Here is a 115,343-nt window from a genome sequence, read left to right as displayed (position 1 = left end):
ACAGAGATAAGCGTGCACCATACATTAAGCGAGATAACAGATCTCGACCAACGTCATCCGTACCTAAGATAAATTGCCAACTTCCGCCGGATTCCCAAACAGGTGGTACCAATAAGAAATCGCGGAACTGCTCATCTGGTGCATGAGGGGCTAAAACACCTGCAAAAATAGCCACTAAGATCATTAAAATGATATATGCCATTCCGGCAACCGCACCTTTATTACGCTTAAAGTAGTGCCAGAATTCTTGGAATGGGGTCATCGGCTTAGGGGCGCTGACAACCGTTGGCTCAGTAGATTGAGACATGTAAGCGCTCCTTATTTTTTATGACGAATACGTGGGTTAACAATGCCGTACAGCAGATCAACCACGAGGTTAACAAAAATAATCAAAGTTGCGACTAATAAAACCCCACCTTGAACCACTGGGTAATCACGACGTTGAAGCCCTTCAATCAGCCAACGACCTAGACCTGGCCACGAAAAAATAGTTTCCGTTAGAATTGCGCCAGCGAGCATAACACCCACTTGTAAACCAATCACGGTGACAACAGGCAGCATCGCATTTCTCAGCGCATGAATAAGAATAACGCGTGCACGGCTAACCCCTTTGGCTCGAGCCGTACGAATGTAATCTTCCCCTAGTACTTCTAGCATCGATGAGCGAGTCATACGGACTATCACCGCCAGAGGTATGGTTCCAAGCACAATGGAAGGAAGTATGAGATGCTCAACCGCATCAATAAAGTTCCCTTCATCCCCCCAAATTAAGGTATCAATCAGCATAAAACCAGTCAGCGGATAGGAGTCATCCAAAAATACACTGTCGCTAACGCGCCCAGATACGGGGGTCAAATCCAACTGCACTGACACCAGCATGATTAACATGATCCCCCACCAGAAAATTGGCATTGAGTAACCTGTTAGGGATAAGCCAATTGCTGTGTGATCGAAAATAGAGCCACGCTTCACTGCGGCTAAAACACCGACAGGGATCCCCACTGAAATTGCAAAAATCATCGCACAGGTTGCCAGTTCCATCGTGGCTTTAAAACGGGGGAAAAATTCATCCCAAACCGCTATCCGGCTTTTCAATGAAATCCCTAAGTCACCATGAAATATGCCATTAATATAGTGAAGATATTGTTTCCACAATGGCTGGTCTAAGCCCAATTCAGCCATTAAATAAGCGTGTCGTTCGGGCGATAAGCCTCTTTCACCTGCCATAATCATCACGGGGTCACCCGGGATCATATGCACAAATGCGAACGTGAGTAATGTGATACCGATAAACGTAGGGATAACTAGCCCCAAACGTCGGAGGATAAATTGCAACATATCCTGAATCTCTTTTAATAATGCCTTTGACGGCTCTGAGTCCGTTTGGCTAATCAGAAGAGTGTGACTCTTCTGTCTGCTCACAAAGAACTGAGTTTTCTGTTTCCCTGAAATTCAGAGGTGAAAACGCCCTTCGCTATCAAAAAGATGGCGAAGGGCTGATACAAATTAACAACGATTATTTTTCAATATCGACGTTTTCAAAGTGGTGTTTGCCGAGAGGGTCGACAACATAGCCCTTCACTTCTTTACGGACTGGTTCATATACCGTTGAGTGAGCAATGATCAGGGCTGGTGCTTGTTCATTCATAACAACCTGTGCTTGCTTGTAGAGATCAATACGTTTGTTATGATCTGCTGTCATACGAGCAGGCTGGATCAAGTCTTCAAAGCCTTGATAACACCATTTCGAATAGTTAGAGCCTTGCTCTTTCGCCGCACAGCTAAACAGTGTCGCGAAGAAGTTATCAGGGTCACCATTATCACCGGTCCAACCCATCATTACCGTTTGCGGTTCACCATCTTTAGCACGCTTCAGATATTCGCCCCACTCATAGCTCACTACTTTCGATTTAACACCAATTTTTGCCCAGTCAGCTTGGATCATCTCAGCCATACGGCGCGCATTTGGGTTATATGGACGTTGGACTGGCATTGCCCATAAATCGATTTCGAAACCATTCGGGAACCCGGCCTCAGCCAATAACGCTTTTGCTTTTTCAGGATTATATTCATAATCCTTCACATCATCGTTATAGCCCCACATCGTTGGTGGAATTAAGTTTTTCGCTTTCTGTCCTGCACCTTGATAAACGGCATCGATGATAGCGTCTTTATTCACGGCCATAGATAGCGCTTGGCGCACTTTCTGGTTATCTAGTGGTTTTTTCTCAACGTTGAAAGAGAGATAACCGACGTTCAAGCCAGGTTGCTCCATCAATGTAATATTTTTATCTTGCTTCATGCGTTCCAAGTCTGCCGGATTTGGGTATGGCATAACTTGACACTCATTTTTTTGCAGCTTGGCATAACGGACAGACGCATCAGGTGTAATCGAAAAAACTAAACGATCAATTTTAGGTTTATTACCCCAATACTCTTTGTTGGCTTTATAAAGAATACGTGAATCTTTTTGGTACTGCTGTAGCTCAAATGGGCCTGTTCCAATAGGGTTCAAATCCACTTTTTGCGGTGTGCCCGCTGCTAACATTTTGTCAGCATATTCAGCAGAAAGAATGGAAGCAAAGTCCATTGCCATATCAGCTAAAAAAGGTGACTCTGGGCGAGAGAGTGTGAAACGTACGGTGTAATCATCAACTTTTTCAACTTTATCGATGATTTTATCCATATCCATGCCCATAAAGTACTCATAGCTACCGCCGGAGACTTTGTGGTATGGGTGATTCGCATCTTTCTGACGCATGAAGGTATAAATGACATCATCCGCATTAAAGTCGCGGCTTGGCTTAAATTCTTTATTTGAATGCCATTTTACGCCTTTACGTAAGTGGAAAGTATAAACTTTGCCATCATCGCTTACTTCCCAACTTTCCGCTAAACCTGGCTCTATGTCTGTAGTACCAAGTTTGAACTCAACTAAACGGTTATAGAGTGGAATTGAGCTAGCATCGTAAGTCGTACCGGAAGTAAATAGCTGAGGGTTAAAGCCCTCTGGAGAGCCTTCTGAACAGTAGACTAATGTTTTCGCTTGCACAGAAGCAGAAACTGCAAGTGCTGCAAGTGTTAGCCCAATGGTTAAACCTGTCTTTTTGATTGAGAGCGTCATCTGTATGCTCCTGTGGTGTTCATGTGTTATTTGCTTGATGCCCAAACCCATCCTTGAAATGACAGATAGGGGATCTGTATTTTTTTGTTATTCACTGTGCAATTAATCAACTGTCATCCACTTCGTCAATAGTATCTCTCTTTAAACAGACAACTATCTTATAACATTTTAGAAACATATTAAGAGTGTTCTTAGGTCTTTGTATGGTTATTTAAGTCATATGGCAGACATAATAACCATAAAAATACTACAGGATAGTGTTTTATCTCTGGGTGATTTATTTTTATATTTGTGATTAAGTGCTGAATTACTGAACGAAAATAGTGCAACACCTAAGAGAGTGCGGCATAAAGTTCTGGTGTGTTTAAAACAAATAATTACTTTAGGTTGTTATTATTTTGCTTGTTTTTTATTCATATAAAAAAGTACGGTTCATTAAATTTTAACAATTTATTGATTAGTTAATAACTTCAATAATCGCACGATCTACTTGATTTCATTCTCTCTACGGACCTTCACTATATGACTCTGCTCTCATTCAATGACTCGCCTTTTCCAAAATAAATAATTTACTTTAATATCAATCCATTATAACTATTCACGCCGGAATATCGCTAATCTCATCCCCTTTACTCGCTATATTAATTGCTTTATAAGTATTCCAATGCCTGCACAACAATGCTCAGAGATACCTAAATAGCCGTTATTTGGGGGCTTTATGAGTACAATATAACGGTTTCCTTGAACTCGCTGCTGTGTAACCCTACTTCAACCAGACTTCTGCTTACCTATTTATGTTTGGGCATAAACCATATTCATAGCCAATGAAACTGCGACCAAATAAACTGGCTAATAATCAATACTCACTTTCGCCCCAACATTCACCGCGTTCGTTGCTAATTTCGCCGACTGCCAAAGAGGAGCCTCGATAAAGAGTTGGTAGTTCAAGCGATCAATCTGCCCTCTCACACCAATTTCTGTACCGAATAACCTGTTGTCTCGCCAAATATGTGCGCTTTGCGAAGATGTCGAGGCGAAATCCAATGCACCATATAGCTCATAACCCCGCCATGGGGTAAACCACCCCCACTCATTTTTAAGTTTCAACGTGTTATCTCCCAAATTCTCCGTTAATACGCTATTTGAGAACCCCCTAATCCCAAATTTCCCAGTAGGACTATTTAGCTCAAGCTGCGGATCTAGTGGCGAGCGACTTAATTGCATTTCAAGCTCATGTCGGTGATACATCGATTGGTTGGCTAAATAAAATTGCCGTTGAAAATCTACCGAAAATAGATATATGCCGGCTCGCTCTAACCCTGTCACTTGGCGCCTTGTGGAACCGAACCAATCCGTATCTTGTTTATAACTCAATGAAAATGTCACATTACCTTGTGCAAAATGACGCTGATGCTTTACCCCAAGTAAGAGATAACTCGTGAAGCGTTGTTGGGTTTTCAAACGATATCGCTCTAAAAAGAGATCTAATGTTTGAATTTGAGTCCCCATACTTATCGACGTTGAGTGATATAAGGCTCGATGAAGAACATACTCAGCTTGTAGCGACAGTAATCGGCTTCTCACATCATTTCTAACTTTAATGCTATCAATTAATTGGAAGTTTTGATGAATGCTGTTCTCTTGATAGCCCGCATATAAACTCAATAACCAATAATGGTAAGGAACTGAATACAAAATGGAGACCGATTTCAATTTCTTTTCAGGCTCTTTTCCAATATCACTATCTAAATTTAGAAAAAAGAAATCATTCAGTGCTAATGGATTAGCTAACATAATCAGATTGCTGACAACATGGGTAGGAAATTGCGGTGATTGTTTCGACGCTAAAAGTAGTTTTCCTTTAAAAGCTCTTGCTGCATTACGTTGGATCACTAAACGGTTCATATTGTTCTGTTCGTGATCGGAAACAATATGAATTTGATGTGGGATCAACTGGGTATTGCGTAAATTAGCCAGACCTTGATTTATAGCGTGGATATCTACGACTTGCCCTTTGCGTAATGGAAAAGCGTACGCTAATGATTGGCTAGCACTATCTTGATACTCAATACTGCCGAGCTTCCCCGCGACTAATTCAACCTGCAACACACCAAATAACAGAGTTTGCTCTGGGTAGTGAATAGACGATGTGATATATCCTACCTCAGCCAACTGTGCGTTAAGAAAGTCTGCATAGCGCAATAGCCCTTCCTCACTAACACATCTCCCTTCAACGCCCTGTTTCCATTTATTGATATCACTCGAGGTAATTAACGGAAATAGTGCCAATGTTGAGAAATGAACTTGGTGAATCGCAATACAGGGCGTTGATGGTGATTTCACCGCAAAATCAAGCTGCCTATTGGCATAACAAGGCAGATAGTTGAACAGTAAAAATAACAAAATAAACAGTGTTGGTGCTGTTTTCATTAACAGGTTCCTTGTTATGAAAAATCCATTGATAGGTAATAAACAACTCGCGACTACATCATGCTTTTCATTACACTCAAGAAAACAACGTTAATGAACATAACAACAGATTATGACGAGAAAGGACAACAAAGTTACTCTGAAAGCGCATGTTGGTAAGTTAGACAAAAACCATGCCACCAGAATCAGTATTTGGATGATGAGAAAAATTACTGTGTGAAATGTTTACTGACGTGCAAATGCAAAAAACCCCACCTCATATGAGGTGGGGTTCTGGAATCTGGTCGGCGAGAGAGGATTCGAACCTCCGACCCACTGGTCCCAAACCAGTTGCGCTACCAAGCTGCGCTACTCGCCGAAAACGGTGTGAATCATACTGTTGAGCGCCCTTCCCGTCAACCCATTTTTCACTAAATTTGTTTGTATGCTGATAAAACCATCAACTTGATAGGGTTTTTTAACTAATCGTCCCTATAAGACAACATTAAGCCCTTGCAAGATCTTATCCTGCAAGGGCTTATAAAGATTAATAAATGATATTTTTAGTCAATACCATCACTTGTTCACGATTTATTGTAGCAATGAGATATCTGCAACTTTCAAGAACAAATCACGTAATTGGCTAAGCAGAGTTAGACGGTTAATACGTACCGCTTCATCTTCATCCATAACCATAACATCAGCAAAAAATGCATCCACAACTTCACGTAAAGAAGCCAACTCAACTAAGGCATCTTGATAATTACGCTCAGCAAACATTGGCTCTAGTTTTTCTTGTAATACAACAAGGTGTGTAGCCAACTTCACTTCTTGTGGTGCTTTTAGCACAGATGCGAGAACTTTATCAGCCAGTTTCTCATTAGATTTACTCAAGATGTTCGAAACACGCTTATTGGCTGCCGCTAAAGCTTCTGCATCTTCCAATGTACGGAAGTGAGTCACAGCCTTCACACGTGCATCAAAATCGGCTGGTGACGTTGGACGGCGCGCTAACACCGCTTGAATCGTATCAATACTATAGCCAAGCTCTTGATACCAAGAACGGAAGCGGCCAAGCATAAATTCAACAACATCATTCACTACATTTTTGTTAGTGAGTTTATCACCGTAAAGGCGGACGGCTTCTTCTGTCATTTCAACGAGATCAAGCTGATAGCCTTTTTCAACAATAATGCGTAACACGCCTAATGCAGCTCGACGCAGTGCAAATGGGTCTTTATCACCTTTCGGATGCTGACCGATGCCGAAAATACCGGCTAAGGTGTCCATTTTCTCGGCTAAGGCAAGTGCCGCTGAAACATCAGTAGACGGCAACGCATCCCCTGCAAAACGAGGTTGATACTGCTCTTTCAGTGCTAATGCAACATCTTCTGATTCACCGTCATGGCGTGCGTAGTGCATCCCCATCACGCCTTGAGTGTCTGTAAATTCAAACACCATATTGGTCATCAGGTCACATTTTGCCAACAAACCCGCGCGAGTCGCATGATTAACATCTGCACCAATCTTCGCTGCAACCCAACCTGATAAGGCTTCTAAACGGTCAGTCTTATCACGCAATGTGCCAAGCTGTTGTTGAAACAGAACGGTTTCCAAACGTGGTAAATTATCTTCAAGACGTTGTTTACGGTCAGTTTTAAAGAAAAACTCCGCATCCGCCAAACGAGGACGTACCACTTTTTCATTACCGGAGATAATTTGTTGTGGGTCTGAAGATTCAATATTCGCCACAAAAATGAAATTTGGCATCAGGTTGCCAGCATTGTCATAAACAGGGAAATATTTCTGATCCCCTTTCATGGTATAAACCAATGCTTCCGCAGGTACTTCTAAGAACTTCTCTTCAAATTTTGCAGTTAATACGACAGGCCATTCAACTAATGAAGCAACTTCTTCTAGTAAGCTGTCGGTTAAATCCGCTTTCCCACCAAGGGCGAGCGCGGCTTTTTCAGCATCAGCTTTGATGACGGCTTTACGTTCTTCATAGTCAGCAATGACTTTGCCGCGTTCACGTAAGATCGCCGGATATTGGTCTGCATGATCAATCGTAAACTCTGATTCACCCATAAAACGGTGACCACGGATTGTACGACCGCTCTTAATGCCTAGCACTTCACCGTCAACAACATCGCTACCCAATAATAAGGTTACGGTGTGGACAGGGCGCACAAAATGCGTCTCTTTATCGCCCCAACGCATGAGTTTTGGAATGGGTAACTTAGCCAGAGAACGGCTTACCATATCGACCAACAATTCACTAACTGCTACGCCTTTTACTTGAGCGCGATAAAGTAACCATTCACCTTTATCCGTTTTTAAACGCTCGGCTTGGTCAACGGAAATACCGCAACCACGAGCCCACCCTTCAGCAGCTTTGGTTGGTTGACCGTCAGCGCCAAAAGCAGCAGAAATCGCAGGGCCACGTTTTTCAACTTCACGGTCAGGTGATGAGTCTGCAAGAGCAGCGACTTTTAAGGCCAAACGGCGAGGTGCTGCAAACCAGCTAACTTCACCGTGTGCAATATCCGCGCTATCCAATTCAGCCGTAAAGTTTGCCGCAAATGATTCAGCTAATGAACGAAGAGCCTTCGGCGGTAACTCTTCTGTGCCGATTTCCACTAGGAAAGTCTGTTGAGTCATGACAGCCTCTTAATTCTTGTGACACATAGGGAATCCGAGCGCCTCACGGGAAGCATAATAAGCTTCGGCAACCCCTTTAGTTAGGGTACGGATACGTAGAATATAACGCTGGCGTTCTGTCACTGAGATTGCTTTACGAGCATCCAGTAAGTTAAATGTATGAGCCGCTTTCAAAATGCGCTCATAAGCCGGTAGCGGCAGTGGTGTTTCTAGTGACAGTAAATATTGAGCTTCTTTCTCATACTCTTCAAAGCATTTGAAAAGAAAATCGACATTAGCATATTCAAAGTTATAGGTTGACTGCTCAACTTCATTTTGATGATAAATATCACCATAGGTCGTTTTACCGAGTGGGCCATCGCACCAAACAAGGTCATAAACGCTATCAACACCTTGAATATACATAGCAAGGCGTTCAAGACCGTAGGTAATTTCACCCGTTACAGGCTTGCATTCCAGCCCGCCAACTTGTTGGAAGTAAGTAAACTGAGTGACTTCCATGCCATTTAGCCACACTTCCCAGCCTAGACCCCAAGCGCCTAGTGTTGGGTTTTCCCAGTTATCCTCAACAAAACGGATATCATGAACGGTGGGATCAATTCCCAATTCCTTCAATGAGCCGAGGTAAAGTTCTTGAATATTGTCAGGTGATGGCTTAATGATCACTTGAAACTGATAGTAATGTTGAAGGCGGTTTGGGTTTTCACCGTAACGGCCATCAGTAGGACGACGAGAAGGCTGAACATAAGCCGCCGCAATTGGCTCAGGCCCTAACGCACGCAAGCACGTCATTGGATGAGATGTTCCTGCGCCGACTTCCATGTCCAGTGGTTGAACAATGGTGCAGCCTTGGCGCGCCCAGTAATCCTGCAATGTCAGGATAAGACCTTGGAAGGTTTTGGTATCAAACTTTTGCATGTTAGATCCGCACGCGATACATATGATTTAATGAAAGTACGTCAGTATACCCTTTGACCGCCAGATATACAGCATTGAATCTACGTCTATTTGCCCTATAAATAAAAAAACTTTATTTTGTCTCTTTTAAACTGGACATTTATACAGTATAAATAGGGCATATAAGCCTTGGCCCCCCTTGAAAGGAGACAAAATGAATTCATCGCCAATTCGTTGCCATTGGGTAAATCAAGACCCAGAATATATCGCCTACCATGATAATGAATGGGGAAAGCCAACAAAGGATAACCAACAGCTATTTGAGATGATCTGCTTAGAAGGTCAACAAGCTGGGCTTTCTTGGTACACCATTTTAAAAAAACGCCAAGATTATCGCATACTGTTCCATCAGTTTAATCCTGCAAAAATTGCCATGATGAGTGAACAAGATGTTGACAGCTTAATGCAGGATCCTCGTATCATTCGGAACCGCGCTAAAATTAACGCGATTATTGCTAATGCAAAGGCTTATTTAAAAATGGCTGAAAACGGCGAGGATTTCTCAACATTTTTATGGCAATTTGTGGGTGGCAAACCTATCGTCAACCAGTGGCAGTCTCACACTCAAGTTCCCACAGAGACAGAGCTTTCAAAACGTTTATCCAAAGCACTTAAAAAACGTGGATTTAAGTTTATTGGTTCCATTACTTGTTATGCTTTTATGCAAGCGACAGGCATGATTAATGACCATTTAAAAGATTGTTGCCAATATAAATAAATCAGAATGAATCGGCATCACCCCCATTATCAAAAGCAACATTCACCATATTTTAACCAATTTTCACAAATATCAGCCCAGAAGTTAATAAAAAAGCAGTATTTTGTATCAATGCTATATTGATTGAAGCTGTTGAACTCTCTTGTCGAGCAGAGTATGTTTTTAAATTCCATTAACAACCTACTTAACATATGTGAATAAATGAGATGATATTTTCTAAATTCGGTAATAAATTCGCACAAAATTCAGGTATATCAACATTAATGAAAGACTTGAATGATGGCTTGAGAACTCCCGGTGCAATTATGCTAGGTGGTGGGAACCCTGCTCATATCCCTGAGATGGATGCCTATTTCCAAACACTATTAGCAGAAATGTGCGCCAACGGTAAATTAACGGATACTTTGTGTAACTATGACGGCCCACAAGGTAAAGATGCCATGTTGAAAGCGCTAGCAGCAACCCTAAAAGCAAAACTAGGCTGGAATATTAGCGCCAAAAATATTGCCCTATCCAATGGCAGCCAAAGCGCGTTTTTCTACCTATTTAACTTGCTTGCTGGTCGTTTTGAAGATGGCATCACTCGTAAGGTTCTATTCCCACTAGCCCCCGAATATGTTGGCTATGCCGATTCAGGGCTAGATGACGATCTATTTGTGGCAAATAAGCCACAAATTGAATATTTACCGAATGGTCAATTTAAATATCACGTTGATTTTAATACATTAGAAGTAACTGATGATATTGGTGTTATCTGTGTTTCACGCCCAACAAACCCTACCGGTAACGTGATAACCGATGAGGAAGTGGAGCACCTTGATAAACTGGCAAAGCAACACAACATTCCATTACTCATTGATAACGCTTATGGAGTTCCTTTCCCTGGCATTATTTTTAGTGAAGCGACGCCATTTTGGAATGAGAATGTCATTCTGTGTATGAGCTTGTCTAAGCTAGGGTTACCCGGTACTCGTTGCGGTATTATCATCGCGAATGAAGAGATCATTGAAGCGGTGAGTAACATGAACGGCATTATTAGCCTTGCACCGGGTAGTGTTGGTCCTGCATTAGCGTTGGAAATGTTGCAGCGGGATGATCTGATTTCTTTATCAAAAAATGTTATTGGCCCCTTCTATAAACAACGTGTAGAAGAGGTTATCCGCATTATCCGTCGCTATATTCCTGAAAATAAATGTCTGATCCATAAGCCTGAAGGTGCTATTTTCTTATGGTTATGGTTCAAAGATTTGCCGATTAATAGCTTAGAACTCTATCAACGACTAAAAAAACGCGGTGTTTTAATGGTTCCGGGACATTACTTTTTCCCTGGTCTAGAAGAAAACTGGCCACATGCACATCAATGTATGCGTATGAATTATGTGCCAGAGCCAGAAAAAATCGAGAAAGGTATTGCTATCCTTGCTGAAGAATTAGAATTGGCTTATCAAACTGTCGAATGTTAGATGTTCCTGTCGTTAGCCTGTTGTCATCCTTGTATATCAAGGATGACTGGTTAACTAACACGGTTAATAGATACCTGATACCCTAAAAATAAAAAAAAGCCCTTTTATGAATTAAAAGGGCTAAAAATTAGCGAGAACTCCGTAATCAAATATTACATTACGAATATCATTCAACTGTATTAAACCATCTTTTTAGATTATTCATCGTTTGAATAAACACCATTTTTACCTCTATATATCTAAATACCCTTCTCGCCCATCATCACTTTTAGCAACTATCGTCACAATGTCCAAAATAAAATCGCCAATAGCTGCGGTGAAATAATGCGTAAAAACATCGCTAAAGGATAGACGGTTGCATAAGAGAGAGCCGGTGCCCCACTGGTTGAATGAATATTGTTAGCAAATGCCAGTGCTGGTGGATCTGTCATTGAACCTGCCAACACACCACACAGGCTGAGGTAATTCATCTTGCCGAAGATCCGAGCGATAAGACCAGTAATAAATAACGGAACAAAGGTGATTAATAAACCGTAGCCGATCCAAGTTAGCCCATCACCTTTAACTAAGGTATCAATAAAACCACCGCCTGAATTTAAACCGACCACAGCAAGGAACATCACAATACCGAGCTCCCGTAATGCAAGGTTAGCACTAGGCGGCATAAACCAATATAAACGCCCTATGGTGCCTATACGCCCTAAAATCAGTGCGATGACCAATGGTCCACCTGCCAGCCCAAGTTTTAATGCTGCGGGGAAACCCGGAATAAAAAGAGGTATCGACCCCAACACAACACCAAGACCTATACCAATAAACACAGGTAGCATTTGTACTTGCTGTAGTTTTTGTTTGGCGTTGCCAAGCAATGCGCTAACGGCTTCAATAGACTCAGGCCTTCCCACAATATTGAGAATATCACCGAATTGCAGTACTGAATTATTATTCGCCACAAGCTCAATCCCTGCTCGATTTAGTCGAGTGACCACCACGTCATATTTCTGTTTTAAGTTCAGATCACGTAGACGTTTACTCAATACTGAATCATTTGTTACTACTACACGAACAGAGTGAAGTATTGAGCCAGATGTCGATAATGATGCATCCACCTCCTCACCAAGAATTAAACGGACTTTATTAAGGTCTTCTTTTTGCCCAACCACATGCAGTAAATCGCCTAATTGAATTTCCGTTGTAGGCTGAGGCACCATAAGCATTTCGCCTCTTTTCAATCTTGAGCAAACAATATCCTCACTTCCTAATAAAGGAATATCTTGCATCATCAAGCCATCTAAGTTGGTATTGCGAACCGCAATATTCATCGTTTGCAATGTTTCTCGCTGATGCACATTCTGGCTGCTAAAAGCTGCGGCTTCTTTATCAACACTGATCCTAAAAATGATACGGATCAACCACATTACTAGCAAAATACCACATATGCCCATCGGATAAGCCATGGCATATCCCATTCCCATTTGCCCAACCAGCGCAGGGTCCGAGCCTAAGTCAGTGAGTATTTGCTGGCCTGCACCTAAAGAAGGCGTATTCGTGACCGCACCAGAAAAAATCCCCAAAATAATTGGTAACGGAATATTGGCTAATTTGTAGATAACCGCGGTTACTACAGCACCTAATACAACAACTAATAAAGCAAAGCCATTTAGTTTTAATCCAGAAACACGCAATGATGAGAAGAAACCTGGCCCCACTTGAATACCGATAGTATAAACAAACAGGATCAAGCCAAATTCCTGAATAAAATGCAGCATGTGACCATTGAGTTGTAAACCATAGCTTTGTGCGAAATGGCCGACAATAATACCGCCAAATAATACCCCGCCGATCCCAAGGCCAACATTACGGATTTTCCAATTACCTATCCATAAACCAAGTGCAGCAGCTAACGCCAACAAACTCACAGTAAGAGCTAATTCACTCATAGACCGCTATCCTTTTGACGAAAAGTCACTTACAAAGCGTAACGTGAAAGACGATAAAACGTACAACTGAATCGATTATGTCAAATAAAAACAAAGTAATATGTGCATTAGTCCACAGTTCGTCATTTATGAAAAAGAGATTAGCTCACCGATTGATGCCAATACATATACGTATTAAACATTCAATGATATTAGTTAATATTGGTAACAAAATAGATCATTTGTTTAGACAGTTATCAATTTTTATAATACAAATTCAACAATTCATATTATGCTGTGATTGTGAATTTTTGATTTTTAGCTATTATTGTCACAGGGAAAGATAATAAATTTAAAACATAGGTTAAATGGACTATATGGCTGGACTATTGCTAAAAAGAATATTGATATGTTTTACACCATTAATACTTTCAGGTTGTTCAAGCATTATGACTCATGCAGGGCCTTCTGACGGTTATTACCCCGGCTCTAAAAACAGTATCGAAATGATTAAAGATAAAGATACTGGCTGGGTTATGCGCCCGCTATTAGCGATTGATTTACCCTTTACCGCGGTAATGGACACATTGCTTATTCCCTTAGATTATGTGAAATCTGATAGTAACTCTGAAGAGAGTTCACCTAAAAAGCGTATTGAAGCACTCGATAAACAAGCTAATACCCAAATAAATAACCACCCAGACTCTTTAGAGAGCAATCTAGAATAGCGTATTTGTTACAAGTAACATATTCAGTTAATGAGTATTAATTTTATAATTAATTACTCTTTGTTTTACTCTTTATTTGCATACTTTTTTCAATGTTATTCTAATTAACACGATTTAATAATGATTAAATCACCGAATAAATTACTAAGATATAATTAATTAACACTATAAACACTAGCTAATTAATTATATTTCGAGTATTGAGAAGAGGCACTTTCGCCTCTTCTCTCTTACTTTATCTAGGTGGTTACCTAGCATGCGATTTAGCATCCTAAGCCTGTTTCTACAATATGAATTTGCCTATACCCCTTTGTGTCATCACGCATAAAAGCAATCAAACGGTCATCAGGTGAAAACACAACGGCGTCCGCAACGGGAGCGGTTGCACTTCGCACCGTCAATCTTTCTAATTCACCTGAAATCACATTGCAACGCATCACGCTGTTATCACAAATAAAGGCAATATGCTTGCCCTGACTATCCCAACTAAAGGCAGATTGGATAGATGAGGAACACTGTGTAATTTGCTTAAGGCTTCCTGTCGATGTACTGGCTAACCATAACTGAACAACGCCATTATCATCCTTCATTAAACAGGCAATAAAACGGCCATCAGGCGATGAACGTAACCAGTGCCTTGGTTGTTTCGCCAGCCCTGGATATTGCCGCTCATGGGTAAATGTCAACCTACGTTGTTGAATATTTTTAGGGGGAAAAGGTAGCCGAGAATCCGTGCCTTGCAGCGGGAAATCACCTTGTTGCATAAAGGCATTCTCATCCTCGGGCAGGTCAACGATGAAGATTTCAGGAATAATTTCACCATCAAGCGAGTGAGTATCACCAATAAACGCGATTGCCCTGCTTTGCCACTGCCCATTATCTGATAAATACCCTTTTTGCCCAATCCAACCTTCTTCGTAGGCTCGGCTGATTTGATGACTGCCAAGAATCGGCTCTGGGGTTGTGTGAGAAATAACACAGCAGAAATATTCCCCGCTATACTCACGTTGATGACCTTTCGGCTCCACATTGACTGCTTTGATAGGAACAGCGATAGCAACATTACGTTGATCTAACCGAATATCTCTTTCATGCATAACATGGTCGTTATAAGTAAAACTTAACCACTTACCATCGGGACTAAAGACATGAACATGTGTTCCCCCTCTTAATGCTCCTGCAAGATAAGGTGGAGTAATACACATGGCATCAATTGAATGCGCTTCTCCTAATTTATCATCTCTAACGTATACGCCTCTGCGATGATGAAAATCGTATTGCCACTGCTCATCAGGAAATTCAGGGCCATGAATAAAGGCATAACGAGGCGGCTCTTCAGCACTTACCGTCACAACACCCACATGCGCACCATGATTAGCGCGATAGATTTCACATGGCATCTGACGCTCAATATGAATTTTTTCTATGGTCAACCCAGTAAATGAACTCGGACTAGGGCGAACATCATAAGCTATCCATTGGCTATCCGCTGTCCAAACATTAATATTTGTAAGTTGATGACTTCGCTTATCGTGCGTTATTTGAGTTTCTTTATAAGGTAATTTGCCGTTCAATCTGTTATCCTTTGACATCTCTTAATATGGGCTATCGGATTACTTTAACTAATCTATTTTGTAAGGCACTAGAAAATCTCAGTCGAGAATTTCTATAAGTAATATTACCCTTTAGCAATCACTTTAGTGTCGAATAGAATCATTATGTTATTAAGTGTTCTTTATATTATTGGTATTACCGCTGAGGCCATGACAGGCGCCCTCGCAGCCGGTCGCCGTAAAATGGATGTTTTCGGCGTTATTATTATTGCCTCAGCGACCGCCATTGGCGGAGGCTCTGTGCGCGATGTCTTACTTGGGCACTATCCATTAGGTTGGGTTCAAAACCCCGAATATATCTTGACAGTCGCCGGTGCCGCTATCGTTACTATTTGGATCGCACCAATGATGAAACATTTACGTCGTTTGTTTCTAATTTTAGATGCGATAGGCCTTATTGTATTCTCAATTCTAGGTGCCCAAATAGCCCTTGATATGAATTATAGCCCAGTGATTGCCGCGATTGCTGCTGTAATTACCGGAGTATTTGGCGGTGTCCTTCGTGACATGCTATGTAACACCATCCCCCTCGTTTTCCAAAAAGAAGTTTATGCTGGCGTCTCATTTGCCGCTGCATGGCTGTATATTGGGCTTTTATATACCCCACTACCACAAGACATCGTCGTTATTATTACCCTCATCGCGGGACTAAGCGCACGGCTCATCGCCATACGTTATCGCTTAGGGTTACCCATTTTTAACTACGAAAGCCAAGATTAACAATTTAGGCCATCAAGCGGTTAGATTGATGGCCCGTTTCTTATCTCATCAATAACCTGAAATATCTCTTTGATATCCGGTGTTGAAAGCCATTGATTAAGCTTTGTTTTTTGTATGATAGACAAACCTAACCCCTCTAAAAAAAGCGTATTATTTAATAGGCTTAATTCTGTAATTAATGATAAATGTTTATCTTTTAAAGGGATCCCTAAGCCTTTTAGCCAATTCATGAGTGGTTGCTGCCCCACCAGCCTAAATTGCTCAATGATTTTCTTGGTTTTTTTAGTATTGGGTAGACTGGTTTGCCAACTTGGAGATAACCATGTTGTCAGCTTATTCAGATGGTAATGTTCTGCCCATTCACGCCAAGTAGCTTCACTAATTCCTTTTATCTTCAATTGCTTGCCTAGCCAATTTAAACGAGCAACAAACTGCTGCTCACACTGAGGAGTCATTACAAAACAGCTTAAAGCGTGAAACTGCTTAAACTGAGATAAGTCAGGGTAGGTGCGTTGTTGAAGGCGCCAAATTACCGATTCAAGTTTTGGAATACCATGCCCCGCTAGTGCCACTTGAATAGTATCACCAACCAGCAGATCCTTTTTCTGCCATGATTTCAATGAGCCTAAATAGAGCCGACTCACCTTTTTACTATCTAGTTCAACAGGTTCAATTTCCGCCACCACACTCACAGCCCCCGTTCTCCCCACGCGAAAATGGAGGTCAGTCACTTTTGAGGCGATTCGAGCATAAGGATGCTTCCAAGCTACAGACCAACTGTTGTGATTCACTTGCCATGCCGCTACCCGTGGCGTTGGAAATGACTTAAGTACAATACCGTCTGTCGCAAAAGGCATCGGCTGTTGATAGTAATAGGACTGCCATTTTTTCACTTGTGCCATAGTCGTGACTTTATGGCTATATTGCTGAGTAAGTGGAAACCCTAAATTTGCCAGTTGCCGCCATTGCTCTTCGGCTTTCCCCACTCCCTCTGGCCATGCCCAAATAAAGACATCAATATTGGCCTCAGGGGTTACAGGCTTACTTTTGCGCATTAACCACCCTGCAACTTGATTTCTGGCATTAACCCCACCACTGGCTTGTTGCCTATGATCTTTTAGCCGCCAAAATAGCTCTCCTTGTAATATAAGCTGTGGTTGTGATGTCGGTAGTTGCTTGGGGATAGCTGGAATAAAATCCGCCTTATCACGCCATTCAAGCCCCTCAATACCATTTCCACGACTGATCATTGAAACCAATTTCCCTTGTTGATAAACCAACGAAATGGCAACGCCATCAACCTTCGGTTGTAGCCAGACCTCCTCCCGTGTATCTATCCATTTTCCAATATCCACTTCATTTAATTTTTTTAAGCCCGTATGCACAATAGGATGCTTGACTGTGCGCGAATGAGGTGGCAAATGGATAGGCGGTAATTGCCCAGACAAATTTTGGCACTTTTGCCATTGTTGCCATGTATTCAGCAGTTGATCATATGTTTCATCTGTTACGGGGCTATTCCCCGATAAACGGTATAGACGGTTCCATTGCTGCAATTGCTCACCCAATTTTTGGCTCTCTTTTTTTAACTCATCCTGACTCAATGTTGAGCATTGGTGGGGATAAAAAAGCCGTGTTGCATCGGCTGACACATAGCTACAGTAAAAACTCAGTACCACAAAGACGTATTGAGCAGCCCGCCCTCTTTTTTCCTGAACAAATCCCTTTTGCATAAGCTGTCCTTATTCCTTTAGTTATTCCTTTAGTTATCCCTTCAGATTGCACATCGATCCTGACGCGATAATCCAAAACTATCAGCTTAATTTCGATACTTCTGCAAAACATTTCGCAAAAAGAGTGTACTTTGCATCAATAAAAAAATATTTTCTGGAACGGCTTCGCAATTCATCTATTTCTTAAATAAATTGCGCTGTATACTCTAGATAATTTGAGATGCAATAAGAAATGAATCGCTATCAGCGCACTGCCGTTTGCCGTTCGCGTTAATGAATATCATCAAGAATATGGCAGCTTAAAGAGAAACAGGCATGCTTCATGCTTGATTGATAACGCTGCATGTTGGTGTAAGTCCGTGTATACTATGTGGGGTTTATCATTATCATTTATGTTTAACCCTCGATTATTCAAGAAACCATCATGATACAAGGCACATTATATATTGTTTCTGCGCCAAGCGGTGCAGGTAAGTCCAGCCTGATCCAGGCGTTGTTGAAAACACAACCGTTGTATGACACTCAAGTTTCAGTCTCTCATACAACAAGAGCTGCACGCCCCGGTGAAGTTCATGGTGAGCACTATTTCTTTGTATCCGAAACTGAATTTTTGGCAATGGTCGAAAATAATGAGTTCTTAGAGCATGCCTGTGTCTTTGGCAACTACTATGGTACTTCACGGCCGATCATTGAAGAAGTCCTCAAAAGTGGGGTTGATGTTTTTCTCGATATTGACTGGCAAGGTGCGCAACAGATTCGTGCCGCCATGCCAGAAGCACGTAGTATCTTTATACTACCGCCATCAAAAGATGAGCTTTATCGCCGTTTGCGAGGTCGTGGCCAAGACAGCGATGAGGTCATTGAGAAACGCATGTCACAAGCTGTTGGCGAAATTGAACATTACAATGAGTACGACTATCTCATTGTAAATGATGATTTCAATACCGCATTGAGCGATTTGCAATCGATTATTCGCAGCGAACGCTTAAGATTGGAGCGCCAAGTCCAGCGACATGATGCTTTAATCAGCAAATTACTGGCAGACTGAGCATAGTTTCAGTATCATATCAGGTCATTTTTTTATTTCTTTTGGAGTAGCACATTTATGGCACGCGTAACGGTTCAAGACGCTGTAGAAAAAATTGGTAACCGCTTTGACCTTGTACTGGTCGCGGCTCGTCGAGCTCGTCAGTTGCAAACTGGCGGTAAAGATCCTTTAGTTCCTGAAGAAAACGATAAATATACAGTTATCGCACTACGTGAAGTAGAAGAAGGTTTAATTAACGGTCACATACTGGATGTACGTGAACGTCAAGAACAGCAGGAGCAAGAAGCGGCTGAAATGCAAGCAGTTTCTGCTATCGCTGAAGGTCGTCGCTAATTACTAAGGTGGGTCTGCCTTGTATCTGTTTGAGAGCCTAAATCAAGTAATTCAGAAGTATCTTCCCGAAGAACAGATTGAATTACTGAAAAAAGCCTATGTTGTCGCACGGGATGCCCATGAAGGACAAACCCGTTCAAGTGGTGAGCCTTATATTACTCATCCCGTTGCTGTGGCCTGTATTCTTGCCCAAATGCGTTTGGATCATGAAACATTAATGGCAGCGCTACTTCATGATGTCATTGAAGATACTCCAGCGACATTTCAGGATATAGAAGAGCTATTTGGCACCATAGTTGCGGGGCTTGTTGAAGGTGTGTCTAAATTAGATAAACTCAACTTCCGCGACAAAAAAGAAGCTCAAGCAGAAAACTTCCGCAAAATGATCATGGCGATGGTTAAAGACATTCGCGTCATTTTGATAAAACTGGCAGACCGCACTCATAACATGCGCACGCTTGGGTCGCTTAGGCCTGATAAGCGTCGGCGCATTGCAAGAGAAACGCTGGAAATCTACAGCCCTCTTGCGCACCGGTTAGGTATTCACCATATCAAAACTGAGCTAGAAGAGCTGGGCTTTGAGGCGTTATATCCAAACCGTTATCGCGTTATTAAAGAAGTGGTCAAAGCCGCCCGTGGCAACCGTAAAGAGATGATCCAAAAAATCCTCTCTGAAATTGATGGTCGCCTTACTGAAGCGGGTATTCCCTGCCTAGTCAGTGGCCGAGAAAAACATCTTTACTCTATTTATCGTAAAATGCACCTTAAAGAGCAGCGTTTCCATTCCATTATGGATATTTATGCGTTTAGGGTGATCGTAAAAGATGTTGATACCTGCTACCGCGTCCTCGGGCAGATGCATAACCTCTACAAACCGCGCCCCGGTCGTATTAAAGACTATATTGCCATCCCCAAAGCCAATGGTTACCAATCACTGCACACGTCATTAATCGGCCCACATGGTGTTCCCGTTGAAGTGCAAATTCGCACTGAAGACATGGATCAAATGGCTGAAATGGGGGTTGCAGCCCATTGGGCATATAAAGAGCAAGGCGAACAAGGCACTACCGCTCAAGTTCGTGCTCAACGCTGGATGCAAAGTTTACTTGAACTACAACAAAGTGCGGGAAGCTCTTTTGAATTTATCGAGAGTATTAAGTCTGACCTCTTTCCTGATGAAATTTATGTGTTCACACCGGAAGGCCGTATTGTTGAGTTACCGACAGGCGCAACCCCGGTCGATTTCGCCTATGCCGTCCACACGGATATCGGTCATGCTTGCGTAGGTGCTAGGGTTGATCGCCAACCTTACCCACTTTCTCAGGCACTCACCAGTGGTCAAACGGTTGAAATTATCACTGCCCCTGGTGCAAGACCGAATGCAGCTTGGCTCAATTTTGTTGTCAGCTCAAAAGCGCGCGCGAAAATCCGCCAATTATTAAAGAATCTTAAACGAGAAGATTCCATCAATTTGGGCCGTCGCCTATTGAATCATGCGCTCGGGGCGGGCTGTAAACTCAACGATGTGCCACAAGCGAATATCGATCTTGAATTAGCACGCATGAAGCTCAATTCAATTGATGATTTACTTGCTGAAATTGGTTTGGGTAATGCGATGAGCGTTGTTGTGGCGCGTAATTTACAAAGTAATCCACAGACTGCACCTGAAGATGAGCCTGTCGTGACGACACGCAATAAGCTCTCCATAAAAGGGGCTGATGGCGTTCTTATTACCTTTGCGAAATGTTGTCGCCCTATCCCAGGCGACCCCATTGTGGCTCATATCAGCCCCGGTAAAGGGCTTGTTATTCACCACGAGTCTTGCCGTAACATCCGTGGCTATCAAAAAGAGCCTGACAAATTTATGGCTGTAGAGTGGGATAATGATACCGATACCGATTTTATTGCTGAAATCAAAGTCGATATGATTAACCATCAAGGGGCCCTTGCCAATTTAACAGCTGCCATTAATGATGCTAACTCAAGCATTCAGAGCATGAATACCGAAGAAAAAGATGGCCGAGTCTATTGTGCCTTTATCCGCCTAACGACGAAAAATCGCGTTCAATTAGCCAACGTGATGCGTAAGATCCGGATCATGCCTGATGTGTTACGTGTTAGCCGGAACCGTAATTAACGATGAATGAACGCCGCTATCGCCGCATTTGCCAAATGATGGCGATGCGGCAACCCGATCTCACCATATGCCTTGAAGAAGTTCACAAACCCCACAACGTTTCAGCGATCGTACGTAGTGCAGATGCCGTTGGTATCCATACCATTCATGCTATTTGGCCTGACCAACAAGTCAAACTCTCTGTATCTTCTGCTGCGGGCAGTAACAGTTGGGTCAATGTAATTTCACACCCATCAACAGAGGCTGCTATTAGCCAATTAAAATCACAAAACATGCAAGTGCTTGTCACCCACTTGTCTGAACAAGCCATCGATTTTCGTGAAATTGATTATACTCAGCCGACCTGTATTATGGTGGGACAAGAGAAAAAAGGGATATCAGCAAAGGCGCTTGAGCTTGCTGATAAGCACATTATCATTCCAATGGTAGGGATGGTACAGTCTCTGAATGTTTCTGTGGCTTCCGCCTTGATCCTCTATGAAGCACAACGCCAACGGCAGCTTGCGGGAATGTATTCTCGAGAAACCAGCCTTCTTTCTGAGCAAGAGCAGCAGCAGTGGCTATTTGAAGGTGGCTATCCCGTCCTTGCAGAGGTTGCCAAACGTAAAGGCCTACCTCGCCCCTATATTAATGCACAAGGGCAAATAGAGGCTGAAGAGTCTTGGTGGGCACAGATGCAGTTAACCGAAAAAATGAAAAAACGACAGTTAGGTTAAGGAAGAAATAATGAACAGTGGGCTGCTTGATACCATTTCACTGACGACTCTACACGGCGTAGGGGCTAGCCAATCGGAAAAATTAAGCAAGATAGGCCTAAATACCGTTCAAGATTTATTGCTGCATCTTCCACTTCGTTATGAAGATCATACTCGCCTTTACCAAATCCGCGATCTTTTACCGGGCACAACCGCGACTATCGTTGGTGAAGTGCTCCAAACAAAAGTGGTATTTGGTCGTAAGCGAATGATGACCTGCTTAATTACCGATGGTACAGGGAATTTAACATTACGTTTTTTCAATTTTTCTGCTTCCATGAAAAATAGCTTAGCAGAAGGCCGCCATGTTATTGCATATGGTGAAGTCCGTCGTGGCAATACTGGGCCTGAAATTATTCATCCTGAATATAAAGTCTCCCAAGATACCTCAAATATCTCACTGCAAGAAAACCTAACGCCCGTTTACCCTACAACCGAAGGGGTAAGACAAGCAACATTGAGAAAGTTAATTGAACAGGCTTTGAAGCTGTTAGAAGGGGGGCAAATCAAAGAGTTGCTACCGGAAGAGCTTAGTCGTGGCTTAATCAGCCTCCCAGACGCGATCCGCCTTTTGCATACTCCCCCCCCTGATGTGGCATTAAGTGAGCTTGAGAAAGGGCAGCACCCGGCTCAAAAACGTTTGATATTAGAAGAATTGCTCGCACACCATTTAAGCATGTTAGCCATTCGAGCCGGTCACCAACGCCTCTATGCTCAACCAATGGTGATCACAGGTCAATTAAAGAGCCAATTTTTGGCAAGCCTACCGTTTACCCCAACCCATGCACAAACACGGGTTGTCGGCGAGATAGAGCAAGATCTGATTAAAGATGCACCGATGATGCGCTTAATTCAAGGTGATGTTGGCTCAGGAAAAACTCTGGTCGCGGCTCTCGCTGCATTATCTGCCATTGAAAATGGCAAACAAGTGGCTTTAATGGCTCCCACCGAGATTTTGGCTGAGCAACATGCCAATAACTTCAAATTATGGTTTGAGCCTTTAGGCATCAATGTGGGCTGGCTTGCAGGGAAACAAAAAGGTAAAGCGCGCGAGCAGCAACAAGAGGCTATCGCCAAGGGTGAAGTGAGTATGGTTGTTGGTACACATGCCCTGTTCCAAGAGCATGTGACGTTTAAAGCTCTTGGACTGGTCATTATTGACGAGCAGCACCGATTCGGTGTTCACCAGCGCCTCGCTCTACGTGAAAAAGGTGAACAACAAGGTTTTCATCCTCACCAACTTATCATGACCGCAACGCCTATCCCTCGCACACTGGCGATGACCGCTTATGCCGATATGGATACCTCTATCATTGATGAGCTGCCTCCTGGACGAACTCCGGTAACGACAGTCGCCATTCCAGATACACGGCGTAAAGATATTATTGAACGTGTCAGGCAAGCTTGTATTGATGAAGGGCGCCAAGCCTATTGGGTATGTACTTTGATTGATGACTCCGATGTATTAGAAGCACAAGCGGCACAAGCGACGAGTGATGAATTAGCATTAGCGCTACCTGAATTGAAAGTGGGATTAGTACATGGACGCATGAAACCGGCTGAAAAGCAAAGCATTATGGCGGCATTTAAAAATAATGAGATTCAGCTACTGGTTGCAACTACCGTTATCGAAGTGGGTGTTGATGTTCCAAATGCGAGCTTAATGATCATTGATAACCCTGAACGGCTTGGCCTAGCCCAATTGCACCAATTAAGAGGACGTGTTGGTCGCGGCGCAGTCGCCTCCCACTGTGTGCTTCTCTATAAAACACCGTTGACCCATACGGCAAAACAGCGGTTACAAGTACTGCGTGATAGCAATGATGGTTTTGTTATTGCTCAAAAAGATCTGGAAATTAGAGGCCCCGGGGAGTTATTAGGTACTCGGCAAACGGGGAATGTCGATTTTAAAGTCGCCGATTTGTTACGTGACCAATATATGCTGCCTGAAGTACAACGTATCGCGCGCCATATTCAGCAGAACTATCCTGAAAATGCCAAATTAATTATTGAAAGATGGCTACCTGAACGCGAGCAATACAGCCAAGCTTAATTCAATCATAACTCGATAAATACCTTAATATTTATTGTAAAAATTAAAAGTCATAGCAACAAGGGATAGTGGAACATGAAGATACAAATCTTAATTGGTAGTGTTCGACAAACACGAATAGGACCTCAGATAGCACGCTGGGTTAAGGATGTCGCCGAGAAAAAATACCCTACTGAAATCCTTGATCTCAGAGATTGGCATTTACCAATGGATGATGAGCCCTATCTCCCCGCCGAAGGAATATATACCCAAGAGCATACCATTGCTTGGAGCAAAAAAATCGCTGAAGCCGATGCTTATATTTTTGTTTTCCCACAATATAACTGGGGCTATCCCGCTGCACTAAAAAATGCGATAGACCATTTGTATAAAGAGTGGAACAACAAACCTGCCTTAATGGTCAGTTATGCCAATCGAGGTGGAGGAAAAGCTGCGGAGCAGTTGCAACAAGTTTTGCAAGGCATTCATATGCGTACTACAGAATCTCATTTAGAAATTAAACTCTCTGAAGTTAATTTCTCACCTTCCAACAGTGATGCCTCTTACCCTGAAACACTTTGCCACTATGAAAATGCGCTAATTTCAGCGCTAAATCAGCTGAGCCGGTTACACGCATCACGCTAATTGCATCATTTTGTACCCTATAAACGAAAATTGCCGTGAATAAATTCACGGCAATACCTGCTATTTACCTTTATATATTTTTTATCTGTTATCCAGCCACTGATGGGAATACGGGTAACATTAGATATAGTTTGATCACAATCGCGTTAACGATATCAATAAAGAATGCGCCAACCATTGGAACAACTAAGAATGCAAGGTGTGATGGACCAAATTTGTCCGTGACTGCTTGCATGTTCGCGATTGCTGTTGGCGTTGCACCTAGGCCGAAACCACAGTGCCCTGCCGCCAATATCGCCGCATCATAGTTTTTACCCATCACGCGGAAGGTAACGAAAATAGCATAACCCGCCATCACACAGGCTTGGACTGCCAAAATAATCAGCATAGGAATCGCTAAAGATGCCAGTTCCCACAACTTCAGGCTCATCAGAGCCATCGCAAGGAATAGGGAAAGGCTAACGTTACCAACAACAGAAACCGCGCGGTCAAACACGCGATAAAAGCCCGCTAAAGATAGGCTATTACTTAAGATAACCCCAACAAATAACACACAAACGAATTTAGGAAGTGCAAAGGCAGTATCTGCCAGTAAGCCAGCAATAAAACTCCCCGCCATCAAACAAATCGCAATTAATGCAATAGTTTCAATCAACACCATAGAGGTGATCATTCGGCCTGATTGCGGCTTCTCAAATGCTGTTGGTACATCTTTATCATCTTCAGCAGTGCCTGGCGTTGGAATATTACGGATTAAGAAACGTGCAACTGGCCCACCAATGAGCCCGCCAAGCACAAGACCGAATGTTGCACATGCCATAGCAACTTCAGTCGCACTCTGGAAACCATAGCTATCTGTAAAGATTTTACCCCAAGCAGCCCCTGTACCATGACCACCAGATAAAGTGATAGAGCCAGCAAGCAGCCCCATTAGCGGGTCAAGGCCAAGTAATTCGGCTAAGGCAATACCAACCGTATTTTGTACTAATAGTAAACCTACAACGACAAAAATGAAAATAAACAGTGCTCTACCACCAGCTTTCAAGCTGGCTAAGTTTGCGTTTAAACCAATCGTGGCAAAGAATGCCAACATCATAGGTTCTTGTAATGAAAGGTCGAAAGACAAGCTCCAATCAAATACTTGCTTGATCACCAATAAGCTAAAAGCGACCAGCAACCCGCCTGCAACAGGCTCCGGGATAGTATATTTTTCGAGGAAAGGAACTGATTTTACAAGCTTACGTCCGAGCAATAGCACAAGGGTAGCAGCCACAAGCGTACCGTAGACATCGAGATGATACATTTATGTACCTCGTCTGTTGTTAATATTATTTAAAACTAGTAAGACGTTAATTTCTTCCTTAAAACGCCAAAAGCAGGTTCCTGAATTAGAAAAAAAATCGGAGATAAACACAAGTTAAAACATATAAAAATGTGACATTCCTTATCTAACTATAAAGAAATATTTTTCGCGCAAACGATTGCTTTTTTACGTGGTCGCTTTACAATGCGTTTTTTGTTGGCAGAGAAATACCAAAATGACCACCGAAGCATCTCAAAGACAGGCCGTTGAAGTCGAGCCAAAAAGTGAACTCATTTACCGTTTAGAAGATAGGCCACCACTCCCTCAGGCGTTGTTTGCTGCGGGTCAGCACCTTCTCGCCATGTTTGTGGCCGTCATTACCCCCGCAATGCTTATTTGCCAGTCATTAGGGCTACCCGCCCATGATACACAGCGCATTATCAGTATGTCACTGTTTGCTTCGGGTATTGCTTCCTTAATTCAGATCCGTGCTTGGGGGCCTGTTGGCTCCGGGCTATTATCTATCCAAGGCACCAGTTTTAACTTTGTTGCACCTTTAATTATGGGGGGTGTTGCACTCAAACAAGGTGGCGCTGATATCCCCTCAATGATGGCGGCACTGTTTGGCACACTGTTGGTCGCAGCACTCACTGAAGTTGTTTTATCGCGTTTTCTGCATTTAGCTCGTCGAGTGATTACCCCATTAGTATCTGGCGTGGTAGTCATGATCATTGGGCTGTCACTGATCCAAGTCGGTCTGACTTCTATTGGTGGCGGGCACAGCGCAATAACTGATAATACCTTTGGCTCCCCCGATTATTTGCTACTGGCAGGTATTGTGTTGGCTGTCATTATTTTACTCAATCGCCAAAAAAACCCTTACTTACGCGTCGCCTCTTTGGTGATAGCTATGGCAATCGGCTATCTTGCGGCTTGGTGGATGGATATGCTTCCCACAACTCAAGACACCGATAGCACACAATCCGTGATCACCATACCTGAACCTTTCTATTATGGATTATCCTTTGATTGGAACTTGCTGATCCCACTCATGCTCATTTTTATGGTGACCTCTTTAGAGACAATTGGCGATATCACCGCGACCTCCGATGTCTCCGAGCAACCTGTGCGCGGCCCCATTTATATGAAGCGAATTAAAGGCGGAGTGTTAGCAAATGGTTTGAACTCCATGGTATCTGCTGTATTTAACACCTTCCCTAACTCCTGCTTTGGCCAAAATAATGGCGTGATCCAGCTTACTGGCGTGGCAAGCCGCTACGTGGGTTATATCGTTGCTTTAATGTTGATCCTATTAGGGGTATTTCCTGCTGTCGCCGGCTTTGTTCAACAAATTCCTGAGCCTGTTTTAGGCGGTGCCACCATTGTGATGTTCGGTACGATTGCAGCTTCTGGTGTGCGTATTGTTTCCCGTGAACCCCTCAACCGCCGTGCAATTATGATTATCGCCTTATCGCTTGCGGTCGGTATGGGGGTTTCACAACAGCCACTTATTTTACAATTTGCCCCTGATTGGCTGAAAACACTCTTTTCATCCGGCATTGCCGCAGGGGGTTTAACCGCAATTGTTCTGAATTTAATTTTCCCTCACGAAAAGTAACCTGTCATTTACCGCCAGAGTTGAATACACTGGCGGTTATTCTGTATTCTATCTTGATAATTTATCCATCAGCGCATTTACCCATCAGTCCAATTATGGAGGGGCAGATAAACCATGAGGTGGTTAACCAAGCTCATCATAGCGCTTCTGCTACTGTTCTTACTCGCCGTGATATTCACCTATGCAGGGTTGCAAACACGCTGGGGTGCATCCTACGCTAGCCATTTTTTAAGTAAATTCACCGATTTTGATATTGATGTTGGTATCATGGGGCATGAGTTTTCGAATGCGGGTGAATTTGTTTTCCAAGACGTAAAAATCGCTTCGCGTAATCAAGACATGACACTGGATGCGAAACAAATTGTTGTCGATGTTAATTGGCGGAATCTGTTTAGCGGTACCGCAATTCGTCGCTTCGTGATCACGCAAGGTAATTTAGCGGCGACGACCTCAGAAACGTCAACGCCAATTCCATTGAGTGCAAATATCCTCCAGTTTGAAAATAGCAATATCCAGCTAAACCAAGCAGAAAATCGCCTTCAAGTTTCTGGGTTCACAGGTGGCATCACACCATGGCAGCCAACCACAAACCATCCGTTTGGTTATGGTGATTTCCGCTTCACCACTAAACAGTTAGATATTAATGAATTGCCCTTAAAAAATGTTGCAATCACAGGGAAGCTTCAAGAGAATCTCACTGAATTTACCGATGCCAGCGGCTATCTTAATAATGGCTACATCACAGGCTCAGGAAAAGCATTAGCAGACGGTTCTATCACCATTAATTCTTTAGCGATGGATAAAGTTGGCTGGCAAAATAGCATTCCCTTTGACTCATTGCGTGAAGCAATCGAGAGCCAACGCACTATCTCATTAAAAAATGTTGCGCTAACTAATGTTGATCTCCAAGGTAAAGACTGGGCAATCTCAGGACTTAATACTGAAATTGACCATATCAACTGGGTAAGGGGAAGTTGGAGCAGTCCTGAGAGCCATATTAACTTTACTGTTAATCAATTGGTTATCAAGGATCAACAGGTCGATACACTGATTGGTGATCTCAATATTCAGGGCGATAACCTCAACATTGAAAAGCTTTCAGGTTATTACTATAAAGGGGTATTTAGCCTTAATGGTGTGTGGCAACGTAACGACCAAACCCTTACCCTCAATGACGCAAAACTAGCCGGTATTTTATACACTCTGCCTGAAAATTGGCTGCAATTTTTCAGTCAACCTTCTCCTAATTGGCTATCAGGGCTGACTATCAAACAGTTTACCCTATCTCAATCATTGCTTATGAATATCGACTCTCGTTTCCCATTCGAATTGACTGCGCTCAGTGGCAACGTAGAAAATGTGAGTCTTATTAAGCAAAAACAGTGGGGAATTTGGAGTGGTAAAGCCTCATTCAATGCAGATAGCGGAACGGTTAATCAAGTTATGATACGCCGGCCTTATATGGATTTACGCCAAAGTGGGCAAGCCTCTGCTGCGGCTTCATTAACTGCCAGCACTGATAAAGGAGTTGTGAAGGTAGGTCTATTGGTGAAGCAGTCACCTAAAAAAGTGCCATTTTTACTGCGAGCTTCAGGTACGAATGTCGACCTTTCCGTCCTAAATCAATGGGGCTGGCAAGGCTTTCCACCTCAAGTCATTGGCGATTTTGATACATCACTACAAGGGGATTTATTAGCGCCATCCTTAGCAAAAAGCGTAAATGGTGAATTAGTCGCTACTCCACTGCAAGGGAAGCAAATGTATCGGACTGTGGTGAACGGTGTTGTTACCTCTTCTGTTGAGAGTGATGCGCCCCCTACCGAGTCACAACCTGTGGGCTCTCTACCAACGAACGATCAGCTCCCAGCGCTACTTACGCAATAATAGAAAGGCAGGCCAATCATCTCATTGGCCTGCCTCTCAATCGCTATCATCAAGATGATTTTATGGTCTTTTCCACCGGTAAAACCATATAGACACCGCTAAATACTGCTCCAACCTCACTGTTCGCGCCACTGACGGCTACCTCAAGTTTCACTCTCGCTTTACTTCCTCTTGCGAGACGGTCAAGGTCGCCACTCATATGTGACATATCGGCAACGGCTGTTGGCCTGCCACTAACAGGCTTGCTATAACGAATGCTGGCATCCACTAAGACAATATCACCACCGAGTTGGTGCTCTTGCATGAGTAGCCAAATCAAACCCCATCCCGTTAATGTTGCCAGTGAAAATTGGCTACCTGCAAAAATTGTTTCATGGGGGTTTTGGTTACCCGCTTCAGGCATCGTGGTAATAAATTTTTTCCCTGTATATTGTTCAATACGAACACCCATTTTTTCACTTAACGGGATATATTTATACCACGCTTGTTGCAGTTCGCCACACCAATCGGGTCGATGGAGGATTTGATCGAGGGTTTCAATCGGTTTAATCATTAAATAGTGGCGAACGGGTGTTTTCAGTTCACCAGCGATAAGGCCACGACTTTCAAAGCCGATCTTACTAAAGAAAGGAACGGCCTCTTCCCGAACACTCGATACAATGCGTTTTACACTTTCTTGTCGCGCAATGGACTCTAGGGCCATCAAGATGAGTTTACCTAAACCTTTACCTTGCATCACAGGATTAACAGCAAGAAAGCGGATCGCACCTTCATTATCGGCATTAATATAAAGCCGCCCGATCGCTAAAATACGGTTTTTATCATCAACGACCATTTGATGATAAGCAGTAAGATCATAGCCATCTTTCTCAGAACCAAGAGGCTGATTAAAGGGTTTACGTAACATCTCCCAGCGGAACTGGTAATAAGCATCAAACTCAGCGTCATCTTTAGGTGCACGCAGATGGTACATAGTCTCCCCCTAAATAGTTGAATCAGACTTGCAACCAGAAAGTCACAGGACCGTCGTTGGTCAGGCTGACTTGCATATCCGCGGCAAATTGCCCTGTTTCAGTGATCACACCTTGTTGGCGACTCTGTTCAACAAAATATTCATATAGCTGTTCAGCGCGTGCAGGCTCTGCTCCCCCTGAAAAGCTGGGTCTCATCCCTTTTTTCGTATCTGCTGCCAATGTAAATTGCGAGACAACTAACAAATGACCGCCAGCTTGTTGAACATTCAGGTTCATTTTTCCCTGTTCATCACTAAAAATTCGATAACCAAGTACTTTCTCACACAGCCGTTTTGCTTTTTGTTCGTCATCATCTTTTTCAACGCCGAGTAAAACAAGTAACCCAGAACCGATTTGACCAACAACTTGCTCATTCACAACAACTGCTGCATGAGCGACTCTCTGTATTAATGCAATCATGGTAACTCTATAAAAATATGGAGTAACGGTTTAGGTTACTCCACGGTGATAACTCATTAATTATTCGACTTCAGCGTTGAAGTCATAAGTACGAAAATATTCAGGTACAGTGTCTTTGTTAACGACATGAACACCTTTGATACCTAGCGCTTCGGCAGCCTTAATATTGTCCTCAACATCATCAAAGAATATGGCATCTGCCGCGTCAAACTCTTCAGATTCCAGAACATATTGGTAAATGGCTGGATCAGGTTTGCGCATCCCCAAGTCTTGAGAGAGGTAGAGGAAATCAGAGGAGGCTGCAATTTCAGGGTAATGTTCAGGCCAGTAATCAAGGTGTAGGCGGTTGGTGTTAGATAAAACAACAACACGATGCCCTTGCTCACGTAGGCGCTCCATTATATCAATAACTTCTGGGCGCACCGACATAAAGATAGCGTGCCAGCCTTCCGCAAACTCTTCAAAACTGAGTGTAATGCCGAGTTCTTCGCATAGCATTTCAGCAAATTCAATATCTGAAATTTTGCCACACTCATGTTGTTGGAAGATATTCCCAAAAGTAAACCGTGATTTGATCTGCTCAGAAGGCGTACCGCTCAGCTCTGACCATTTATCAAAAACACGATTAAAGTCGATATCAATAATCACATTACCCATATCGAAGATATACAGCATACCGTTTCCTCGTTGTTATTAACTAAATTCACTTTAATCATAATTCATACAACTGAACAGCCCTAATTGCAGATTATTTGTTGTTTTTTTATTAATAAAGGGTGCCATCATCTCTATCATGACAATAGATTCGAAACAGTCGAGCTAGATGCTCCCCTGCTGGCGACAAGGTATGATCCCGCCGTTGCACCAGCGCAAAAGTTGCATAAGGCAATTTTTCAGCCAAATCTAGTGCGATAAATTGCTGGTCAAATAAAGGGTCATCAATTGTATCAACAGAGACAATCGTCAAAAAATCGCTTTGTGCCACCAAGCTCATGCAGCCAATTAATGTTTCACATGTCACACTAAAGCTCATTGGTCTCTCCATTCTGGAGAACACTTCAGAAAGCTGCTTATAATAAGTGCCTTTCGGTGTCGGCATTGTCCAGTCACAATTTGCTAATTGCTCTAATGACGTAGCATGCCTCATCGGGTGATCTTTACGCATGATCACCTTATATTCTTTGCGCATTAACCTTTCAAAATTAAATTCAGCATCCAAACTACCGGGGTAATAAGTATTCACCGTAAAATCTAATTCACCTTGGCGTAATTGCGGCAACATCGTCAATAATTGCCCTTCCATGATACGGATCTTGATATTGGGAAAGTCACGATGAAATTGAATAATGACTTTTGGCATCACTGAACGTGCAATACTCCCTGCGACACCAATATTAATCGTACCGCTGGATAATCCAATGCGCTGCTGTATTTCCTCTTGCCCTACACGTAACTCTTCCAAAATAATACTGGCACGACGTAAAAAACTTTCTCCACAATCCGTTAAATAGATCCCTTGATTACTACGAATAAATAATTTTGCTCCCAAAGAGCTTTCTAATTCACGAATGGATTTGGTCAATGCTGGCTGAGAAAGCTGTAAAAAACGGCTTGCCGCCCTAATGCTGCCATGGCGACTCACTTCAACGAATGCCCTCAATTGATTCAACTTTATTGGCAAAGCCATATTAGCCCCTGATAACCATTAGTTATATAGACAAAGATAATCGTATCTTTTTTACCCTATTTTGATTGTGTACAGTCAACTTTTGATAATAACAAATAATTAACATAACTACTTATTAACTATTTTTTAATTATTAAAACAATCAAATGCAGCATATTAAATTAGTTTAAAAATATTAAATAAAATTTAATTTTATTTAAATTGAATCGTTCTGGGTATTTATACCGAGCCACTCCCACTTTATCGTGATAACTAAAAGAGATAACAATTATGGAGATTTCTTTAAATAACGCTATTGGATCCATCACACATCAATTACAAATTTGGCGGCGTGATTTTCATCAATATGCCGAATCCGGTTGGTTTGAATTTCGAACTGCAACATTAGTTGCTGATGAGCTGGACCGCCTTGGCTACCAATTACAACTAGGAAAGGAGGTCATCAACGCTGAAGATCGTATGGGGCTTCCCTCACCACAGCAATTGGCAGAGCAAGAAAAACGAGCCATTGAGCAAGGCGCGCTAACCAAATGGCTTCCCTATTTTTCAGGAGGATTTACGGGGATCGTTGCGACGTTAGATACGGGTAAACCGGGGCCTACACTGGCGTTTCGTGTTGATATGGATGCGTTAGATCTGAATGAAGATCTCACTGAACAGCACCGTCCACACGCAGAAGGCTTCTCTTCTTGTAATGCCCATATGATGCACGCCTGTGGTCACGACGGTCATACCGCCATTGGCCTCGGTTTGGCACATATCTTGAAGCAATTTCAATCACAACTGACTGGTCGTATCAAAATTATTTTCCAGCCTGCCGAAGAAGGAACCCGTGGAGCAAAATCAATGGCAACCGCTGGTGTTGTGGATGATGTCGATTTCTTTGTCGCCATACATATCGGCACTGGAGTGCCTAAAGGGGAATTAGTGTGTGGCAGTAAAAGTTTTCTTGCGACCACTAAATTTGATGTCACTTTTCAAGGGAAAGCCGCACATTCAGGAGCAAGACCAGAAGATGGCAAAAACGCATTAGTTGCCGCCGCTCAGGCCACACTGGGTCTATATGGTATTCCTCGGCATAGTGAAGGTAGTTCTCGTATCAATGTTGGTGTACTCAATGCAGGAATTGGACGTAATGTCATTGCTGATCACGCATTAATGAAAGTTGAGACGCGCGGCGAAACGAATGATATTAATGAGTTTATGTATCAAAAAGCCCTCAATATCATTGAAGGTGCCGCCAAAATGCAAGATGTTGAGTTCAACATCAAATTAATGGGCACTGCACAAAGTAGTCATCCTAGCCCGCAATGGGTCGATTTCATTATGCGTCTAGCACAGAACAATATTCCTGAGCTGACTTCCGTTATTAAAGATAAACCTCAAGCAGCAGGTTCAGAAGATGCAACCTACTTTATGGAGCGCACCAAAGCACTTGGTGGGCAAGCAACCTATATGATTTTCGGTACTGAGCTTAGCGCAGGGCATCACAATGAACGTTTTGATTTTGATGAAGATGTTATGCCTGTTGCCGTCAAAACCTTAGCCACTATTGCGCTTTCGCTACCTGAATTTGGAGATCACCCTAATGAGTAACGCATTCACATCATTCATCAATCATTATATTGAACAGAATCGCGCACGTTTCACCCAATTAAGCGATGCGATTTGGGATCATCCAGAAACCCGTTTTGAAGAGACCTTCTCGGCTGGGCTACTCGCTGATGCACTGGAGCAAGAGGGCTTTACTGTAGAAAGAGGGGTGGGCGATATTGATACCGCATTTATTGCCAGCTTTGGCTCCGGCGCCCCTGTGATAGCGCTGCTGGGTGAATTCGATGCGCTTGCTGGTTTAAGTCAGCACTCCGCTTGTAGCCATCCTAGCCCCGTTATTGAAAACGGTAATGGTCACGGTTGTGGGCATAATTTATTGGGAACTGCCGCATTAGCTGCCGCCTTTGCCGTAAAAGCTTGGATAGAGGAAAACCAACTACTAGGTACAGTACGTTTCTATGGCTGTCCGGGTGAAGAAGGCGGCTCAGGTAAGACTTTTATGGTAAGAGAAGGCTTATTTGATGATGTAGATGCGGCGGTAACATGGCACCCTGAATCATTTAGTGGTGTTTTCAATGTTCAATCCCTCGCCAATATTCAAACTGCATTTCGCTTCAAAGGCATTGCAGCACACGCGGCAAACTCCCCACATTTAGGCCGTAGCGCACTTGACGCGGTTAGCCTAATGAATGTTGGTGTTCAATTTTTACGTGAACATATTATTCAAGAAGCGCGCATCCACTATGCAGTCACGAATACGGGAGGCGCTTCCCCTAACGTCGTTCAAGCAGATGCCGAAGTTTTGTATCTGGTTCGTGCACCACAGCTAGACCAAGCTCAAGATATTTATCAACGAGTTATTGATATCGCTAAAGGCGCAGCTTTAATGACTGGTACACAATTAGAGATCCGACTCGATAAAGCATGCTCAAATTATGTTCCTAATCGCACTATTGAAAAAGCGATGTATCAGCATATTACCCATTACGGTATTCCTGAATACAGCGAGCAAGAGCGCCAATTTGCAGAAGAGATCCATGCCACCTTAACCAAAGATGATTTGCACAACGCAAAACTGAATGCCGCGCGTAGTGGTGGTGAACAAGCGATAAAATGGGGTGAGCGCCAAGGTAACAAGGCTCTGACGGATGAAGTTTTACCCTATGTTGAATCAAAAGAACTGATGTATGGCTCAACGGATGTGGGGGATGTCAGCTGGGTCACACCAACGGCACAATGCTTTAGCCCTTGCTTTGCATTCGGCACACCTCTGCATACATGGCAATTGGTTGCGCAAGGAAGAACATCTATCGCCCATAAAGGCATGCTATTAGCAGGGAAAATTATGGCAGCTACCGCCGTTGATCTACTCACAACACCTAACTTACTCGCTCAAGCAAAAAGTGAGTTCCAACGTCAACGTGCTCAACAACCTTACCACTGCCCAATTCCCCCTGACGTTAAGCCGTCTAAATTGCAGTAATTTTGTATTGGCGGGTCAATAACAATCACAAATCCCGCCATCAAGACCATAAAAATAACAATAATTGCAAATACATAGGAAAAACATCATGAGCCAAACCACAACATCAATGAATAAGAGCCCAGGTGCTATTTTTCGTTGGATAGAGCGTGTTGGGAATAAAATACCAAACCCTTTCATTCTTTTTGTCTATCTTCTGGCGATCTTAATGGTCGCTACGGCTATCCTTTCTTGGTTTGATTTATCGGTAAAGAACCCAGCTAACGGCGAACTCGTTTCCGTAAAGAACCTATTGAGTGTCGAAGGCATACAGTGGATTTTGCCTAATATTGTCAAAAACTTCAGTAGCTTTGCTCCATTAGGCGCCATCTTAGCGCTCGTCATCGGGGCAGGACTCGCTGAAAAAGTGGGTTTATTACAAGCCTTAATGTACAAGATGGCATCAGGGATTAATAAACGTTACGCCAGCTATATGGTGTTATTTATCGCCTTTTTCAGCCATATTTCATCAGATGCCGCTTTGGTGGTTATGCCCCCTTTAGGTGCATTAATTTTTATTGCGGTTGGTCGTCACCCCGTCGCGGGTCTACTCGCGGCTATTGCTGGCGTAGGCTCCGGCTTTACCGCTAACCTCCTGATTGTTACAACGGATGTTTTACTCTCTGGGATCAGTACGGAAGCCGCCATGATCATCGACCCTAACTTACATGTTAGTGTCATTGATAACTGGTATTTTATGGCTACATCCGTCATCGTCTTAACGATTGCAGGTGCCATCTTAACGGATAAATTTATTGAGCCACGATTACCAAAGTGGGAAGGCACTTCTCATGACCGCTTAGAAAAATTAACCCCATTACAAAATCGTGGGTTATTAATGAGCGGGCTCTCGGCATTAATATTTATTGGACTCGTCGCATTAATGGTTGTACCTGAAGGTGCACCACTTCGTGACCCACAGACAGGCTCGGTGATCCCTTCACCATTTATTAAAGGTATTGTGCCTGTCATCATTATTTTCTTCTTTGTCGTCTCAATTACTTATGGTATTTCGACCAAGCAAATTAAAAAACCAAATGATATTCCTGACCTATTAGTTGACCCCATGAAAAGCATGGCGGGCTTTATTGTCATGGTTTTCCCTCTGTCTCAGTTCGTTGCGTTTTTCAACTGGAGCAACATGGGGAAATTTATGGCGATTGGCTTGACTGATTTACTCGAAAATTTAGGAATGACAGGCGTACCTGCCTTTATTGGTTTGATGTTTTTATCTGCATTCTTATGTATGTTTATTGCCAGTGGCTCCGCAATTTGGTCTATTTTAGCGCCAATATTTGTGCCAATGTTTGTGCTGTTAGGCTTCCACCCTGCTTTTGCACAGATAGTCTTTCGTATCGCTGACTCCGCGGTACTCCCACTTGCACCGATGTCACCATTCTTACCTCTATTTTTAGGGTTTCTACAGCGATATTACAAAAATGCCCAACTTGGTACTTATTACACCTTAATTCTGCCTTACCCACTGGTTTTCTTTGCAGTATGGATATTGCTGCTCGTCGGTTGGTACTATGCCGGTTTACCAATAGGGCCAGGGGTTTATCCTCAACTGACACCTTAATAAGTCACCCATTACCTTTAAAATTTACTGTATCAATAGAAGGTGGGATAGCTTCCCGCCATCCTCTTACCCTACCGTACATACAGCGCTGTATGCACGGTAGTTTGTACTTATTCCGCTCAGGTCGTCACACATGTGTGTCGCTAATAATTTCGTTACTGTTCGTTTATTGCGACTAACAAAATTAAGGTGATTTTGGGAAGTGCTTTCCTTCTCCACGCGCGATGACTGATTATTCGTTATATCTACTCAAGCTGCAGTGTGATAATAGATATCACTCAGAACTGATTGATTTTACGAACGTAAATATCCTTCCGAAATGTGTTTATCTCGTGCGATAGTTTGGAATTAATATGATGGGAATGAGAGGCTTTGAATATGTCGGCTAGCTCACTATTTATACTAGCCCCATAACAGCAAAGTCCTAACCTTTTAGGCTAGGACTTTGTTAGCAATCTGAAAGCGCCCAATGAGCGCCTTCAGCAAGAAGAATAACTAAAAATTAGTCTTCTTTTGAACGGTTCGCACGGCGACGATCGTTTTCAGTTAAGTGACGTTTACGCAGACGGATAGACTGTGGAGTCACTTCAACTAATTCGTCATCATCAATAAACTCTAGTGCTTGTTCCAAAGTCATTTTAATTGGTGGTGACAAGGTTGTCGCTTCATCCGTACCAGACGCACGCATGTTAGTCAGTTTTTTACCTGTTAAGCAGTTCACAGTCAGGTCATTTGAACGTGAGTGAATACCAATGATTTGGCCTTCATACACTTCTGCACCATGACCTAAGAATAGCTTACCGCGGTCTTGTAGGCTGTACAGGGCGTAAGCAACTGCTTTACCTTGACCATTCGAGATCAATACGCCATTTTGACGACCACCAATTTCGCCTGGGCGAACATCATCGTAGTGGCTGAATGTTGAGTACAGCAAACCCGTACCTGACGTCATCGTCATAAATTCAGTACGGAAACCGATCAAACCACGGCTAGGGATAACATAATCAAGACGTACACGGCCTTTACCATCTGGCATCATGTCACGTAGGTCACCTTTACGCTCACCCAACGCTTTCATGACATCACCTTGGTGCTGCTCTTCAACGTCTAAAGTCACTTGCTCAAATGGCTCTTGTTTACGGCCATCCACTTCACGGAAGATAACTTTTGGACGAGAAACACCTAACTCAAAGCCTTCACGACGCATGTTTTCGATCAGAACTGACAAGTGCAATTCACCACGACCGGAAACTCGGAATGCATCTGGATCTTGAGTTTCTTCAACACGCAATGCCACGTTGTGCACTAGCTCTTTGTTCAAACGGTCAAGGATCTGACGCGAAGTCACATATTTACCTTCACGACCACAGAATGGTGAGGTGTTAACACAGAAGAACATGCTCACGGTTGGTTCGTCGACCGCCAATGCTGGTAACGCTTCAACATTACCCACATTACAGATAGTGTCTGAAATGTTTAGTTCACCTAAACCCGTCAGAGCAACGATATCACCTGCTTCTGCATGTTGAGAATCAATACGTTCTAAACCTAAGTGAGTCAGAACTTTACCGATTTTACCGTTACGTGTTTTGCCTTCGCTATCGATAACTGTCACTTGTTGGTTTGGCTTAACAGTACCACGTTTGATACGACCAATACCGATAACACCTAAGTAGCTGTTGTAATCTAGTTGTGAAACTTGCATCTGGAAAGGCCCTTCCAGATCAACTTTTGGTGGCTCAACATATTTGACAATTGCTTCATAAAGCGGGGTCATGTCTTCTGCCATATCTGTATGGTCAAGACCCGCGATACCGTTTATTGCTGACGCGTAAACGATAGGGAAATCAAGCTGTTCATCCGTTGCGCCTAAGTTAACGAATAAATCGAATACTTGGTCAATAACCCAATCAGGGCGTGCACCAGAGCGGTCAACCTTATTGATAACAACAATCGGTTTTAAGCCATTATCGAACGCTTTTTGGGTAACGAAGCGTGTTTGTGGCATAGGGCCATCAGTGGCATCAACCACCAGCAGAACGCTGTCAACCATTGACATAACACGCTCAACTTCTCCACCAAAGTCGGCGTGACCTGGGGTATCTACGATGTTGATGCGATAGTCATTCCATTTGATAGCGGTATTTTTGGCAAGGATAGTAATACCACGCTCTTTCTCCAAGTCATTGGAGTCCATAACACGCTCATCCACAGTTTCACGTTCACCGAACGTGCCTGATTGCTGCAATAATTTACCAACCAGTGTTGTCTTGCCATGGTCAACGTGAGCGATGATGGCGATATTTCTTAAGTTTTGAATTGACAAGGATTTTTACCGTTTAATTGACAGGAAAGGAATATGCTTTATAGAGCCTAACTATAAAACTGCAAAATAGGAAGCATACTTTCTACGTTAATTTGCTGTTATTTTACACGTTTTTCCGCGCAAGTGGAATAAATGTGAATTTCATCACTGTATAAAAAGTTTTTAACTAAAAAACATTTAGTTGCGTAACAACTACGGAATATCTCAAAAAATAACTGGTATCAATACTGAGAAATCACAAAGTAACAGAATAATACGCTATATTTTAAATTTTAACAGCCGTAAAAAAGAATAAAAAATAGAAATTCTTCTACTAACTCCCTCTTTCACGCTTTTTTCTGTAATTTAGATATATCTAAATTGACCAATTAGATATATCTAATTATATTTGATCTCGTAAATTCGATATATCTAATCAAGGAGAATTATATGCGAATTCATTGTTGCCGTCATGTTTATCATTCACGCCATGAAGACGGTCATGGACACCAATGTTGCCACGGCGAAGGTTGCCATGGTCGCGGTGAGGCACGTGGGCAGGGTGGTGGTCGCCATAGAGGTCGTGGATTACGCCGTTTATTTGATCATGGTGATTTGCACATTATGGTACTTTCATTAGTGGCTAAAAAACCTAGCTATGGCTATGAAATTATCAAAGATATCCAAGAAGCCTCAAATGGCCTTTATGTACCAAGCCCAGGTGTTATTTATCCAACGCTAACACTACTCGAAGAACAAGGTTTCCTTGAGTCAGAAGTGGTTGAACGTAACCGTAAAAGTTTCAAAATCACGGCAGAAGGTGCAGCACATTTAAAAGCGAATCAAGAGACAGAAACCATTATTTTCCGTAAATTAGCCAAAGCGCGTGATATGCAGCACGGCGGTAATTTATCTGAAGAAATCGAAATGGCTGTCAGCCGTTTTAAAGCGCTCTTGCGCCATAAAATGGTTTTAAAACAATTAAGTGAACAACAAACTCGTCAAATTGCGCAAATCATCAATGATGCCGTACAGCAAATTGAGCAAGTCAACATTTTATTAACTGATAACATTGATGAATAAAAAGCGGGTTGGTTAATCATTTATTTTATCTAAATGGCCTTGTGTTTTGACGTCAAGCACAGGGCTAACGGTCAAAGCTCCCCCTCTCTACTAGCCATTAATAATGACTTTACTTTGGCACGGCAAAACCTTTGTGTAGCCGCTAATCCTCGCTTTTTATTACTAAAGCACCAATATAGTGCACTCCACATAGAAAATGCACCATATTGGTGCAATAATTCACATGTACTCTCCTACTAATTTGTCATAACGGCGTAACACTCCATATTTAGGCTATTTTAAAAAGTTGGCACGTTTTTCGCTTATACTTTTATGTGAGAAGTTACACCTTGATTAACTGATGCTGAAAAGCCAGAAATAATTGCAAAAAGTAACGCAACTGTATGTGGTTATTTTGCAGACCCGACCTGACCAGGAGAGCCGACGATGTCCGCAGAACACGTTTTATCGCTGATAGAAGAGCACAAAGTAAAATTTATTGACATGCGTTTTACTGATACCAAAGGTAAAGAGCAACACATCACCATCCCTGCTCATCAAGTCAACGAAGACTTCTTTGAAGAAGGTAAAATGTTTGATGGTTCATCAATTGGTGGCTGGAAAGGCATTAACGAGTCTGACATGGTGCTAATGCCAGATCCATCCACTGCAATGCTCGACCCATTTTTTGCCGACCCAACTTTGATCATTCGTTGCGATATTCTTGAACCAGGCACAATGCAAGGTTACGACCGTGACCCGCGCTCTATTTCTCAACGTGCAGAAGATTTTTTACGTGCCAGCGGTATTGCTGACACCGTGCTGTTTGGGCCAGAGCCTGAATTCTTCATCTTTGATGATATTCGTTTTGGTAACAGCATGCACAGCAGCTACTATCACATTGATGATATTGAAGCGGCTTGGAATACTGGTACAAAATATGAAGGCGGTAACAAAGGCCACCGTCCGGGTGTAAAAGGCGGTTACTTCCCAGTTCCCCCCGTCGATTCTTCACAAGACCTCCGTTCTGCGATGTGTACCACCATGGAAGAAATGGGCTTAGTCGTTGAAGCTCATCACCATGAAGTGGCTACCGCAGGTCAAAACGAAGTGGCATGCCGCTTTAATACAATGACCAAAAAAGCAGACGAAACACAGATTTATAAATATGTCGTGCACAATGTTGCCCATGCTTACGGTAAGACGGCGACCTTTATGCCTAAGCCATTAGTCGGTGATAACGGTTCAGGTATGCACTGCCATATGTCACTGTCAAAAGATGGTATTAACCTATTTGCAGGCGATAAATACGGTGGTTTGTCAGAAATGGCGCTTTACTACATTGGCGGCATTATCAAGCACGCACGCGCACTGAATGCCTTCACTAACCCAACAACCAACTCGTATAAACGTCTGGTTCCGGGCTTTGAAGCACCAGTTATGTTGGCTTATTCTGCACGTAACCGCTCTGCATCTATTCGTATCCCTGTGGTTGCAAGCACCAAAGCGCGTCGTATTGAAGTGCGTTTCCCTGACCCAGCAGCCAACCCATACTTAGCGTTTGCTGCGCAATTAATGGCGGGTCTTGATGGCATTATCAATAAAATCCATCCGGGCGACGCCATGGATAAAAACCTATACGACCTGCCACCAGAAGAAGCAAAAGAGATCCCAACAGTGGCTGGTTCACTAGAAGAAGCCTTGGCTGAGCTCGATAAAGATCGTGAATTCTTAATTCGCGGTGGTGTATTCACCAACGATGCAATTGATGCCTATATCGAACTACTCCGTAGCGATATTCAACGCGTTCGCATGACCCCGCATCCATTAGAATTTGAAATGTACTACAGTGTGTAACACGCCGTTCCACTGCTAGTCTTTGTTGCCGTGAAACATTTGCCCCATCTCTGATGGGGCCTTTTCTCCTACTTTCAGTGGTATCATTTTATTTACGGCACCGTTATTCAAATTGCAGCTTTGTTGGGTAAATCAAGTATAATGCACCAAAATAGTGCAGGAGCAGAATTACATGAAAGCCGAACATTTGCCAGCACCGGAACATATTCTTGATTCACTGTTAAACAGCGTCTTAATCGTTGATTATGACCTTGTGATCCATTATGCCAATCATGCGGCTTTACAAATACTTGCCCAAAGCCAACGTAAAATATATGGCACCCCATTACCTGTACTTTGCAATTATTGCTCCTTAAATGATGAGCTAATGTTAAATAGCTTAAAAGAGGGCCATAGCTTCACCGATAACGAAGTTACGCTCGTTTTTAATAATCATTCCCATGTCATGTCGTTAAGTGCACAGCCTTTCTCTGCTCAGTTTATTTTGTTGGAACTGTCTCAATTAGATAGCCAACGCAGGCTCAGCCAAGAGCAGGTACAAAATGCTCAGCAATTGGCAGCAAGAGAGCTGATCCGGGGTTTGGCTCATGAAATAAAAAACCCATTAGGCGGCTTAAGAGGCGCTGCACAGTTGCTTTCAAGGGCATTACCTGACCCAAAACTGAATGAATATACGCAAGTTATTATTGAACAAGCCGACCGATTAAGGGCATTAGTCGATAGATTACTTGGCCCCCAATACCCTGGGCCAAAAACACAACAGAGTATTCACCACAGCGCTGAAAATATCGTGCGCCTTGTGTCATTAGAGAAACCCGAAAATATCACGTTAATACGCGATTATGACCCTAGTTTGCCTGATCTTGAGTACTATCCCGATCAAATTGAACAGGTTCTACTCAATATTATCCGTAATGCGTTACAAGCACTTTCCGATACGGGTGGCACAATAACGCTACGCACTCGCACAGCATTTCAGGTCATGTTACAAGGGGAGCGTTATCGCTTAGCCGCTCGTATTGATGTTGAAGATAATGGCCCAGGTATTCCACCCGCTATCCAAGATACGTTGTTTTATCCTATGGTAAGTGGTCGCGAGGGCGGAACAGGATTAGGCTTATCTATCGTTCACAGTTTAGTGGATCAGCACGCTGGGAAAATTGAATTTACCAGTTGGCCCGGTCATACCGAATTTTCTATTTATCTACCAATTAAAAAATAGGGGATAACAATGCAGCAGGGAAAAATCTGGGTTGTTGATGATGACAGTTCTATTCGTTGGGTGCTTGAGCGCGCCTTAAATAGTGCCTCTTTTCATTGCACCTGCTTTGACAGTGCCGATGCTGTTCTTGCCGCTTTAGAGCATGATTGCCCTGATGTTTTGTTATCAGATATTCGTATGCCGGGTATTGATGGTTTAGCCTTACTTAATCGGCTAAAGCAGTCGCACCCATCGCTTCCCATTATTATTATGACGGCACACTCTGATCTTGATGCAGCGGTAAATGCTTATCAATCGGGGGCTTTTGATTACCTACCTAAGCCTTTTGATATTGATGAAACCGTCGCTTTAGTCGAACGCGCCTTGAGCCATAGCCGAGAACAAAACCACCTCGAACGTGATTCTAAACAGAAAACGGAGAGTGTCTCTTCCACCATGATAGGTGAAGCTCCTGCTATGCAAGAGGTTTATCGGATCATAGGTCGCCTCTCTCGCTCATCCATTAGTGTGCTGATTAATGGTGAGTCCGGTACAGGTAAAGAATTAGTTGCACATGCACTGCATCAGCATAGCCCCCGTGCCAACGGCCCTTTTATTGCTCTCAACATGGCGGCTATTCCTAAAGATCTCATTGAGTCAGAGCTATTTGGTCATGAAAAAGGGGCCTTTACTGGCGCCACACAGGTTAGGCAAGGCCGTTTCGAGCAAGCTAATGGCGGCTCACTATTTCTTGATGAAATTGGCGATATGCCTCTAGATATACAAACACGACTATTGAGAGTTCTTGCGGAAGGGCAATTTTATCGTATCGGCGGTTATACTCCGGTAAAAGTCGATGTGCGTATTATCGCAGCAACACACCAAAATCTAGAAAAACGTGTTAAAGAGGGGCTATTCCGTGAGGATTTATTTCATCGCTTAAATGTCATCCGTGTACAGCTCCCACCATTACGTGAAAGAACAGAAGATATCCCACGTCTTGCCCATTATTTTTTACAAAATACTGCCAAAGAGCTAGGTGTCGATAGTAAGGTGCTACATCCAGATAGTGAACATATTCTGCAACGCTATCATTGGTCCGGTAACGTGAGGCAATTGGAGAACGTTTGTCGCTGGTTAACGGTTATGGCGGCTAGCCAAGAAATTCTACCGCAAGATTTACCAGAGGACCTGTTGGATAGCCCACAACCGGACGATGCTAGCGAGGAGCCAGCAGCACGTCAGTCTGTCACAAGTCATCATCCATCATGGTTTGAACTGCTCGAGCAGTGGACACACAGTGCATTAGCTGAAGGTAAAGAAAACTTATTAGCTCAAACCGTTCCTCTAATGGAGCATACCATGCTAAATTGCGCCCTCAAATATACGAATGGGCACAAACAAGAAGCGGCTCGTTTATTAGGTTGGGGGCGAAATACTCTCACCCGCAAATTAAAAGAGTTGGGTATCGAGTAAATCACCACAGGCTTATTTCTGCACCTCTGCAAGTAGCCAATGACGAAAGATAGCCATTGCAGGGGTTGTCGGTCGTGATTTCAATCGACTCAGCCAATATCCCCCTAAAGTGACGCTAATATCAAACGGTTGAACCAATGTACCGGCGCTCAATTCGTGCTCGAACATACAACTTGGAGCCAGCGCCACGCCATCCGTTAACAGCGCAGCTTCAACCATTAAGCGCGAAGAGTCGAAAATTGGCCCTTTCACTCGCCATGGCTCAAGCTCTGCTGCTATCTGCCATTTTTCCCATTCGTCTTTACGATAAGAGCGCATCAAACTGTGATCTTTTAAATCTAATGGATGAGTTAACTTATTGGCCACTTTTTCAGAGCACAGTACGGTATGAGCCGCTGAAAACAGCGCCGTATTTTCTGCTAATGGCCACAATCCTTCCCCAAAACGGATCGCAAAATCAACCCCCTCAGCTGCTAAATTAACCACGTTATTGTGCGTCATGATGCGCAAATCGATATAAGGATACAATGCAGCAAAAGCGGGTAAGCGTGGTAATAACCAACCTACGGCAAACGTACCGACAACGGAGACACTCAAGACTTCATGGTAATGCCCATCTTCAAATTGTTGTAACAATGACTCTATTTGGTCAAATGAGCGGCTGAGTACAGGAAGTAAAGCCAACCCTTCATCGGTCAGAGCCAGCCCCCGAGGTAAGCGAATAAATAGCTCAAGTCCAAGCTGCTCTTCCAGCAAACGTACCTGCTGACTCACAGCGGCTTGGGTCACATTCAACTCCAGCCCTGCTCTTGTAAAGCTTAGGTGCCGCGCTGAAGCTTCAAATGCTCTCAACGCATTCAAAGGGAGACGATGACGATAATTCCCTGACATAAGTTTTTCTTTTACCTCATCGAATTTTATATCGTTTCAAATCAGAATTTAAAATAGGCATACTCTTTGCTCATCATCGGACAATACGGTATTAATCAATGCCTCAGCATCTAAGGCATGTGGAAATTAGAATACCTGAATTTTAATTATCAATAACTAAAACTTTTACTTTAATGGATAACTCTATGAAAAATATTTTTCGTCAGAGGCGGCTTTTTATCGCCTTAAGTTTAGCAATGACATCGATTTCCGCCTTTGCCCTTACACAGCAAGAGGTCGATGACATTATCAAGCCCCTGATGAAACAAGAACAGATCCCGGGTATGTCTGTTGCCATCTCAGTGAATGGCAAACAAGCTATTTACCATTACGGTGTTCAGTCAAAACAGACCCAAATTCCTGTTTCTGATAGGACGCTGTATGAAATTGGCTCCTTATCAAAAACCTTTACCGCAACACTGGCAACTTATGCGCAAATTCAAGGAAAACTCGATTTTAGCCAAAGTGTCAGTCATTACCTACCTGAATTAAAAGGCAGTGCTTTTGATAATGTTAGCGTGATGAATTTAGCCACCCATACATCAGGGTTATCGCTATTTGTACCTAGCGATATCAAAACCAACGATCAATTAATGGCGTATTATCAAAAATGGCTTCCTGACAATGAGGTTGGACAATATCGTTCTTATTCAAATTTAGGGGTTGGGTTACTTGGTATCGTGACGGCAAAGCAACTTAATATGCCTTTTTCTCAGGCTATGGAAAAATTGATGCTGCCTTCACTTGGCTTAAAACATACTTATATCCATGTTCCCAAAAGCCAAGAGAAATATTACGCACAAGGCTACAATAAGCAAAATCAGCCTGTTCGCTTAAACCTAGCAATCCTTGGTCCAGAGGCTTATGGCCTAAAGTCCAATGCCAAAGATTTGATCCGTTATTTAGAAATCAATATGCAATCCATTAAAGTGGCGAAAACTTGGCAAGAAGCGATTGAAAACACCCATACAGGCGTTTACCTAACCGATTCGTTTGTGCAGGATATGATGTGGGAAAGCTATCCATGGCCGGTGTCGCTTTCACAATTACTGCAAGGCAACCGTGATGATATGGCTCTCAAACCACAAAAAGTGGAATTGATTAAGCCAGCCATGGCGCCAGAAGTACGCGCTTATTATAACAAGACTGGCTCTAGCAATGGCTTTGCGACATACGCGATATTTATTCCAGAAGAGAAGATTGCCATTGTTATGCTATCCAATAAATGGATACCTATTCCTCAGCGCATTACAGCGACTTACCAGTTACTAGAGAAAATCGAACGCTAAATACTCAAACGGCTCCATTGTAATATGGAGCCATGTATTTAAATAACACGAGAAAATTGGCGTTGACGCATTTGATTACGCAAATAGACATCAAAGCACATACAGATATTACGGATCAGCAAGCGCCCTTGAGGAGTCACCTTAATCGCGGTTTCTGTTATTTCGACTAAGCCATCTTCTTCCATCGGTTTTAACAGCGCTAAATCCTCTGCAAAATAGCGTTTAAACTCGATAGGATAAAGCGCCTCAATTTGCGCATAATGAAGTTGGAAATTACAAATCAGTGTCTTTATCACATCTCGGCGTAAGCAGTCATCATTGGTTAACACTAACCCACGCCACAAAGCATGCCCTTGCTCTTCTACTTGCGCATAATAGGTTTTTAAATCTTTTTGGTTCTGCGCATAACTATCACCCAACATACTGATCGCCGATACGCCCAATCCTAATAAATCACAATCCCCTTGAGTGGTGTAGCCTTGGAAGTTGCGATGTAAAATCCCTTCACGCTGTGCAACGGCTAACTCATCTTGTGGTTTGGCAAAGTGATCCATACCAATAAACTGATAGCCTTCTGAGGTTAAGGTCGCGATGGTTTCTTGCAAAATATCCAGTTTTTGCTCAGCACTTGGCAAGTCTTCATCTTTAATTTTACGCTGTGCCGCAAACAAGTTAGGCAAATGAGCATAGTTAAACACGCTCAAACGATCCGGTGACAGTTCAATCACTTTTTTCAAGGTAAAAGCAAAGCTTTCTGGGGTTTGCTTTGGTAGACCGTAAATCAGGTCAATACTGGTTGATGTAAACCCCGTTTCTTTTGCTCGATTAATGAGCGCAAAAATAAAATCTTCATCTTGTTCGCGGTTAACTAAAACCTGAACATCTTTATTAAAATCTTGCACCCCCATACTCAGGCGGTTGAACCCTTCGCTGCGCAAATGATCTATCATATCCAGTTCAATTTCACGGGGGTCTACCTCTATCGACATTTCAACGTCATCAGAGAAATGGAAGTGTGTTTTGAGCAAAGTGACCAAATGGCTAACTTGAGCCTTATCGAGATAAGTAGGTGTGCCGCCGCCCCAATGCATCTGTGTAACGGTTCGCCCTTTTAATAAGGCTGCACGTTGAATAATCTCTTTTTCGATGACCTGCAAGTATTCATCTGCTTTATGCTTTTGCCGTGTCACCAGTTTATTGCAGCCACAAAAATAACAAAGCTTATGGCAAAAAGGGATGTGAACATAGAGCGATAATGGGTTTTCAGGGTAGCGTTGAGTTGCAGCCACAAACGCACTCTCATCATACTCTTGGTTAAATTCCAAAGCTGTCGGGTATGACGTATAGCGTGGCCCTGAATAATTATATTTTTGGATGAGAGAGAGATCCCAAACGATATTTTGCTCTGACATTAACATTCCTCAATTGCGCCGAATACCTACTTACAGGCTGTATCTTATGCTTTTTTATTGGCGAACTTATATACACGACATAATAACATAAAAGAAATTATAACTTGTGATTGGCAAGAGAGAGTTGATGCAGCACCAAAAGTCGCATGACTTGAATGAATTTTAACCAAAACCTCCTCCAGCAGTGCACCGGAGGAGATAGAAAAACGATTATTTACTTTTCAGGATACGCATAATGTCATCCAGTTTATCTTCGTCTTCTTCTTCATCGTCGTCGGTCAGTTCAATACCTAAAATAGACATCAGCTCATCAATGCGGTCTAAACAAGTATCAATATACGCCTGCTCTTCCGCTGTCACCGTTTCACCATCTTCTAAACGCGCCAACAAGCTATCTAAACGATCGTCCTGCTCAAGCATTTCAAGCTCTTGCTCTGGTGATAATTTAACTTTTACTGCCGGCTCTTTAGCGGGCGCTGGGCGTGTTACCACCGCATTATCATCAACAACCAACGGAATCGGTTTTTTGCTACCCACACGTGGGTCTAGGGCCTGATTTTGATTTCCAGACTTGCTATTCGTTGATTTTTCTTGATAACGCGCCCCTGATTTATTACCACGATGCTTTTTCTGGCGTTTGCGCTCACGCCCTTCTGCATTAAGCTCTTCTTTTGTTTTACGGTACTTTTTCTTGGTTTTGCTGGCGGTTTTACTTGCCGGTTTTTTTGGTGAATTCATGGTCTGATACCTTGATAAGTCAGTTTCTGCTGCGGAATCTAGCAGAATCCCTCAAGCTGTGAAAGCACTTGAGCAGCAATTAAAACGGTTTTTTGCATTTTGTTTGTCAGTCTTATTGATTATAGCTCGAATTGATAGCAATTAAGAGTATTTGATGACAAAACGGCTCCAAGAAGGGAGCCGTTAGATAAGGAAGGTGATTAGGCGTCGACTAAAACCATTTTTAAAATAAATAAAATGGAAACTAAAACAACACATAACCCTAAGTCGCGCCAACGACCAGTACCGATCTTCATTGCACAGTAAGCGATAAAGCCTAATGCAATACCTTCTGTAATCGAAAAGCTAAATGGCATCATGACCGCAGTAATAAATGCAGGCACCGACTCCGTCAAATCATCCCACTTCACACGCGTTAAACTGGATGTCATCAACACGCCAACATAAATCAGCGCGCCCGCGGTTGCATAAGCAGGAACCATACCCGCTAAAGGAGAAATAAACATGGTTAATAGGAATAACACCCCGACCACAATGGCAGTCAGACCAGTACGCCCACCAACAGATACCCCCGAAGAGCTTTCGATATAAGCGGTTACCGATGATGTTCCCATTGCAGAGCCGGCAACAGAACTTAAGCTATCCACATAGAGTGCTTGCTTCATGCGCGGGAATGTTCCGCGAGCATCAGTAATGCCAGCTTTATCCGTAACCCCAATCATTGTGCCGGATGAGTCGAATAAGTTAACCAACATAAAAGCAAAGATGACCCCAGACAGCGCCAAGTCCAGTGATCCCAAAATATCGACTTGCCCCACTACACTGGTGATGCTAGGTGGCAAAGAGAAGATGCCGTTGAACTTCACATCGCCTAATGCAAGGCCAATCAAGGTAGTGACCACAATGGAAACTAATACTGCTGCATGAATATTACGGGCAGCTAAAATTGCAATAATGAAAAAGCCCAGAGCACCTAACCAAACGTTATGTTGGGTGAAGTTACCAATGGAGACTAAAGTGTCTGGATTCGCCACGATAATACCTGAATTTTTCAGCCCCATCATGGCAATAAATAGACCGATACCGCTGGTGATCCCCACACGCAAACTCAATGGAATATTTGCAATGATCCAGTAGCGGATACGAAAGAGTGTTAGAATAAAGAGACCCACAGCGCCCCAGAACACAGCGCCCATCGCAACTTGCCATGAATACCCCATCGCCCCAACGACGACAAAAGCAAAAAAGGCATTTAGCCCCATTGCTGGTGCCACCGCGATAGGTAGGTTTGCTAATAACCCCATCAAAATACTGCCGATAGCCGCAATTAAACAGGTCGTTACGAATACGGCTTTAATGTCCATCCCTGCGACAGATAAAATTTGAGGGTTAACAAAGACAATGTAGACCATTGTGAGGAAGGTTGTAAAACCTGCAACGACTTCAGTTTTCGCCGTTGTTCCGTGTTCTTGTAATTTAAACACGCGTTGGAACAGACCCTGTTGTTGCACAGAGCCAGAAGATTGATTACTCATTAGATATTGCGCCCAAAAAAAGTTTTTTTCGCCCTATCCTACAACAAACAAATCGAGAGTGTTACCGTTAAAATGAAAAAAAGAAAACGTTTGCGTGATGATAATACTCAAAAGTGCGTTAACTTACTGATACAGCAAGATGAATTGGAATTTACAGAAAAAAGAAATTTTTGCGTGATCGTGGCGGCGCCATTTGCACCGCCACATTATGATGATTACGATAAGGCGAGTAGCTTCTGCCTACGCCAAAAGAGTAATGACCGCTTCGCAGCAAATGGTTTAGCCCCACGATGATGACTTAAACGTTTTGCTATCAAGTTGGCGACAATTTCTAATGTCAGACAGATGACAAAGTAAATAAACGCGACAAATAAGAAAATTTCGAGTGGATAAACCATTTCACGGTTATTCACCTGTGTTGCCAAAAATGACAGTTCAGCAACGCCCACAATGTAAGCCAAAGACGTGTCTTTAATCAGCGCAACCCATTGGTTAATAAACGATGGCACCATCATGCGTAATGCTTGGGGTAAAACTATTTGCCAAAGCACTTGCCAACGGCTAAAACCTAACGATAAGCCAGCCTGCCATTGCCCTTTGCCTATTGCTAAAATGCCCGCCTTAACCGCATGGGCCAAATACGCCGACGTGATTAAGGCGAGAGCGCAAATCACTGAGGCGATACCCGGTATTTCGGTTCCGAGCACAACGGGCAAAAAGAAATAAGTCCAAAAAATCAGCATAATGACGGGAATGGCGCGGAAAAAGCCTAAAACAGCAGCGAACAGGTTCATCCAGAAACCACGTAACATCGCTAAGGCAACACCACCAAGCGTACCGAATACAATCGACATTGCCCCCGCGACCAAGCTGATAATTAATGTTAATGCGGCACCTTCAATAGGGCCATCTGGAAACGCACCAAACAAAAGGTACTGCCAGTTTTGCTCAATGACTGAAAAATCCATCTTACACACTCTCCACTAAATTACGTTGCGCTCGCCACTGCCCCCAACCTTCCATTACCGCGATAATCGCAATATACAGCACAGTGGCTAGGCCAAATGCCGTAAATGTCTGTAGTGTTTGGCTTTCAACCTGACGTGATACATAAGATAGCTCAGCCACACCAATCGCCATGGTTAAAGAGGAGTTTTTAACGACATTCATGTATTGCCCGAGAAGAGGTGGCATGGCTATTTTAACGGCCTGGGGTAGCACCACATGTTTCATCGCTTGCCACCCTGTTAAACCCAGCGCAAAAGCGGCATATTTTTGGCCTTGTCGTACACCACGGATACCGGAGCGTATTTCTTCGGCAATAAATGGTACGGTATATAACGTTAAGCCAATAAAACCTGCTAAAAATTCAAACGAAGGCCAACTGAGCGTCATCCCCGCAAATGTGATTTCGTGGGGAGTATTAAGCCACGCCATCATATCCGATGATAAAATTTCACCGGAAGCGAAATACCAGAAAAAGAGTTGTACCAACAACGGGGTATTGCGAAAAACGGAAACATACACTCCGACAATCCAGCGTAGCGGAGCAATTTGGCTATCCCTTGCCGCAGCAACCACAAAACCTAATAACGTTGCAGCGATAATGGTACAAATGGAGATCCAGAGGGTCAGTAAAAAACCATAACCAAACCATTCCAAATACTCGGGAGCTAAAAAATGCTCAGAAAGAAACTCGCCGCTCGTTAATTTTTCAAACATAAGTGCTGCCTTTTATAACTAAGAACCCCGCGATAATATGCGGGGCTATTTATTCTATGCTTATCGACCAGTGAGCATGGAATCGGCGAAATAGAACGCCTATTATTTTTGCTGATCCAGTGGTGCAAATTTGAACTCACCGCGAGGTTGAGCGGCCTTTGTATCAGGGCCAAACCAACGGTTATAAATCTGTTCTGCTTTGCCTTCTTTTTCAAGCTTCAACAACGTGTTATTCACATTTTCGATTAAACGTGTTTCACCTTTAGCGGCAGCAACCGCTTGATATTCGCGAGTGATGCTAAATGGAGAGATTTCAAAATCTGCTTTGACTTTCTCAGGTAAGTTACCAAGTAATCCCACTAATTTTGCATCGTCTTGGGTAATTGCTTGTACGTTACCATTGCGTAAAGCCGCAAATGCCTGTGGTGTATCATCATAAGAAATGACTTTTGTATTCGGATAACGTTCACGTAATGTCACTTCTTGCACGGTACCTTTGTCGGCACCAATACGTAAAGGTGCGATATCATCAGGCGTCTTCAATACCCCTTTGCGCGCAATAAACTTTTGCCCTGTTGCAAAATCAGGAATAGAAAAATCAACCTGCTTAGCACGTTCATCAGTGATAGTGAAATTTGCCCCAATTAAATCGACTTTACCTGAAGTCAGTAGTGGAATACGGTTTGCTGGGTTGGTTGGACGCAACTCTAACTTGACGCCAAGGTCATCCGCTATCGCCTGTGCGATATCAACATCATAGCCCGCGAGTTTTTTCGTTTGTGGGTCAATAAAACCAAATGGTGGGTTACTGTCAAAAACAGAGATACGGATCACACCCGCTTGCTTAATATCATCCAGCTTATCTGCATTGGCGACATTGGCCACCAGCGCAAGGCCTGCAAGTAGTGCGGTAGTTAAAACGCGAGCTTTCATTGAACACCTCTGACGGTAAACTTATGTAAATTGACCATCCCAAGTTATCAAGGAACGCTTATTTCTTGAAATACTATTAGTTAATATATTTATATCAAAAAAGAATATAGAAATGCGGATATAAAAAAAGGGCAAACACCATCGGAGACGCCCTAAATTATGGTCTAAACCATGGATAGCCTTTTCTTATAACGAAAAGGAAAAACGGAAATGTTTAAAGGTTGACTAGAGCGGGTATCACCCCAGACGAAAAAGAAAGTTTGTACCAAGGAGTCACCGTGAGGCGGCCCCTTGGCGGCATTACCTCGTTATTCCTTCTTAGTGATCATCTTTTCTAAGCGGTCACCACCTACATGGCGGAAGTCTTGGCCTTTGACATAGTAAAAAATAAATTCACAGATGTTTTGGCAACGATCACCGATACGTTCAATAGAGCGAGCACAAAACAGCGCAGTCAGTACACTTGGGATAGTCCTTGGGTCTTCCATCATGTACGTCATCAGTTGACGCACGATCCCTTCGTATTCTTGGTCTACCTTTTCATCTTCTCGATAAATCCGAATGGCTTCTTCCAAGTCCATGCGTGCAAAGGCATCTAAGACATCATGCAACATTTGCACAGTATGACGGCCTAATGACTCTAGGCTCACCAATAACGGCTGGTGCTGGTGAGAAAACTTTTCCAATGCAGTTTGGCAAATTTTATCGGCAACATCACCAATACGCTCAAGTTCGGCAATCGTTTTAGAAATTGCCATAATCAGTCGCAAATCGCTCGCTGTCGGCTGGCGTTTTGCGATAATTTTCACGCATTCTTCATCAATAGCCACTTCCATCATATTGACTTTATGGTCATTTTCGATAACTTCGCGCGCAAGAGCCTCATCCTGATTATGCATCGCTGTGATAGCTTTGGTGAGCTGTTCTTCAACCAGCCCTCCCATTGTCATCAACTCTGTATGGATATGTTCCAGTTCAGCATTGAACTGCCCAGAAATATGTTTGTTGTGGTTCAGCGTATCCATAGTCGGCTCCATATCAACCGTAACGACCAGTAATGTAGTCTTCAGTTTGTTTCTTTTCAGGTGTGGTGAACATCTTGTCTGTATTATTAAACTCAATCAGCTCACCCAAATACATAAAGGCCGTATAATCAGAACAACGCGCAGCCTGTTGCATATTATGAGTTACGATCACCACGGTGTATTCAGATTTGAGTTCGCTGATCAACTCCTCAATGCGCCCTGTTGAAATTGGGTCAAGAGCTGAACACGGCTCATCAAGCAATAACACTTCTGGGCGGATAGCAATACCACGTGCGATACATAGACGCTGTTGCTGACCACCAGATAGGCTATAACCACTTTGATGTAATTTATCTTTGGTCTCATTCCACAGAGCCGCTTTGGTTAATGCCCATTGAACGCGCTCATCCATCTCTACACGAGAGAGTTTTTCAAACAGGCGTACACCAAATGCAATATTATCGTAGATTGACATTGGGAATGGCGTTGGTTTTTGGAATACCATTCCGACCTTGGCACGTAACAGAGCGATATCCTGTTTGTCTGTCAGAATATTTTGACCATCAAGTAAGATTTCACCTTCCGCACGCTGTTCACCGTACAGCTCATACATTTTATTGAAGGTACGCAGTAAGGTCGATTTACCGCAACCAGATGGGCCGATAAAGGCGGTGACTTTATTTTTTTCGATATCTAATGAGATATTTTTTAATGCGTGGAATTTCCCGTAATAAAAATTAAGGTCACGTACTTTAATCTTACTGTTTGCAATATCATTTGCATTAATCATGGCAACTTCTCTCTATAAATCTTTATTCAATCCGGGGTTAGTGTTTTTTCTGAGCAAACACAACACGTGCGACGATGTTAATTAACAAGACACATAGGGTGATTAATAGAACCCCTGCCCATGCCAGTTGTTGCCATTCGGAGAACGGGCTCATCGCAAATTTAAAGATAGTGACGGGTAAGTTAGCAATTGGCTCATTCATATCCGTACTCCAGAACTGGTTCGACAGTGATGTGAACAGTAATGGTGCGGTTTCCCCCGCAATACGAGCAATAGCCAGCAAAATACCTGTAATGATCCCGGAGACAGATGCTTTAAGCGTAATCGATAAAATCATTTTCCATTTTGGCGTACCTAGCGCATATGCGGCTTCTCGTAAGCTATCCGGTACTAACTTCAACATGTTTTCAGTGGTACGGATAACAATCGGAATTTGCAACAACGCCAATGCGATAACGCCAGCCCAGCCAGAGAAGTGCTGCATTTGCGCCACCACAATGGTATAGACGAATAGCCCCACCACAATCGATGGTGCTGAAAGCAAAATGTCATTAATAAAACGCGTTACAGAAGCTAGCCATGATTTACGGCCATACTCTGCCAAATAGATCCCTGCTAAGATCCCAAGCGGTGTACCCACGACCGTTGCCCACAAGATCAACAGCCCACTACCTACGATAGCATTAGCAAGGCCGCCCCCTTCCGTATTCGGTGGAGGAGTCATTTCTGTGAACAAGTTCAATGACATGCCATCGAACCCTTTGGTAACGGTTGAGAACAAAATCCAAATTAACCAGAACAGCCCAAATGCCATCGTTAGCATCGAAACAAACAGAGCGATTCGGTTAACTTGGCGTCGCCATGCCTGACGACGGGCTCGTTCTTTTTGATTAACGACAATATTATCGGATGTCGACATATTAACGGCCCTCGTTCTTCGCTAAACGCATAACCATGAGTTTTGATATCGCCAGAACAATAAAGGTGATAACAAATAGAATTAACCCAAGTTCCATCAGCGCGGCGGTATGTAGACCACCTTCCGCTTCGGCAAATTCATTCGCCAATGCAGAAGTAATACTGTTACTCGGCATAAACAACGAGAAACTATCCAGTTGATACGTATTACCAATTACAAAGGTCACCGCCATTGTTTCACCAAGCGCGCGCCCTAAACCTAACATTACCCCACCTATCACACCGTTACGTGTATAAGGCAGAACAATATTCCAGATCACTTCCCATGTGGTACAACCGATACCATATGCTGACTCCTTCATCATGACAGGTGTTTGTTCAAACACGTCACGCATGACAGAGGCAATATAAGGAATGATCATAATGGCGAGGATAATACCTGCTGCCAAAATACCAATCCCGAATGCAGGACCTGAGAAAAGCTCACCGACAATTGGGATACTCGACATCACATTGCCGACAGGCTCTTGAAAATATTCCGCAAACAGCGGCGCAAAAACAAACAGCCCCCACATACCATAAACGATACTAGGAATGGCAGCGAGAAGCTCAATCGCAATCCCTAATGGGCGTTTTAACCAATTAGGTGCAAGTTCAGTTAAGAAAAGAGCAATACCAAAGCTCACGGGTACTGCAATAATCAGGGCAATCAGTGATGTGACGATGGTGCCATAGATAGGCACAAGCGCACCAAACTCCTCAGCGGGAGCATCCCATTCTTTAGTCCATAAAAACGAAAACCCAAATTTTTGCATACTCGGCCACGAGGCAAAAATAAGGGAAATAATGATGCCACCAAGCATTAACAAAGTGATTAGCGCGGCAATTTTGACTAATGCGCCAAATATCACATCGCCTGACTTGCTCGGTGCTTTAAATGCCGTTGTTTTTTCGGCCATGCGCTTTGTCTCATCCTACACCTACTTTATTTAGTAGGATTTAGTTACTACGTCAGAAGGCGGATGTTAATCCTAAGCATCCGCCTACCATTACCAACCCGAGGCTCACTGATTAGAACAGTGGTTTGCCTTGGCTATCTTTGACTTCTGTTTTCCATGCTGCACGAATTGCTGTCACAACTTCTTGAGGAAGGATAGCATAATCCAATGCTTCTGCTTGCTGACCACCTTTCTCATAAGCCCAGTTAAAGAAATCGAGCACAGCTTTTCCTTTTTCTGCATTCGCTTGATCTTTGTGAACTAAGATAAACGTGGTTGAGGTAATTGGCCATGCGTTCTCACCATTACGGTTAGTCAGGTCTTGAGCGAATGACTTAGACCAGTCAACTTTCTTCGCTGCTGCGCTGAAGCTTTCACCTGTTGGGGAAACAACCTTACCATCTGCGGAAATGAGTTTAGTATAAGCAAGGTTATTCTGTTTCGCATAGGCATACTCCACATAACCGATAGAGCCTGGTAAACGCTGGACGAAAGCTGCAACGCCATCGTTACCTTTACCTGCGACGTTGTTTTTCGGCCAGTTTACTGTAGAGCCTGCACCAATATCATTTTTCCAGCTTGAGCTGACTTTTGATAAGTAGCTCGTAAATACGAACGTCGTACCTGAGCCATCAGAGCGTCTTACCACTGCAATGTTTTGATCGGGTAAGTTAACACCTGGGTTCAATTTAGCGATGGCAGGATCATTCCATTTGGTGATTTTACCGAGGTAGATATCACCTAATGTTGTACCGTCTAATGTCAATTGACCTGACTGGATACCTTTTACGTTAACCGCCAGTACCACACCACCGATTACGGTTGGGAACTGGAATAGGCCATCTTCTTTCAATTTTTCATCGGTTAATGGCGCATCAGACGCACCGAAATCAACCGTTTTTGCATTAATTTGTTTAACACCACCAGAAGAGCCAATCCCCTGATAGTTCACTTTATTACCTGTTTCTTTCTGATAAGAGTCCGCCCACTTAGCATAAACAGGAGCAGGGAATGTTGCACCCGCGCCAGTTAAGCTTGTGGCAGCAAAAGAAGACATTGCAGTCATTGAAAGGGTTGCTGCCATTACGCTAGCTAAGGTTGTACGCATCATTTTCATAATCCCTCCGGGGATGTATAGAAACAATTAAGTAGTAAATTGTTGGTGAAATGTCACGGTAGGAAAAATAGGACAATTTGATGACAACAACATGTCTGATTTATGACAGTTTTATGACAATTGACGACTTTCGTCTAGCTATCGAAAAAAAACAGCAGCTTAAAAAACAAAATCAGTCATAAAATCAATGAGTAATGAAATATAGAGCAGAATATCTCTATATTGAGACCACCATGACAAACTGTCATAAAAAAGTCGTAAAATCCTTTTTTACTGCTTCTCTATTTTGATAATACGGTTTAATTCACCGTTTCAAGGGAGAAACATGCGCTTGCCATCAAGGGATTAAAATCAGCAATTTGCGTATGCGGTCAGACTACCATCACAAAATGGTCATCTCGCGTGGTGCCTGCTTTATGATAAAGCAGGCAGATAATCAGCGAAAATTGAGCCTCACGCCAGCTACGCAAACAACAAGCAAATATTCATTGTTCTTTATTTGACTTGAAAACCGGATGTTGTTTGAGCTGAGCGATTACTTGATCCATCCCCGTTTTACCATGAGTGGTCTGCGATGATGCCGCTATAGTGTTGCGAAGACCTGCAAATTTTGCCATCGGCGGTGGAGGTGGCGGTGTTATAGAGTAAGTTATTTTTTATATGATGACTGGCGCGTAAGATAGGCGTTAATACCGAAATAAAATAGAAGGTAGGTCGTTTTATACGACCCACTACCGACAATGGTTACTCTTCTTTTTCTTTCAATGGCAGGAGTGCACGAATGGCGAAACCGCCGCGTTCACTTTTATGGATTTCGATACTACCTTCATGGGCATCGACAATACGACGGATAATTGCCAATCCTAGCCCTGTTCCCTTATTGCTACGGGCTTTTTCACCTTGCACAAAAGGTTGGAAGAGGCGTTGAATATCTTCTTCTTTGATACCTGCACCATCATCTTCCACTTGGAACCAAACCGAATCCTCATTTTTGCCACTGCTCACTTTGATCCAGCCGTTACCATAGCGATAAGCGTTAACAATCATATTGGTGATGGCGCGTTTAATGGCTAATGGATTCGCATTCACGATCAGACTACCCGGCTCCAGTGCCGTTTCAATTTCACCGGTCACGCTCGTTTCAGCGGTAACTGCCTCATTGAGGATGCTATTTAGGTCACAAAACTCCATATTCATTTCCTGACCCGTTTTCAGGTAGTCCATAAACTGACCAATAATCGCATCACACTCTTCAATATCCTTATTGATGGATTCTGCTAGGTAGCCATCTTCAGGGCTCATCATTTCCGTCGCCAATCGGATCCGTGTCAGTGGGGTACGTAAGTCATGACTGACCCCCGCCATTAAAATTGTCCGATCATTTTCAAGCGTCTTTATGCCCGCAGCCATATGATTAAAGGAGCGGATCGCGGCTCTTACCTCAGTTGCCCCTTTTTCCTGCATGGCGGGTAATATGACCCCTTTCCCCACTTGCCCTGCATGGTATTCAAGTTCAAGTAATGGCTTGTTTTGGTAACGAATATAGAGCCAGACCCCTGCAAAAATAGACAGGAAAATGGCTAAAGTATAACGGAATACTAACGAAAATTGGTTTTGCCCAATTTCAGTTAATGGCACACGCACCCAGATATCAGGCGCAAGATAGGAGGTTAACCAAAGAATAGGATATTCGCGGCCAAGCTCAAGACGCACTTGGGCTTCGCCACCAATATATTCCGACATGTTTTCGCTGAGAAAATCGTATTCTTTCGCCCAATTTAAGCCTTCTTCCATCGCGGCTGATTGAGCATAAAAGGTGATCCCCAACTCATTGTAGATTTTTTTACGTAATGCGGGAGAGACCCGTACTGTGGTTCCATCTTGCAGCACCATCCGCTCCGTCATTAATGTTCGCACTTCATAAGCCAACACTTTGTTGAATTGCTGCAAACTTGGCATAACAACAAAATTCAGCACCACCATATAGCTGGTGACAAGGCTGGCAAACAGTAATGCAACAAACAAAAATAACGAACGCGAAAATGTACTACGGCGAGAGAACCTCAGTCGCTTCATGCTTTACTACCGTCCGGCACAAATACATAGCCCAAGCCCCAGACTGTCTGAATGTAGCGAGGGTGAGCTGGATCTTCTTCAACCATACGACGTAAACGTGAAATTTGAACGTCAATTGAACGTTCCATCGCACTGTATTCACGGCCTCTCGCTAAGCTCATCAGCTTATCACGAGATAATGGTTCCCTTGGGTGCGAAACCAATACTTTAAGTACAGCAAACTCACCGCTCGTCAAAGGCATATTTTCTTCGCCTTGGAACATTTCACGGGTGCCTAGGTTCAGTTTAAACTTACCGAAGGTAATAATCGCATCATCCTGAGATGGTGCGCCTGGCAATTCATTTGCTTGGCGACGTAATACAGCACGAATACGTGCAAGTAATTCACGCGGGTTAAAAGGTTTAGGAATGTAATCGTCGGCGCCAATCTCTAAACCAACAATACGGTCAACCTCTTCACCTTTAGCCGTTACCATAATAATCGGTATTGGATTGTTTTGGCTGCGTAAACGACGACAAATTGACAGACCATCTTCACCTGGCAACATCAAATCTAAAACGATTAGATGAATCGACTCCCTCGTTAGGATCCTATCCATTTGTTCAGCATTCGCGGCACTACGTACCTGAAATCCTTGCTCTGTGAGGTAGCGTTCAAGCAAGGCACGCAAACGCATATCATCATCGACGACAAGAACTTTATAGCTTTCTTGCATTTTGTAGCCCTCAAGATGTGCAATCTATCGAAATTATTTTTAAAATAAGAATATACCCACCATGCTCCAAGCTGTATGGGTGTTACAAAGCGCTGCTATCTAAATCACAAAAATAGTCATGACGATAAATTTTTACTTGCGCTTAATAACGGCATATCACCTGAATTATTTTGTGTATAAGTAAAATATAAGATAGTTAACGTCCTAATTTACCATCAACTTGAAATTTAATGAATAATTTTACGCCTTATAGGACTAGCGGTTTATAACTAATTTCTAACACTGTATAGGTTACCCGCCCCCCAGGTGTATTCACCGTAATTTCATCATCAACCTGCTTACCAACTAGCGCGCGAGCAACTGGAGAATCAATAGAAATCCAATTTTTGGATGGATTAAACTCATCGGCACCGACCAATCGGAATATTCTGATATTTTCATTATCATCTTCTAATTTCACCCATGCGCCAAAAAAGACTCGCCCTTCTTGCCGTGGATCTGGTTCGACAATTCTTAGTTGATCCAATCTTTTAGATAAAAAGCGTACTCGACGATCAATCTCTCGCAAACGCTTTTTACCATAAATATATTCCGCATTTTCTGAACGATCACCTTGAGCCGCAGCTTCAGAAACCGACTGAGTGACTCTTGGGCGCTCCTCTTTCCAAAGATATTTAAGTTCTTTGTCTAGCGCATCCCAACCTTCGCGTGTGATTAAGAGACTCTTATTCATAACCTTCATAAATCAGTAAGCAAGTTAGATAATTATAAATTATATACAGAATTAATCTTTAACTTTAGCAAAGTTCACCCTAGAAATTCTGCTTCTGTGCAAGTATAACAGTGCCATAAATTTTTTAACCATTCTTTGACTAGGTATTAAAAAGCGACATGAATGAAACTCTAAGCCAAATAATCGCGGGAGAGCTACAAGTTCAACCGAAACAGGTATTTTCTGCTATCACCTTGTTAGATGAAGGGAATACGGTTCCTTTTATTGCTCGTTATCGTAAGGAAGTCACAGGAGGCCTTGATGATACTCAGCTTCGCCAATTAGAGAACCGTTTAGGCTATTTACGAGAGTTAAATGAACGCAAGCAAACCATCCTCAAGTCAATCGAAGAACAAGACAAACTCACTCCCGAACTCGCCGCTGCTATCAATAACACCTTAAATAAAACCGAGCTTGAAGACCTCTACTTGCCCTTTAAGCCCAAACGCCGCACTCGTGGGCAAATTGCTATCGAAGCAGGCCTAGAGCCGTTAGCAGACACATTGTGGAATGACCCCACTCAATCCCCCGATGATGTCGCTCAATCCTTTGTCAATGCCGAAAATGGCGTGGCAGATACGAAAGCGGCTCTCGATGGCGCTCGTTATATCTTAATGGAGCGTTTCGCCGAAGATGCAGCATTATTAGCTAAAGTTCGCGACTATTTACTGAAAAATGCCCATTTGGTTTCCAAAGTTATCGATGGCAAACAAACCGAAGGCGCTAAATTTAGTGACTACTTTGATCACCAAGAACCTGTTTCTTCCGTTCCGTCGCATCGCGCATTAGCCATGTTCCGTGGTCGTAATGAAGGTATTTTACAGTTATCACTAAACTGTGACCCGCAATTTGAAGAGCCACCAAAAGAAAGTTACTGTGAAGAGATCATTACTCGTCACCTTGATGTTCGATTGAATAATGCACCAGCAGACCAATGGCGTAAAGCGGTTATTAGCTGGACATGGCGCGTCAAAGTATTGCTACATCTCGAAACTGAGATTATGAGCTCACTGCGCGAAAAAGCAGAAGAAGAAGCAATCAATGTGTTTGCGCGTAACCTCAGTGACTTATTGATGGCGGCACCAGCCGGTATGCGAGCGACTATGGGGTTAGATCCGGGTCTACGGACAGGGGTGAAAGTCGCGGTGGTGGATGCGACAGGTAAACTTATCGCAACGGATACTATCTATCCACACACAGGTCAAGCGGCTAAAGCGGCGGCTAGCGTTGCGGCCTTATGTCAAAAACACCAAGTCGAGTTAGTCGCTATCGGTAACGGAACGGCTTCAAGAGAGACTGAGCGCTTCTTTGCTGACGTACAAAAACAGTACCCCGAAGTCACAGCACAGAAAGTGATTGTGAGTGAAGCGGGGGCCTCCGTTTACTCGGCATCAGAGCTGGCCGCTCAAGAATTCCCTGATCTTGATGTGTCACTGCGCGGAGCCGTGTCTATCGCACGCCGCTTACAAGACCCCCTCGCCGAATTAGTGAAAATCGACCCGAAATCGATTGGTGTTGGTCAATACCAACACGATGTGAGCCAAACTCAATTGGCTCGTAAACTCGATGCCGTGGTCGAGGACTGTGTAAACTCTGTCGGCGTTGACTTGAATACCGCTTCTGTTGCCTTGCTAACCCGCGTTGCAGGTCTAAGCAAAATGATCGCGCAAAACGTGGTAAATTGGCGCGATGAGAATGGCCGTTTTGCAGATAGAAAACAGCTTCTAAAAGTCACTCGCTTAGGGCCAAAAGCCTTTGAACAGTGTGCGGGCTTCTTACGGATCACCAACGGCGATAACCCACTTGATGCTTCTGGCGTTCACCCAGAGGCTTATCCCGTTGTTGAAAAGATCCTCGAAACTGTTCGCCAGCCCCTTAAAGAGATTATGGGCAACTCCTCTGTTTTAAATAGCTTAAGCCCTCGCGACTTCACAACAGAGCAGTTTGGGGTTCCTACTGTTACCGATATTATCAAAGAGCTGGACAAACCGGGCCGCGACCCACGCCCTGAGTTTAAAACGGCGACCTTTGCCGAAGGCATTGAAACCATGAATGACTTAGTCGCAGGCATGATTTTGGAAGGTTCGGTGACTAACGTCACTAATTTCGGCGCTTTCGTTGATATTGGTGTGCATCAAGATGGCTTAGTGCATATTTCATCGCTGTCTAACAGCTATGTTGAAGACCCACATAAAGTGGTTAAAGCAGGTGATATCGTTAAAGTAAAAGTGATGGATGTTGATATCCCTCGCAAACGTATCGCCTTATCGATGCGCCTTGATGAACAACCCGGCGATACCAATAGCGCCCCACGCCGCCATAATGACCAGCAAGAGAGAAACTCACGTAAACCGCAATCTGCACAACGTGACATGTCACGGAAAAACCAAGCCGCCACTGGAAACAGTGCGATGAGTGATGCCCTCGCTGCCGCATTCGGTAAAAAACGCTAATCCCTCAACCTCTACAATCCGATTTCTCTTTGATTGTAGAGGTTTTTACTCACGCCCAAGCTATTTCGCCCCGTGAATAATTAACAAAACAAATACATTAATCGATTTTAATTTACTCTATAAATTTATTGGGTTTCGCCTTGGTGCGCGGCAAACTCAATGCTTAGTTGATCCACATCAATTAAATTTGACGAAAAAAGAGGCTAAATATAACGAATAGTTGATGATTATTATTATCATTATTGATTAGATTTTTTTCTGTTTATGCTGACTTTTTACTTGTATCTCTCTTAATAACAATCATCAGTATTATTACCTATGACTAATGGAAGGCGATATGTCACTACTTCCTCAACACAGCTACAAAATACTCGGTTTTTCACCACAGATAAGCCCCGCTTACCGACAAAAACTGCTCTCGCTTGGTTTATTACCGGGTTCCATTTTTAAAGTAGTACGTTTTGCTCCTTTAGGAGACCCAATACAAATCGAAACGCATCGAGTTAGTCTTGTACTACGAAAAAAAGATCTCGCCTTACTCAACCTTGATGAAGCCACGCCGACTTAATATCAGGTGTTGTTATACCACGTTACTATTTTGTATTTTTATTATCGGTAAACACTATGAAACCATTAACCATCGGCCTCATTGGCAATCCAAATGCAGGTAAGACAACGCTATTTAACCAATTAACTGGCTCTCGCCAACGGGTTGGTAACTGGGCTGGTGTCACCGTCGAAAGGAAAGTTGGGCGTTTTAATACGGCTGAGCATCATATTGAATTAGTTGACTTGCCCGGTACTTATTCGCTAACCACCATTTCAGAACAGACATCTCTCGATGAGCAAATCGCCTGCTATTTTATTTTAAGCGGCGAAGCCGATATGCTGATTAACGTCGTCGATGCCTCTAATTTAGAGCGCAACCTCTACCTCACTTTGCAATTAGTGGAGTTGGGGGTGCCTTGCATCATCGCACTTAACATGTTGGATATTGCACAAAGCCAACACATTGAGATTGATGTTGAAAAACTGCAACAGCAGTTGGGTTGCCCTGTCATTCCGTTGGTTTCAACCCGTGCTACAGGGATTGATAAACTCAAACAAGCGATTGATAAACACCCTCAGAACAATATGACAGCGCTGGTTGAATATCCGGCGGCCTTATTACAAGAGGTGGATTCACTCTCTGAGCAGATCTCGGCGCAGCAATTTAGTCAGCAACAACGTCGTTGGTTAGCATTGCAGATACTCGAAGGCGATATTTATAGCCGCCAGCGCGCGAATATTACAGAAGCGCAATTGCAGGCCACTCAACAGCACTTAAAAGCTAGCTTAAATGAAGAGCCTGAACTGTTAATTGCCGATGCCCGCTACCAATCCATTGCAGCGATTTGTGAGAAATCCATCAATAACAGTGCCGCGGAACCCAACAAATTAACGCAATCCCTTGATAGACTCATCCTTAACCGCTGGCTTGGCGTTCCGATTTTTTTATTTGTCATGTACTTAATGTTCGTCTTGGCAATTAATATTGGTGGCGCTTTGCAGCCGTTCTTTGAAGGTGCCTCAGAAGCCATCTTTATCCATGGTATTCAGTGGGTAGGGGCGTATTTCAGTTTCCCTGATTGGCTCACCGTCTTCCTTGCACAAGGTATTGGTGGCGGTATCAATACCGTACTCCCTCTCGTACCGCAAATTGGTATGATGTACCTGTTTTTATCTGTCTTAGAAGACTCGGGCTATATGGCACGAGCCGCCTTTGTGATGGATAGATTAATGCAGGCCTTGGGCTTACCGGGTAAATCCTTCGTGCCATTAATTGTGGGTTTTGGTTGCAATGTTCCCGCCATTATGGGCGCACGTACGTTGGATGCACCTCGTGAGCGCCTCATTACCGTATTAATGGCTCCATTTATGTCTTGTGGTGCACGGCTCGCTATCTTCGCGGTATTCGCCTCCGCGTTTTTTGGGAAAAGTGGCGCAAGTATTGTTTTTTCACTCTATATCCTCGGAATTGTTGTCGCTATCTTAACGGGTTTGCTACTCAAACATACCTTAATGCGTGGTGAAGCCTCTCCTTTTGTGATGGAACTCCCGGTGTATCATGTGCCCCACCTAAAAACGCTGTTGATCCAAACTTGGCAGCGCCTAAAAGGCTTTGTGATCCGTGCTGGTAAAGTTATCGTGGTTGCCAGTATGTTTATCGGCGCTTTAAATAGTTTTTCCCTTTCAGGAAAACCTGTCGATAATATTAATGACTCCGCTCTTGCTTCCGTCAGTAAAGTGATTACCCCTGTTTTACAGCCTATCGGAGTGCATACCGATAACTGGCAAGCCACTGTTGGTTTGATTACTGGTGCGATGGCAAAAGAAGTTGTTGTAGGAACATTAAACACCCTCTACACCGCGGAAAATATCACAGCCGAGCCATTCGATGCCCAATCCTTTGATTTACTCGATGAGTTGGGGGATGCAGTCGCAGAAACTTGGGATAGTTTGAAAGAGACCTTTACCCTAAGTGCACTTTCTAATCCAATCGAGGCAAGTAAAGGCGATGGTGAAATGGCTTCTGGATCCATGGGCACCATGGCAGCCAAATTTGGTTCCGATATTGCCGCATACAGCTACCTTATTTTTGTCTTGCTGTATGTCCCTTGTGTTTCGGTCATGGGGGCTATCGCTCGTGAAACCAATAAAAGCTGGATGGCATTCTCCATTTTATGGGGGCTGAATGTGGCTTATAGCCTTGCGGCTCTGTTCTACCAAGCTGCAACTTTTAGCCAGCACCCGCAAAGCAGCTTAATTATTATTGTTGCAGTTATCATATTTAATCTTGTGCTGTTTACCTTATTGCGCCGAGCACGGAGCAGAGTAACACTGAATCTGGCAAATCAAACCGCCAAATCCTGTTCCGACTGCTCAGGCAAGGCCTGCCACTAACGGGGAATAACGATGGTCAGCTTGTTACAAATCAGGGATTTAATTGCACTGTATGGGCAAGCTGACCTCGACTTACTCAGCCAACGACTCCATGCCCCTAAATCACTTATCCAAGCGATGCTCGATAAATTAGTCGCAATGAACAAAATCGAAAAAGTCGATATAACAGCCTGTTTAACCGGAACAAGCTGTAAAGGATGCCCCGAAAGCAGTAATTGCTCACACCCTTTATATAAAATAAAGTCACCCCCGCTCTGTGAGTGACTTACGCGACCTCGACAATGTCTCTTTTTTAAAGTTTTAATCAAATTACTCACTAAAATACATGACTTCATTCAGGTTAAAAGAGGAAGTATGTATGACAAGATTTGATAAAAGCCTATTTTTAAATAATACGCTTAATTACCTTCGTCAATTCGGCTATCAAGCAATCCCATCAGAAGTGAAATATAATTTAACCAAAGGCCTTACCGCTTATTTCCTCGTTACCTCAGTGAAAAATAGTGGTAACAGTTACATCAGCTTGTTATCGCGAGCGCAAGATTATCTTAATCGTACTCACTTAACTTCAAATAAAACCGATATCTCCCATGAATTACTCACAACAAGTATCAAAAAAGTACTTGATATCCAAAAACCCTTAGATGTGATTAAACGCTATCAAGACTATCATGCCAGCTCTAGCAAAATTGATCGCCGAGGCTTAGGCGTCAAACAATCACTCACACCCCACCAAAAAGCAGATATTGAAAGCAGCCAACATTTCAAAAAATATAGTGACAGCGTTCATCAATTAGCTGAACAATATTTTAATGCACTGAAAAATAAAGCACTTAAAAACGTTGATGAGCTCGACCCCTCATTAAATAAGGTTTTATTTAAAAAATTACTCAGCAGATACCCCAATAATTTATCAAAACTCATTACCAAATCCGATAAAAGCCTAATAGAGGCCTGCTTTAATACCGCTGCGGAACAAATGCGTTGCCCCCAAGTTAAAGCAATATGACCAATTTATGGCAAAAAATGGATTTATCACAGCGAGTGAAACTGAGCTTAGCTATTTTTTTCAAATAAAAACGCCTGTTGAAATTAAACTAGGGTTACGTGAAGACGCCCGGCAGGCTGAAACAGGCAATAAAGAGACAGGGATACAAATTTTTGCCGGTAAAGATACATTAGCGGCCTATATCCGTAAAAATCCAGCGGATGATGTCACAACTTTCACCCTCTTTGACCCTAATGTCGGTGTTGAAAAATTCTATAGTATTGACGCCTTTCTTACGACGCTGATTAGCAAAGCTACGGCTTATAACCTTGAAAATGGCTATTCTACCGAAACATTGAAATACAAAAAGTTTTATTACCACCGACCACCCGCCGCCGACCAAGAACAAACGGCAACCCATCGTGCAAACCTTTTTGCGCCGTCCGCGCCACCACTCCCTTTTGAGCCTTCCGCCCCACCCGAGGCGTTGATGGCAGAAGACACGGTTGGCTCTACCAGCTCTGCCGTTCCTCCATCTTATGGCGAACTATTTCTAGGGGATAAATCCCCTTTAGCGCTCCATGACGCACATCTTTCTGGGCAGCACAACGCACCAGCTCCCCCTTATGCCCTATTTTCGCCTACCCAGCAACGTTAGTTTTATCATTTTACTCAGTGGCTTATTGCCACTGAGCTAATAGGTCACTCTTCCAATCGTGCCAGAAAGTCCAGTAAATATTCACAAAATTCATCTGGATGGGAAATGAAGGGTGCATGGGCGCTATGGCGCATCACAACAGAAGGTGAATTAGGATAACGTTCATCAAGTAATGTCGCGACTTTACGTGGCACCAAACCATCTAAGTAACCATAAAGACGTAAAAATGGCACGGTGAGAGCTTTAAGCTCCTCACGTAAATCTGTAATACGTAAAATTTCTAGCCCTGCATTTAGAATTTCCACTTTTGGCATAGGCTGCTCGAGCACCACAGATTTTAGCAATTTAGCATCTTGACGAGCGCTTTCAGTGCCTAACGTTTGCAATGCTAAAAAACGTTCGACTGTGCGCTGAAAATCTGTCGATAGTTGCTGTTCAAACCCAAGTAGCACCGTTGATTTTATCCCTGGCCAGCTCCCCTCATGGGCTTGAAAACAAGGTGATGAAGCGACCGTAATCAATCCTTTTACCTGCTGAGGATGGCTAAGTGCAATATGACTGGCGATTAATCCCCCCAGTGACCACCCGAGCCAAATAGCCTCTTTAGGCGCCTGCTGCCATAAAGTATCAGCCATCGCGGCTAAATTCATCGCATCAAACCCTTGGCTACGACCATAGCCAGGCATGTCAACTAAATGCAAACGAAAATGCGGTGAGATTCGCGGAATAATGGAACGCCACACTTCGGCATTCAGCCCCCATCCGTGCAGCAACACAAGATCTTGAGAACCTTCACCGATTGTCTCCCAGTACAACTGCGTCATGGTTACACTCTCTTTTTTCACAGGAATATGCTTATGCTAACAATGCAAGGTGCCTGTTGGCTATGCCAGCAGCCATTAAAATTAGTAGATCACGGGATTTGTGCGTTCTGCATAAAGCGCATCCCAACCATGTCAAATGTCTGCCATCGGTGCGCACTACCAGCCGAACAAGGCCACATCCTATGTGGTCGCTGCTTAATTCAGCCGCCTGCGTGGCATCGGTTAATCGCTGTTAGCCCCTATCAAGCCCCTTTACGTAAATTAATCCATCGTTATAAGTTTAACCCACAGCCTCAATTAGCTTTCACGCTTGCTAAAGTGTACGCATTACATTGGCTTAATGGTTATCGCCAGCAGCTTTGGCCTAAGCCTGATAGGCTTTTGACAATCCCTTCACACCCTAAGCGGCTATGGTTACGTGAATTTGACCACATTGCTTTTATCGGTGAATATTTAGCCAAGTGGTTAAATATTGCCTATTCGCGAAATTCATTATTGCGCACTCGTGATACACTGGCTCAGATAACATTAAAACGTAAACACCGCCACAGCAATCTTAATGGCGCATTTACCCTAACAACCCCTGTCATAGGGCAGCACGTCGCTATTTTTGATGATGTGCTGACGACAGGCGCGACGATGCAAGCCGCGGCACAATTGCTGATTTGTGCGGGTGTAGAGACAGTACAGGCTTGGTCACTCTGTCGCACCTTGTAGGAATGGGGCAAATGGGCGTATTATAACCAACTAAAGCGGTCAACTATTATTGAGCAAATGATTATGATTAATATTACTGAAGCAGCACAGGCTCATTTTGCCAAATTACTGGAAAACCAAGAGCCAGGCACCCAAATTCGCGTGTTTGTCATCAACCCAGGCACACCTTCTGCTGAATGTGGCGTTTCCTACTGCCCACCGGACGCTGTTGAAGCAACAGACCAAGAATTGAAATTTGAGCGCCTATCCGCTTATGTTGATGAGATCAGCGCACCATTCTTAGAAGACGCAGAAATTGATTTCGTGACAGATCAGTTGGGTTCACAACTGACGCTCAAAGCGCCTAACGCAAAAATGCGCAAAGTCTCTGATGACGCACCTCTTATCGAACGTGTTGAGTATGTTTTACAATCACAAATTAACCCACAACTTGCAAGCCATGGCGGTCGTGTCTCACTGATGGAGATCACTGATGACGGCTTTGCTATTTTACAGTTTGGTGGCGGTTGTAACGGCTGTTCAATGGTCGATGTCACATTAAAAGAAGGGATTGAAAAAGAACTTCTCAAAATGTTTGAAGGCGAGCTAAAAGGTGTTAAAGATCTTACTGAGCACCAACGTGGTGAGCATTCGTTCTACTAATTGTTCACCTAAACTTGCTAATCTGACGGCGCCCGTATCTTATTGCGGGTGTCTTTTATTATTTCATCACCTTTATAATTCGGTATTTTATGGAACAATTTGAGACGCTAACGCCTGCACAGGCATACCAACATTGGGTTGATGGCACCGCGATATTAGTGGATGTTCGTGACCCACAAAGCTTCCGTGCGGGACACGCAAGTGGCGCCTATCATTTGACCAATGAAACACTGAGCGCATTTTTAGCACAAACAGACTATGAGCAGACCATCATGGTGATGTGTTATCACGGTCATAGCAGCCAAGGAGCTGCACAGTACTTAATTAATATTGGCTTCGAATCCGTCTACAGTATCAATGGTGGTTTTGAGGCTTGGTTGAGGGAATATCCACAAGCCGTTACGGCTCTCTAAGCGAGAAAATCCATTCATGATCCATGTTGTTTCATTCACAAATCCCAGAATGGCCCAGGCTTTTGTCGATTATATGGCAAGCCAACATATCGAATTAAAAGTCCATCCTGTTCCAGAGCAGCAGCAAATAGAGCTTTGGCTTCAAGATGAGCAATATCTCGCAAAAGTACAGCAAGAGCTTAACCTTTTTTTGCAAGATCCATCAAACCCCCGTTATACCGAAGCAAGCTGGAAAATAGGTAACACCCAAACCGCGTTTAAATATCGCAACACTTTGACCTTGGCTAATCTCAAAGCACAATCAGGTCCTTTAACCATCGCCGTCATACTGATCTGTGCTGGCGTTTATTTTTGGTTAGCCATAACCCAGCACCTTGATGTGCTACGTTATCTTGCATGGCCACGGGAAGGGCAGCAATTTGAACTTTGGCGGTGGTTTAGCCCTGCATTCGTTCAATTTTCCCTATCTCAGCTCATTTTTAACCTCGTTTTGTGGTGGTATTTAGCTAGCCAAGTTGAACGTAGGCTAGGCTCCGGTAAATTACTAACGATCTTTTTAGTATCTGCCTTATTCTGTAATTGGGGGCAATCGCTGTATAGTGCATCTAATTTTGGTGGACTATCTGGGGTTGTCTACGCGCTGATCAGCTACGTTTGGCTAATGGGTGAACGTCAACCCGAAAAAGAGGTCAGTGCTCCGAGAGGGTTAATCATTCTAGTTGTTGTTTGGCTCGTGTTAGGTAACTTAGAAATTTTAGGTCCTGATATCGCAAATGCCTCACATATATCGGGGTTAATTATCGGATTATTGATGGGAATATGGGATAATCGACATACTTTTACATCCCATCGCTCCAGATAGAACATACATATTTAGTTAGAGGCTAACACCGTGAAACAGACCCAGAGACATGATGCAATCATCGAACTCGTTCGCCTTCAGGGCTATGTGAGCACTGAAGAGCTTGTTGAGCATTTCGAGGTTAGCCCTCAGACGATCCGTCGTGACCTCAACGACCTCGCAGAACAAAATAGGATCCAGCGCCACCATGGTGGTGCAGCCCTGCCTTCTAGCTCGGTTAATGCGGCCTATCACGACCGTAAAATCATGTGGTCAAATGAAAAAGCTCGCATTGCTCAACGCGTTGCCAGCCAGATCCCTGATGGTGCAACCTTATTTATCGATATCGGTACAACCCCTGAAGCCGTGGCTCATGCACTGGTGAATCATAAAAATCTACGGGTCGTGACCAACAACCTAAACGTCGCCACACTGCTAATGCCAAAAGAAGACTTCCGCTTGATCCTCGCGGGTGGCGAAGTACGCTCACGCGATGGCGGCATTGTTGGTGAGGCAACTCTGGATTTTATCTCACAATTTAGGCTGGATTACGGTATCTTAGGGATCAGCGGCATTGATATGGATGGTTCACTACTTGAGTTTGATTATCACGAAGTGCGCACCAAACGCGCAATTATCGAAAACTCACGTTGTGTGATGCTAGTCACTGACCACTCAAAATTTGGTCGTAATGCCATGGTCAACCTCGGCAATATGAATCTGATCGATCATTTATTTACCGACAAGCTACCACCTGAAAGCATTCAAAAAGTGATTGAACAGCACAATGTACAGCTCGAGCTGTGCTAATACTTTAATCTAGATGGTAGTATCGGCTACCATCTTTCCTTTCCTACCAAACTTAACCTTTTCGTTAACCCTCTCGATAACGCTCTCAATGACATTCTTTCGTTAATGTTCGAACATTTTCACTTTGTAAAAATAGTCACAGTATATGTGTGGTTATTGAAAATAATTTGTTACCTTTATCACGAGTTGTTGTTTTTTGTTGGTTAACAGTTGGCATATTAATCGATTTTGATTACAATCAAATGAGCGAAAACGAACATTATAGAAAACGTTTCGAACATCTCAGGGGGATGCATGGAAACTAAAGACTTGATTGTAATCGGCGGCGGTATAAACGGCGCTGGTATCGCGGCAGATGCCGCTGGCCGTGGATTATCTGTATTGCTGCTTGAAGCTCAAGACTTAGCAAGTGCGACATCATCTGCGAGTTCAAAACTGATCCACGGTGGTTTACGTTATCTTGAGCATTATGAATTTCGCCTTGTGAGTGAAGCACTTGCTGAACGCGAGGTGTTATTAAAACTTGCGCCACACATTGCGTTTCCAATGCGCTTCCGTCTGCCGCACCAACCTCACTTACGCCCAGCTTGGATGATCCGTATTGGCTTATTCCTGTATGATCACTTGGGTAAACGTACCAGCTTGCCCGGCAGTAAAGGGTTAAAATTTGGTCAAAATTCCGTCCTTAAGCCAGAACTTAACAAAGGTTTCGAATATTCAGACTGTTGGGTCGATGATGCGCGTTTGGTTGTATTAAACGCTCAAGAAGTGGTACGTAAAAATGGTGAGGTTCGTACACGTACAAAAGTCACTCGAGCCTATCGTGAAGATGGCTTATGGGTGGTTGAAGCAGAAGACCTGCGCACTGGTGAAAAAGAAACTTGGAAGGCGAAAGGTTTAGTTAACGCTACTGGCCCATGGGTAAAAGAGTTCTTTGACGATGGTTTGAAACTCAAATCACCTTATGGCATTCGTCTTATCAAAGGTAGCCATATTGTTGTGCCTCGCGCTCATGATGAGCCACAAGCTTATATTTTACAAAATGAAGACAACCGTATTGTGTTTGTGATCCCTTGGATGGATGAATTTTCCATTATCGGCACCACCGATGTCGAATACAAAGGCGATCCAAAAAATGTTCGTATTGATGACAATGAAGTGAACTACTTACTAAAAGTCTATAACGATCATTTCAAAAAACAGTTGAGCAAAGCGGATATTGTTTGGGATTACTCAGGGGTTCGTCCATTATGTGACGATGAGTCTGATTCACCACAAGCCATTACACGTGACTACACACTCGATATTCACGATGAAAATGGCAAAGCACCGCTGCTGTCTGTTTTCGGCGGTAAATTAACCACTTATCGTAAACTCGCAGAAGCGGCTGTCGGTAAACTTGCGCCTTACTACCCAAATGCAGGTGCAGCATGGACTAAAAATGGTGTGCTGCCTGGTGGTGATATTGAAGGTTGTGATCGTGATGGTTATGCACGCTTACTACGTCAACGTTACAATTGGCTACCAGAAGGCCTTGCTCTACGTTTTGCAAGAACATACGGTAGTCAAAGCAAGTTGATCCTCGAAGGCGCTAACTCACTCAGCGATCTTGGCGAAGCATTCGGTCATAACGTCTATGAAGCAGAGCTACGTTACTTAGTCGAACATGAGTGGGTTACTGAATTAGATGACGCTATCTGGCGTCGTACCAAATTGGGCATGTGGCTGAACGAAAGTGAAAAACAGCGCATCGCACAATGGTTGGCAGAGCATGTGAACGTCGCTCAACCAGCCACAGTTTAGTTGTAAAAATCTCGTTGGCAATGCACCAAAAGCCAGTCGGTTTATCATCGGCTGGCTTTTCTTTTGGAATTTATACTGACCCATAGAGCACAATACCTACTACTTTATCAGTTGCCTAAACGCATAGAGTTTGATTAAATAATCAAATCACTCTTTCTTCCACCTAGCTAAAGGTATTCCCCGACGATGATTTGAGATCTGCCAGAAAATGCTTACAGATACCCAACACGGTATTTCTTTTTCTGTTTTTGGCAGACAATGGTCATCAATCGTCTCATTTCTTGAAAGATAGCACGCTGTTGTCTGCCCCCTGCTCTCAGGAGGTACACATGACTGTTGCTTGTCATTTTTCACAATTTAATATCGAATTTCACCAAACAGCGCTTTTTCCCCCCTTAAATGGCTCCTTGATATGCCAAAAAAATGCGTTAATTGGCAACAATGGCAAAGGAAAGTCTGTATTAATGCGGCTACTTGCTCAACAAATGCAACCAACCTCAGGCTACGTTAGTTGGGCGATGCCTTTTATGCACGTTGACCAGCTCACACGCTTAGAAGGAGATACCATCGCAGACGCTTTAGGTGTTAGCCCCTTGGTCGATGCATTTACAAGAGTCGATTCGGGTAATGCGACTATGGAGGACTTAGAGCTATTGGAAGATAAATGGCATTTACCTGCCATTTGGCAGAGCTTATTGGACTCAGCCAAATTACCCGTGATGATAGATGCTCCAATTAATCACTTAAGTGGTGGTGAGCGAACTCGTCTTGCATTATGTCGAGCCTTCTTACATAAAGACCATTTTCTGTTATTAGATGAACCCGATAACCACCTTGACCATGAGGGTCGCCAGTGGCTAAGCAATAAATTGGCAGAACATAAAGCAGGCTCTTTGGTTATTACTCATAACCGAGCTTTACTGGCTCATATGCAAATGATTTTTGAGTTAACCGATAAAGGGCTACATGAATATGGCGGCAACTATGCCCTTTATGAAGAACAAAAACATTTTGCTATGGCAGCCATTGAGGCCAAAACCGAACGGCTAGACAACCAAATCCGCCAAGAAAAACGCCAACAACACGCCACGTTGCAAAAAGCAGAGCAACGACGCAAACAAGGCGAAAAAGTTCGTTATAGTGGCTCTCAGTCCTTATTGCTACTGGATATGCAAACCAATCGTGCGCAAAAAAGACAATCTAACGTGGCTGAACGCCATCAGCGTGTTATGAACGATTTACAAGGCCAATTACAGGACGTACAAGACAAACAGATCCATAATAAACAACAGAAAATGACGTTAAATTACCAGCCAGATGGTCGTAAGGTCACGATTTTTGCCTCTCAGCTACAACTGCCTTATGGCTACACGGAGCCTGTTTCTTTCACTGCCTATACAGGAGAACATTGGCACATTAAAGGCCGTAATGGCAGCGGTAAATCAACATTGTTAAAAAACCTTGCGGGGATGATTACTGCGGTATCCGGAGAATACCGAATTAACCCTGCATTTTGTTATCTCGATCAACATCTCAATTTATTGGATAAAACCCTCCCCGTCGCGGAAGCGCTACAACGCTATCAACCTGCATTTACCGTTGAACAATGGCGCACCCAATTGGGCATGCTCAGGATCCGAGGGGATAAGTCACTCCAACCACTTAGCCAACTTAGCGGTGGTGAACAACTAAAAGCGACGCTATTAGCGCTAACCCATAGCCCAACCCCCCCTGCGATATTGTTACTGGATGAACCTGATAACCACCTTGATTTAGATTCAAAAACACTATTGGAAGGATTACTCAGCGACTACAAAGGCACGCTTTTTTTGGTGTCGCATGATGAGACTTTTGTTGAACAATGTGGGATGACCAATGAATTAGTGCTGGCAAATTAACCTTTTTATGCCATTGGCTGCCTACTGGCAGCCAACGAGCGACTAGTGAATAAACGTCTGCTTGACTCTATCTGACATCAAAACATAGGGGATCCAGATAAAGCAGTAGAAACAGCTATTTACCACATTAATAATGTAGCTATACTCAATTTCAATACCAAAAATATTTGGGAAAACAAAGCGCGAAACAACAACCATCACGGTATAAAATAGCATCGAGATAATAAATAAAGGTTTCGCGATTTTTAGGCCTTTGAAGGCTGCGATAACGTTCCACGCCAACAAAACTATCAATATACCTTGGGCCATTTGTAGCATATAAAAAGCGTTTGAAAACCCATCGACATAAAAATCAGATTGCTCATTCGTCACAAGGTGCCAAGCTGATTTAACTTGCAGGATATCTAAGTACATCATGATGATAGTCTGATAAAGCATATAAAACAGACCCAGCATAGGTAAAATAAGCCATCCTCTAATGCCTTGTAGTGGTGTTTTTTGAGGGCCCGTTAAGACTGCGGGTGTGTTGACATCCATCTGATTAATAACCTTATTCTTGTGACTTAATACAGCGTTCTAAATATGCTTTCAATACGTGTGCCTGATTATGCACCTTATCTTTAGCACTATACAGCAAGGTGAGATTGCCTAGCTTCGCTTTCTCTACAAGAGGCATCCAAGCCGCTGAATGATGACTTAATTCTTGATGATAGTCTTCAACAAATTTATTGAATTGGTCAGGATGTTGATGAAACCATTTACGTAACTCATTGGATGGCGCAACGTCTTTATTCCATTCATCATAATCGAGCGCGACTTTTTTTATCCCTCTTGGCCATAACCTATCAACCAATACACGGTATCCATCTTCAGACGAAACGGCATCATAGACTCTTTTACAGTAAATCATGCACCCTCACATTTGCGATATTCAGTATCGCTATTACTTAATTAACAAACGTATTTTTTACCCTGACAGAAACTAAGAAATATAAGCCCCAAATAAAGAGGCGTATCCCACTACCGACAATATCTACAATATCTTCATCCTCTGCTGATATTGAGAATAATGAACTCAATAAAACGACACTTGCTATGGATAGTATGAAGTCACTCGCGTAAAAGAGAATAATGACTTTAATCGCCAATTTTTTCTTATAAATAAAGAGATAACATACGAATAACAATAAGCCATAAATCAATGCACTCGAGAGTAAGTTAAAATATATGAACTCCCTAGCCATTGGAATAAATGATAATGACGTAGGATCAGTCATCTTCTCCAAACCTTCTAGCTGCTCTGGAAGGTCTTTCAATAAAGTATAAGGAGTGATAATTAGCGTAAGAAATAATCCTAACATAGGGATTAGTAGCCATCCCCCAAAACCGACGGGTTCAGAAGAAAGAGGCTCATTTTCAACCGTTACTGATGGGCAATCCGTTTTTTGATCTGAACCCTCATTAATTTTACTTGAGGAGAGATGTTCTTCAGATTGGTTCATGGCTAGCTCCTTGCTTTTTAGTTTAACCTCAATGCAAATAGTTAACTTAAATGGAAAATTTATTTTATATAAATCTAACGCTTTTCGATTAAAATATCACCTTTGAATTAAAAATTTATCAAAGCAAAAATACGAAAAATATCAAAATAACCTCATATTTTTTTGTCCATAAAAATAATAATCCCGATAAGGCCTACTCTATGCCAAAAATAACCGCCCAGCTGTCTCTACCTCCCCATTATCAGACGAATGACTTTTTCGCCTTTCATTTAAGAGATCAACATAATATTGCCGAAATTGTTGAAGGTAATTTATTGCGCAAAGGTATATTGTGGGCGCACTCTCCAGCTCAATTACTTATTGAGATTGATAAAGACAAGGCACACATTACCCTTGATATTGATAACGCTAAAAATCGGCCCAGCGAATACGATGTTGTTGAACTAGGGAAACATATGCTCGGTTTACGGCAAGCCGTCGAACAGTTTGAAGCGGAATATTTATCACATCCCATTATCGGTAAGCTGATTAAGCAACAACAAGGTTTACGAATATATCAATCTTCAAGCCCATTTGAAGCATTAGTGTGGGCGATTATTGGCCAACAAATCAGCGTAACAGCCGCGATTGCAATACGTCGTCGCTTTATTCAAGCCACTGGTTCAAAACACTCATCGGGCATTTGGTGTTTTCCAGATGCACAGCAGGTGTCAAAAGTGACTGATGAATCACTACGCCAAGCTGGGTTTTCTACTGGTAAAATCATCGCCATACGAGCGCTTTGTCACGCACTGTTAAGTCAGCAAATCGACCTATCACAACCTATCAGCAACCATAATGTCACGATATTGACCGACCAATTAGTCAGCCTTAAAGGTATTGGCCCATGGACGGTAAATTATGCGCTTTTACGCGGTTTTAACTACCTCGATGGCTCGTTACATGGCGATGTGGCCGTGAGGCGCAATTTGCAGTCTCTGCTTGGCGCAGAGAGCCAGCCTACAGCAAAAGAGACGGAAAAATGGTTAGAGGCATTTTCGCCATGGCGTGCCTTAGTTGCCGCTCATTTATGGCGTAGCCAATCGGCTGCGGGGTATTAATTCCCTCATACAGATAGCAGCCAACCCTAATTGGTTGGCTGCGTAAATTGCCTAATTCGGCAAAGCAGATCAGTCAAAATGACCGATTAACGTAACCAGTTGGTTTTCGCTAATTCAACAACTTCATCACCACGACCACTTAAAATGGCTTTGAGCATATATAGGCTAAAACCTTTTGCTTCTTGCAAATTAATTGTCGGTGGCATAGAAAGTTCTTGTTTTGCTGTGACAACATCAACAACAACAGGGCCATCATGAGCGAAAGCTTCCTTCAATGCGGCATCCACATCTTCACTCTTCTCAACGCGGATCCCTTTGATCCCAGCAGCATTGGCAACTGCCGCAAAATTAGGGTTATGGAGATCAGTGCCTTCTGTTAAGAAGCCACCTACTTTCATTTCCATAGCGACAAAACCTAACACGCCGTTATTCAGAACAATGACTTTCACAGGTAAATTCATTTGTGCCAGTGACAACAGATCCCCCATCAACATACTAAAACCGCCATCACCACTCATGGTCACAACTTGGCGTTGTTTATCGACAGATTGGATCCCCATCGCTTGCGGCATCGCATTTGCCATTGACCCATGATTAAACGAGCCAATCAAACGGCGTTTACCATTCATTTTTAAGTAACGAGCCGCCCATACCGTTGGCGTTCCCACATCACAGGTAAATACCGCGTCATCATTCGCCAATGCACTGATCCGGCTTGCTAAATATTGAGGGTGGATCACACCGTCTTTACCCGGTTTCGCTAAATCATCAAGACCTTCACGCGCTTCGGTATAATGTTTCAATGCGCTATCTAAGTGGTGCCTATCTTGTTTCACGTCTAAGTGCGGTTGCAATGCGGTCAAAGTGGCTTTAATGTCACCAATCATGCCCATATCGATATGGCAATGGGAGCCTAAGCTACCTGCATTAATATCGATTTGAATAATCTTAGCCCCTTGAGGATAGAATGGGCGGTATGGGAACTGAGTACCCAGTAACACCACCGTATCGGCATTCATCATTGCATGGTAGCCGGATGAAAAACCAATCAGCCCCGTCATACCAACGCTATATGGGTTATCCCACTCAATGTGCTCTTTACCGCGTAGTGCATGCACGACTGGCGCTTTTAATGTTTCCGCCAGCTTAATCACTTCATCGTGTGCACCAGCACAGCCTGCCCCACAAAATAGGGTGATATTTTGTGCTTGGTTTAGTGCGTCCGCTAACTTCGCAATTTCAGCAGGCTGAGGCATGATCAACGGAGCTTGCGGCTGATACCATGTATCATTTGCTGTTTCCGGTGCTTCACGTAACGCAATATCTCCTGGCAGTACAATGACAGAGACACCTTTTTCTAGAATCGCTTTACGCATCGCAATCCCAAGCACTTGAGGAAGCTGCTCAGGGTTAGAGATCAGTTCGCAATAATGACTACATTCGCGAAATAGCTCTGTTGGGTGCGTTTCTTGAAAGTAGTTACTACCGATTTCACTAGAAGGGATATGTGCAGCAATTGCTAATACAGGCACGCGATTACGATGGCAATCATACAACCCATTGATTAGGTGCATATTACCCGGACCACAAGAGCCTGCGCAAACGGCTAGCTTACCCGTCATTTGCGCTTCTGCACCTGCGGCAAATGCTGCAACTTCTTCGTGACGGGTGCCTAACCATTCGATTGTGCCAAGACGGCGTAAGCTATCACTCAGCCCATTGAGTGAATCACCCGTAACGCCCCAGATGCGCTTCACACCAGCATTATCTAGGACTTTCGCGACATAGGATGCAACTGTCTGTTTTTTCATAATGGCACTCTTTCCAGTCAGATTAGGTTAAAATATTCACAGAGCATCAAATCTATTTTCTCTGTAATACATCATCATTATTAAACCAATTTACGCACTTTAAACTTAGTGTAACGAATTAAATTTGCGGTTCCTACCGAGGAAAACAAATAGCTATTAAGAACAGAACAATCCTCCACTAATATCAAAAGAAGAATCTAGATACAGCATAAATTAAATATTCATTGTGCGCTGAAATATCAAAAAACAATAATATTAACAATTATTTAATAACCAGTCATAATAAGAGTATTTAATAAATAATATCGATAATGATAAGTAATTTGTTGATTATCCTAGAGGAGTAAAAATAAGATAAATAATTGTATTGGTTAAGGTGCCAGAATATTTAAATTGGTGATTGAAGTGCAAGAAGCTGGCATCAAAATAGAAATATTCACGAAATTCAAACCAGAAATAAGACTCAAAAATAGCTATCGATACATAACTCAAATTCCATACCCTCCATCGGATAAATGGTATGGTTTACCAATAGGTCAAACGCGATATTTTTGTGCGCTGCTGCATAACTCCCCCTCTTGTAAAAAATTTAAGATAAGCATCATATTATTAAGCATTAAACACATCGCAATTTTTTATTAAAAAACAACACACTAAGTATAAAAACCAATTAAGTATTTTTAGCAAGGTTAAAAAATTAATAAAGCCACTAAAATCAGCATAAATAACCGACATTTTACATTTAATCGATATTATTGTATTATTGATGACCTGTTTAAGTCACATAAAGGTTCTCATTTTGCTTTTTTTACAAAATGCACAACAACAAACTAGCTCACAACACTTCTCTATTCCCTGCTCTTCTCTGCGCAATTGTTAGCGGTGATTTTCCCCAAGTCGTCTTAGCAAATTCGATATGAAACACTCGTCATATTGATGATCTTTGCCAGTGATAAATAAAATATTGATGCATTCTACAGATAACGACTATTCTAATATAACGATCTCTGTTTTTATCTGGCGCGAGCAAGATATAGAGATATGGACCACACAGATCATGAATGCAATTCATTACGTTTCGAAATTCAGATAAAAGGATGGTTCCATGAAGTTCAAAAAGAAAAAAGAAAAGCCTTTAAATATTAATGATATTACTATCATTGATGATGGAAAATTAAAAAAAGCCATCACTGCGGCGTCGCTGGGTAATGCGATGGAGTGGTTTGACTTTGGGGTATACGGTTTCTTAGCCTATGTACTCGGTCAAGTTTTCTTCCCTGGCGCATCACCGAGCGTACAGATGATCGCCGCTCTAGCCACTTTCTCTGTTCCTTTCTTAGTTCGACCGCTCGGCGGTGTCGTCTTCGGTATCCTAGGGGATAAGTATGGCCGACAAAAAGTCTTAGCCGTCACCATTATCATTATGTCGATCAGTACCTTCAGTATCGGTTTGATCCCTTCATATGAGACTATTGGTATCTGGGCGCCTATCCTACTATTGTTAGCAAAACTCGCCCAAGGCTTCTCCGTGGGTGGAGAGTATTCAGGTGCAGCTATCTTTGTTGCCGAATACTCACCTGACCGTAAACGTGGTTTTATGGGAAGTTGGTTAGACTTTGGCTCTATCGCAGGTTTCGTGCTAGGTGCCGGTGTTGTAGTACTCATTTCAAGTATTGTTGGTGAAGAAAACTTCCACGAATGGGGCTGGAGGATCCCTTTCTTCCTTGCACTGCCTTTAGGTATCATTGGCCTGTATTTACGCCATGCACTTGAAGAGACCCCAGCATTCCAACAACACATTGAAACGCTCGAAAAACAAGATAAAGCCAATATTCAAAATCCACCGAAAGTCTCTTTCCGTGAGGTCGTTTCTAAATATTGGAAAAGTTTGATGATCTGCGTTGGTTTAGTTATCGCAACAAACGTGACTTACTACATGTTGCTGACTTATATGCCAAGTTACCTGTCGCATAACCTAAACTATTCTGCTGACCATGGTGTGCTGATCATCATTGCCATTATGATTGGTATGCTCTTTGTCCAACCAATTATTGGTTTAACCAGCGATAAAATTGGTCGCCGCCCATTCGTTATTGCGGGGAGTTTAGGTCTGATAGTGTTAGCCTATCCTGCCTTTATGCTCATTGATAGCGGCTCTGTTGGCTTGATTTTTGTTGGTTTGCTTATTTTAGCTGTGCTACTGAACTGTTTTACAGGGGTGATGGCATCAATTTTACCGGCTATTTTCCCAACGCACATTCGTTATAGCGCCCTCGCAATCGCCTTTAATATTTCAGTTTTGATTGCCGGTGCCACACCGACAGTAGCAGCATGGTTAGTTGAATCAACCAATAATCTGTATATGCCCGCCTTTTATTTAATGGTTATCGCCTTAATTGGCCTCTATACTGGTATTACTATGCCAGAGACCGCAAACAAACCATTAAGAGGGGCAACGCCTGCGGCATCTGATAGAGCAGAGGCGAAAGAGATCTTAAGCGAGCACTATGACAATATTGAACAGAAAGTTGAAGATATTGAACAACAGATCGCTGAGCTAGAGAAAAAGCGTCAGTCATTAATTAATCAGCACCCTAAATTGGATTAAACCTGATGTAAGGCAAAGGAGCAGAAGATGGCGAAAAAACAGGCTTGTCACCTAGTCTGGTTTCGTAATGACCTTCGTGTCACCGATAATAAAGCGCTGTCATCTGCTTGTGCTGATCCTGATGCTAAAGTGCTCGCCGTGTTTACGGCTACACCAGAACAATGGCGAGCACATCACCTCTCCTCTCGGCAAATCACCTTTTTGCATCAAAATCTCATTGCGCTTCGTGACTCGCTGGCCAAATTAAGCATCCCTCTGTTTTGCCAAACAACCCCCGATTTTTTAAGTGCCGCACAATGGGTACTGGATTTTGCTCAACAGCAGCAAGTTGACCACCTATATTTCAATCATCAATATGAACTCAATGAGCATAGGCGAGACGAATGGTTGATTCATCACCCACAACGCGCTTTCCGAGTACATGCTTTTGATGATGCCTTACTATTACCACCAAAATCCGTCACAAATCAGAAAGGCGAAATGTACCAAGTGTACACTCCGTTTCGTCGAGCCTTTATTAGCCAATTAGTGACCACCGATTTTCGTTCCTTACCAGCACCTCAACCACGAGGGGAAGCACTTGCTATCGATGACCTATCACTCCCCTTGTTTGCGCATCACGCCGTCGATATTGCGCCACATTTCCCAGCGGGTGAATCAGCAGCACGCCAGCAACTCAGGCAATTTTGTCGCCTAAAAGTGCAGCATTACCAACAGCATCGCGATATTCCCTCAATTGAGGGTACTAGCCTGTTATCCCCATATTTGGCAATTGGGGTACTCTCACCACGGCAATGTTTAAATCGCCTGCTCGCTGAGTATCCACCGCTTTTTGATTCCCCAGATAGCGGGGCATTCACATGGCTTAATGAATTAATTTGGCGAGAGTTTTACCATCATCTACTCGTCGCTTTTCCACGCTTATGCCGCCACCAGCCTTTTATTGAATGGACCAACCACATTCAGTGGAATAGCTCCGATGCTGACTTTAAAGCGTGGCAGCTTGGGCAAACGGGATACCCCATCGTTGATGCTGCAATGCGACAACTCAATACCACAGGTTGGATGCATAATCGCTTAAGAATGATCACTGCGAGTTTTTTAGTGAAAGATTTACTGATTGATTGGCGACTCGGCGAACAATATTTTATGCAGCAATTAATTGATGGCACACTCGCGGCAAACAATGGAGGCTGGCAGTGGTCTGCTTCGACAGGTACTGATGCACAACCTTGGTTTCGTATTTTTAATCCAACCACTCAGGGTAAAAAATTTGACCCTCAGGGTGCATTTATTCGCCAGTGGCTTCCAGAATTACAATCCGTACCCGATAAATATATTCACACACCGCATGAGTGGGCAGAGGCTAACCACGTTACTTTAGATTATCCCGCACCAATTGTTGACCATAAACAAGCACGTTTAGCCACATTAGCCGCTTTTGAAGCAGGAAAAAGCGATAGCGTAAAACACCATTAATTATCAAAGTAATAATTTCAATTAGGGATTATACTGTCTACTACTCATCCATAGAACAAGCAAAAATCGGAGTCGTTATGCAGGTGATTTTACAGGTCGATTTCCCTTATCAAGGCCCTTGGGGAGAGCAGATGGCTGATGCAATGAAAACATTAGCCGAGTCTATCAATGATGAACCTGGCTTTATCTGGAAAATTTGGACGGAGAACCCATCGACACAAAAGGCTGGAGGTATTTACCTGTTTGCGTCAGAAGAGCAAGCTCAAGCTTACTTACAAAAGCACAGTGCGCGGCTAAAATCCTTTGGTGTTCCTGAAGTCCGAGGGGAGATCTTTGCCGTCAATCATGCGCTTAGCCAACTGAACCAAGCGCACTTTATTCACAATTAATTTCTGACTGCTGATAAGAGGCTGGACAGCGGCTAGCCTCACCGCAACCTGCTATTGAATACGGGCGAATCATCCCCGTATCCGTTCAGCCGCTAAAAATCCCCTTCACGGCGCTCAACAAGCGTCAGAATACTGTATAAGGCAACGGCAACATTATTTTGATTGAAGACTTGAACATCCCATTCAACTACGCCATTTGGCTTATCTTCTGCCGTTTTTTGTGCTTTTTTAATCTTTTTCTTGCAAGTTAAACGCACTTGGATGGTATCACCAATTTTTACAGGCTCAATGAAACGTAAGTTTTCCATACCATAGTTGGCGATCACAGGACCGACTGCCGCATCAACAAATAAACCAGCCGCTGCTGATACAACAAAGTAGCCATGAGCCACTCGCTCACCAAATAATGATTGCGCAGCGCCAATTTTATCCATATGTGCATAGAAATGGTCACCACTTAAACAAGCGAAGTTGACTAAGTCTGCTTCCGACACCGTGCGTCTTGCCGTCAATAAGGTATCGCCAATGACTAAATCCTCAAAATACTTCCTAAACGGATGCACTTGATCCGTCACTACATCTGCACCACGGATCCACTGCTTGGTGACGGCAGTCAGCATAGAAGGACTACCTTGAATAGCCGTTCGCTGCATATAGTGTTTAACTGCCCTCAATCCGCCTAGCTCCTCGCCACCACCCGCGCGACCCGGGCCACCATGCACTAATAGTGGTAATGGTGAGCCATGCCCCGTTGATTCTGCCGCTGAGGCTTCATTCAGAATCAACATTCGACCATGTGCCCGTGCACTTCTACGGATAACATCTTGCGCTACTGAGGTGTCTGCCGTTACTAATGTACCCGCAAGGCTCCCTCCTCCCATAATGGCCAACTCAACCGCTTGATCACTCGTCTCATAGCCAATCAATGTTGCAACCGGCCCAAATGCCTCCGTTTCATGGACGGCCTGATTGGTATAAGGGTCGGCGCAATAGAGCAAGGTAGGCGGATAGAATGCCCCTTTTTGGCTATCGGCACCCATCACATTCAGCTCTTGAAGATCCCCTCCACACAGGATTTCACAACCGTTTTGCTGTAAATACATAACCTTTTCATGAACATCATCACGCTGCTCTTGATTGATTAAAGCCCCCATGCGCACGCCTTCAACGGCAGGGTCACCGACAGTGATACCCGATAAGCGTTTTAATAATGCCTGTTTAACTGTTTCTAACTGGGGCTTCGGCACAATGATACGACGGATTGCCGTACATTTTTGCCCTGCTTTCACCGTCATTTCACGGGTCACTTCTTTAATAAATAAAGAAAATTCAGGTTGTTCTGGAGTAACATCAACCCCAAGTATTGCGCAGTTAAGGGAGTCTGCTTCCATGGTGAATGGGGTCGACTTTTCACGTAATCGAGGGTGAGATTTTAATTTTTGCCCTGTTGCTGCCGAGCCAGTAAAGGTCACCACATCCTCAAAATCGAGATATTCAAACATATCACCGATCCCCCCGCAGATTAGCTGAATAGCACCTTCAGGCACTAACCCACTTTCAACGATCAGGCGCACCATTGCTTGAGTAACTTGAGCGGAAGCCGTCGCAGGTTTAATAATCGCAGGCATCCCCGCTAGCCACGTTGGTGCCAATTTTTCTAGCATTCCCCAACAAGGGAAGTTAAATGCATTGATATGTAATGCCACACCATGGCGGGAAGTTAAAATATGGCGAGCAATAAATTGGCCTTGTTTCGATAGCGGGATCATCTCATCTTCGGGCCAAATCGTATCATCTGGCAACTCGCGATTTGCAAGCCCTGCAAAAGAGAAGAGTGTCGCGATCCCACCTTCAATATCAACCCAACTATCTGATTTAGTCGCCCCTGTTTGTGCTGATATTTCATAAAGAGACGCTTTATGCTCTAGCAAATATTTAGCGACGGCTTTTAACATTTGGCCGCGCTGCTGGAAAGTCATGGCGGATAAAGCATCCCCGCCTTTTTTCCGACCGTAATCAAGACAATCAACCAGAGGTAAACCCGCAGTGGTAACCTCATATAACGCCTGCCCAGTCAATGCATGATAAATTTTGCGGCCTTCACCTTCACCATATAACCACTTCCCCGTTATATAACTTGTTAATTGCTGCATGGCATCTCTCCAAAATAAAAAACAACAAACACAAATATTAAATAAATATGTATCACAATATGGGCAGCGAATGCCAACCTCAATTTAACAAATTAAGAACAAAACTTATCCATTAGCTACTAACAAATAAAAACCACACTAATTTACATAAAATTAAATCTATGATTTAAATCAATAAACTTAAATTGATTGTGAAGCCAATCGCAAAAGAAGAATAAATGAGATTGATTTTATTGTTAACGATTCCTAGCATTAATGTTAAATATTGTGATTCATTTTTATTTTTATTTAATTTAATACGAATCATTTGGAAGAAAACAATGAATGAGCAAAATCAGGCAAACTTCGAGGCCAAAATCGAAGCCGACATTAATATTGAGCCAAAAGATTGGATGCCCGATGCCTATAGGCAAAACCTGATCCGCCAAGTTGGACAACATGCACACTCGGAAGTTATCGGCATGCTGCCAGAAGCAAACTGGTTAACTCGCGCACCCACATTGAGACGTAAAGCTATCTTGTTAGCAAAAATCCAAGATGAAGCAGGTCATGGCCTCTACCTTTATAGCGCAGCCGAAACATTAGGATGCACTCGCCAAGACATCTATCAAAAGATGCTCGATGGCAAAATGAAATATTCGTCTATTTTTAACTACCCCACCCTAACTTGGGCCGATGTAGGTGTGATTGGCTGGTTGGTTGATGGTGCTGCCATTGTTAACCAAGTTGCCCTCTGCCGAGCCTCATATGGCCCCTATGCACGAGCGATGGTGAAAATCTGTAAAGAAGAGAGTTTTCATCAACGTCAAGGTTACGAAGCTGTCACTGTACTGGCGAACGGCTCTGATGAACAAAAAGCCATGTTACAAGATGCCATTAACCGTTTCTGGTGGCCTGTTCTGATGATGTTCGGCCCGAACGACAGTGACTCCCCACACAGTGCACAAAGTATGGCATGGAAAATTAAAAGATTTAGCAACGATGAGCTACGCCAAAAATTTGTTGATAACACAGTACCGCAAGTGGAAGCCCTCGGTATGACTATTCCAGATCCAGAACTGAAATGGGATGAGGAGCTAGGGCACTACCGCTTTGGTGAAATCGACTGGGAAGAGTTTTATCAAGTCATTAAAGGCGAAGGCATCTGTAATTACGAACGCGTGCATGCCAAACGCAAGGCTTGGGAAGATGGAGCATGGGTACGCGAAGGTGCCATGGCACATAGCCGAAAACAGAAAGCCGTTAAATCCGCCGCCTAGCACAGAATAAAAGGAAAAGACCATGAGCAATCAAGATTGGCCATTATATGAAGTTTTTGTTCGGAGCAAACAAGGGCTTGCGCATCGTCATGTCGGTAGCCTGCATGCCGCTGACGATCAGATGGCACTAGAAAATGCACGCGATGCTTACACTCGTCGTAGTGAAGGATGCTCCGTTTGGGTGGTCAAAGCGACGCATATTATTGCCTCTCAACCAGAAGATAAGAGCGCTTTCTTTGACCCTGCTGACACCAAAGTCTATCGCCACCCAACTTTTTATACCATCCCCGATGGCATCAAAAACATGTGAGGCAACGATATGAATCAGCATGAAGCACTCAAACAATATGTTTTAAGGCAAGGCGATAGCGCATTGATCCTGGCTCAACGGCTATGTGAATGGTGTGGTCATGCACCAGAATTGGAAATCGACCTTGCTCTCTCCAACATCGGTTTGGACTTACTCGGTCAGGCAAGAAACTTTTTAGCGTATGCCGCAACCCTATCAGGAACAGAGTTTGATGAAGATAAAATTGCCTTCCTCCGAGATGAACGTGAGTTTTGCAACTTACTGCTGGTAGAGCAACCAAACGGCGGCTTCAACGACACGCTAGTACGCCAATTTTTTATGGATGCCTACCATGTTCCGCTTTATCAAGCCTTAATTCACAGCGCAGATGAACAATTGGCAGCCATCGCGGAAAAATCGCTCAAAGAGGTGCTCTACCACTTACGCTTTAGCCGTAACTGGATGATCCGCTTAGGTGATGGTAGCGAAGAAAGCCATCGGCGAATTCAGCAGTCGGTCGATCAACTGTGGCGCTTTACAGGCGAATTATTCCACGCCGATGAAGTCGAGATTGCGCTCGCGGAGGTAGGTATCGCCGTTGACCCTCGAACATTACGTGAACAGTGGTTAGAAACGGTCACAGAGACTTTCGCGCAAGCCACGCTGACGATGCCTGAACAAAATGCATACCGTTTAGGTGGCAAACAGGGTAACCACACTGAACACTTGGGCCTCATTTTAACCGAGCTACAGTTTGTCCAACGCGCTTATCCAAATTGTGAATGGTGATGCTATGGAACAGAGATTGCAAAACAGCGGGTTACAACCCCCTCAAATTCATCAGATCTGGCAGCAACTGCATCAAATCCCCGATCCTGAGTTACCTGCACTCTCCATTACTGATCTTGGCATGATCCGCAATGTTTTTGCCACATCTCGTGGCTGGAAAGTGATGTTTACACCCACTTATTCCGGTTGCCCAGCAACTGAATTTTTAATTAACGAAATCAAAAATGTTTTAGAGCATGCCGGGTTTCCCAATGTGGAAATCGAGGTCGTTCTCACGCCGGCATGGACAACAGATTGGATGAACCAAGACGCCAAACAACGCTTGCGTGAATTTGGTATTGCGCCGCCAGCAGGAAAAGCCTGTGAACACCCCGAAAAATCGGGGCCAATCTGTTGCCCACGTTGCGACAGTCAACACACAGAGAAAATCAGCGAATTTGGCTCGACCGCCTGCAAAGCGCTATATCGCTGTCTCGAATGCTTTGAGCCATTTGATTATTTTAAATGTATTTAAGGGCACACTCATGACTGTATTTCATCGTTTAAGTATTGCTGCAATTGAACGTGACACGCCTGATGCGGTTGCTGTGACCTTCTGCGTTCCTGATAATTTGCGCGAGCACTATCGCTACCGCCCTGGGCAACATTTAACCCTAAAAGCCTTAGTCAATGGCGAAGACTTACGCCGCTGTTATTCCATTTGCAGTTCACCTGACGACGGGGTTCTAAAAATTGGTGTTAAAGCCATCCACGAAGGACGTTTTTCAAATTTTATTAACCAACAACTTCATGTTGGCGATAGCCTTGATGTGATGATCCCCCAAGGGAAATTTGGTTATCAACCTCAAGTCACAACAGAAGGTCGTTACCTTGCGGTTGCGGCAGGCTCCGGTATCACACCTTTACTTTCCATTATTAAAGCCACCCTACAAACTGAGCCACACAGCCGCTTCACTTTAATTTATGGCAACAAAAATAGCCGTTCGGTGATGTTTAAAGAGAGCATTGCCGACCTTAAAAACCAGTATGCAGAACGTTTTCAGGTGCTCTATCTATTTAGCCAAGAGCAGCAAGACAGTGCACTGCTTAGCGGTCGCGTGAATAAGCCACAATTAATGGCATTGGGTAAAACCTTGCTCAATTTTAAGCAATTTGACCATGCTTTTGTGTGCGGCCCTGAAGAGATGATGGACGATGTGCAATCTGCATTAGCTGAATGTGGCATGGCGCCAGAGCGTATTCATAGTGAGCGTTTTAACACTTCCGGCACGAAATTCCGCCCATCTGCAACATTAGCAACGGATAACCGCCAAGTCAGCATTCACCTTGATGGACGTACAATGACCATCAATATGGATAGCCAAGACGACAGTATTCTGGATGCGGCCTTACGCCAAGGCGCAGACCTTCCCTATGCCTGTAAAGGCGGTGTTTGCGCAACATGTAAATGTAAGCTTAAAGCGGGCGAAGTTGAAATGGGCGTCAACTACAGCCTTGAGCCGGACCAAATTGCGGATGGTTATATTTTAAGCTGCCAAGCATGGCCGAAAGGCGATGGCGTAGAACTCGATTTCGATGTGTAGGAGGCTCATATGCAAACTGATTGGATCCTAGCTCATATTGAACATCGCGTCCTAACATTGACGTTGAATCGCCCTGATGTGCGTAACGCCTTAAGTACTGATTGCCTCGAATTACTTGTCGATCACCTTGAACAAGCCGATAAAGACCCACAAATCGGCGCCATCGTTATTGCCGGTAACCCACGTTTTTTTGCGGCGGGTGCTGACCTTAAAGAGCTCCAGCAACAAACCGTTGCGGCGGCGATCACGGATAGGCGCCCTCAAGTTTGGCGTCGTTTTTCGCAAATTTCCAAACCCATTATCACCGCAGTCAATGGTTATGCATTGGGTGCTGGCTTTGAATTAGTACTTGCAAGTGATGTGGTCATTGCCGGTGAAACGGCGCGTTTTGGCTTACCTGAAATCACCCTAGGGCTAATACCTGGCGCGGGAGGAACTCAACGTCTGGTTCGCGTGGTTGGCAAATCCCTTGCGATGCAAATGGTACTCACGGGCGAGGCGATTCCTGCACAACGTGCCTTACAAGCAGGATTAGTGAGTCAAATTTGTGTGGATGGGTTAGTTGTTGAATACGCACAGAAACTTGCCCAACGCATGGCGGATCACGCCCCACTTGCCGTGAGAGCGGCTAAAGCATCCATTAATGCAGCTCAAGAAATCTCACTTTCAGAGGGATTACAGCTTGAGCGCCAATATTTTGTCACCTTGGCAGGTACTGATGACCGCCGCGAAGGGATCAATGCTTTCTTTGAAAAGCGACAGCCAAAATTTACAGGACAATAAGATGCCAAACAGCGCAATGATACTGACAACACTGGAAAATGGCGTACTCACCATTACATTAAACCGCCCTGACCGGTTAAACAGCTTTAACGATGAAATGCATCGTCAACTAAGTGATGCACTAAAAATTGCTGAACGTGATGATACCGTGCGTTGTTTAGTGATTACAGGAGCCGGTCGTGGTTTTTGTGCAGGTCAAGATTTGAATGATCGCAATGTTTCGGTTAGCGAACAGGCACCGGATTTAGGTTATTCCGTCGAAACTTTCTATAACCCCCTGATCCGCCGACTCACTTCACTACCGAAGCCTATCATCTGTGCCGTTAATGGCGTAGCCGCAGGTGCAGGCGCGGCAATCGCCTTAGCGGGTGATATCGTTATTGCGGCTAAAAGCGCCAGTTTTATTCAATCTTTTTGCCGCTTAGGTTTAGTACCGGACTCCGGTGGTAGCTGGTTCTTACCTCAATTAGCAGGCCATGCAAGAGCCATGGGGATGGCATTACTTGGCGATAAAATTAGCGCTGAGCAAGCACTACAGTGGGGCATGATTTGGCAAGTCACTGAAAATGATGAGCTGACAACCACCGTTAATCAATTAGCCCAGCACCTCGCCACACAGCCAACTTATGGCTTAGGACTAATCAAAAAAGCTATCTATCGTGCCGCAACTAACACATTAGATGAGCAGCTAGACCTAGAACGTGATTTACAGCGCTTAGGTGGACGCAGCGAAGACTATCGCGAAGGAGTCGATGCCTTTTTGAATAAGCGCGAACCTAAGTTTAAAGGACGCTAATATGACTTTAACTCTTAATACCGTCGCTGTCATTGGTGCTGGCACAATGGGTATCGGCATTGCACAGGTGGCAGCAAGCGCTGGACATACGGTACTGCTATTTGACATCAACACACAAGCACTGAATAAAGCAAAACAGTCTTTAACTGAACGGTTAAATAAGCGCGTTCAGCAGGGCAAAGCGGATGCGCAAACAACAGAGGCACTGCTTGCGCGTATTACACTTGTGCATACGATGGCTGACTTAGCACCGGCTCAATTAGTCATTGAGGCTGTCGCTGAGAAACTGACTATAAAACAAGCGATATTTAGCGAACTTGAAGGCATTTGCAAAGAAAACACCCTCTTTGCAAGTAACACCTCTTCGTTATCGATTACCGCCATCGCCAGCCAACTTAAACACCCAGAGCGCTTTGCTGGCCTCCATTTTTTCAACCCAGCTCCCATTATGAAGTTGGTTGAAGTTATTCGTGGGCGCGAAACCGCAAGCGCTGTTATTGAACAGCTAAAAAACTTGGCGGTCGCATGGGGCAAAATTCCCGTTATCTGCCGCTCAACGCCTGGCTTTATCGTTAATCGAGTTGCTCGCCCTTTTTATGCTGAAACATTACGCGCACTTGAAGAGCAAATCGCAAACCCTGCAACATTAGATAGTGTTCTACGTGATGCCGGTGGGTTTTCCATGGGCCCTTTACAACTGACCGACCTTATTGGTCATGATGTAAATTACGCGGTGACGGATTCGGTTTTTCAAGCATTTGGCTACGACCCTCGGTTCCAAACCTCCTTTGAACAATTAGAGCTGGTCCAAGCGGGACATCTCGGTCGAAAAACTGGCCGCGGCTTTTATCATTACGATGACAACAAACCACTGCCTAAAGCCACAATGGCAGAAAAAGTGATATTAAACAATCCCCCCTCCGTTACGGCTCGAGGCGATTGGCAAAGTTTACCTGAGTTTGCACAATTATTAAGGCAAAACGGGATCCCTCTCGAAGAATCTAAAATAGATAACCACGAATTGCCTACACTCCGAGTTAACAATGTTATTGTTATGTTAACGAATGGTGAATTAACTTCTGCACGAGCGCAAAAAGCCAATCAGAGCATGGTGCAATTTGATTTATCCGCTGATTATGCCAAAGCAAACGCAATTGCAATCAGTTGTGCAGTCCAAAACAGCCACCAAGAAAACCAGAGTGTCATTGCCTTTTTTCAATCGCTCAACAAGGACGTGATTGTATTACCTGATTATCCCGGCCTATTGACGATGCGGACGGTTGCCATGCTATGCAATGAAGCTTTAGATGTTGTCAATAAAGGCGTCGCTAGCCCAAAAGATACTGATAACGCAATGCGTTATGGCGTGAACTACCCTAAAGGGCCGCTCGCTTGGGGCGCCGAAATTGGCTGGCAACATATCCTTAATACACTCGATCAGTTATCGCAGTTTTATGCCGACGGGCGCTACCGGGCGAATCCCCTGTTGCGCCAATTGGTTGCTGGGGTGCGGTCATTACCTGCTAAGGAGCTGCAATGAGTTCACAAACCACAATAACATTGGCTCAACAATCCGCAGACATCATGTACCGTGACGATGCTTGCGCAAAAGCGATGGGGATGGTGATAGAGCAAGTTTCTGAGGGAGCCGCTCAACTCTCCATGACCGTCACTTCGCACATGCTTAATGGCCATAAAACCTGCCATGGCGGTCAACTATTCAGCCTAGCTGACACCGCGTTTGCTTACGCTTGCAATAGCCATGGACTCGCCGCTGTTGCCTCAAGCTGCTCCATTGATTTTATCCGCCCTGCATATGAAGGGGATACATTGACCGCAGTCGCAAACGTTAAGCATCAGGGCAAACGTACTGGCTTATATGAAGTAGAAATTGTCAACCAACAAGGCAAAACCTTAGCTTGGTTCTACGGGCGAGCGCATCGCCTAGGTCACCGTTTAACAGGAGAAGAGTGATGAGAGATGCCTTTATCTGTGATGGTATCAGAACCCCAATTGGCCGCTACGGAGGCGCACTGTCCTCTGTACGCCCTGATGACCTCGCCGTTTTACCTTTAAAGGCTCTAATGGAAAGGCATCCTCAATTAGATTGGTCAATAACTGATGACATTATCTTAGGTTGCGCAAATCAGGCTGGTGAAGATAACCGTAATGTCGCACGAATGGCGAGTTTATTAGCGGGTCTTCCATTATCCGTATCGGGCACTACCGTGAATCGTCTTTGTGGTTCAGGCCTTGATGCAATTGCACTTGCGGCTAGAAGTATCAAAGCGGGGGAAGCGAATTTTATGATTGCAGGCGGTGTCGAATCAATGAGCCGCGCACCCTTTGTTATGGGTAAGTCAGAATCGGCCTTTTCAAGGCAAGCACAAATATTTGATACCACAATTGGTTGGCGATTTGTCAATCCACTGATGGAAAAGCAGTTCTCAACACATTCGATGCCAGAAACGGCGGAGAACGTTGCAGAAGAGTATCGCATCCATCGAGCTGACCAAGATGCCTTTGCTCTACGTAGCCAACAACGCACCGAACAGGCTCGTCAACAAGGCGTTTTCGCACAAGAGATCATCCCCGTCACCATTAAACATCGCAAAGGGGAGACGATTGTTACAGAAGACGAACACCCAAGACCTGAAACAACCTTGGAACAATTACAAAAGTTAAAAACACCGTTTCGTGAAAATGGCTCAGTGACAGCAGGTAATGCTTCTGGGGTGAATGATGGTGCAGCCGCCTTGATTATCGCTTCCCAAGAAACGGCTAAAGCTCAGGGGTTAACCCCTAAAGCACGAATTATCGCAACAGCAACCTGTGGTGTTGAACCACGGTTTATGGGGATAGGACCATTACCCGCCACCCAAAAAGTCCTCAAAATGACGGGGCTAACAATCGAACAAATGGATGTGATTGAGCTAAACGAAGCTTTTGCTGCTCAAGCACTCGCTGTACTAAGAGGATTAGGTTTACCTGACGACGCGCCACAAGTGAATCCAAATGGTGGTGCCATTTCCTTAGGCCACCCTCTTGGTATGAGTGGGGCAAGGTTGGCGATTACCGCCGTGAACGAATTACATCGTCGCCAAGGGCGCTATGCCTTATGCACCATGTGTATTGGTGTGGGCCAAGGCATAGCCATGATTATTGAACGAGTTTAGACCGATTAACCTACCCAAAATCACACCGTTCTAATGAGATGAATGATGGGTAAAAAATAAAAATGCCTGAAACCCTACACCTGCTCAGGCCAATACTGCACTCGCTTTTCGCCATTGCATATATACCCGCCCTGACTCGGCAATATATCGCAAAAAAGGCTTAAAGCATGCGGATATCAATAATTATAAGGACTAGCAATTATGAGCACTCTACAACACACTATTGATCCAATTGAGTTTGCATCGAGAGATGAAATCGAGGCATTGCAGTTCTCAAGACTGAAGTGGACACTCACTCACGCTTATGAAAATGTGCCGATGTATCGCAAAAAATTCGATGCGGCCGGCGTTCATCCTGACGATTTCAAGCAACTGAGTGATATCGAAAAATTCCCGTATACCACAAAGCAAGATCTACGCGAGAATTACCCATTTAATACCTTTGCAGTGCCCATGGATAAAATCATCCGTATTCATGCCTCTTCGGGCACGACGGGTCGCCCCACTGTTGTCGGCTATACCCAACAAGATATTGATAATTGGGCTGATTTAATCGCTCGTAGCCTACGCTCTGCGGGAGCCACGAAAGGAGATAAAATCCACGTTGCCTACGGCTACGGCCTATTTACCGGTGGCTTAGGCGCTCATTATGGTGCTGAGCGTCTTGGTGCAGCCGTTATTCCTATGTCTGGTGGTCAGACAGAAAAACAGGCTCAATTAATTGCTGATTTCAAACCTGACGTCATCATGGTAACCCCCTCTTACTGTCTAAGCATCATTGATGAGCTAGAGAAAATCATGGGCGGAGACGCAAGTAAGTGCTCACTAAGACTAGGCGTATTTGGTGCAGAGCCATGGACTGAGGCATTAAGAACAGAAATTGAAACTCGCTTAGGCATCAAAGCGCTTGATATCTACGGCCTGTCAGAAGTCATGGGGCCAGGTGTTGCCATGGAGTGTGCCGATGCCGGAGAAAGTGGGCCTACAATCTGGGAAGATCATTTTTATCCGGAGATTATCTCACCTGATACCCTAAAAACACTCTCGCCCGGTGATAAAGGTGAGTTAGTATTCACTACCCTAACAAAAGAGGCTATGCCTGTTATCCGCTATCGCACTCGCGATTTAACCCACTTAATGCCGGGGATTAATCGTAATATGCGCCGTATCGGTAAAATTACCGGCCGCTCTGATGACATGATGATCATTCGTGGAGTCAACGTTTTCCCATCGCAGATAGAAGAGCAAATCATGCAGTTCAAAGAGCTTTCCCCTCATTACCAGCTAGAAATTAGCCGTAAAGGGAATATGGATAGCTTAGCTATTCGCGTCGAGCTGAAAAAACCCGATCTTCTGACCTATGATGAGCGTTGTAATATCTGCCATAACCTTAAGCATCGAATTAAGTCAATGGTAGGCGTGAGCACACAGATCAGTATCGTTAATTGCGGTGATATCCCTCGTTCACAAGGCAAAGCGGCTCGTGTTATTGATACAAGGATCGCCATATAAATCTTCTCTACGAGGCACCTCACAATGGATAAATGTCGGGGTGCCTTTAATTTTAGTTTCCTAATATAACAATGCCCTGTGTAGCAAATAGAAGACAAGCAAGATGTTTTTGTCTACTATTCATTCATATTTTTGATACAGATATTCATCGGATAATGACAAAATGGAAACTAAACTTAACCAATTTATACAGCATGCGCTAACCAGCCAGCCAATTAGTGGAACATCACTCATTATCTCTCTTTATGGCGATGCGCTACACCACCGCGGGGGCGAAGTATGGCTTGGTAGCTTAACCAATTTACTTGAACCAATGGGCTTTACCGACCGCTTTGTCCGTACTTCTGTATTTCGCTTACAAAAAGAAGGCTGGCTAGATGCTGAAAAAATCGGTCGTCGTAGCTATTACCGAATATCTGAACGTGGTCAAAACCAATTTCGTCACGCTGAAAGTAAAATCTATCAAAGTGAGCAACCCAATTGGGATGGCAAGTGGGATTTATTGTTACTTGAAGCCGCTGACAAAGATGAAAAAGCAAGGCTCAAAAAAGAGTTAAGCTGGTTAGGATTTGGTCAATTTAGCACCTCACTGATGGCAGCACCAAGTAGCGCTCAAAGCGATATTCCGTCATTACTTAATGAACTTAATGCAAGTGAAGAGGTGATCTACTTTCGAGCAGATTACCCCTATAACCGCTCCGAAAAACACCTAAAAGAGTTGGTGTCAGACAGTTGGTCGTTACAACAGGTGGCTGAACATTATCACCAATTTATCGTGTTATTTCGCCCACTCGCACTCTTATTAAAAGAGTTATCGGATGAGCAAATAACACCTGAGCAATGCTTTCAACTACGCTTATTACTGATCCACTTTTATCGCCGAGTGGTATTAAAAGATCCACTGCTACCCGATGAGTTACTTCCCGCACAATGGGAGGGGCAAATAGCCAGGAATCTGTGTATCAATATTTACCAGCGTGTTGAAGTAGCAGCAACACGCTACGTCAGCGAAATATGCGAAACAACTGTAGGGGAACTGCCGCAACCGACTACAACCTATTTCCGACGTTTTGGCGGTGTATTAAAAGAGATCGCGGCATAAATCTTCTTAAATACCGATGTAACTTAAACAGAAGGGGAACTCAATATGCCTTTTTATCAGATAGATGGCATCACGCCAGTTGTTAGTCCAGAAAGTTTTGTGCATCCAACCGCTGTGATCATTGGCGACGTGATTATCGGAAAAAATGTTTATATTGGCCCTAATGCGAGCTTACGTGGAGACTTCGGGCGCTTGATCATTAAAGAAGGGGCTAATGTTCAGGATAACTGTGTTATGCATGGTTTCCCGCAATACGATACCATCATTGAAGAAAATGGTCATATTGGTCACGGTGCGATTTTGCACGGCTGCCATATTAAGCGTAATGCCTTGGTTGGAATGAACAGTGTCATTATGGATGGCGCCGTGATTGGCGAGAATTCTATTGTTGGCGCTTGCTCCTTTGTGAAAGCAGAAGCGGTATTTGCAGATAATACGTTGATCGTAGGAACGCCTGCTAAAGCACAAAGAACACTGTCTGAAAAAGAAATAGCTTGGAAAAGCCGAGGTACGGCTGACTATCAAGACCTTGTTATCCGCTGCCAACAAAGCTTCAAAGAAGTTACCCCACTCACACAAGAAGAGCCAGATCGCCCGAAACTGACGTTTGAAGGTGTCATTCCGAAATCAGCCCTATAGTTACCCTACGAATAAAATAATAAGCACTCCACTTCGAGTGCTTTTATGCTCATAATTAAGTAAAGTCACTGATTATCGGCAATAAATCATCATTAAATTGATACTATTCTGATTCGCTTATATCGCCGTGTTTAATACAATCCCTTAGAAATAAAATAAGCAGTGGCTGTTTTTCAACCCACAATAACAAAGAATAACAATTCGTTATGGGTATTTATCGTGCAAAATACCACCCATGTTGAAAAATTCACCGCCTTTTCTTCTATGTGCAAAAGAAAAGGTAAATTAATAATAAAGTTAATTTGTTTTTTGCCGATAATGAAACCTGTAGAAATGAATAAATCATTTTTCGATAAATTAAGTTTAACTGGCAGATCTTTTTCGAAGTAAGCCAATATAAAATAAACCTTATTATTAATATGGTTATTTTATAGATATTAGCTATTAATATGATAGTTAAAACCTAAAATTGATTAATATTTACTCATCGATACGTCATTGTTTATATCAAAAAAATATTTCACATGGTGAATATATTTATTAACAATAATACATATTAAGAATAGTTTCATTTTTATATAAATATTTATTTTGACTAAACTTATTTATTAAGATTAAAAATTTGAATAAAATAAAATTATTAAAATGATTTTCATCAAAAAAATTTATGTATTTTGACTATTTATCAACTACTACCAAAGGAGTACCTGACTTAACATATTGATTTAAAATCAATAAAGAAATACAAATCCACAAAATGAAACGTTTGGTAACAAGTTTTTAACTCTACTTTTGCAGCCAAAAAATACATATAGCTCTGAATTAACTGAAATTAAAAAATAAAACACCACCCTCTTTTCAAAATACGCCCTTTAACACGTAATCAGCAATCTTTTCCGAGCCTAATTCGATATTTAATTTTTAAATCTAATATGAGTAATAATCCCCCTCTTTTTAAACAAATGATTACACGTATAATAGCGCCCTATAAAATTTGATATAAATCAAATTACCCTCAAATTTAAATGAGGCTGAAATATAAAGCGCCTTTGTTAAAAAGTGCCGTTTCGTATTTCTGTTTTTTAAATTCAACGTAATTAATAAATTTTTTTAAACTGGCTGAGGATGGCTTTCTATTTCTATAAATAACAGAAGGCGCAAACTTTGCCATTCCTCTTTTATTAACATATATACAGCTTTTCTCGGAGAAGAAAATGAATAACAAATTTGCATTATCAGTTGCAACGGCATTAATTCTTTCTGCTACACCAGCACTTGCTGCTGAAAAAGCAGCTGGTGGTGTAATTAACTTTAGTGGCGCAATTACTGATACAACTTGTACTATCAATGGCGGTAAAAGTGCGGATTTCACTGTTGCATTAAATCCAATCACTGTTGAAGATGCAGGCACGACTCAAGGCATTATTACTAAAAATAAAAAAACAGTATCACTCACTTTCTCTAACTGTACTTCTGCAAGCGGCGCTGCTGATACCCCTCTGAAAATTTATTTCTCATCTGCAAATAATATTTCTACTGATGGTAAGTATCTGCAAAATACCACAGTTAATGAAAATGACACGAGCGTTTCTCGTAACGTTGGTTTCGCCATTACTAAAACAACAGACCAAATTCCTCTGTTATTAAACCAACCATTCGTTACTGATATCAAAGGCAACGACTCTAACACTGAAACCTTAGCATTAGATATCTATTACTATAAAACGAATGCTCTGCCAGCAAGAGTTGGTAGCTTAAGCTCTAACGTCACTTATACCATTTCATATCTGTAATTATTTACCCAAATAGCCAGGCTATTTTATTAGCTTGGCTATTTCTGAGTTTATTATTATGCGCCTACTTATTTTATTTTCCTTACTCGCTAGTATTAATACTGCCTTTGCTAATATTGTTGTTAATGGAACACGCGTTATTTATCCAGAAAAAAATAACGAAACCATCGTACAACTTATTAATAATGGAAATGACCCAGCCTTAGTCCAATCATGGATTGACGATGGTGATATCAATTCAACACCAGAAACAGCCAATGTTCCTTTTTTGCTTTCTCCCCCTGTTGTTAAGGTATCAGGGAATGATGGGCAACAATTACGCATTAAAAAACTCCCCGCATCGCTGCCAACCGATCGCGAATCTGTTTTTTATTTAAATATATTAGATATCCCACCAACACCAGAACATCTGCAAGGGAAAAACACGATGCAGTTGGCGATTAAAACACGTATTAAACTGTTCTATCGTCCGAACCACTTACAAGCCGGTGTTGAACAAGCACTCGAACAGATTGAAGTGAAAGCGGAAAACAAACAATTCCGTATCACTAACAATAGTCCTTATTACGTCACTCTTGCGAATGTTGATGATAAAAAAGGTAAAAAAATATTGACCGATTCACTCATGGTAGCGCCGTTTTCACATGCTTTAGCACCAACTAAAACCGCTGTCAGTGCAGGTCAAAAATACAGTTTGCTCTATGTCGATGATCTCGGCGCCTATAAAAATAAAGATGTGATTGCAAAATAAAATATAAGAGAGCTTGTAATAATGAAGTTGCATGGCCGCCATAGGAGCCTATTAGCAGTTTGCCTAATTCTTGGAACATCAAAAAGCTGGGGGGTGAGTTTTGATACCTCTTTACTCGCTGGTGATTCCGCGAAATCCGATCTGTCTCGCTTTTATGAAGAGCAAAGCATGCCAGCGGGTACACAAGAGATGGATGTCTTTATTAATGGCGATTGGAAAGGCCGTTATCCTTTTATATTTACAGACTCTCACAACCGTATTTTTCTTAGCAAACGCGAAGCTGGACTTTTAGGGATCAAATTACCTGAAACATCGGATGAAGAGCAGGAATATACATTAGAACAATTGGTGCAAGGTGGTAGCTTTAATGTCGATATCAGTACATTAAGCATCAAAATGTCTATTCCACAAAGCTTTCTTTTGCGCAACGAAGTGGGCTATGTTCCTCCCGAATTTTGGGAAGAGGGTATCCCCGCAGCCATGCTTTCATATAACGCGACTTACTATAAAACAAAGAATAAAAATGGTGATAAATCATCGAGTGATGATCTCTACGCGGGTTTTGAATCGGGGCTCAATTTTAGCTCTTGGCAATTTCGCGATAGCAGCTCACTCCGAAAACATTCAGGTGATAGCTTAAAATGGGAAAATAATACACGCTATCTACGCAAAGCTTTACCATTATATCAATCCAATTTTATTGCAGGTGATTTTTACTCCCAGGGAACACTATTTGATTCAGTGCGAGTTCGTGGCGTTTCTCTCGCCTCAGACATTAATATGCGCCCCACTTCACAACAAGGCTTTGCCCCGATTGTTAGAGGTGTCGCTCAAACTAACGCCCTTGTCAAAGTCATACAAAACGGCAGTATTATTTACCAAGAAAACGTGCCACCAGGGCAATTTACCATCGATAATATTCAGCCAACAGGGTCGGCTGGCGATTTGTTAGTGATCGTAAAAGAAGCCAACGGGCAAGAACAATCTTTTACGGTTCCATTTTCTGCCGTACCGGGGATGTTAAAAGAGGGGGTAAGTAATTATGCCCTGCTCGCTGGTAAGGTGAACCAAGAAAATGGTCACTATCAGCCCAAATTTCTCCAAGGCACCTTCGAATATGGTTTTAATAACCTAATCACTGGCTACACGGGGGTGATTGCAAGTGAAGATTATCAAGCTTATCTGCTCGGCTCTGGTTGGAACTTACCTATTGGTGCTGTTTCTCTCGATATCACACATGCCAATACTCAATTACCTAATGACACGCAGAAAGGCCAAAGTATGCGAGTGTCATACAGTAAGTTTCTCAATACAACAGCTACCAATTTCACCTTAGCCGCCTATCGCTATTCGACCAAAGGCTATTATAGCTTCAGTGATTCGATTCATGCCCATGAAGGTTATCGTTTATATCAGGAAACTTTAGAAAAACAGGCCACAGAGACACTGCCTCATCGTGAATTACCTGCTTTCGATATAAATACGTGGGATTCTATGCGTGGGGTTCGTCCAAAAAATACCTTCACGATCAATTTAAATCAGCGCTTACCTGAAAACTGGGGAACCTTCTACGTTTCAGGCTCCCAACGTGACTATTGGTCGACTACCCCAACAACCCGCGAGTACCAACTAGGCTACTCGAATGCGTATTCAGATATCAGCTATTCACTGTCCGCTAGCCGAGTACGGGATGGTAAAGGCGAAGAAGAAAATCGCTACTATATTTCAATCAGTTTACCTCTGTCTGTATTTGATAATGATATATGGGTCAGCACAGGCCTTACTGCTACCGATTCTCACTATCAACAAAGTACCGTTTCTTTAAGTGGTACGGCTCTGGAAGCAAACCGATTGAGTTATTCACTTTCCGGCAGTAATCAGCAAGGTGGCCAAAACATGGCAAGCGCCAATGTGGCTTATCGCTCAAATGTTTCCACTATTGGTAGTTCACTCAGTGAATCTAATGACTACCATCAAACTGGGCTGAGTGCACGCGGCAGCTTAGTCGCTATACCTTGGGATATACTCGCATCTAACGAAATCGGCAATACAATGACCATCGTCAAAGCGCCCCATGCACAAGGCTTAATGGTGAATGGCGACCAAAGTATCGTGACCAATAAAGAAGGACTGGCATTAGTACCTTATGCAACGCCATATCGTAAAAATACGATTATGCTTTCAAATACAGAAAATACACAAGGCGCTGAAGTTATCGGCAATATGGCAAATAGCGCACCAATCGAAGGTTCAGTGAATTTAGTGAAATTCAAAACCGATACGCGCACCTCTTGGCTCAGTCGTGCATTACGACAAGATGGCAGTGCATTACCTTTCGGCGCAGAAGTAACTGACCTTCAAGGAGAAGCGATTGGCTATGTAGGGCAAGCCAGTGTGCTGTATTTAAAAGCAGAAGCTTTTCCTAAGTCGGTCATTATTCGGTTAAATGAGGGTCACTGCACCATTCATAACTTACCAGACAACCTTGACGGCCCCACTGGCGTTTGCCAATAACGAGATGAATGTCATGATGCGATCCTATCTTTTTTTAATCCTAATTCTCTTTAGCGGCTATAGTCAGGCAATTTGCCATGAAAGTGGCATAAGCTATGCTTCGCCAATTAGCATTGATTTGTCGGATAAACTCACCCCCGCCACCCCCGAGTGGACAACGACCATATCGACACAGTACTCAGGTAGCTTTAATTGTTCCACCCGCCAAAGCGAATTTGGTTATACCAAAATCCTGAATACTGACAACCAATATGCAACCATTTTGAGTTTTATGAATGGGAAATATCATGTCAGGGCACAAATCATTAATGATATTCCGAATAAGAAACTGAATAAATCAGGTCGTCACTCTGCTTCTGAGTTAAATACGCCAGTGACGATTAAATTTACGCTTGAACCAAAACAAGGCACGCTCATTGCCGGTGATACCGTCCATCTACATGATATTCTCTTCGTCACAGATTTAAGCGGAATGTCAATTTTTGATATTGTGCTATGGCCCGTTAAACAACTTCTGAAAATCCTACAATGGTTATTTAACGGTTTTAACTGGCCCTATGATGACCGTGATATGTTCGGTCAGCCACTAATATTAAAATATGCACCAAAATTAACTACTTGCGCTTTCCAAAATGCGGGGCTTGTTGTCACATTACCAACATTAAGCCGCCATCAAGTCATTAATGGAAACCAAGCTGGCTATACACCATTTTCATTGAATATGCGTTGTGAGAACCTTGGGGGCGCAAATAATACGGCAGAAAGAGCGATCGATGTCTTTTTATCTAGCAATAATCTGCTTAGCTCAGATAATACGGTTTTGATTGATAAAACAGCCAATGCCGCACAAGGTATCGGGCTACGCTTAGTTAAAACTAATGCGCCAAATACCCCTGTGGTGATTTCACAAAATCCAAACTCCCGAGGTAATGCAACGTCGCTGTTTTACGTAAATGCAGGAGGCCAACTGGAACCGCACTTTAGTATTCCAATGGCTGTTTACTATTATGCATGGGATCCTCAGCGAGCAACCCAAGGCACCCTCAAAACCACGGCGACACTCAATATTGTCTACCCGTAAGCTTCAAAAGATAAGAGCGCTAATCGTTAGCGCTCTTATCGTATTTAACTTACGCTTTACTACCAAAAGGCGGTTTTGCAAACCAGACGGTGATAATCAGTCCAATAAACACCCATCCACATAACCAAAAGATTTCATTGGCCGCAATGATTAATCCTTGGCTAGTGATCTCCTGCGCAATAAAGCCCGATGTCTGCTCATGACTTAAGCCATGTGCCGCCATCTCTTTATACATCTCTAGCGATTCAGGGTTATAGTCAGTGATGTATTCCGTTAACTGGCTATGATGGAGCGACTCTCTATCACTCCACATCGTGGTTGTGATTGATGTTCCTATCGAGCCTGCAAGAGTACGGAAGAAGTTTGCAAGACTTGACGCCGACGCCAGTTTTTCAGGGGGTAAACCTGACAGTGTTAACGTCGTCAGTGGCATAAAGAAGCAAGCCACAGCCATCCCTTGCACTAACTGAGGCCAAACTACGGCAGAAAAGCCCATACTTGGTTCAAAGGTATATGCCCGCCAGAAGAAACAAATCGCATAGAATACAAAACTAAATGTCACTATCCAGCGAATATCAAGGAAGTCTGACAATTTCGCGACGGGGGCAGAGAACAAGACGGGCAATAACCCTATCGGCGCAAGGGCCAACCCCGCCCATGTTGCCGTATACCCATAGACCTCCTGCAATAACTGGGGCAAGAGAACGATAGCACCAAAGTAGGCCATATAGGCTAAGCTAACGGAAATCGTGCCTATCGTGAAGTTACGTGATTTAAATAGTGCAAGCTCAACAACTGGATTTTTGTCTGTTAGTTCCCAAATAACCAAAAAAACCAATGCTATCGCGGAAATTACCGCTAATGTGACAATTTCATCAGAGGCTAACCATCCTAACTCTTTCCCCTTATCCAACAGGACCTGAAGGCAACCAACACCCACTGACAATAATGCCAAGCCAATCAAATTAAACGGGACATTAACTACTTTCGATTCCATTCCTTTAAGGATAATAGAGCCTACAATAACCACAAAAATACCCAGTGGAACGTTCATAAAGAAGATCCACCCCCAATGGAAGTTATCACTAATATAACCACCAAAAATAGGGCCAAACACCGGGGCTAAAATGATCGTCATTGACCAAAATGCCAATGCCATATTTTGCATTTTAGGGGGGTAGCAACGCATGATCAGACTTTGTGAAAGGGGGATCACCGGCCCCGCAACAGCACCTTGTAAAACACGAAATAAAATTAACATGCCAAGGCTATCAGAGAAGCCACAAAGTAATGAAAAGATAGTAAATAAAGCGGTTGCCCATATAAAAACACGGACTTCACCAAACCGTTTAGCAAGGAACCCAGAGATCGCAATGGAAATGGCATTAGAAACACCAAATGAGGTAATCACCCATGTTCCTTGTGACATTGAAACACCGAGATCACCAGCAATGGTTGGGATGGCAACGTTAGCGATTGTCGAATCCAGCACCTGCATAAAGGTTGCAAGTGACAATGCAATCGTTGCCCATACCAGCTTTGAGCCCTTTAGTGGTTGAATATCTGCCACAGCCACTCCTTTCGGGCTAATCCGCGTTTTCGTTAATAATCGTGTCGATCACCGAATCGACATCCGCCAGCTTTAACACCAGCACATCACTTTCAAATGCTGGCGTGTCACGCTGAACCTCTGCTAACACAGGGCCATTTTGATCTTTAATATCAATCGTTGCATTCATTGATAACCCAATACGCAACGGATATTTGGCAACCTGTTCAGGGTCTAGCTCTACACGGACAGGCAAACGTTGTACCACTTTAATCCAGTTACCCGTTGCATTCTGTGCAGGTAATAAAGAGAAAGCACTCCCCGTTCCCATATCCAAACCAGCCACTTTACCGGTATACACAATATCATCACCATAAAAATCACTGGTGAGTGTTACTGGCTGCCCTATGCGCACCTTTTCTAATTGTGTTTCCTTAAAGTTCGCATCCACCCAAACGGGTTGAGCTGGCACAATAGCCATCAAAGAGCCTTGCGGACCGACTTGTGAACCGACTTGCACATTACGACGCGAAACATAACCTGTGATAGGGCTTTTCACCTCTGTACGTTGCAAAGTAATCCATGCGTTGCGCACATTATCTGCGGCTTGTTGGATTGCCGGTTGTTTTCTCAACTCGGTATTGCGCAATAGTGCTTGGTTCGCATTATATTGCTGAATGGAGATATCTAAGGCTGCTTGCGCCAACTGCACCGCTTCTTGGGAGTGTTGTAAATCTTCTTTAGAGATAGTCCCACTTCGTCCTAAAGCGGCGCGGCGTTGATAATCTTTCTGTGCTTGCGCAAGTGAGATACGATTTTTTTGGATTTGCGCTTGGTATTCATCACCATTAATGTACAGCTCTTTGGTTTTGCGCACCGTGGTTGCGAGGTCATGTTTTGCCTGCTCGTAGGCTAGCCGTGCATTGGTTTTATCCAGAACCACCAGCACATCACCCGCTTTAACCAAATCGGTATTTTCAAAATTAACCTGAGTCACATTACCTGTAGTCTGCGCAACAATAGGTACTTGCACACCGGAGACATAAGCATCATCAGTATATTCTTGAAAACGTAATACCAAAAACCAATAAGCACCATAAGCAACAAACAGTAGAACAATAATAATTGAAGCAATTACCATCCAGACTTTTCTACGTTTTTCATTCTTCGTTTTTTGATTAGTTTCGGTTGAACTCGTTGGTTGATCCATAATAACTCTCTGGGTCTCACACTTTATTAATCACTACCCTTATATTTACGGACTAATGCTAATAAAGCAATAGAGAATTCCATTTAACAATATTAATTTTTAGTTTTGTCATTAATTAATGTTTTATATTTCACATCAATAAATGACAGTAATATTTAATCAAGAGCATCCGAAATTGAAAAGCATTTAAACGCATAGATTCAACTAGTTATAGATGTTGACTTTTTAGCACCTAGACTTATTATCATAAGAAACAAAACCATTTCCAATTCATCTATTTTTGATGACTTTACTTCAACACCAAGCAGCTTTATTGTTTTATCGCTATATTAAAATATAAAACATTCCTAATTTGATAGTTATTGACTTATCTCAATATTTTTATCAAATGAAATTGTGGACTATTATTTTGTATCATTGAAAAGATAAATAATAACAAATAGCGCTCGTTTTAACGCTACCTTTAGCATCTAAAAGTTAATCATGAAAACGATAATATAAGGCGGCTAGCTGCGACTGATTTCATTCAGGAGAGGTGATGAAAGAGAGAGAAAAACCATCAGAGCAACAACTGATCATCGATCAATTATTTGCCGGACATTATCGTGACCCTTTTGCTTTCCTTGGTATGCATCAACAAGGAAAAGTTACCTATTTTCGAGTCTTACTCCCAAATGCTCAAGAGGTCACCGTACTGGATAGGTTGACCGCAGCCCCCGTTGTGCAACTATCACGCCTTGATGAACGCGGCTTTTTTTCAGGCGATGCAACAGACTTAGACGCTAATTTCACTTATATTTTGCAGGTTAACTGGGGCAATTCACAACAGGTTATTGAAGATCCGTACCGTTTCGGCACATTACTACACGATGCAGATACCAAAGGCCTCCAGCGTACTTTCTCATTTGAAACACTCGGTGCGCATGTACGCCAAGTGGGTGATATTACAGGTACGCATTTTTGTGTTTGGGCACCGAATGCCCAACGAGTCTCTGTCGTGGGCGCTTTTAACTTTTGGGACGGTCGCCGATACCCAATGCGCCATCATCCCGAAAATGGCCTTTGGGAAATCTTTCTTCCCGCGATTCAGGCAGGTACTCACTATCAATATGAAATATTAGATGCAAAAGGCGAAGTACAATTAAAATCCGATCCTTATGCCTTTCGCAGCCAATTACGACCAGATACGACATCAATTGTTTCCCTGCTTCCAAAACAGCGCCACCCCACAGCACAGCAAATCCAATCGAACCAACGCAATGCCCCTATCTCTATTTATGAGGTTCACCTTGGTTCATGGCGGCGCTCAGCCAATAACCATAGTTGGCTCACTTACCGAGAACTGGCAGAAACATTACTTCCCTATGTTAAAGAGATGGGGTTCACCCATTTAGAAATATTGCCTATTAGCGAACACCCTTTTGATGGCTCATGGGGCTATCAGCCATTAGGTATCTACTCTCCTACCAGCCGTTTTGGGTCGCCGCAAGATTTGATTGACTTTGTTGATGAAGCACATCGATTAGGTATTAATGTGATCCTAGATTGGGTGCCCGGCCATTTTCCTTCGGATAATAGTGGGTTAGCCAATTTTGATGGTACGCCACTCTATGAGTATGCTGACCCAAAAGAAGGTAAGCACCGCGACTGGGATACTCTGATCTACGACTACCGCAGTCACGAGGTACGCCAGTTTTTATCCGATAATGCCGTCTATTGGGTAGATCGATTTGGCTTCGATGGCTTACGCGTTGATGCTGTTGCATCGATGATTTATCGCGATTATAGCCGCCCTGACGGCGAATGGATTGCAAACGAGTATGGTGGCAATATTAACCTTGAGGCCGTCAGTTTCTTACAGCATACCAACGAATTACTTCACCGTATCCAGCCTAATGTATTAATGGCCGCAGAAGAGTCGACAGACTTCTCTGGGGTGACATTGCCACCATCCCTTGGCGGACTTGGATTTAACTACAAATGGAATATGGGGTGGATGCATGACACGTTAAGCTATTTACAGCTAGACCCTATCGCCCGTAAATACCACCATAATAAAATGACATTCAGCGTGATGTATGCGTGGAGTGAAAACTACATATTGCCTCTATCTCACGATGAAGTTGTTCACGGTAAAGGTTCCTTATTGCGCAAAATGTCAGGCTCACCTGACCAAAAATTTGCCACGCTACGTGCCTATTATGGGTTTATGTGGGCGCACCCAGGTAAAAAGCTGCTGTTTATGGGGGGAGAAATCGCACAATGGCGTGAATGGGATCATGATGGGGAGTTAGATTGGCATCTGGTGGATATTCCTACCAGCCCGCATGCAGGTGTTCAACGTCTGATCAGAGATCTCAACGTTACTTATCGCAGTACACCCGCCCTGTACGATAACGATCACAATGAAAGTAGTTTTGAATGGGTGATCGTCGACGATCACGATAATTCGGTTTTTGCATTTATTCGCTACGCCGAAAATGGCGACCCGCTGCTTGTAATCAGCCATTTCACTCCAGTAACGCGAGCAGATTACCGCATTGGTGTCAGGCTACACGGTCAATATCAAGTCTTATTAAACACAAATGATTCACGCTATGGGGGCAGCGATAAGCATCCTGTTGCTCCTATTTCCAGCCAGCCAATCAAGGCACATGGTTGCCAGTATTCTATTGCATTGACGCTGCCACCGTTATCAACGCTATATCTGACCATAAAGCCAGCCACAAAGAAAAATAAGGAGTAAAAAATGAAAGTATTACATGTTTGTGCCGAGTTTTTTCCTTTATTAAAAACAGGTGGACTGGCTGACGTTGTTGCGGCACTCCCGCCCGCTCAGCGGCAACATGGTGCAGATGCGAGAGTCTTAGTGCCGGGTTTTCCTGCTATTATCAATCAACTTGCTGATAAACAAAAAGTCACGACCCTTAACACATTCGCAGGGGAAGTGACCTTATTTTATTGTCTATATAACGATACGCCATTATATCTTATTGAAGCACCGCACCTTTACCAACGAGAAGGTAGCCCCTATCACGATGGTTATAACAATGCCTATCAAGATAACTATCGCCGCTTTGGATTATTAGGTTTTATCGCCGCTGAACTAGCCAGAGGCTGTGACCCACTATGGCAAGCCGACATTGTGCATGCTCATGATTGGCATGCTGCCCTAGCCTGTGCCTACCTTGCAGCCTATGGCTACCCTGCCCGCTGTATGTTCACCATCCATAATATCGCTTACCAAGGGCTATTTTCACCCCATCATATTCATGAACTGTGGTTGCCCCCTGAGTTTTACAACGTTGATGGAATGGAGTTTTTTGGTCAACTCTCATTTATGAAAGCAGGGCTATTTTATGCCGATCATACTAACGCCGTTAGCCCGACCTATGCCAAAGAGATCTTAAATCCGCATTATGCTTATGGCCTCGATGGGCTTTTAAATCGGCTCAACCACGAGCAGCGCTTAAGTGGTATTTTAAATGGCATAGATACTGAAGTCTGGTCACCTTCAAGTGATGCCTTAATTGCGCAAAAATACAGTGAGCGTAGTGTAAAAAATAAGGTAAAAAACAAACTGGCTTTGCAACAATCCCTCGGCCTTGCACAACAAACGGATAAACCGCTCTTTGCTGTTGTTAGCCGAATGACCCGCCAAAAAGGTTTGGATCTGATCTTAGAAATTTTACCGGATCTACTGAGTTCTGGTAGTCAGTTTGTTTTACTTGGCAGCGGCGATCACGACCTCGAAAATGCCTATCGCCATGCTCAATCACAATATCCAGATCAGGTACGCGCGATTATTGGTTATGATGAGCCATTATCCCACCAAGTCATTGCAGGTGCAGACGTATTAATGGTGCCAAGTCGTTTTGAGCCATGTGGCCTGACACAGCTCTACGCGCTACGTTATGGCACGTTACCACTCGTGCGCAACACTGGTGGCCTAGCCGATACCGTGACAGATTGTTCATTGGAGGCGATAAAACGCAAAGAGGCAACAGGCTTTGTGTTTAATGAGAGTCATGCCGCCGATCTTAAATCCGCAATCGACCGCGCGTTAGCTTTGTGGGATTCTCCAGCACAATGGCAACAGGTCCAAAAAAATGCAATGGCAAAAGATGTGAGTTGGCAAAAGTCGGCGGAGGCGTATTTAAATATCTATCGAAGAGTGCTGGGGCGATGAGTTCTAGGCCCTGTAAATAATTCTATATATTTACCTATTTATAAAAGGTGGTCGTTCAAACGATCACCGAAATCAATAAATTTAAATGTTAGAGAAATTTCAATCATGCGGAATAGTATTCTCAGGTAATTCGGCTACTGCTTAATATTGCAAGCAGTTTCTCTTTAGCAAATTACAGAATATTACTCGTTTAATCTTATAGTGTGCTAATACCGGTTGATATTCATTTTCCAAATAAAAAAAACGCTTGACGTTCGCTACTTTGAATGATTTTTTTGTTTTGTGCCGTCAGCTTCATGACATTACCCATTTTAAAAAGCGGTATATTAACCGCCTATTGTTCATGATTAAAATAGCTTATTGATAACTTGCAGCTCGGGATTAATCGTAATGAGATCATCAATCATTTGGTCATAAATAGCAGGCCTATTTTGTTTCCAACCCACCATATCTGGGCGGTGATCAATCGCCATTGGCGTTTTTAATAGCGGATGATCAATAATGGGTGTTGTCAACCCATGGCGAGCACGGAAATTTTTTACGGCTTGGTATTCAAACGGCCACGCTAATAAAATTTCCATGTCTATTTCATAGCCTGTTGAGCTTTGTTCATTCTCATTATCTGCAAATAATGCAGACCATTCGATATGCTTGTCACATAAAGTAATAAGCCATTGAGCGACAACATCGTGATTTTCATTATACAATGCTTCTTGGCAGAAACGTTGATAGAATGGGTCAATAGGAATTCCGGCGCTTTCCCAATCTATTGTTTGGTTTTTCTCGCTTGCCAGCATTTCAATCGCTAGGACACCTAATTTCTGTGGTCGAGTGTACATAGGGAGTGATTCTGCCATTTTACCCGATTGAATACTTTCAATAATTTTATCGTAGCAAAAGTGCCCTATTCGAAAATCATTACAGGCGAAATCCATTAATAAAATTTCACCTTGCTCCGCTAAATTGAGAAATAATTCCTCTCTATTTTTTGTCATAAGATAATTTAATACAAACAGTATATTCTTATGGTAAAAAAAACGCTCAAATTCATAAGGTGAATCATTATCATTTTTGTATATTCTTCGCATGTATGTTAGTGCAATACTTGATAAGTAAGACTCTAGTAAAACTTCATAACGAATATAGCGTTCTGAGTTACTTAACCCATGTAATTCATCTAGACTATCTATAGTTTCGCTATATATGATTTTATTAATCTTTGCAACATCATTATTTGAAGAGTTAACTAAATTCTCTATATATTTAATTACTTTATTTGTTCGATTCATTTTGCCAAATCCTCAGAGATGAAAAATTCAGTGTATTTACTGTTATGTGAAGGATTAAATTCATTATCTAAACCTACTGTTATTTTATAACCAACTACCTGACACTTTTTCATACTTAATTTAATTTCTTTTAGTATTCTAAATTCTTTTCTAGTTAAAGAGTAATCATTATCACCATGAAATAAAGAGCGCGTTCAGCTAATTCAGTATGGCGTCTGATATTTTTTTATAGTCTACTTGTATTTCTGTAAGCTTTCCACTTAAAGGAGTTGCATTTGGACCAAACTTATCCTTCATCGTCGTTTTGATTTCAAACGTAACCCACTCAGGTGACGGTGACTCAATTTTGCAAATGAAATCATCTTCATAATCATTCATTATTTAAAGCTAACATACTGACTAACAACTGTATTCACTCATTCTTTATTGTTTTAACCCCATTGATTACAACACCCCGCTCAAGATACTTTTTTACTACTTGCTTAATCCACTGCGACAAGCACACACCCACCAGAGCAACCACAAGCCACTTTGTGACCTTCAAGTGCGACGGGAATTTC

Annotated in this window: 95 protein-coding genes, 1 tRNA gene and 1 pseudogene (1 of these 97 running past the window's edge); 56 read left to right on the top strand and 41 right to left on the bottom strand. The window is 43.2% G+C overall.

Going from position 1 to position 115,343, the window contains the following annotated elements; all coding sequences use genetic code 11:
* From dppC to glyQ, 7 genes are all read right to left on the bottom strand, one after another.
* On the bottom strand, positions 1–307 hold the beginning of the coding sequence (gene dppC, locus PR699_RS13200; RefSeq protein WP_004923748.1) for a dipeptide ABC transporter permease DppC. It extends 596 nt beyond the left edge of the window; the window shows 307 of its 903 coding nt (coding positions 1–307); its start codon is at positions 305–307; its stop codon lies off the left edge, out of view.
* A gap of 11 nt (positions 308–318) precedes the next feature.
* Positions 319–1,338 (bottom strand): dipeptide ABC transporter permease DppB, encoded by a 1,020-nt coding sequence (gene dppB / locus PR699_RS13195; protein ID WP_014656984.1) that lies wholly within the window; start codon positions 1,336–1,338, stop codon positions 319–321.
* A 178-nt stretch (positions 1,339–1,516) separates the two neighbouring features.
* Positions 1,517–3,124, bottom strand: coding sequence for a dipeptide ABC transporter periplasmic-binding protein DppA (dppA, locus tag PR699_RS13190; protein WP_272577847.1), 1,608 nt, complete (start codon positions 3,122–3,124; stop codon positions 1,517–1,519).
* A gap of 849 nt (positions 3,125–3,973) precedes the next feature.
* The gene (locus tag PR699_RS13185) at positions 3,974–5,554 is read right to left on the bottom strand and encodes a ShlB/FhaC/HecB family hemolysin secretion/activation protein (protein ID WP_014656986.1); all 1,581 of its coding nucleotides are present in this window, start codon (positions 5,552–5,554) and stop codon (positions 3,974–3,976) included.
* Positions 5,555–5,835: 281 nt separating this feature from the next.
* Positions 5,836–5,912 (bottom strand) — tRNA-Pro (locus tag PR699_RS13180).
* A gap of 212 nt (positions 5,913–6,124) precedes the next feature.
* Entirely contained in the window at positions 6,125–8,194 is a 2,070-nt protein-coding gene (gene glyS / locus PR699_RS13175) for a glycine--tRNA ligase subunit beta (protein WP_004923731.1), read from the bottom strand.
* Positions 8,195–8,203: 9 nt separating this feature from the next.
* On the bottom strand, positions 8,204–9,112 hold the full coding sequence (gene glyQ, locus PR699_RS13170) for a glycine--tRNA ligase subunit alpha (RefSeq protein ID WP_004923728.1): 909 nt from the start codon (positions 9,110–9,112) through the stop codon (positions 8,204–8,206).
* A gap of 193 nt (positions 9,113–9,305) precedes the next feature.
* On the opposite strand from glyQ, the gene PR699_RS13165 reads away from it, so the two are divergent.
* Together PR699_RS13165 and PR699_RS13160 are read left to right on the top strand one after the other, a co-directional pair.
* Complete coding sequence (locus tag PR699_RS13165) at positions 9,306–9,869, top strand: DNA-3-methyladenine glycosylase I (RefSeq protein WP_014656987.1); 564 nt, start codon at positions 9,306–9,308, stop codon at positions 9,867–9,869.
* Positions 9,870–10,075: 206 nt separating this feature from the next.
* On the top strand, positions 10,076–11,332 hold the full coding sequence (locus PR699_RS13160; protein ID WP_014656988.1) for a valine--pyruvate transaminase: 1,257 nt from the start codon (positions 10,076–10,078) through the stop codon (positions 11,330–11,332).
* Between the two features lie 281 nt (positions 11,333–11,613).
* On the opposite strand, the gene PR699_RS13155 is transcribed toward PR699_RS13160, so the two are convergent.
* Positions 11,614–13,272: a putative transporter gene (locus PR699_RS13155; RefSeq protein ID WP_004923717.1), complete on the bottom strand. Its 1,659-nt coding sequence runs from the start codon at positions 13,270–13,272 to the stop codon at positions 11,614–11,616.
* Positions 13,273–13,628: 356 nt separating this feature from the next.
* On the opposite strand from PR699_RS13155, the gene PR699_RS13150 reads away from it, so the two are divergent.
* A complete protein-coding gene (locus PR699_RS13150) occupies positions 13,629–13,979 on the top strand; it encodes a YceK/YidQ family lipoprotein (RefSeq protein ID WP_101495261.1) in 351 nt (116 codons plus the stop codon).
* Positions 13,980–14,242: 263 nt separating this feature from the next.
* On the opposite strand, the gene PR699_RS13145 is transcribed toward PR699_RS13150, so the two are convergent.
* Positions 14,243–15,571 (bottom strand): DUF3748 domain-containing protein, encoded by a 1,329-nt coding sequence (locus tag PR699_RS13145; RefSeq protein WP_041705106.1) that lies wholly within the window; start codon positions 15,569–15,571, stop codon positions 14,243–14,245.
* Between the two features lie 126 nt (positions 15,572–15,697).
* Between PR699_RS13145 and PR699_RS13140 the strand changes: the two genes are divergently transcribed.
* Positions 15,698–16,312, top strand: coding sequence for a trimeric intracellular cation channel family protein (locus tag PR699_RS13140; protein WP_014656991.1), 615 nt, complete (start codon positions 15,698–15,700; stop codon positions 16,310–16,312).
* Between the two features lie 20 nt (positions 16,313–16,332).
* Here PR699_RS13140 and ligB read toward each other — a convergent pair whose 3' ends face one another.
* Positions 16,333–18,045, bottom strand: coding sequence for an NAD-dependent DNA ligase LigB (gene ligB, locus PR699_RS13135; RefSeq protein ID WP_249890631.1), 1,713 nt, complete (start codon positions 18,043–18,045; stop codon positions 16,333–16,335).
* Positions 18,046–18,469: 424 nt separating this feature from the next.
* Between ligB and gmk the strand changes: the two genes are divergently transcribed.
* The 6 genes from gmk to PR699_RS13105 all read left to right on the top strand — a co-directional run bounded on the left by gmk (position 18,470) and on the right by PR699_RS13105 (position 24,995).
* Positions 18,470–19,093, top strand: coding sequence for a guanylate kinase (gmk, locus tag PR699_RS13130; protein WP_004923701.1), 624 nt, complete (start codon positions 18,470–18,472; stop codon positions 19,091–19,093).
* Between the two features lie 57 nt (positions 19,094–19,150).
* Positions 19,151–19,426 carry a DNA-directed RNA polymerase subunit omega gene (gene rpoZ, locus PR699_RS13125; protein WP_004262665.1) on the top strand — a complete coding sequence of 92 codons (276 nt, stop codon included), beginning with the start codon at positions 19,151–19,153 and terminating at the stop codon, positions 19,424–19,426.
* 19 nt (positions 19,427–19,445) lie between these two features.
* Positions 19,446–21,563, top strand: a complete 2,118-nt coding sequence (gene spoT, locus PR699_RS13120) for a bifunctional GTP diphosphokinase/guanosine-3',5'-bis pyrophosphate 3'-pyrophosphohydrolase (protein WP_272577846.1) — start codon at positions 19,446–19,448, stop codon at positions 21,561–21,563.
* Positions 21,564–21,565: 2 nt separating this feature from the next.
* Positions 21,566–22,279, top strand: a complete 714-nt coding sequence (gene trmH, locus PR699_RS13115; protein ID WP_014656994.1) for a tRNA (guanosine(18)-2'-O)-methyltransferase TrmH — start codon at positions 21,566–21,568, stop codon at positions 22,277–22,279.
* Positions 22,280–22,289: 10 nt separating this feature from the next.
* On the top strand, positions 22,290–24,371 hold the full coding sequence (recG, locus tag PR699_RS13110; protein ID WP_272572908.1) for an ATP-dependent DNA helicase RecG: 2,082 nt from the start codon (positions 22,290–22,292) through the stop codon (positions 24,369–24,371).
* Positions 24,372–24,446: 75 nt separating this feature from the next.
* Entirely contained in the window at positions 24,447–24,995 is a 549-nt protein-coding gene (locus PR699_RS13105; RefSeq protein ID WP_014656997.1) for an NADPH-dependent FMN reductase, read from the top strand.
* Between the two features lie 88 nt (positions 24,996–25,083).
* Here the strand turns inward: PR699_RS13105 and gltS are convergent, their stop codons facing one another.
* Positions 25,084–26,298 carry a sodium/glutamate symporter gene (gltS, locus tag PR699_RS13100; protein WP_004923688.1) on the bottom strand — a complete coding sequence of 405 codons (1,215 nt, stop codon included), beginning with the start codon at positions 26,296–26,298 and terminating at the stop codon, positions 25,084–25,086.
* Positions 26,299–26,533: 235 nt separating this feature from the next.
* Here gltS and PR699_RS13095 point away from each other — a divergent pair, with 235 nt between their 5' ends.
* Together PR699_RS13095 and PR699_RS13090 are read left to right on the top strand one after the other, a co-directional pair.
* The gene (locus tag PR699_RS13095; protein ID WP_004923685.1) at positions 26,534–27,916 is read left to right on the top strand and encodes a uracil-xanthine permease family protein; all 1,383 of its coding nucleotides are present in this window, start codon (positions 26,534–26,536) and stop codon (positions 27,914–27,916) included.
* Between the two features lie 114 nt (positions 27,917–28,030).
* On the top strand, positions 28,031–29,800 hold the full coding sequence (locus tag PR699_RS13090; RefSeq protein WP_014656998.1) for a hypothetical protein: 1,770 nt from the start codon (positions 28,031–28,033) through the stop codon (positions 29,798–29,800).
* Positions 29,801–29,849: 49 nt separating this feature from the next.
* Here the strand turns inward: PR699_RS13090 and fabY are convergent, their stop codons facing one another.
* The 4 genes from fabY to PR699_RS13070 all read right to left on the bottom strand — a co-directional run bounded on the left by fabY (position 29,850) and on the right by PR699_RS13070 (position 32,920).
* Positions 29,850–30,773, bottom strand: a complete 924-nt coding sequence (gene fabY, locus PR699_RS13085) for a fatty acid biosynthesis protein FabY (RefSeq protein ID WP_004923676.1) — start codon at positions 30,771–30,773, stop codon at positions 29,850–29,852.
* A gap of 22 nt (positions 30,774–30,795) precedes the next feature.
* Complete coding sequence (gene dtd, locus PR699_RS13080) at positions 30,796–31,233, bottom strand: D-aminoacyl-tRNA deacylase (RefSeq protein WP_004923673.1); 438 nt, start codon at positions 31,231–31,233, stop codon at positions 30,796–30,798.
* Between the two features lie 60 nt (positions 31,234–31,293).
* The gene (gene yihX, locus PR699_RS13075; RefSeq protein ID WP_004923670.1) at positions 31,294–31,908 is read right to left on the bottom strand and encodes a glucose-1-phosphatase; all 615 of its coding nucleotides are present in this window, start codon (positions 31,906–31,908) and stop codon (positions 31,294–31,296) included.
* A gap of 91 nt (positions 31,909–31,999) precedes the next feature.
* Positions 32,000–32,920, bottom strand: coding sequence for a LysR family transcriptional regulator (locus PR699_RS13070; RefSeq protein ID WP_014656999.1), 921 nt, complete (start codon positions 32,918–32,920; stop codon positions 32,000–32,002).
* A 270-nt stretch (positions 32,921–33,190) separates the two neighbouring features.
* Between PR699_RS13070 and PR699_RS13065 the strand changes: the two genes are divergently transcribed.
* The 3 genes from PR699_RS13065 (at position 33,191) to abgT (ending at position 37,575) form a co-directional block, all read left to right on the top strand.
* Positions 33,191–34,516 (top strand): M20 family metallo-hydrolase, encoded by a 1,326-nt coding sequence (locus tag PR699_RS13065; RefSeq protein ID WP_014657000.1) that lies wholly within the window; start codon positions 33,191–33,193, stop codon positions 34,514–34,516.
* A complete protein-coding gene (locus tag PR699_RS13060; RefSeq protein ID WP_014657001.1) occupies positions 34,509–35,957 on the top strand; it encodes a M20 family metallopeptidase in 1,449 nt (482 codons plus the stop codon). The genes PR699_RS13065 and PR699_RS13060 overlap by 8 nt, the downstream gene beginning before the upstream one ends.
* Positions 35,958–36,045: 88 nt before the next feature.
* Complete coding sequence (gene abgT, locus PR699_RS13055) at positions 36,046–37,575, top strand: p-aminobenzoyl-glutamate transporter (protein WP_014657002.1); 1,530 nt, start codon at positions 36,046–36,048, stop codon at positions 37,573–37,575.
* A 502-nt stretch (positions 37,576–38,077) separates the two neighbouring features.
* Here abgT and typA read toward each other — a convergent pair.
* Positions 38,078–39,901: a ribosome-dependent GTPase TypA gene (gene typA, locus PR699_RS13050; protein ID WP_004923655.1), complete on the bottom strand. Its 1,824-nt coding sequence runs from the start codon at positions 39,899–39,901 to the stop codon at positions 38,078–38,080.
* A 429-nt stretch (positions 39,902–40,330) separates the two neighbouring features.
* Between typA and PR699_RS13045 the strand changes: the two genes are divergently transcribed.
* The 4 genes from PR699_RS13045 to glnG all read left to right on the top strand — a co-directional run bounded on the left by PR699_RS13045 (position 40,331) and on the right by glnG (position 45,476).
* Positions 40,331–40,963 (top strand): PadR family transcriptional regulator, encoded by a 633-nt coding sequence (locus PR699_RS13045; RefSeq protein ID WP_014657003.1) that lies wholly within the window; start codon positions 40,331–40,333, stop codon positions 40,961–40,963.
* A 426-nt stretch (positions 40,964–41,389) separates the two neighbouring features.
* Positions 41,390–42,799, top strand: a complete 1,410-nt coding sequence (gene glnA, locus PR699_RS13040) for a glutamate--ammonia ligase (RefSeq protein WP_004923644.1) — start codon at positions 41,390–41,392, stop codon at positions 42,797–42,799.
* Between the two features lie 172 nt (positions 42,800–42,971).
* On the top strand, positions 42,972–44,021 hold the full coding sequence (glnL, locus tag PR699_RS13035; protein ID WP_004923641.1) for a nitrogen regulation protein NR(II): 1,050 nt from the start codon (positions 42,972–42,974) through the stop codon (positions 44,019–44,021).
* Between the two features lie 9 nt (positions 44,022–44,030).
* Positions 44,031–45,476: a nitrogen regulation protein NR(I) gene (gene glnG / locus PR699_RS13030; RefSeq protein ID WP_004923638.1), complete on the top strand. Its 1,446-nt coding sequence runs from the start codon at positions 44,031–44,033 to the stop codon at positions 45,474–45,476.
* A 12-nt stretch (positions 45,477–45,488) separates the two neighbouring features.
* On the opposite strand, the gene PR699_RS13025 is transcribed toward glnG, so the two are convergent.
* Entirely contained in the window at positions 45,489–46,367 is an 879-nt protein-coding gene (locus tag PR699_RS13025) for a LysR family transcriptional regulator (protein ID WP_014657004.1), read from the bottom strand.
* A 236-nt stretch (positions 46,368–46,603) separates the two neighbouring features.
* Here PR699_RS13025 and ampC point away from each other — a divergent pair, with 236 nt between their 5' ends.
* On the top strand, positions 46,604–47,695 hold the full coding sequence (gene ampC, locus PR699_RS13020) for a class C beta-lactamase (protein ID WP_101495262.1): 1,092 nt from the start codon (positions 46,604–46,606) through the stop codon (positions 47,693–47,695).
* A 38-nt stretch (positions 47,696–47,733) separates the two neighbouring features.
* On the opposite strand, the gene hemN is transcribed toward ampC, so the two are convergent.
* From hemN to greB, 14 genes are all read right to left on the bottom strand, one after another.
* Positions 47,734–49,107, bottom strand: a complete 1,374-nt coding sequence (gene hemN, locus PR699_RS13015) for an oxygen-independent coproporphyrinogen III oxidase (protein WP_014657006.1) — start codon at positions 49,105–49,107, stop codon at positions 47,734–47,736.
* A 210-nt stretch (positions 49,108–49,317) separates the two neighbouring features.
* Positions 49,318–49,845: a Der GTPase-activating protein YihI gene (yihI, locus tag PR699_RS13010; RefSeq protein ID WP_004923620.1), complete on the bottom strand. Its 528-nt coding sequence runs from the start codon at positions 49,843–49,845 to the stop codon at positions 49,318–49,320.
* A 200-nt stretch (positions 49,846–50,045) separates the two neighbouring features.
* On the bottom strand, positions 50,046–51,380 hold the full coding sequence (locus tag PR699_RS13005) for an NCS2 family permease (RefSeq protein WP_004923617.1): 1,335 nt from the start codon (positions 51,378–51,380) through the stop codon (positions 50,046–50,048).
* Positions 51,381–51,595: 215 nt separating this feature from the next.
* Positions 51,596–52,348 carry an amino acid ABC transporter permease gene (locus PR699_RS13000; RefSeq protein ID WP_004923612.1) on the bottom strand — a complete coding sequence of 251 codons (753 nt, stop codon included), beginning with the start codon at positions 52,346–52,348 and terminating at the stop codon, positions 51,596–51,598.
* Between the two features lies 1 nt (position 52,349).
* Entirely contained in the window at positions 52,350–53,102 is a 753-nt protein-coding gene (locus PR699_RS12995; protein ID WP_014657009.1) for an amino acid ABC transporter permease, read from the bottom strand.
* Positions 53,103–53,204: 102 nt separating this feature from the next.
* Complete coding sequence (locus tag PR699_RS12990) at positions 53,205–54,035, bottom strand: ABC transporter substrate-binding protein (protein ID WP_004923605.1); 831 nt, start codon at positions 54,033–54,035, stop codon at positions 53,205–53,207.
* A 308-nt stretch (positions 54,036–54,343) separates the two neighbouring features.
* Entirely contained in the window at positions 54,344–55,060 is a 717-nt protein-coding gene (gene phoU, locus PR699_RS12985; RefSeq protein WP_014657010.1) for a phosphate signaling complex protein PhoU, read from the bottom strand.
* A gap of 13 nt (positions 55,061–55,073) precedes the next feature.
* On the bottom strand, positions 55,074–55,850 hold the full coding sequence (pstB, locus tag PR699_RS12980) for a phosphate ABC transporter ATP-binding protein PstB (protein WP_004923601.1): 777 nt from the start codon (positions 55,848–55,850) through the stop codon (positions 55,074–55,076).
* Positions 55,851–55,887: 37 nt separating this feature from the next.
* Entirely contained in the window at positions 55,888–56,769 is an 882-nt protein-coding gene (gene pstA / locus PR699_RS12975) for a phosphate ABC transporter permease PstA (protein WP_004923598.1), read from the bottom strand.
* 1 nt (position 56,770) lies between these two features.
* The gene (gene pstC, locus PR699_RS12970; protein ID WP_004923595.1) at positions 56,771–57,727 is read right to left on the bottom strand and encodes a phosphate ABC transporter permease PstC; all 957 of its coding nucleotides are present in this window, start codon (positions 57,725–57,727) and stop codon (positions 56,771–56,773) included.
* A 112-nt stretch (positions 57,728–57,839) separates the two neighbouring features.
* Entirely contained in the window at positions 57,840–58,883 is a 1,044-nt protein-coding gene (gene pstS, locus PR699_RS12965) for a phosphate ABC transporter substrate-binding protein PstS (RefSeq protein WP_004923592.1), read from the bottom strand.
* Positions 58,884–59,627: 744 nt separating this feature from the next.
* Positions 59,628–60,959, bottom strand: a complete 1,332-nt coding sequence (gene envZ / locus PR699_RS12960) for a two-component system sensor histidine kinase EnvZ (RefSeq protein WP_071599669.1) — start codon at positions 60,957–60,959, stop codon at positions 59,628–59,630.
* A complete protein-coding gene (ompR, locus tag PR699_RS12955; protein WP_004923581.1) occupies positions 60,956–61,675 on the bottom strand; it encodes a two-component system response regulator OmpR in 720 nt (239 codons plus the stop codon). Before ompR ends, envZ begins: the two co-directional genes overlap by 4 nt.
* Before the next feature lie 247 nt (positions 61,676–61,922).
* Positions 61,923–62,408, bottom strand: a complete 486-nt coding sequence (gene greB, locus PR699_RS12950) for a transcription elongation factor GreB (RefSeq protein ID WP_014657013.1) — start codon at positions 62,406–62,408, stop codon at positions 61,923–61,925.
* Positions 62,409–62,566: 158 nt separating this feature from the next.
* Here greB and PR699_RS12945 point away from each other — a divergent pair, with 158 nt between their 5' ends.
* From PR699_RS12945 to PR699_RS12920, 6 genes are all read left to right on the top strand, one after another.
* Positions 62,567–64,900, top strand: a complete 2,334-nt coding sequence (locus PR699_RS12945) for a Tex family protein (protein ID WP_014657014.1) — start codon at positions 62,567–62,569, stop codon at positions 64,898–64,900.
* A gap of 337 nt (positions 64,901–65,237) precedes the next feature.
* The gene (gene feoA, locus PR699_RS12940) at positions 65,238–65,468 is read left to right on the top strand and encodes a ferrous iron transporter A (RefSeq protein WP_036942241.1); all 231 of its coding nucleotides are present in this window, start codon (positions 65,238–65,240) and stop codon (positions 65,466–65,468) included.
* A 56-nt stretch (positions 65,469–65,524) separates the two neighbouring features.
* Complete coding sequence (gene feoB, locus PR699_RS12935) at positions 65,525–67,843, top strand: Fe(2+) transporter permease subunit FeoB (RefSeq protein ID WP_014657016.1); 2,319 nt, start codon at positions 65,525–65,527, stop codon at positions 67,841–67,843.
* Positions 67,844–67,855: 12 nt separating this feature from the next.
* Positions 67,856–68,107, top strand: a complete 252-nt coding sequence (locus PR699_RS12930; protein ID WP_014657017.1) for a FeoC-like transcriptional regulator — start codon at positions 67,856–67,858, stop codon at positions 68,105–68,107.
* 94 nt (positions 68,108–68,201) lie between these two features.
* Positions 68,202–68,852, top strand: coding sequence for a hypothetical protein (locus PR699_RS12925; RefSeq protein WP_014657018.1), 651 nt, complete (start codon positions 68,202–68,204; stop codon positions 68,850–68,852).
* Positions 68,853–68,859: 7 nt separating this feature from the next.
* Positions 68,860–69,489 carry a hypothetical protein gene (locus tag PR699_RS12920; RefSeq protein ID WP_014657019.1) on the top strand — a complete coding sequence of 210 codons (630 nt, stop codon included), beginning with the start codon at positions 68,860–68,862 and terminating at the stop codon, positions 69,487–69,489.
* Positions 69,490–69,533: 44 nt separating this feature from the next.
* Here the strand turns inward: PR699_RS12920 and bioH are convergent, their stop codons facing one another.
* On the bottom strand, positions 69,534–70,313 hold the full coding sequence (gene bioH, locus PR699_RS12915; protein ID WP_004923560.1) for a pimeloyl-ACP methyl ester esterase BioH: 780 nt from the start codon (positions 70,311–70,313) through the stop codon (positions 69,534–69,536).
* Positions 70,314–70,346: 33 nt separating this feature from the next.
* Between bioH and PR699_RS12910 the strand changes: the two genes are divergently transcribed.
* The 7 genes from PR699_RS12910 (at position 70,347) to PR699_RS12880 (ending at position 77,437) form a co-directional block, all read left to right on the top strand.
* A complete protein-coding gene (locus tag PR699_RS12910) occupies positions 70,347–71,030 on the top strand; it encodes a hypothetical protein (protein WP_014657020.1) in 684 nt (227 codons plus the stop codon).
* Between the two features lie 63 nt (positions 71,031–71,093).
* Positions 71,094–71,672, top strand: coding sequence for a Fe-S biogenesis protein NfuA (nfuA, locus tag PR699_RS12905; RefSeq protein WP_014657021.1), 579 nt, complete (start codon positions 71,094–71,096; stop codon positions 71,670–71,672).
* Between the two features lie 89 nt (positions 71,673–71,761).
* Positions 71,762–72,085, top strand: coding sequence for a thiosulfate sulfurtransferase GlpE (gene glpE / locus PR699_RS12900; protein WP_004923549.1), 324 nt, complete (start codon positions 71,762–71,764; stop codon positions 72,083–72,085).
* A 16-nt stretch (positions 72,086–72,101) separates the two neighbouring features.
* Positions 72,102–72,947: a rhomboid family intramembrane serine protease GlpG gene (gene glpG / locus PR699_RS12895; protein WP_014657022.1), complete on the top strand. Its 846-nt coding sequence runs from the start codon at positions 72,102–72,104 to the stop codon at positions 72,945–72,947.
* Between the two features lie 30 nt (positions 72,948–72,977).
* Complete coding sequence (locus tag PR699_RS12890; RefSeq protein WP_004923543.1) at positions 72,978–73,736, top strand: DeoR/GlpR family transcriptional regulator; 759 nt, start codon at positions 72,978–72,980, stop codon at positions 73,734–73,736.
* A gap of 294 nt (positions 73,737–74,030) precedes the next feature.
* On the top strand, positions 74,031–75,539 hold the full coding sequence (gene glpD, locus PR699_RS12885) for a glycerol-3-phosphate dehydrogenase (RefSeq protein WP_004923536.1): 1,509 nt from the start codon (positions 74,031–74,033) through the stop codon (positions 75,537–75,539).
* Positions 75,540–75,868: 329 nt separating this feature from the next.
* Positions 75,869–77,437, top strand: a complete 1,569-nt coding sequence (locus tag PR699_RS12880; RefSeq protein ID WP_014657023.1) for an ATP-binding cassette domain-containing protein — start codon at positions 75,869–75,871, stop codon at positions 77,435–77,437.
* A gap of 42 nt (positions 77,438–77,479) precedes the next feature.
* Here the strand turns inward: PR699_RS12880 and PR699_RS12875 are convergent, their stop codons facing one another.
* From PR699_RS12875 to PR699_RS12865, 3 genes are read right to left on the bottom strand one after another with little or no spacing between them, the layout of a single operon-like run.
* Positions 77,480–77,974, bottom strand: coding sequence for a DUF2569 family protein (locus tag PR699_RS12875; protein ID WP_014657024.1), 495 nt, complete (start codon positions 77,972–77,974; stop codon positions 77,480–77,482).
* Between the two features lie 13 nt (positions 77,975–77,987).
* Positions 77,988–78,347, bottom strand: coding sequence for a DUF488 domain-containing protein (locus PR699_RS12870; protein ID WP_014657025.1), 360 nt, complete (start codon positions 78,345–78,347; stop codon positions 77,988–77,990).
* 37 nt (positions 78,348–78,384) lie between these two features.
* The gene (locus tag PR699_RS12865) at positions 78,385–78,939 is read right to left on the bottom strand and encodes a DUF2569 family protein (protein ID WP_004923523.1); all 555 of its coding nucleotides are present in this window, start codon (positions 78,937–78,939) and stop codon (positions 78,385–78,387) included.
* A 200-nt stretch (positions 78,940–79,139) separates the two neighbouring features.
* Here PR699_RS12865 and PR699_RS12860 point away from each other — a divergent pair, with 200 nt between their 5' ends.
* Positions 79,140–80,039, top strand: coding sequence for a DNA-3-methyladenine glycosylase (locus tag PR699_RS12860; RefSeq protein ID WP_004923520.1), 900 nt, complete (start codon positions 79,140–79,142; stop codon positions 80,037–80,039).
* Positions 80,040–80,125: 86 nt separating this feature from the next.
* Here PR699_RS12860 and poxB read toward each other — a convergent pair whose 3' ends face one another.
* Entirely contained in the window at positions 80,126–81,850 is a 1,725-nt protein-coding gene (poxB, locus tag PR699_RS12855; protein ID WP_004923516.1) for a ubiquinone-dependent pyruvate dehydrogenase, read from the bottom strand.
* A gap of 1,105 nt (positions 81,851–82,955) precedes the next feature.
* Between poxB and proP the strand changes: the two genes are divergently transcribed.
* The 3 genes from proP to PR699_RS12840 all read left to right on the top strand — a co-directional run bounded on the left by proP (position 82,956) and on the right by PR699_RS12840 (position 86,326).
* Complete coding sequence (gene proP / locus PR699_RS12850) at positions 82,956–84,458, top strand: glycine betaine/L-proline transporter ProP (protein WP_004923504.1); 1,503 nt, start codon at positions 82,956–82,958, stop codon at positions 84,456–84,458.
* Between the two features lie 27 nt (positions 84,459–84,485).
* Positions 84,486–85,937 (top strand): deoxyribodipyrimidine photo-lyase, encoded by a 1,452-nt coding sequence (gene phrB, locus PR699_RS12845; RefSeq protein ID WP_014657027.1) that lies wholly within the window; start codon positions 84,486–84,488, stop codon positions 85,935–85,937.
* A 77-nt stretch (positions 85,938–86,014) separates the two neighbouring features.
* Entirely contained in the window at positions 86,015–86,326 is a 312-nt protein-coding gene (locus PR699_RS12840) for a monooxygenase (RefSeq protein WP_014657028.1), read from the top strand.
* A gap of 92 nt (positions 86,327–86,418) precedes the next feature.
* On the opposite strand, the gene paaZ is transcribed toward PR699_RS12840, so the two are convergent.
* A complete protein-coding gene (gene paaZ, locus PR699_RS12835) occupies positions 86,419–88,479 on the bottom strand; it encodes a phenylacetic acid degradation bifunctional protein PaaZ (protein ID WP_014657029.1) in 2,061 nt (686 codons plus the stop codon).
* A 320-nt stretch (positions 88,480–88,799) separates the two neighbouring features.
* Between paaZ and paaA the strand changes: the two genes are divergently transcribed.
* The 17 genes from paaA to PR699_RS12750 all read left to right on the top strand — a co-directional run bounded on the left by paaA (position 88,800) and on the right by PR699_RS12750 (position 106,546).
* Complete coding sequence (paaA, locus tag PR699_RS12830) at positions 88,800–89,738, top strand: 1,2-phenylacetyl-CoA epoxidase subunit PaaA (protein ID WP_036944051.1); 939 nt, start codon at positions 88,800–88,802, stop codon at positions 89,736–89,738.
* Between the two features lie 22 nt (positions 89,739–89,760).
* The gene (paaB, locus tag PR699_RS12825) at positions 89,761–90,048 is read left to right on the top strand and encodes a 1,2-phenylacetyl-CoA epoxidase subunit PaaB (RefSeq protein ID WP_004923482.1); all 288 of its coding nucleotides are present in this window, start codon (positions 89,761–89,763) and stop codon (positions 90,046–90,048) included.
* 9 nt (positions 90,049–90,057) lie between these two features.
* The gene (gene paaC / locus PR699_RS12820; protein WP_014657031.1) at positions 90,058–90,816 is read left to right on the top strand and encodes a 1,2-phenylacetyl-CoA epoxidase subunit PaaC; all 759 of its coding nucleotides are present in this window, start codon (positions 90,058–90,060) and stop codon (positions 90,814–90,816) included.
* A gap of 4 nt (positions 90,817–90,820) precedes the next feature.
* Positions 90,821–91,330 (top strand): 1,2-phenylacetyl-CoA epoxidase subunit PaaD, encoded by a 510-nt coding sequence (gene paaD / locus PR699_RS12815; protein ID WP_014657032.1) that lies wholly within the window; start codon positions 90,821–90,823, stop codon positions 91,328–91,330.
* Between the two features lie 10 nt (positions 91,331–91,340).
* Positions 91,341–92,399: a 1,2-phenylacetyl-CoA epoxidase subunit PaaE gene (gene paaE / locus PR699_RS12810; protein WP_014657033.1), complete on the top strand. Its 1,059-nt coding sequence runs from the start codon at positions 91,341–91,343 to the stop codon at positions 92,397–92,399.
* Positions 92,400–92,408: 9 nt separating this feature from the next.
* Entirely contained in the window at positions 92,409–93,182 is a 774-nt protein-coding gene (gene paaF / locus PR699_RS12805; RefSeq protein WP_004923466.1) for a 2,3-dehydroadipyl-CoA hydratase PaaF, read from the top strand.
* A 1-nt stretch (position 93,183) separates the two neighbouring features.
* Positions 93,184–93,978: a 2-(1,2-epoxy-1,2-dihydrophenyl)acetyl-CoA isomerase PaaG gene (gene paaG / locus PR699_RS12800; RefSeq protein ID WP_014657034.1), complete on the top strand. Its 795-nt coding sequence runs from the start codon at positions 93,184–93,186 to the stop codon at positions 93,976–93,978.
* 1 nt (position 93,979) lies between these two features.
* The gene (locus PR699_RS12795; RefSeq protein WP_004923457.1) at positions 93,980–95,518 is read left to right on the top strand and encodes a 3-hydroxyacyl-CoA dehydrogenase; all 1,539 of its coding nucleotides are present in this window, start codon (positions 93,980–93,982) and stop codon (positions 95,516–95,518) included.
* Entirely contained in the window at positions 95,515–95,952 is a 438-nt protein-coding gene (paaI, locus tag PR699_RS12790; RefSeq protein ID WP_004923454.1) for a hydroxyphenylacetyl-CoA thioesterase PaaI, read from the top strand. The genes PR699_RS12795 and paaI overlap by 4 nt, the downstream gene beginning before the upstream one ends.
* On the top strand, positions 95,952–97,154 hold the full coding sequence (gene pcaF, locus PR699_RS12785) for a 3-oxoadipyl-CoA thiolase (RefSeq protein ID WP_014657035.1): 1,203 nt from the start codon (positions 95,952–95,954) through the stop codon (positions 97,152–97,154). The genes paaI and pcaF overlap by 1 nt, the downstream gene beginning before the upstream one ends.
* Positions 97,155–97,355: 201 nt before the next feature.
* On the top strand, positions 97,356–98,666 hold the full coding sequence (paaK, locus tag PR699_RS12780; RefSeq protein ID WP_014657036.1) for a phenylacetate--CoA ligase PaaK: 1,311 nt from the start codon (positions 97,356–97,358) through the stop codon (positions 98,664–98,666).
* Between the two features lie 163 nt (positions 98,667–98,829).
* Complete coding sequence (paaX, locus tag PR699_RS12775) at positions 98,830–99,768, top strand: phenylacetic acid degradation operon negative regulatory protein PaaX (protein WP_004923446.1); 939 nt, start codon at positions 98,830–98,832, stop codon at positions 99,766–99,768.
* Between the two features lie 45 nt (positions 99,769–99,813).
* Positions 99,814–100,407: a phenylacetic acid degradation protein PaaY gene (gene paaY / locus PR699_RS12770; protein ID WP_004923444.1), complete on the top strand. Its 594-nt coding sequence runs from the start codon at positions 99,814–99,816 to the stop codon at positions 100,405–100,407.
* A gap of 1,214 nt (positions 100,408–101,621) precedes the next feature.
* A complete protein-coding gene (locus PR699_RS12765) occupies positions 101,622–102,200 on the top strand; it encodes a fimbrial protein (protein WP_004923436.1) in 579 nt (192 codons plus the stop codon).
* Positions 102,201–102,258: 58 nt separating this feature from the next.
* The gene (locus tag PR699_RS12760; RefSeq protein WP_004923432.1) at positions 102,259–102,951 is read left to right on the top strand and encodes a molecular chaperone; all 693 of its coding nucleotides are present in this window, start codon (positions 102,259–102,261) and stop codon (positions 102,949–102,951) included.
* A 21-nt stretch (positions 102,952–102,972) separates the two neighbouring features.
* Positions 102,973–105,465, top strand: coding sequence for a fimbria/pilus outer membrane usher protein (locus PR699_RS12755; protein ID WP_004923428.1), 2,493 nt, complete (start codon positions 102,973–102,975; stop codon positions 105,463–105,465).
* Between the two features lie 13 nt (positions 105,466–105,478).
* A complete protein-coding gene (locus PR699_RS12750; RefSeq protein WP_040132675.1) occupies positions 105,479–106,546 on the top strand; it encodes a fimbrial protein in 1,068 nt (355 codons plus the stop codon).
* 49 nt (positions 106,547–106,595) lie between these two features.
* Here the strand turns inward: PR699_RS12750 and PR699_RS12745 are convergent, their stop codons facing one another.
* Together PR699_RS12745 and emrA are read right to left on the bottom strand one after the other, a co-directional pair.
* On the bottom strand, positions 106,596–108,116 hold the full coding sequence (locus PR699_RS12745) for a DHA2 family efflux MFS transporter permease subunit (RefSeq protein WP_014657040.1): 1,521 nt from the start codon (positions 108,114–108,116) through the stop codon (positions 106,596–106,598).
* Positions 108,117–108,132: 16 nt separating this feature from the next.
* Positions 108,133–109,305 carry a multidrug efflux MFS transporter periplasmic adaptor subunit EmrA gene (gene emrA, locus PR699_RS12740; protein WP_004923418.1) on the bottom strand — a complete coding sequence of 391 codons (1,173 nt, stop codon included), beginning with the start codon at positions 109,303–109,305 and terminating at the stop codon, positions 108,133–108,135.
* Between the two features lie 538 nt (positions 109,306–109,843).
* Here emrA and glgB point away from each other — a divergent pair.
* Together glgB and glgA are read left to right on the top strand one after the other, a co-directional pair.
* Complete coding sequence (gene glgB / locus PR699_RS12735) at positions 109,844–112,051, top strand: 1,4-alpha-glucan branching protein GlgB (protein ID WP_014657041.1); 2,208 nt, start codon at positions 109,844–109,846, stop codon at positions 112,049–112,051.
* Positions 112,052–112,054: 3 nt separating this feature from the next.
* The gene (gene glgA / locus PR699_RS12730) at positions 112,055–113,494 is read left to right on the top strand and encodes a glycogen synthase GlgA (protein ID WP_004923412.1); all 1,440 of its coding nucleotides are present in this window, start codon (positions 112,055–112,057) and stop codon (positions 113,492–113,494) included.
* 347 nt (positions 113,495–113,841) lie between these two features.
* Here the strand turns inward: glgA and PR699_RS12725 are convergent, their stop codons facing one another.
* Together PR699_RS12725 and PR699_RS12720 are read right to left on the bottom strand one after the other, a co-directional pair.
* Complete coding sequence (locus PR699_RS12725) at positions 113,842–114,489, bottom strand: hypothetical protein (RefSeq protein WP_014657044.1); 648 nt, start codon at positions 114,487–114,489, stop codon at positions 113,842–113,844.
* A gap of 776 nt (positions 114,490–115,265) precedes the next feature.
* Positions 115,266–115,343 (bottom strand): annotated as a pseudogene (locus PR699_RS12720) (PAAR domain-containing protein); the annotation flags it as partial.

It is taken from the genome of Providencia sp. PROV268 (assembly GCF_028477805.1).
Lineage (GTDB): Bacteria > Pseudomonadota > Gammaproteobacteria > Enterobacterales > Enterobacteriaceae > Providencia > Providencia stuartii.
Note: the sequence above shows the minus strand (reverse complement) of the source record. Positions and strands in the feature narration are given on the sequence as shown.

Bases quoted from the DNA above. Each gene is read 5' to 3' on its own strand.
- dppB (WP_014656984.1), bottom strand. From the start codon at position 1,338: ATGTTGCAATTTATCCTCCGACGTTTGGGGCTAGTTATCCCTACGTTT.
- dppA (WP_272577847.1), bottom strand. From the start codon at position 3,124: ATGACGCTCTCAATCAAAAAGACAGGTTTAACCATTGGGCTAACACTT.
- PR699_RS13185 (WP_014656986.1), bottom strand. From the start codon at position 5,554: ATGAAAACAGCACCAACACTGTTTATTTTGTTATTTTTACTGTTCAAC.
- glyS (WP_004923731.1), bottom strand. From the start codon at position 8,194: ATGACTCAACAGACTTTCCTAGTGGAAATCGGCACAGAAGAGTTACCG.
- glyQ (WP_004923728.1), bottom strand. From the start codon at position 9,112: ATGCAAAAGTTTGATACCAAAACCTTCCAAGGTCTTATCCTGACATTG.
- PR699_RS13165 (WP_014656987.1), top strand. From the start codon at position 9,306: ATGAATTCATCGCCAATTCGTTGCCATTGGGTAAATCAAGACCCAGAA.
- PR699_RS13160 (WP_014656988.1), top strand. From the start codon at position 10,076: ATGATATTTTCTAAATTCGGTAATAAATTCGCACAAAATTCAGGTATA.
- PR699_RS13155 (WP_004923717.1), bottom strand. From the start codon at position 13,272: ATGAGTGAATTAGCTCTTACTGTGAGTTTGTTGGCGTTAGCTGCTGCA.
- PR699_RS13150 (WP_101495261.1), top strand. From the start codon at position 13,629: ATGGCTGGACTATTGCTAAAAAGAATATTGATATGTTTTACACCATTA.
- PR699_RS13145 (WP_041705106.1), bottom strand. From the start codon at position 15,571: ATGTCAAAGGATAACAGATTGAACGGCAAATTACCTTATAAAGAAACT.
- PR699_RS13140 (WP_014656991.1), top strand. From the start codon at position 15,698: ATGTTATTAAGTGTTCTTTATATTATTGGTATTACCGCTGAGGCCATG.
- ligB (WP_249890631.1), bottom strand. From the start codon at position 18,045: ATGCAAAAGGGATTTGTTCAGGAAAAAAGAGGGCGGGCTGCTCAATAC.
- gmk (WP_004923701.1), top strand. From the start codon at position 18,470: ATGATACAAGGCACATTATATATTGTTTCTGCGCCAAGCGGTGCAGGT.
- rpoZ (WP_004262665.1), top strand. From the start codon at position 19,151: ATGGCACGCGTAACGGTTCAAGACGCTGTAGAAAAAATTGGTAACCGC.
- trmH (WP_014656994.1), top strand. From the start codon at position 21,566: ATGAATGAACGCCGCTATCGCCGCATTTGCCAAATGATGGCGATGCGG.
- recG (WP_272572908.1), top strand. From the start codon at position 22,290: ATGAACAGTGGGCTGCTTGATACCATTTCACTGACGACTCTACACGGC.
- PR699_RS13105 (WP_014656997.1), top strand. From the start codon at position 24,447: ATGAAGATACAAATCTTAATTGGTAGTGTTCGACAAACACGAATAGGA.
- gltS (WP_004923688.1), bottom strand. From the start codon at position 26,298: ATGTATCATCTCGATGTCTACGGTACGCTTGTGGCTGCTACCCTTGTG.
- PR699_RS13095 (WP_004923685.1), top strand. From the start codon at position 26,534: ATGACCACCGAAGCATCTCAAAGACAGGCCGTTGAAGTCGAGCCAAAA.
- PR699_RS13090 (WP_014656998.1), top strand. From the start codon at position 28,031: ATGAGGTGGTTAACCAAGCTCATCATAGCGCTTCTGCTACTGTTCTTA.
- fabY (WP_004923676.1), bottom strand. From the start codon at position 30,773: ATGTACCATCTGCGTGCACCTAAAGATGACGCTGAGTTTGATGCTTAT.
- dtd (WP_004923673.1), bottom strand. From the start codon at position 31,233: ATGATTGCATTAATACAGAGAGTCGCTCATGCAGCAGTTGTTGTGAAT.
- yihX (WP_004923670.1), bottom strand. From the start codon at position 31,908: ATGCTGTATATCTTCGATATGGGTAATGTGATTATTGATATCGACTTT.
- PR699_RS13070 (WP_014656999.1), bottom strand. From the start codon at position 32,920: ATGGCTTTGCCAATAAAGTTGAATCAATTGAGGGCATTCGTTGAAGTG.
- PR699_RS13065 (WP_014657000.1), top strand. From the start codon at position 33,191: ATGGAGATTTCTTTAAATAACGCTATTGGATCCATCACACATCAATTA.
- PR699_RS13060 (WP_014657001.1), top strand. From the start codon at position 34,509: ATGAGTAACGCATTCACATCATTCATCAATCATTATATTGAACAGAAT.
- abgT (WP_014657002.1), top strand. From the start codon at position 36,046: ATGAGCCAAACCACAACATCAATGAATAAGAGCCCAGGTGCTATTTTT.
- PR699_RS13045 (WP_014657003.1), top strand. From the start codon at position 40,331: ATGCGAATTCATTGTTGCCGTCATGTTTATCATTCACGCCATGAAGAC.
- glnA (WP_004923644.1), top strand. From the start codon at position 41,390: ATGTCCGCAGAACACGTTTTATCGCTGATAGAAGAGCACAAAGTAAAA.
- glnL (WP_004923641.1), top strand. From the start codon at position 42,972: ATGAAAGCCGAACATTTGCCAGCACCGGAACATATTCTTGATTCACTG.
- glnG (WP_004923638.1), top strand. From the start codon at position 44,031: ATGCAGCAGGGAAAAATCTGGGTTGTTGATGATGACAGTTCTATTCGT.
- PR699_RS13025 (WP_014657004.1), bottom strand. From the start codon at position 46,367: ATGTCAGGGAATTATCGTCATCGTCTCCCTTTGAATGCGTTGAGAGCA.
- ampC (WP_101495262.1), top strand. From the start codon at position 46,604: ATGACATCGATTTCCGCCTTTGCCCTTACACAGCAAGAGGTCGATGAC.
- hemN (WP_014657006.1), bottom strand. From the start codon at position 49,107: ATGTCAGAGCAAAATATCGTTTGGGATCTCTCTCTCATCCAAAAATAT.
- yihI (WP_004923620.1), bottom strand. From the start codon at position 49,845: ATGAATTCACCAAAAAAACCGGCAAGTAAAACCGCCAGCAAAACCAAG.
- PR699_RS13005 (WP_004923617.1), bottom strand. From the start codon at position 51,380: ATGAGTAATCAATCTTCTGGCTCTGTGCAACAACAGGGTCTGTTCCAA.
- PR699_RS13000 (WP_004923612.1), bottom strand. From the start codon at position 52,348: ATGGATTTTTCAGTCATTGAGCAAAACTGGCAGTACCTTTTGTTTGGT.
- PR699_RS12995 (WP_014657009.1), bottom strand. From the start codon at position 53,102: ATGTTTGAAAAATTAACGAGCGGCGAGTTTCTTTCTGAGCATTTTTTA.
- PR699_RS12990 (WP_004923605.1), bottom strand. From the start codon at position 54,035: ATGAAAGCTCGCGTTTTAACTACCGCACTACTTGCAGGCCTTGCGCTG.
- phoU (WP_014657010.1), bottom strand. From the start codon at position 55,060: ATGGATACGCTGAACCACAACAAACATATTTCTGGGCAGTTCAATGCT.
- pstB (WP_004923601.1), bottom strand. From the start codon at position 55,850: ATGATTAATGCAAATGATATTGCAAACAGTAAGATTAAAGTACGTGAC.
- pstA (WP_004923598.1), bottom strand. From the start codon at position 56,769: ATGTCGACATCCGATAATATTGTCGTTAATCAAAAAGAACGAGCCCGT.
- pstC (WP_004923595.1), bottom strand. From the start codon at position 57,727: ATGGCCGAAAAAACAACGGCATTTAAAGCACCGAGCAAGTCAGGCGAT.
- pstS (WP_004923592.1), bottom strand. From the start codon at position 58,883: ATGAAAATGATGCGTACAACCTTAGCTAGCGTAATGGCAGCAACCCTT.
- envZ (WP_071599669.1), bottom strand. From the start codon at position 60,959: ATGAAGCGACTGAGGTTCTCTCGCCGTAGTACATTTTCGCGTTCGTTA.
- ompR (WP_004923581.1), bottom strand. From the start codon at position 61,675: ATGCAAGAAAGCTATAAAGTTCTTGTCGTCGATGATGATATGCGTTTG.
- greB (WP_014657013.1), bottom strand. From the start codon at position 62,408: ATGAATAAGAGTCTCTTAATCACACGCGAAGGTTGGGATGCGCTAGAC.
- PR699_RS12945 (WP_014657014.1), top strand. From the start codon at position 62,567: ATGAATGAAACTCTAAGCCAAATAATCGCGGGAGAGCTACAAGTTCAA.
- feoA (WP_036942241.1), top strand. From the start codon at position 65,238: ATGTCACTACTTCCTCAACACAGCTACAAAATACTCGGTTTTTCACCA.
- feoB (WP_014657016.1), top strand. From the start codon at position 65,525: ATGAAACCATTAACCATCGGCCTCATTGGCAATCCAAATGCAGGTAAG.
- PR699_RS12930 (WP_014657017.1), top strand. From the start codon at position 67,856: ATGGTCAGCTTGTTACAAATCAGGGATTTAATTGCACTGTATGGGCAA.
- PR699_RS12925 (WP_014657018.1), top strand. From the start codon at position 68,202: ATGACAAGATTTGATAAAAGCCTATTTTTAAATAATACGCTTAATTAC.
- PR699_RS12920 (WP_014657019.1), top strand. From the start codon at position 68,860: ATGGCAAAAAATGGATTTATCACAGCGAGTGAAACTGAGCTTAGCTAT.
- bioH (WP_004923560.1), bottom strand. From the start codon at position 70,313: ATGACGCAGTTGTACTGGGAGACAATCGGTGAAGGTTCTCAAGATCTT.
- PR699_RS12910 (WP_014657020.1), top strand. From the start codon at position 70,347: ATGCTAACAATGCAAGGTGCCTGTTGGCTATGCCAGCAGCCATTAAAA.
- nfuA (WP_014657021.1), top strand. From the start codon at position 71,094: ATGATTAATATTACTGAAGCAGCACAGGCTCATTTTGCCAAATTACTG.
- glpE (WP_004923549.1), top strand. From the start codon at position 71,762: ATGGAACAATTTGAGACGCTAACGCCTGCACAGGCATACCAACATTGG.
- glpG (WP_014657022.1), top strand. From the start codon at position 72,102: ATGATCCATGTTGTTTCATTCACAAATCCCAGAATGGCCCAGGCTTTT.
- glpD (WP_004923536.1), top strand. From the start codon at position 74,031: ATGGAAACTAAAGACTTGATTGTAATCGGCGGCGGTATAAACGGCGCT.
- PR699_RS12880 (WP_014657023.1), top strand. From the start codon at position 75,869: ATGACTGTTGCTTGTCATTTTTCACAATTTAATATCGAATTTCACCAA.
- PR699_RS12875 (WP_014657024.1), bottom strand. From the start codon at position 77,974: ATGGATGTCAACACACCCGCAGTCTTAACGGGCCCTCAAAAAACACCA.
- PR699_RS12870 (WP_014657025.1), bottom strand. From the start codon at position 78,347: ATGATTTACTGTAAAAGAGTCTATGATGCCGTTTCGTCTGAAGATGGA.
- PR699_RS12865 (WP_004923523.1), bottom strand. From the start codon at position 78,939: ATGAACCAATCTGAAGAACATCTCTCCTCAAGTAAAATTAATGAGGGT.
- PR699_RS12860 (WP_004923520.1), top strand. From the start codon at position 79,140: ATGCCAAAAATAACCGCCCAGCTGTCTCTACCTCCCCATTATCAGACG.
- poxB (WP_004923516.1), bottom strand. From the start codon at position 81,850: ATGAAAAAACAGACAGTTGCATCCTATGTCGCGAAAGTCCTAGATAAT.
- proP (WP_004923504.1), top strand. From the start codon at position 82,956: ATGAAGTTCAAAAAGAAAAAAGAAAAGCCTTTAAATATTAATGATATT.
- phrB (WP_014657027.1), top strand. From the start codon at position 84,486: ATGGCGAAAAAACAGGCTTGTCACCTAGTCTGGTTTCGTAATGACCTT.
- PR699_RS12840 (WP_014657028.1), top strand. From the start codon at position 86,015: ATGCAGGTGATTTTACAGGTCGATTTCCCTTATCAAGGCCCTTGGGGA.
- paaZ (WP_014657029.1), bottom strand. From the start codon at position 88,479: ATGCAGCAATTAACAAGTTATATAACGGGGAAGTGGTTATATGGTGAA.
- paaA (WP_036944051.1), top strand. From the start codon at position 88,800: ATGAATGAGCAAAATCAGGCAAACTTCGAGGCCAAAATCGAAGCCGAC.
- paaB (WP_004923482.1), top strand. From the start codon at position 89,761: ATGAGCAATCAAGATTGGCCATTATATGAAGTTTTTGTTCGGAGCAAA.
- paaC (WP_014657031.1), top strand. From the start codon at position 90,058: ATGAATCAGCATGAAGCACTCAAACAATATGTTTTAAGGCAAGGCGAT.
- paaD (WP_014657032.1), top strand. From the start codon at position 90,821: ATGGAACAGAGATTGCAAAACAGCGGGTTACAACCCCCTCAAATTCAT.
- paaE (WP_014657033.1), top strand. From the start codon at position 91,341: ATGACTGTATTTCATCGTTTAAGTATTGCTGCAATTGAACGTGACACG.
- paaF (WP_004923466.1), top strand. From the start codon at position 92,409: ATGCAAACTGATTGGATCCTAGCTCATATTGAACATCGCGTCCTAACA.
- paaG (WP_014657034.1), top strand. From the start codon at position 93,184: ATGCCAAACAGCGCAATGATACTGACAACACTGGAAAATGGCGTACTC.
- PR699_RS12795 (WP_004923457.1), top strand. From the start codon at position 93,980: ATGACTTTAACTCTTAATACCGTCGCTGTCATTGGTGCTGGCACAATG.
- paaI (WP_004923454.1), top strand. From the start codon at position 95,515: ATGAGTTCACAAACCACAATAACATTGGCTCAACAATCCGCAGACATC.
- pcaF (WP_014657035.1), top strand. From the start codon at position 95,952: ATGAGAGATGCCTTTATCTGTGATGGTATCAGAACCCCAATTGGCCGC.
- paaK (WP_014657036.1), top strand. From the start codon at position 97,356: ATGAGCACTCTACAACACACTATTGATCCAATTGAGTTTGCATCGAGA.
- paaX (WP_004923446.1), top strand. From the start codon at position 98,830: ATGGAAACTAAACTTAACCAATTTATACAGCATGCGCTAACCAGCCAG.
- paaY (WP_004923444.1), top strand. From the start codon at position 99,814: ATGCCTTTTTATCAGATAGATGGCATCACGCCAGTTGTTAGTCCAGAA.
- PR699_RS12765 (WP_004923436.1), top strand. From the start codon at position 101,622: ATGAATAACAAATTTGCATTATCAGTTGCAACGGCATTAATTCTTTCT.
- PR699_RS12760 (WP_004923432.1), top strand. From the start codon at position 102,259: ATGCGCCTACTTATTTTATTTTCCTTACTCGCTAGTATTAATACTGCC.
- PR699_RS12755 (WP_004923428.1), top strand. From the start codon at position 102,973: ATGAAGTTGCATGGCCGCCATAGGAGCCTATTAGCAGTTTGCCTAATT.
- PR699_RS12750 (WP_040132675.1), top strand. From the start codon at position 105,479: ATGATGCGATCCTATCTTTTTTTAATCCTAATTCTCTTTAGCGGCTAT.
- emrA (WP_004923418.1), bottom strand. From the start codon at position 109,305: ATGGATCAACCAACGAGTTCAACCGAAACTAATCAAAAAACGAAGAAT.
- glgB (WP_014657041.1), top strand. From the start codon at position 109,844: ATGAAAGAGAGAGAAAAACCATCAGAGCAACAACTGATCATCGATCAA.
- glgA (WP_004923412.1), top strand. From the start codon at position 112,055: ATGAAAGTATTACATGTTTGTGCCGAGTTTTTTCCTTTATTAAAAACA.
- PR699_RS12725 (WP_014657044.1), bottom strand. From the start codon at position 114,489: ATGACAAAAAATAGAGAGGAATTATTTCTCAATTTAGCGGAGCAAGGT.